Source organism: Marinospirillum perlucidum (assembly GCF_003336805.1).
Lineage (GTDB): Bacteria > Pseudomonadota > Gammaproteobacteria > Pseudomonadales > Halomonadaceae > Marinospirillum > Marinospirillum perlucidum.
In genome coordinates, this window is sequence record NZ_QFWJ01000001.1 from 169,756 (window position 1) to 285,098 (window position 115,343).

Annotated in this window: 99 protein-coding genes and 5 tRNA genes (1 of these 104 running past the window's edge); 78 read left to right on the forward strand and 26 right to left on the reverse strand. The window is 52.8% G+C overall.

Annotated elements, in window-relative coordinates:
* From DFK18_RS00855 to DFK18_RS00900, 10 genes are all read left to right on the forward strand, one after another.
* On the forward strand, positions 1 to 305 hold the 3' end of the coding sequence (locus DFK18_RS00855) for an acyl-CoA synthetase (RefSeq protein ID WP_114416311.1). The gene continues 1,327 nt to the left of window position 1, outside the view; 305 of the gene's 1,632 nt are visible here — the last part of the coding sequence; its start codon lies off the left edge, out of view; it ends in the stop codon at positions 303 to 305.
* A gap of 126 nt (positions 306 to 431) precedes the next feature.
* A complete protein-coding gene (locus DFK18_RS00860) occupies positions 432 to 2,102 on the forward strand; it encodes an AMP-binding protein (RefSeq protein ID WP_281269750.1) in 1,671 nt (556 codons plus the stop codon).
* A 239-nt stretch (positions 2,103 to 2,341) separates the two neighbouring features.
* Positions 2,342 to 3,715: a GGDEF domain-containing protein gene (locus tag DFK18_RS00865; protein ID WP_114416313.1), complete on the forward strand. Its 1,374-nt coding sequence runs from the start codon at positions 2,342 to 2,344 to the stop codon at positions 3,713 to 3,715.
* A complete protein-coding gene (locus tag DFK18_RS00870) occupies positions 3,709 to 5,181 on the forward strand; it encodes an ABC transporter substrate-binding protein (RefSeq protein ID WP_114416314.1) in 1,473 nt (490 codons plus the stop codon). Before DFK18_RS00865 ends, DFK18_RS00870 begins: the two co-directional genes overlap by 7 nt.
* Before the next feature lie 61 nt (positions 5,182 to 5,242).
* Complete coding sequence (gene hrpA / locus DFK18_RS00875; RefSeq protein WP_114416315.1) at positions 5,243 to 9,148, forward strand: ATP-dependent RNA helicase HrpA; 3,906 nt, start codon at positions 5,243 to 5,245, stop codon at positions 9,146 to 9,148.
* Between the two features lie 64 nt (positions 9,149 to 9,212).
* On the forward strand, positions 9,213 to 10,139 hold the full coding sequence (locus DFK18_RS00880) for an alpha/beta hydrolase (protein ID WP_114416316.1): 927 nt from the start codon (positions 9,213 to 9,215) through the stop codon (positions 10,137 to 10,139).
* A gap of 35 nt (positions 10,140 to 10,174) precedes the next feature.
* Positions 10,175 to 11,302, forward strand: a complete 1,128-nt coding sequence (locus DFK18_RS00885) for a beta-ketoacyl-ACP synthase III (protein ID WP_114416317.1) — start codon at positions 10,175 to 10,177, stop codon at positions 11,300 to 11,302.
* A gap of 14 nt (positions 11,303 to 11,316) precedes the next feature.
* Entirely contained in the window at positions 11,317 to 12,078 is a 762-nt protein-coding gene (locus DFK18_RS00890) for an MlaA family lipoprotein (protein WP_114416318.1), read from the forward strand.
* A gap of 102 nt (positions 12,079 to 12,180) precedes the next feature.
* Positions 12,181 to 12,972 carry a PP2C family protein-serine/threonine phosphatase gene (locus DFK18_RS00895; protein ID WP_114416319.1) on the forward strand — a complete coding sequence of 264 codons (792 nt, stop codon included), beginning with the start codon at positions 12,181 to 12,183 and terminating at the stop codon, positions 12,970 to 12,972.
* Position 12,973: 1 nt separating this feature from the next.
* Positions 12,974 to 13,468, forward strand: coding sequence for an STAS domain-containing protein (locus tag DFK18_RS00900; RefSeq protein WP_114416320.1), 495 nt, complete (start codon positions 12,974 to 12,976; stop codon positions 13,466 to 13,468).
* A 9-nt stretch (positions 13,469 to 13,477) separates the two neighbouring features.
* On the opposite strand, the gene tal is transcribed toward DFK18_RS00900, so the two are convergent.
* Positions 13,478 to 14,416: a transaldolase gene (gene tal, locus DFK18_RS00905; protein ID WP_281269746.1), complete on the reverse strand. Its 939-nt coding sequence runs from the start codon at positions 14,414 to 14,416 to the stop codon at positions 13,478 to 13,480.
* 92 nt (positions 14,417 to 14,508) lie between these two features.
* Positions 14,509 to 15,513 carry a tRNA dihydrouridine(20/20a) synthase DusA gene (dusA, locus tag DFK18_RS00910; RefSeq protein ID WP_114416620.1) on the reverse strand — a complete coding sequence of 335 codons (1,005 nt, stop codon included), beginning with the start codon at positions 15,511 to 15,513 and terminating at the stop codon, positions 14,509 to 14,511.
* A 312-nt stretch (positions 15,514 to 15,825) separates the two neighbouring features.
* On the opposite strand from dusA, the gene gltX reads away from it, so the two are divergent.
* From gltX to DFK18_RS00925, 3 genes are all read left to right on the forward strand, one after another.
* Positions 15,826 to 17,319, forward strand: a complete 1,494-nt coding sequence (gene gltX / locus DFK18_RS00915) for a glutamate--tRNA ligase (protein ID WP_114416322.1) — start codon at positions 15,826 to 15,828, stop codon at positions 17,317 to 17,319.
* Positions 17,320 to 17,457: 138 nt separating this feature from the next.
* Positions 17,458 to 17,533 (forward strand) — tRNA-Ala (locus DFK18_RS00920).
* A gap of 22 nt (positions 17,534 to 17,555) precedes the next feature.
* Positions 17,556 to 17,631 (forward strand) — tRNA-Glu (locus DFK18_RS00925).
* 277 nt (positions 17,632 to 17,908) lie between these two features.
* Here DFK18_RS00925 and DFK18_RS00930 read toward each other — a convergent pair.
* The 3 genes from DFK18_RS00930 to gltA form a co-directional block, all read right to left on the reverse strand.
* Positions 17,909 to 19,777 (reverse strand): HD domain-containing phosphohydrolase, encoded by a 1,869-nt coding sequence (locus DFK18_RS00930; RefSeq protein WP_114416323.1) that lies wholly within the window; start codon positions 19,775 to 19,777, stop codon positions 17,909 to 17,911.
* Between the two features lie 118 nt (positions 19,778 to 19,895).
* Complete coding sequence (locus tag DFK18_RS00935; RefSeq protein WP_114416324.1) at positions 19,896 to 20,789, reverse strand: NAD(P)-dependent oxidoreductase; 894 nt, start codon at positions 20,787 to 20,789, stop codon at positions 19,896 to 19,898.
* A gap of 110 nt (positions 20,790 to 20,899) precedes the next feature.
* Entirely contained in the window at positions 20,900 to 22,186 is a 1,287-nt protein-coding gene (gene gltA / locus DFK18_RS00940; RefSeq protein ID WP_114416325.1) for a citrate synthase, read from the reverse strand.
* Positions 22,187 to 22,547: 361 nt separating this feature from the next.
* Here gltA and sdhC point away from each other — a divergent pair, with 361 nt between their 5' ends.
* The 9 genes from sdhC to sucD all read left to right on the forward strand — a co-directional run bounded on the left by sdhC (position 22,548) and on the right by sucD (position 33,822).
* The gene (gene sdhC, locus DFK18_RS00945) at positions 22,548 to 22,925 is read left to right on the forward strand and encodes a succinate dehydrogenase, cytochrome b556 subunit (protein WP_218563866.1); all 378 of its coding nucleotides are present in this window, start codon (positions 22,548 to 22,550) and stop codon (positions 22,923 to 22,925) included.
* Positions 22,919 to 23,266, forward strand: coding sequence for a succinate dehydrogenase, hydrophobic membrane anchor protein (gene sdhD / locus DFK18_RS00950; RefSeq protein ID WP_114416327.1), 348 nt, complete (start codon positions 22,919 to 22,921; stop codon positions 23,264 to 23,266). Before sdhC ends, sdhD begins: the two co-directional genes overlap by 7 nt.
* A 3-nt stretch (positions 23,267 to 23,269) precedes the next feature.
* A complete protein-coding gene (sdhA, locus tag DFK18_RS00955; protein ID WP_114416328.1) occupies positions 23,270 to 25,057 on the forward strand; it encodes a succinate dehydrogenase flavoprotein subunit in 1,788 nt (595 codons plus the stop codon).
* A gap of 27 nt (positions 25,058 to 25,084) precedes the next feature.
* Complete coding sequence (locus DFK18_RS00960; RefSeq protein ID WP_114416329.1) at positions 25,085 to 25,789, forward strand: succinate dehydrogenase iron-sulfur subunit; 705 nt, start codon at positions 25,085 to 25,087, stop codon at positions 25,787 to 25,789.
* A gap of 263 nt (positions 25,790 to 26,052) precedes the next feature.
* The gene (locus tag DFK18_RS00965) at positions 26,053 to 28,887 is read left to right on the forward strand and encodes a 2-oxoglutarate dehydrogenase E1 component (RefSeq protein WP_114416330.1); all 2,835 of its coding nucleotides are present in this window, start codon (positions 26,053 to 26,055) and stop codon (positions 28,885 to 28,887) included.
* Positions 28,888 to 28,957: 70 nt separating this feature from the next.
* The gene (gene odhB / locus DFK18_RS00970) at positions 28,958 to 30,163 is read left to right on the forward strand and encodes a 2-oxoglutarate dehydrogenase complex dihydrolipoyllysine-residue succinyltransferase (protein ID WP_114416331.1); all 1,206 of its coding nucleotides are present in this window, start codon (positions 28,958 to 28,960) and stop codon (positions 30,161 to 30,163) included.
* Positions 30,164 to 30,212: 49 nt separating this feature from the next.
* Positions 30,213 to 31,652: a dihydrolipoyl dehydrogenase gene (lpdA, locus tag DFK18_RS00975; protein WP_114416332.1), complete on the forward strand. Its 1,440-nt coding sequence runs from the start codon at positions 30,213 to 30,215 to the stop codon at positions 31,650 to 31,652.
* A 131-nt stretch (positions 31,653 to 31,783) separates the two neighbouring features.
* On the forward strand, positions 31,784 to 32,950 hold the full coding sequence (sucC, locus tag DFK18_RS00980; protein ID WP_114416333.1) for an ADP-forming succinate--CoA ligase subunit beta: 1,167 nt from the start codon (positions 31,784 to 31,786) through the stop codon (positions 32,948 to 32,950).
* The gene (gene sucD, locus DFK18_RS00985) at positions 32,950 to 33,822 is read left to right on the forward strand and encodes a succinate--CoA ligase subunit alpha (protein ID WP_114416334.1); all 873 of its coding nucleotides are present in this window, start codon (positions 32,950 to 32,952) and stop codon (positions 33,820 to 33,822) included. Before sucC ends, sucD begins: the two co-directional genes overlap by 1 nt.
* A 62-nt stretch (positions 33,823 to 33,884) precedes the next feature.
* On the opposite strand, the gene DFK18_RS00990 is transcribed toward sucD, so the two are convergent.
* Positions 33,885 to 34,460: a glutathione S-transferase family protein gene (locus DFK18_RS00990; RefSeq protein WP_114416335.1), complete on the reverse strand. Its 576-nt coding sequence runs from the start codon at positions 34,458 to 34,460 to the stop codon at positions 33,885 to 33,887.
* A gap of 139 nt (positions 34,461 to 34,599) precedes the next feature.
* On the reverse strand, positions 34,600 to 34,857 hold the full coding sequence (locus DFK18_RS00995) for a DUF2798 domain-containing protein (RefSeq protein ID WP_114416336.1): 258 nt from the start codon (positions 34,855 to 34,857) through the stop codon (positions 34,600 to 34,602).
* A 130-nt stretch (positions 34,858 to 34,987) separates the two neighbouring features.
* Between DFK18_RS00995 and DFK18_RS01000 the strand changes: the two genes are divergently transcribed.
* From DFK18_RS01000 to DFK18_RS01040, 9 genes are all read left to right on the forward strand, one after another.
* Entirely contained in the window at positions 34,988 to 35,476 is a 489-nt protein-coding gene (locus DFK18_RS01000; protein ID WP_114416337.1) for a PaaI family thioesterase, read from the forward strand.
* A complete protein-coding gene (locus DFK18_RS01005; RefSeq protein ID WP_114416338.1) occupies positions 35,463 to 35,921 on the forward strand; it encodes a PaaI family thioesterase in 459 nt (152 codons plus the stop codon). The genes DFK18_RS01000 and DFK18_RS01005 overlap by 14 nt, the downstream gene beginning before the upstream one ends.
* A 77-nt stretch (positions 35,922 to 35,998) precedes the next feature.
* Positions 35,999 to 37,888: a molecular chaperone HtpG gene (gene htpG, locus DFK18_RS01010; protein ID WP_114416339.1), complete on the forward strand. Its 1,890-nt coding sequence runs from the start codon at positions 35,999 to 36,001 to the stop codon at positions 37,886 to 37,888.
* A gap of 206 nt (positions 37,889 to 38,094) precedes the next feature.
* Positions 38,095 to 39,057, forward strand: a complete 963-nt coding sequence (locus DFK18_RS01015; protein ID WP_162299647.1) for a M15 family metallopeptidase — start codon at positions 38,095 to 38,097, stop codon at positions 39,055 to 39,057.
* 103 nt (positions 39,058 to 39,160) lie between these two features.
* On the forward strand, positions 39,161 to 40,012 hold the full coding sequence (locus DFK18_RS01020; RefSeq protein ID WP_114416341.1) for a glucosaminidase domain-containing protein: 852 nt from the start codon (positions 39,161 to 39,163) through the stop codon (positions 40,010 to 40,012).
* Positions 40,013 to 40,067: 55 nt separating this feature from the next.
* Positions 40,068 to 41,531: a protein adenylyltransferase SelO gene (locus tag DFK18_RS01025; RefSeq protein WP_114416342.1), complete on the forward strand. Its 1,464-nt coding sequence runs from the start codon at positions 40,068 to 40,070 to the stop codon at positions 41,529 to 41,531.
* A gap of 288 nt (positions 41,532 to 41,819) precedes the next feature.
* Positions 41,820 to 42,887, forward strand: a complete 1,068-nt coding sequence (locus DFK18_RS01030; RefSeq protein ID WP_114416343.1) for an NAD(P)H-dependent glycerol-3-phosphate dehydrogenase — start codon at positions 41,820 to 41,822, stop codon at positions 42,885 to 42,887.
* A 10-nt stretch (positions 42,888 to 42,897) separates the two neighbouring features.
* Positions 42,898 to 43,266 carry a DUF4389 domain-containing protein gene (locus DFK18_RS01035; RefSeq protein ID WP_114416344.1) on the forward strand — a complete coding sequence of 123 codons (369 nt, stop codon included), beginning with the start codon at positions 42,898 to 42,900 and terminating at the stop codon, positions 43,264 to 43,266.
* Position 43,267: 1 nt separating this feature from the next.
* Positions 43,268 to 44,161 carry an alpha/beta hydrolase gene (locus DFK18_RS01040; protein ID WP_114416345.1) on the forward strand — a complete coding sequence of 298 codons (894 nt, stop codon included), beginning with the start codon at positions 43,268 to 43,270 and terminating at the stop codon, positions 44,159 to 44,161.
* On the opposite strand, the gene DFK18_RS01045 is transcribed toward DFK18_RS01040, so the two are convergent.
* Positions 44,158 to 44,946 (reverse strand): alpha/beta fold hydrolase, encoded by a 789-nt coding sequence (locus DFK18_RS01045; RefSeq protein ID WP_114416346.1) that lies wholly within the window; start codon positions 44,944 to 44,946, stop codon positions 44,158 to 44,160. The two genes, DFK18_RS01040 and DFK18_RS01045, sit on opposite strands and share 4 nt — an antisense overlap.
* Before the next feature lie 244 nt (positions 44,947 to 45,190).
* Between DFK18_RS01045 and DFK18_RS01050 the strand changes: the two genes are divergently transcribed.
* The 5 genes from DFK18_RS01050 to DFK18_RS01070 are packed head-to-tail and all read left to right on the forward strand — an operon-like array spanning position 45,191 to position 49,130.
* Positions 45,191 to 46,135, forward strand: a complete 945-nt coding sequence (locus DFK18_RS01050) for an AEC family transporter (protein ID WP_114416347.1) — start codon at positions 45,191 to 45,193, stop codon at positions 46,133 to 46,135.
* Positions 46,136 to 46,147: 12 nt separating this feature from the next.
* Positions 46,148 to 47,101, forward strand: coding sequence for an alpha/beta fold hydrolase (locus DFK18_RS01055; protein WP_114416348.1), 954 nt, complete (start codon positions 46,148 to 46,150; stop codon positions 47,099 to 47,101).
* The gene (locus DFK18_RS01060; RefSeq protein WP_245944303.1) at positions 47,101 to 48,135 is read left to right on the forward strand and encodes a patatin-like phospholipase family protein; all 1,035 of its coding nucleotides are present in this window, start codon (positions 47,101 to 47,103) and stop codon (positions 48,133 to 48,135) included. The genes DFK18_RS01055 and DFK18_RS01060 overlap by 1 nt, the downstream gene beginning before the upstream one ends.
* The gene (locus DFK18_RS01065) at positions 48,122 to 48,832 is read left to right on the forward strand and encodes an AzlC family ABC transporter permease (protein WP_114416349.1); all 711 of its coding nucleotides are present in this window, start codon (positions 48,122 to 48,124) and stop codon (positions 48,830 to 48,832) included. The genes DFK18_RS01060 and DFK18_RS01065 overlap by 14 nt, the downstream gene beginning before the upstream one ends.
* Positions 48,819 to 49,130: an AzlD family protein gene (locus DFK18_RS01070; protein ID WP_114416350.1), complete on the forward strand. Its 312-nt coding sequence runs from the start codon at positions 48,819 to 48,821 to the stop codon at positions 49,128 to 49,130. The genes DFK18_RS01065 and DFK18_RS01070 overlap by 14 nt, the downstream gene beginning before the upstream one ends.
* Before the next feature lie 25 nt (positions 49,131 to 49,155).
* On the opposite strand, the gene DFK18_RS01075 is transcribed toward DFK18_RS01070, so the two are convergent.
* The 3 genes from DFK18_RS01075 to DFK18_RS01085 form a co-directional block, all read right to left on the reverse strand.
* Positions 49,156 to 50,124 (reverse strand): sensor domain-containing diguanylate cyclase, encoded by a 969-nt coding sequence (locus DFK18_RS01075; protein WP_178006166.1) that lies wholly within the window; start codon positions 50,122 to 50,124, stop codon positions 49,156 to 49,158.
* The gene (locus DFK18_RS01080; protein WP_114416351.1) at positions 50,121 to 51,116 is read right to left on the reverse strand and encodes a response regulator; all 996 of its coding nucleotides are present in this window, start codon (positions 51,114 to 51,116) and stop codon (positions 50,121 to 50,123) included. The genes DFK18_RS01075 and DFK18_RS01080 overlap by 4 nt, the downstream gene beginning before the upstream one ends.
* 273 nt (positions 51,117 to 51,389) lie before the next feature.
* A complete protein-coding gene (locus DFK18_RS01085) occupies positions 51,390 to 51,974 on the reverse strand; it encodes a superoxide dismutase (protein ID WP_114416352.1) in 585 nt (194 codons plus the stop codon).
* 256 nt (positions 51,975 to 52,230) lie between these two features.
* On the opposite strand from DFK18_RS01085, the gene DFK18_RS01090 reads away from it, so the two are divergent.
* The 4 genes from DFK18_RS01090 (at position 52,231) to DFK18_RS01105 (ending at position 59,637) form a co-directional block, all read left to right on the forward strand.
* Entirely contained in the window at positions 52,231 to 53,367 is a 1,137-nt protein-coding gene (locus DFK18_RS01090; RefSeq protein WP_114416353.1) for a hypothetical protein, read from the forward strand.
* 264 nt (positions 53,368 to 53,631) lie between these two features.
* Complete coding sequence (gene rhlB, locus DFK18_RS01095; protein ID WP_281269751.1) at positions 53,632 to 54,849, forward strand: ATP-dependent RNA helicase RhlB; 1,218 nt, start codon at positions 53,632 to 53,634, stop codon at positions 54,847 to 54,849.
* Complete coding sequence (dinG, locus tag DFK18_RS01100; protein ID WP_114416355.1) at positions 54,846 to 57,005, forward strand: ATP-dependent DNA helicase DinG; 2,160 nt, start codon at positions 54,846 to 54,848, stop codon at positions 57,003 to 57,005. Before rhlB ends, dinG begins: the two co-directional genes overlap by 4 nt.
* 256 nt (positions 57,006 to 57,261) lie before the next feature.
* Positions 57,262 to 59,637 (forward strand): diguanylate cyclase, encoded by a 2,376-nt coding sequence (locus DFK18_RS01105; protein WP_114416356.1) that lies wholly within the window; start codon positions 57,262 to 57,264, stop codon positions 59,635 to 59,637.
* A 201-nt stretch (positions 59,638 to 59,838) separates the two neighbouring features.
* On the opposite strand, the gene DFK18_RS01110 is transcribed toward DFK18_RS01105, so the two are convergent.
* Positions 59,839 to 61,485 (reverse strand): methyl-accepting chemotaxis protein, encoded by a 1,647-nt coding sequence (locus tag DFK18_RS01110; protein ID WP_114416357.1) that lies wholly within the window; start codon positions 61,483 to 61,485, stop codon positions 59,839 to 59,841.
* A gap of 214 nt (positions 61,486 to 61,699) precedes the next feature.
* Here DFK18_RS01110 and DFK18_RS01115 point away from each other — a divergent pair, with 214 nt between their 5' ends.
* Positions 61,700 to 62,371 carry an energy-coupling factor ABC transporter permease gene (locus tag DFK18_RS01115; RefSeq protein ID WP_114416358.1) on the forward strand — a complete coding sequence of 224 codons (672 nt, stop codon included), beginning with the start codon at positions 61,700 to 61,702 and terminating at the stop codon, positions 62,369 to 62,371.
* Here DFK18_RS01115 and DFK18_RS01120 read toward each other — a convergent pair.
* Together DFK18_RS01120 and DFK18_RS01125 are read right to left on the reverse strand one after the other, a co-directional pair.
* Positions 62,368 to 62,922, reverse strand: a complete 555-nt coding sequence (locus DFK18_RS01120; protein ID WP_114416359.1) for a response regulator transcription factor — start codon at positions 62,920 to 62,922, stop codon at positions 62,368 to 62,370. The two genes, DFK18_RS01115 and DFK18_RS01120, sit on opposite strands and share 4 nt — an antisense overlap.
* 6 nt (positions 62,923 to 62,928) lie before the next feature.
* Positions 62,929 to 64,239, reverse strand: coding sequence for an ATP-binding protein (locus tag DFK18_RS01125; RefSeq protein WP_342769734.1), 1,311 nt, complete (start codon positions 64,237 to 64,239; stop codon positions 62,929 to 62,931).
* A gap of 137 nt (positions 64,240 to 64,376) precedes the next feature.
* Here DFK18_RS01125 and DFK18_RS01130 point away from each other — a divergent pair, with 137 nt between their 5' ends.
* A complete protein-coding gene (locus DFK18_RS01130) occupies positions 64,377 to 65,963 on the forward strand; it encodes a peptide chain release factor 3 (protein WP_114416361.1) in 1,587 nt (528 codons plus the stop codon).
* A 39-nt stretch (positions 65,964 to 66,002) separates the two neighbouring features.
* On the opposite strand, the gene DFK18_RS01135 is transcribed toward DFK18_RS01130, so the two are convergent.
* The 7 genes from DFK18_RS01135 to folD form a co-directional block, all read right to left on the reverse strand.
* Positions 66,003 to 66,680: a helix-turn-helix domain-containing protein gene (locus DFK18_RS01135; RefSeq protein WP_114416362.1), complete on the reverse strand. Its 678-nt coding sequence runs from the start codon at positions 66,678 to 66,680 to the stop codon at positions 66,003 to 66,005.
* Between the two features lie 161 nt (positions 66,681 to 66,841).
* The gene (locus tag DFK18_RS01140; RefSeq protein ID WP_114416363.1) at positions 66,842 to 67,858 is read right to left on the reverse strand and encodes an asparaginase domain-containing protein; all 1,017 of its coding nucleotides are present in this window, start codon (positions 67,856 to 67,858) and stop codon (positions 66,842 to 66,844) included.
* Complete coding sequence (locus DFK18_RS01145; protein ID WP_114416364.1) at positions 67,839 to 69,038, reverse strand: amino acid aminotransferase; 1,200 nt, start codon at positions 69,036 to 69,038, stop codon at positions 67,839 to 67,841. The genes DFK18_RS01140 and DFK18_RS01145 overlap by 20 nt, the downstream gene beginning before the upstream one ends.
* Before the next feature lie 11 nt (positions 69,039 to 69,049).
* On the reverse strand, positions 69,050 to 70,477 hold the full coding sequence (locus tag DFK18_RS01150) for a GGDEF domain-containing protein (protein ID WP_114416365.1): 1,428 nt from the start codon (positions 70,475 to 70,477) through the stop codon (positions 69,050 to 69,052).
* Positions 70,474 to 71,094 (reverse strand): chemotaxis protein CheX, encoded by a 621-nt coding sequence (locus tag DFK18_RS01155; RefSeq protein WP_114416366.1) that lies wholly within the window; start codon positions 71,092 to 71,094, stop codon positions 70,474 to 70,476. Before DFK18_RS01155 ends, DFK18_RS01150 begins: the two co-directional genes overlap by 4 nt.
* 8 nt (positions 71,095 to 71,102) lie before the next feature.
* Positions 71,103 to 71,468 (reverse strand): response regulator, encoded by a 366-nt coding sequence (locus tag DFK18_RS01160; protein ID WP_114416367.1) that lies wholly within the window; start codon positions 71,466 to 71,468, stop codon positions 71,103 to 71,105.
* Between the two features lie 79 nt (positions 71,469 to 71,547).
* Positions 71,548 to 72,411 (reverse strand): bifunctional methylenetetrahydrofolate dehydrogenase/methenyltetrahydrofolate cyclohydrolase FolD, encoded by an 864-nt coding sequence (folD, locus tag DFK18_RS01165; protein WP_114416368.1) that lies wholly within the window; start codon positions 72,409 to 72,411, stop codon positions 71,548 to 71,550.
* Between the two features lie 218 nt (positions 72,412 to 72,629).
* On the opposite strand from folD, the gene DFK18_RS01170 reads away from it, so the two are divergent.
* The 13 genes from DFK18_RS01170 to DFK18_RS01230 all read left to right on the forward strand — a co-directional run bounded on the left by DFK18_RS01170 (position 72,630) and on the right by DFK18_RS01230 (position 85,354).
* Positions 72,630 to 72,706 (forward strand) — tRNA-Pro (locus tag DFK18_RS01170).
* Positions 72,707 to 72,752: 46 nt separating this feature from the next.
* Positions 72,753 to 72,829 (forward strand) — tRNA-Arg (locus DFK18_RS01175).
* A gap of 28 nt (positions 72,830 to 72,857) precedes the next feature.
* A tRNA-His gene (locus DFK18_RS01180) sits at positions 72,858 to 72,933 on the forward strand.
* 256 nt (positions 72,934 to 73,189) lie between these two features.
* Positions 73,190 to 74,491: a trigger factor gene (tig, locus tag DFK18_RS01185; RefSeq protein ID WP_114416369.1), complete on the forward strand. Its 1,302-nt coding sequence runs from the start codon at positions 73,190 to 73,192 to the stop codon at positions 74,489 to 74,491.
* Between the two features lie 156 nt (positions 74,492 to 74,647).
* Positions 74,648 to 75,265, forward strand: coding sequence for an ATP-dependent Clp endopeptidase proteolytic subunit ClpP (clpP, locus tag DFK18_RS01190; RefSeq protein WP_425451583.1), 618 nt, complete (start codon positions 74,648 to 74,650; stop codon positions 75,263 to 75,265).
* A gap of 72 nt (positions 75,266 to 75,337) precedes the next feature.
* Positions 75,338 to 76,618, forward strand: coding sequence for an ATP-dependent protease ATP-binding subunit ClpX (gene clpX / locus DFK18_RS01195; RefSeq protein WP_114416371.1), 1,281 nt, complete (start codon positions 75,338 to 75,340; stop codon positions 76,616 to 76,618).
* Between the two features lie 101 nt (positions 76,619 to 76,719).
* A complete protein-coding gene (lon, locus tag DFK18_RS01200) occupies positions 76,720 to 79,155 on the forward strand; it encodes an endopeptidase La (protein ID WP_114416372.1) in 2,436 nt (811 codons plus the stop codon).
* Between the two features lie 264 nt (positions 79,156 to 79,419).
* On the forward strand, positions 79,420 to 79,692 hold the full coding sequence (locus DFK18_RS01205; RefSeq protein WP_091958354.1) for an HU family DNA-binding protein: 273 nt from the start codon (positions 79,420 to 79,422) through the stop codon (positions 79,690 to 79,692).
* 135 nt (positions 79,693 to 79,827) lie between these two features.
* Entirely contained in the window at positions 79,828 to 81,690 is a 1,863-nt protein-coding gene (locus DFK18_RS01210) for a SurA N-terminal domain-containing protein (protein WP_114416373.1), read from the forward strand.
* 145 nt (positions 81,691 to 81,835) lie between these two features.
* Positions 81,836 to 82,876, forward strand: a complete 1,041-nt coding sequence (gene nagZ / locus DFK18_RS01215) for a beta-N-acetylhexosaminidase (RefSeq protein WP_245944304.1) — start codon at positions 81,836 to 81,838, stop codon at positions 82,874 to 82,876.
* Positions 82,877 to 82,895: 19 nt separating this feature from the next.
* Complete coding sequence (locus DFK18_RS01220) at positions 82,896 to 83,996, forward strand: mechanosensitive ion channel family protein (protein ID WP_342769735.1); 1,101 nt, start codon at positions 82,896 to 82,898, stop codon at positions 83,994 to 83,996.
* Between the two features lie 22 nt (positions 83,997 to 84,018).
* Positions 84,019 to 84,588 (forward strand): hypoxanthine-guanine phosphoribosyltransferase, encoded by a 570-nt coding sequence (locus tag DFK18_RS01225; protein ID WP_114416374.1) that lies wholly within the window; start codon positions 84,019 to 84,021, stop codon positions 84,586 to 84,588.
* A gap of 22 nt (positions 84,589 to 84,610) precedes the next feature.
* The gene (locus DFK18_RS01230; RefSeq protein WP_114416375.1) at positions 84,611 to 85,354 is read left to right on the forward strand and encodes an S-methyl-5'-thioinosine phosphorylase; all 744 of its coding nucleotides are present in this window, start codon (positions 84,611 to 84,613) and stop codon (positions 85,352 to 85,354) included.
* A 74-nt stretch (positions 85,355 to 85,428) separates the two neighbouring features.
* On the opposite strand, the gene DFK18_RS01235 is transcribed toward DFK18_RS01230, so the two are convergent.
* Both DFK18_RS01235 and mfd read right to left on the reverse strand, forming a co-directional pair.
* Positions 85,429 to 86,214, reverse strand: a complete 786-nt coding sequence (locus DFK18_RS01235) for a CsiV family protein (RefSeq protein ID WP_114416376.1) — start codon at positions 86,212 to 86,214, stop codon at positions 85,429 to 85,431.
* A 96-nt stretch (positions 86,215 to 86,310) separates the two neighbouring features.
* A complete protein-coding gene (gene mfd, locus DFK18_RS01240) occupies positions 86,311 to 89,793 on the reverse strand; it encodes a transcription-repair coupling factor (protein WP_114416377.1) in 3,483 nt (1,160 codons plus the stop codon).
* Between the two features lie 284 nt (positions 89,794 to 90,077).
* Between mfd and DFK18_RS01245 the strand changes: the two genes are divergently transcribed.
* The 9 genes from DFK18_RS01245 (at position 90,078) to sthA (ending at position 99,713) form a co-directional block, all read left to right on the forward strand.
* On the forward strand, positions 90,078 to 91,532 hold the full coding sequence (locus DFK18_RS01245) for a glyceraldehyde-3-phosphate dehydrogenase (protein WP_114416378.1): 1,455 nt from the start codon (positions 90,078 to 90,080) through the stop codon (positions 91,530 to 91,532).
* A 465-nt stretch (positions 91,533 to 91,997) separates the two neighbouring features.
* Positions 91,998 to 93,359, forward strand: a complete 1,362-nt coding sequence (locus DFK18_RS01250; protein WP_114416379.1) for a Na(+)-translocating NADH-quinone reductase subunit A — start codon at positions 91,998 to 92,000, stop codon at positions 93,357 to 93,359.
* A gap of 4 nt (positions 93,360 to 93,363) precedes the next feature.
* Entirely contained in the window at positions 93,364 to 94,569 is a 1,206-nt protein-coding gene (locus DFK18_RS01255) for an NADH:ubiquinone reductase (Na(+)-transporting) subunit B (RefSeq protein ID WP_114416380.1), read from the forward strand.
* On the forward strand, positions 94,562 to 95,326 hold the full coding sequence (locus DFK18_RS01260) for a Na(+)-translocating NADH-quinone reductase subunit C (protein ID WP_114416381.1): 765 nt from the start codon (positions 94,562 to 94,564) through the stop codon (positions 95,324 to 95,326). The genes DFK18_RS01255 and DFK18_RS01260 overlap by 8 nt, the downstream gene beginning before the upstream one ends.
* Positions 95,327 to 95,328: 2 nt before the next feature.
* A complete protein-coding gene (locus tag DFK18_RS01265; RefSeq protein WP_114416382.1) occupies positions 95,329 to 95,994 on the forward strand; it encodes an NADH:ubiquinone reductase (Na(+)-transporting) subunit D in 666 nt (221 codons plus the stop codon).
* Between the two features lie 3 nt (positions 95,995 to 95,997).
* Positions 95,998 to 96,618, forward strand: a complete 621-nt coding sequence (gene nqrE, locus DFK18_RS01270) for an NADH:ubiquinone reductase (Na(+)-transporting) subunit E (RefSeq protein ID WP_114416383.1) — start codon at positions 95,998 to 96,000, stop codon at positions 96,616 to 96,618.
* 35 nt (positions 96,619 to 96,653) lie between these two features.
* Complete coding sequence (nqrF, locus tag DFK18_RS01275; protein ID WP_114416384.1) at positions 96,654 to 97,889, forward strand: NADH:ubiquinone reductase (Na(+)-transporting) subunit F; 1,236 nt, start codon at positions 96,654 to 96,656, stop codon at positions 97,887 to 97,889.
* Positions 97,890 to 97,976: 87 nt separating this feature from the next.
* A complete protein-coding gene (gene nqrM / locus DFK18_RS01280) occupies positions 97,977 to 98,219 on the forward strand; it encodes a (Na+)-NQR maturation NqrM (protein WP_114416385.1) in 243 nt (80 codons plus the stop codon).
* Positions 98,220 to 98,318: 99 nt separating this feature from the next.
* Positions 98,319 to 99,713: a Si-specific NAD(P)(+) transhydrogenase gene (gene sthA, locus DFK18_RS01285; RefSeq protein ID WP_114416386.1), complete on the forward strand. Its 1,395-nt coding sequence runs from the start codon at positions 98,319 to 98,321 to the stop codon at positions 99,711 to 99,713.
* Between the two features lie 66 nt (positions 99,714 to 99,779).
* Here sthA and DFK18_RS01290 read toward each other — a convergent pair whose 3' ends face one another.
* Positions 99,780 to 100,661, reverse strand: a complete 882-nt coding sequence (locus tag DFK18_RS01290; RefSeq protein ID WP_114416387.1) for a DNA replication terminus site-binding protein — start codon at positions 100,659 to 100,661, stop codon at positions 99,780 to 99,782.
* A 253-nt stretch (positions 100,662 to 100,914) separates the two neighbouring features.
* On the opposite strand from DFK18_RS01290, the gene DFK18_RS01295 reads away from it, so the two are divergent.
* Together DFK18_RS01295 and DFK18_RS01300 are read left to right on the forward strand one after the other, a co-directional pair.
* Positions 100,915 to 102,156: a lipoprotein-releasing ABC transporter permease subunit gene (locus DFK18_RS01295; protein ID WP_114416388.1), complete on the forward strand. Its 1,242-nt coding sequence runs from the start codon at positions 100,915 to 100,917 to the stop codon at positions 102,154 to 102,156.
* Positions 102,149 to 102,847, forward strand: a complete 699-nt coding sequence (locus tag DFK18_RS01300; RefSeq protein WP_114416389.1) for an ABC transporter ATP-binding protein — start codon at positions 102,149 to 102,151, stop codon at positions 102,845 to 102,847. Before DFK18_RS01295 ends, DFK18_RS01300 begins: the two co-directional genes overlap by 8 nt.
* Positions 102,848 to 102,875: 28 nt before the next feature.
* Here the strand turns inward: DFK18_RS01300 and DFK18_RS01305 are convergent, their stop codons facing one another.
* On the reverse strand, positions 102,876 to 103,439 hold the full coding sequence (locus DFK18_RS01305; protein ID WP_114416390.1) for a DUF2062 domain-containing protein: 564 nt from the start codon (positions 103,437 to 103,439) through the stop codon (positions 102,876 to 102,878).
* Between the two features lie 95 nt (positions 103,440 to 103,534).
* Here DFK18_RS01305 and DFK18_RS01310 point away from each other — a divergent pair, with 95 nt between their 5' ends.
* Positions 103,535 to 105,811 (forward strand): DNA internalization-related competence protein ComEC/Rec2, encoded by a 2,277-nt coding sequence (locus DFK18_RS01310; RefSeq protein WP_114416391.1) that lies wholly within the window; start codon positions 103,535 to 103,537, stop codon positions 105,809 to 105,811.
* A gap of 291 nt (positions 105,812 to 106,102) precedes the next feature.
* On the opposite strand, the gene DFK18_RS14780 is transcribed toward DFK18_RS01310, so the two are convergent.
* Entirely contained in the window at positions 106,103 to 106,549 is a 447-nt protein-coding gene (locus DFK18_RS14780; protein ID WP_114416393.1) for an REP-associated tyrosine transposase, read from the reverse strand.
* A gap of 821 nt (positions 106,550 to 107,370) precedes the next feature.
* Between DFK18_RS14780 and DFK18_RS01330 the strand changes: the two genes are divergently transcribed.
* From DFK18_RS01330 to traF, 11 genes are all read left to right on the forward strand, one after another.
* Positions 107,371 to 108,036, forward strand: coding sequence for a MotA/TolQ/ExbB proton channel family protein (locus DFK18_RS01330; RefSeq protein ID WP_114416395.1), 666 nt, complete (start codon positions 107,371 to 107,373; stop codon positions 108,034 to 108,036).
* A 197-nt stretch (positions 108,037 to 108,233) separates the two neighbouring features.
* Positions 108,234 to 108,647, forward strand: coding sequence for an ExbD/TolR family protein (locus DFK18_RS01335; RefSeq protein ID WP_114416396.1), 414 nt, complete (start codon positions 108,234 to 108,236; stop codon positions 108,645 to 108,647).
* 12 nt (positions 108,648 to 108,659) lie between these two features.
* The gene (gene lpxK / locus DFK18_RS01340) at positions 108,660 to 109,682 is read left to right on the forward strand and encodes a tetraacyldisaccharide 4'-kinase (RefSeq protein ID WP_114416397.1); all 1,023 of its coding nucleotides are present in this window, start codon (positions 108,660 to 108,662) and stop codon (positions 109,680 to 109,682) included.
* Positions 109,683 to 109,728: 46 nt separating this feature from the next.
* Positions 109,729 to 110,007, forward strand: a complete 279-nt coding sequence (locus tag DFK18_RS01345) for a type II toxin-antitoxin system RelE/ParE family toxin (RefSeq protein WP_114416398.1) — start codon at positions 109,729 to 109,731, stop codon at positions 110,005 to 110,007.
* Positions 110,007 to 110,303, forward strand: coding sequence for a HigA family addiction module antitoxin (locus tag DFK18_RS01350; protein ID WP_114416399.1), 297 nt, complete (start codon positions 110,007 to 110,009; stop codon positions 110,301 to 110,303). The genes DFK18_RS01345 and DFK18_RS01350 overlap by 1 nt, the downstream gene beginning before the upstream one ends.
* Before the next feature lie 18 nt (positions 110,304 to 110,321).
* Positions 110,322 to 110,516 (forward strand): Trm112 family protein, encoded by a 195-nt coding sequence (locus tag DFK18_RS01355; protein ID WP_114416400.1) that lies wholly within the window; start codon positions 110,322 to 110,324, stop codon positions 110,514 to 110,516.
* A 2-nt stretch (positions 110,517 to 110,518) separates the two neighbouring features.
* Positions 110,519 to 111,310: a 3-deoxy-manno-octulosonate cytidylyltransferase gene (gene kdsB / locus DFK18_RS01360; protein ID WP_114416401.1), complete on the forward strand. Its 792-nt coding sequence runs from the start codon at positions 110,519 to 110,521 to the stop codon at positions 111,308 to 111,310.
* Between the two features lie 4 nt (positions 111,311 to 111,314).
* On the forward strand, positions 111,315 to 111,581 hold the full coding sequence (locus tag DFK18_RS01365) for a DUF4160 domain-containing protein (protein ID WP_114416402.1): 267 nt from the start codon (positions 111,315 to 111,317) through the stop codon (positions 111,579 to 111,581).
* 10 nt (positions 111,582 to 111,591) lie between these two features.
* Positions 111,592 to 111,846 carry a DUF2442 domain-containing protein gene (locus DFK18_RS01370; protein ID WP_114416403.1) on the forward strand — a complete coding sequence of 85 codons (255 nt, stop codon included), beginning with the start codon at positions 111,592 to 111,594 and terminating at the stop codon, positions 111,844 to 111,846.
* Between the two features lie 7 nt (positions 111,847 to 111,853).
* A complete protein-coding gene (locus tag DFK18_RS01375) occupies positions 111,854 to 112,501 on the forward strand; it encodes a MiaE family protein (protein ID WP_114416404.1) in 648 nt (215 codons plus the stop codon).
* 716 nt (positions 112,502 to 113,217) lie between these two features.
* Complete coding sequence (gene traF / locus DFK18_RS01380; RefSeq protein WP_114416405.1) at positions 113,218 to 114,927, forward strand: conjugal transfer protein TraF; 1,710 nt, start codon at positions 113,218 to 113,220, stop codon at positions 114,925 to 114,927.
* Positions 114,928 to 115,343 lie beyond the last annotated feature (416 nt).

The following is a 115,343-nucleotide window of genomic DNA, read 5'->3' on the forward strand; positions in this document are numbered from 1 at the left end:
ACGTGATTATTTCCGGTGGCGAAAACATCTCCTCGATCGAGGTGGAGGATGTTCTTTACCGGCATCCTGCTGTATCGGAAGCCGCCGTAGTGGCCCGTCCGGATGAGAAGTGGGGCGAAACCCCCTGTGCCTTTATCAACCTCAAGGCCGGTAGCCAGGTGAGCGAAGAGGAAATTATCGCCTTCTGTCGCGATAACATGGCTCATTTCAAAGCGCCCAAGACGATTGTCTTTGGTGAATTGCCAAAAACCTCTACGGGCAAGATCCAGAAGTTTGTCCTGCGTGACCAGGTCAAAAGCCTCTGATCTTTAACCTTGAGGTAACAAAAGGCCAGCTTTTCGAAGCTGGCTTTTTTTTGTCTGGATCTTTATAGTAATACAAACGTTTGAATGGTCGTTTGATCAGGTGAATAATCACGTCAAACGGTTATACTGGCTACTAATAACAACAAGTTGGCGAGGGCTGAAATGACAGAAATAGATATGGGGCGTTTTGAGTCAGTGTTGCAGGTCTTTGATGAATCCTGTGAACGCTTTGCTGACCGGCCTGCATTTACCTGCATGGGTCAAACGCTGACCTATGGCAAGCTGGAGGAAAAAAGCCGCCATTTTGCTGCCTATTTGCAGAACCATACCGATCTGAAAACAGGTGATCGCATCGCCATTCAGCTACCCAACACCCTGATGTTCCCGGTGGCTGTCTTTGGTGCCCTGCGAGCAGGCTTGGTCGTTGTGAATACCAACCCGCTTTATTCCGAGCGGGAGATGGAGCACCAGTTCAATGATTCCGGTGCCAAGGCTTTGGTCGTCCTGGCCAACATGGCTCACAATGTTGAAAGGGTCTTGCCTCTAACGCATCTCAAGCATGTGTTTGTGACTGAATTGGGTGATCTTCATCATGGCTTTAAACGGGTGCTGATCAATTCGGTCGTCAAGTACGTAAAGAAAATGGTGCCCAAGTACCATCTGCCTTATGCCATTCCTTTTCGTAAAGCCCTGCAGGAAGGCCGTCAAGGCCACTGGCTGCCACCCAGTCCCCAGTTGGATGATTTGGCTGTCTTGCAATACACGGGGGGCACTACCGGTGTTGCCAAGGGCGCAATGCTGACTCACCGCAACCTGGTCGCCAATATGTTGCAAGCCAAGGCGGTGATCAACCAGGTTCTGAATGAAGGGGGAGAGACGGTGGTCGCTCCTCTGCCTATGTACCACATCTATACCTTTACCGTGAACTGCATGGTGATGATGGAGTTGGGCAATAACTCTCTGCTGATTACCAATCCCAGGGATCTACCCGGCTTTGTCAAAGAACTGCAGAAAAACCACTTCACCGGTTTTGTTGGCCTGAATACCCTGTTTACGGCCTTGTGTAACCGGGATGACTTCAAGGCTCTGGATTTCAGCCATCTCAAGCTGACGATTTCCGGTGGCATGGCCTTGACCCGTTCGGCTGCAGAGCGCTGGAAAGAAGTGACTGGTTGCGCTATTGCCGAAGGCTATGGTCTGACTGAAACCTCACCGGTTGCCACCTTCAACCCGCCCAAAGCCATTCAGTTGGGCAGTATAGGGCGTCCTGTTCCCAGTACCGAAATCCAGGTGATTGATGAAGACGGCAAGCCTCTTCCCTTGGGTGAAGCTGGTGAATTGTGTGTTCGTGGCCCTCAGGTGATGAAAGGCTATTGGCAGCGACCCGAGGAAACCGCCAAGGTTATTGATTCTGAAGGCTGGTTCAGAACGGGGGATATTGCCGAGATTCAGGAAGACGGTTATGCCCGTATCGTGGATCGCAAGAAGGATATGATCAACGTTTCCGGATTTAACGTCTATCCTAATGAAGTGGAAGACGAAATTGCTTCCCATCCGGATGTGCTGGAAGTGGCTGCGGTCGGCATCGAAGATGAAAAAAGTGGTGAAGCCGTCAAGGTATTTATCGTCTCGCGCAATCCGGAGATGACCAGCAAGGATGTGCGTGCCTGGTGCAAGGAAAGGTTGACCGGCTACAAACTGCCCAAGGTCGTGGAATTTCGTGATGAGCTGCCCAAGACCAATGTGGGCAAGGTGCTGCGTCGACAGCTCCGGGACGAGGAAAAGGCTTCTTCTTGAATTTAAGCAGAGGCTCCTATCTTGGAAACCCCGGCCCAGGCCGGGGTTTTTTGTGGCTACCGATTAAAGAAGGGTTTGTTATTTTTGGTAAAAGCAGTTGTAGTAGCATAAAGATTCACCAAGAATGCACTTAACTACCCCCTGATTCTTTCGGGCTTAGAAACAGGCCTGTATCCATGATTTTAATCAGGGCTCCCTAACTCTGGCAGTATTTTTATAACAACGACTGAGACTCGCGCATGAAATGGGGGCTGACTGTAAAAGTAACCCTGCTGAGCTGCCTGGTGGTTGCTGTCCTACTCATGGCTGTAGGCTTTGCTTTGGTGGCTTTCAAGCAGTACAAGACCACTCTGGAGCGGGTGACAGGCGAACAGCTGGAAGCACTGATGACAGCTACCCGTCTGGTTCAGCAAACCGAGGGCCTGGTCAATGCCAGTGCCATGCTCTTGTTGGCAGAAAATCATATCAAGCGCCGTGAAGCTTTGTTTGAAGCTCAGGATCGCAAGGAATGGATTAACCGGCTGGTGGATGAACTTCAGGCCCATCCGGGGGTTCGGATCCACAATGAGGACTTGGAGCCATCCCGCAATCAACTGATTGCAAACCTGAATCGTATTAACGAATTGGTCAGACAGCGTATTAATCTGCGTGCGGATGTCTATTTTCAGGAAAGCACCAATCGCGATGACTTACGGCAACTGGAAAGAATCAATGCCGAGATCGGAGAAATGATTCGTGCCAATGAGGAGTTATCCAAGGATCTGACCGTGGCAGTCAGCTACCAAGTCAATCAACTGCGTTCTTCCATGCGGATGGAAGTGGAAGACTTGAATTTCCGCATCTTGCATCAGGAAAATCGTCTGCTGATTACGGTTCTCCTGGCCTTTGCCCTGGTGCTCTTGACCAGTTTTTATATCCATCGGTTTGTTGTTGCGCGTGTCATCGAGCTTCAGCGGGCGCTGAGTCAGACTCACCCTCAACCCAGTGACATTCCTGTACGGGGGGAAGATGAAATTGCCTGGATGGCTCAGTCCATCCATCGTTACGTGGGCAAAATCCAGGAGAATGAAAACAAGATTCTGGAAATGAATCGTGAGCTTTCCTTTCTGGCCACCCATGATGCCTTGACTCAACTGCATAACCGGCATTTTTTTGATCGCCGTATCCATGAGATTACTCATTGTCAGGAGGATAAGTCCTACTCTGCAGCGATGATAGATATTGATCTTTTCAAGGCGGTCAATGACTCCCTGGGGCATGCTGCCGGGGATCAGGTAATCAAGGCTTTTGCTCGTCTTTTAAGGGGCAGTCTGCCCGAAGAGGTGCTGCTGGCAAGGATCGGGGGAGAAGAGTTTGCTGTGGTGTTTGCGGATCAGAGTTTTGACGAGGCCAGGCAGTATCTGGATTCCTTCAGGCAAAAGCTGCACAAGCAACCCATTCACTTGGCGGATCAGACGGTTCGGATTACTGCCAGCCTGGGTTTGGCCGGTTATTGCCCTGCCGGGTCCATCAATGCTTGTCTTAAACGTGCTGATGAACTCCTGTATGAGGCTAAACAACAGGGGCGCAATCAACTGAAGATGCAAAGGCTTACCGAGGTAGATCTATGTTGACCAGATTAGTACTCGGGTTGGTAATCCTGTTGCTGGCCTGGCCTCTTCAGGCCAATCGAGACCCCCTGCATGTTGAACTGCATCTGGAGCCGCCTCATCTTGATCCTACTCTGACGCCTGCCTCCACTGTTGCCGAAGCAACCTATGGCAATATTTTTCAGGGCTTGACCCGAATCAACCGGGATGGGGAAGTAGAGCCTCTTTTGGCCAGAGACTGGATACTTTCGCCCGATGGTCTGACCTATACTTTTCACTTGCGCGAGGGCGTACATTTTCACAATGGTCGCTTATTGACTCCCGAAGTGGTGGTCTTCAGCCTTGAGCGCCTGCTCGACCCGGCGGGTGGCAATTCTCAACGGGAGCTTTATGCCAGTATCCGCAAGGTTGAAGCGCTAGCTGCTCAACGCGTCCGGATTGAATTGCATTATCCCGACAGCCTGCTGCTGTTTCGTTTGGGCCTGTCGGCCGCGGTGCTGGTGGAGCCGGATTCTGCAGAGACCAATACAGAGCAGCCGGTTGGTACCGGGCCCTACCGGGTCACCCACTGGGATGCTGCGAAAAACCGGCTGAACCTCTATGCTTTTGCCGACTATTGGGGTGACAAACCGGCAATCAGCGAAGCATTGATCACCTTCACCAGCAACCGTGTGGAACTAGAAGCCAGCCTTCTGGAAGGCCAGATTGATCTCTACCCCAATATCAGCCCCATGGATTCAGTAGTGCGTCTTACCGAGCGGGGTGATTATGTGATCAATAACGGGGTTACTCAGGGGGAAACCCTGCTGGTTATGAACCATGCTCATCCAGCACTGGCGGATCGGCGAGTACGCCAGGCCATCAATCATGCTATCGATAAACGGGAGCTGCTGAATATCTATCCCCGCGCCAATCCCCCCCTGATCGGCAGCCATTTTTCTCCACTGGATGCGGCCTATGTAGATCTGGTGGATTATTACCCTTATGACCCCGGGCGGGCGCGGGATCTTCTGCTGGAGGCAGGCTATGCCCAGGGTTTGACACTAAGATTTCGGGTGCCTCCCGCCCTTTATGCCCAGCAGGCCAGCCTCTATCTGGCTGATTATCTGGAGGCTGTGGGGATTAATATCCAGTTGGAAAGAGTTACCTGGCCTCAGTGGTTGGAAGAGGTCTTTAACGAGCAACGCTATGATTTGACAGTAATAGCCCATGTCGAACCTCTGGATCTGGATATTTATGCCCGTGAGGATTACTACTTCAATTACGTGAGTGAAGACTTTCAACAGCTTTGGCAAGCAATCACAAGAGAGGCAGATCCAGTGCAGCGCCAGCTTTTACTGGGTCAGGCCCAGGAGCTCTTGGCTGCCGATGCGGTACATGTTTTCTTGCACATCAAACCCCAGCAGTCGATTCGCAAAAAAGGGCTAAGGGGTTTCTGGATCAATGCACCTGTTCCGGCGGTCATGCTGGAGGAACTTTACTGGGAGTAGTTTTTTGCCTGCCGGCTTTTTCATTTATACTGGTCGTTTTTTCCGCAATCAGTGAGACATCATGCAGCAGCCGGATCAGGCTTTAAATCCCGATGAGCTTCTTGAACAGGGCCTTTTGAAAGACAGGCCTTCTCTGCGCAAGCGTTGGCGACAGGTGAAAAACAAGCCGGGTGCCGAACAAGAAGCCGTTCTTGAGGCTTTGCAGAAGTCCCGGGCGGCGGTTGAAGCCAGGCGCGACCAGTGGCCGCATCTGGAGTACCCGGATCTGCCGGTTAGTGAACAGCGTGAAAGTATTCAAAAAGCCCTGGCCGAGAATCAGGTGGTGGTTGTGGCCGGTGAAACCGGTTCGGGTAAAACCACCCAACTGCCTAAAATCTGCCTGGAAATGGGGTTGGGTGCGCGTGGCCTGATTGGACACACCCAGCCGCGGCGGCTGGCCGCCCGGTCGGTGGCCCAGCGCTTGGCAGAAGAACTCCAGGTTCCCCTGGGTGAGCAGGTCGGGTACCAGGTACGCTTTCAGGATCAGCAAACCAGTCAGACGCTGGTCAAGCTGATGACCGATGGCATCCTCCTGGCAGAAACCCAAAAGGACCCCTACCTCAATCGTTACCAGGTAATTATCATTGATGAAGCCCATGAGCGCAGTCTCAACATCGATTTTCTTCTGGGCTACCTGAAACGTCTACTGCCCAAGCGCCCGGATCTCAAGTTAGTTATTACTTCAGCCACCATCGATGTGGAGCGCTTCTCCCGACACTTTGGCCAGTGCCCGGTGATTGAAGTCTCGGGACGCACCTATCCAGTGGAAACCCTCTACCGCCCGCTTTTGAGTGATGATCCGGAAACCCAGGATCTGACCCAGCAGGAAGGGGTGCTGGAAGCCCTGAACGAGATACAAACCCTGGAAAAACAAAAAGGCTGGATGTATGGCCCCAGGGATGTGCTGGTATTTCTGCCGGGTGAAAGGGAAATTCGGGAACTGGCTCACCTGATTCGACGCCACCAGGCGGCCGGACGCTACCGGGATACGGAGGTTCTGCCGCTTTATGCCCGTCTGCCTGCTGCCGAACAGCAGCGGGTTTTCCAGAGCCACAGTGGTCGCCGGGTCGTTTTGACCACCAATGTGGCGGAAACCTCGCTGACGGTACCCGGTATTCGCTATGTCATTGACCCTGGCGTGGCTCGGATCAGTCGTTATAGCTATCGAGCGGGTGTTCAGCGCTTGCCCATCGAAGCGGTTTCCCAGGCCAGTGCCAACCAGCGCGCCGGTCGTTGTGGACGTGTGGCTGAAGGTATCTGTATTCGCCTCTACAGTGAAGAGGATTTGCTCGGACGACCGGAATTTACCGAACCGGAAATTCGCCGTACCAATCTGGCCGCAGTCATCCTGCAGATGCTATCTCTGCGTCTGGGTGCAGTTGAGGACTTTCCTTTTGTCGAGCCACCGGATCGGCGTTTTATCAAGGATGGTTTCCGGCTTCTCTATGAGTTGGGAGCAGTCAATAAAAAGAATCTTTTGACTGGTCTGGGGCGCAAGCTGGCGCGCCTGCCGGTTGATCCACGCCTGGGGCGAATGCTGCTGGAAGCGGATCGGCGTCGCTGCCTGAGTGAAGCCCTGGTGATTATTTCTGCTCTGAATATTCAGGATCCGCGGGAAAGACCTGCAGAGCACCAGCAGGCGGCGGACCAGGCCCATGCCCGCTGGAAGGACAAGGATTCGGATTTTCTGGCACTGGTCAACCTGTGGAAGGACTATGAACAGCTACGCCAGGAGGTTTCCGGCAATCAGCTGCGTAAACAGTGTAAAAAGCTGTTTTTATCCTTTATGCGCATGCGTGAATGGCGGGATACCCACCGCCAGTTGAAGCTGCTGGCCAAGGATCTGGGCTTGAAAGAAAACCATGAAGAGGCTGCCTATGCCCCCTTGCACCAGGCGCTTCTCTCCGGCTTGTTATCGAATATGGGCCAGTTGCAGGAGAACAAGGAATACCTGGGAGCCAGAAACCGCAAGTTTTTTATTCACCCCGGCTCCAGGGCTGGCAAGAAAACGCCCAAGTGGATCATGGCAGCCGAATTGGTGGAAACCACCAAGCTGTTTGCCCGCATGGTAGCCAAAATCGAACCCGCCTGGGCAGAAGAACTGGCCGGGCATCTGGTCAAGCGCAATCATTCCGACCCCCATTGGGAGAAAAAAGCGGCCCGGGTGGCGGCTCTGGAAAGAGTAACGCTCTTTGGTCTTCCTCTAGTATCCGGGCGCAAAGTGGATTTTGGTCCACTGAAACCAGCCGAGGCCCGCGAGATCTTTATTCGTTCGGCTTTGGTGGAAGGGGATTACGCCAGCCGGGCAGCCTTCATGCAGCATAACCAAGCTTTGCTCAATGAAGTGGAAGTCCTCGAGGACAAGGCGCGCAAAAAAGATATCCTCGTGGATGATGAGGTGCTGTTTGATTTTTATGATCAGCGCCTTCCCGCAGATATCAACAAGGGAGCCAGTTTTGAAAAGTGGCGTAAGCAGGCAGAAAAGGAAAATCCCCAGCTGCTGTTTTTAACCCGTGAGGATCTGCTGGCGCGAACCGCAGACGAGGTGACTGAAGAAGCCTATCCCGACACCCTGGCCTGGGAAGGTGTCGAGTGGAAGCTTAGCTATAATTTTGCTCCCGGTCAGGAAGATGATGGTGTCAGCCTTCAGGTACCTGTTGCCATGTTGGGGCAGTTGCCGGAAGGCCGCTTGAGCTGGTTGGTTCCCGGCCTGCTGGAAGAAAAATGCCTGACCCTGATGCGCGGTCTGCCCAAGTCGGTGCGCAAGAATTTTGTGCCTCTGCCGGATTTTATCCGGGCTGCTCTGGAGGCCCTGCAGCCGGATGATCTGCCCTTGCAACAGGCTTTGGCCCTGTTTCTCTACAAGATCACCGGCAATAAGATTGATGATCAGGATTGGCAGCTGGACAAGCTTCCTCCCCATCTATTGATGAATTACAAGGTGGTGGATGCCCGAGGCCGTTTTCTCGGACAGGGTCGTGATCTGTCAACCTTACAGCAGCGTTTTGACCGGGAAATGCAGGAAGGTACCCAATCACTGGATGCCGGGGATCTGCAGGTCAAGGGGCGTAAGGCTTGGGATTTTGCTGAACTGCCCGAGCGCCTGGAAGAGGTTCAGGCCGGGGTCAAACTCCAGGCATTTCCTACCCTGGTGGATGAAGGCTCGAGTGTAGGGGTGCAACTGGTGGATTCAGCCGATAAAGCCCGGATGCAAATGCAAAAGGGCTTGGTGCGTCTGGCCCGGCTGCAGTTACCCCAAAAAGAAAAGTACCTGCAGACCCAGCTACCGGGGATCAAGAATCTGGAATTGCTATATGCCAAGATTGGCAGACGCCAGGAATTGCTCGATGACTTGCTGGATGCCAGTCTGAGAGATGCTTTTCTGAATAAAAGCAGTGATGACTGGCCACGCAGTGGCGAGGCTTTTCAGACCTGGCTGGACCAGCATCAGGGCCAGTGGGTTCCCCGGGCTACAGAAAAAGTTGCCCTGGCCGAAAAAGCCTTAAAGGCGCAGGTGCCTCTGGCTGCCCAGCTGAAAGCTAAAACCAGTCTGGCCCTGGCCATGACCCTGCAGGATGTTAAACGTCAACTGCAGCGACTCTTTTATCCCGGCTTTATCTGGGATGCCGGGGACTGGTTGGAGGAATATCCTCGTTATCTGGAAGCGGTGAAGTTGCGGTTGGAAAAGGCCCCGCGCGACCGAGTCAGGGACCAACGGTTGGCCGAAGAACTGGAAGGCTGGTGGCAACGCTGGGAAGAACGCTATCAGCAACTGTTACCCAAGGGAGAGGTGACGCCTGACCTCCTGGATTTCCGTTGGCTGCTGGAGGAATATCGGGTCTCTTTATTTGCCCAGCAGCTGGGTACTCGGCAAACCATCTCTGCCAAGCGACTGCAAGCACATTGGCAGAATCTTGTCGGTTTATGATTGGTTTATTGCCGGAGCTGAACGTGGGATAATCGGCTGATAAGCGAGGAGCCAGGAAAAAAGAATGACTGCACCGTCGATTTCAATTATTGAAGAGCGTATCAATTTACCAGTCGCGGACCAGCAATTTGCCCAGCTGGTACGAATTTATCCGGCCCAGACACCCGGTCGTGCAGTGTTCATGCTTCACGGACTGATGGATGACGCCCGTTGTTTTCATGATGCTGAAACCCGCACCGGGCTGGCCTATGTCCTGGCCCGATCCGGTTATGATGTTTATTTGGGTGAGTTGCGCGGTCGGCGTCTGGAAGGTGAGGCTTTGAAAAAGCAGGCTTTTGGTGTTGAGGAAGCCCTGACTCAGGATCTGCCCCAACTCATTGAAGCGGTCTGCAAAAGAGCGAATCCTGGCGGACAAGTATGGATTGGCCAGGGATTCGGCAGCCTTCTACTAAGCAGTTTTCTGGCCCGCAACCCGGAGTACCTGGATAAGCTCTTGGGAATGGTTCATTTCAGTCCCTTTCGGGAATCCCAGCCGGGTGGCCGTCTCAAGCACTTTTGGGTTAACTGGTTGCACCAGCGCGGCGTCAAATTGATTAGTGGGCTCTTGGGCTACGTTCCTGCAGAAAAGCTCAAGCTGGGCCGTAGCAATGAAAGCGAGAATTTCTATCTGGATGCCCTTAACTGGTTGGATGCACCCTGGGTTTCTCCAAGGGGCTTTGACTATGCTGCCGCGGTAAAGGAACTGGACTGGCCGCCCAGCCTCTATTTTGCCAGTCTCTATCATTCCTGGCGCGCAAGTGATGCGGATGCCCGAGCTTTTATGTTCGACTTGGGCGCTCATAATGGCCGCCTGGTCAAGCTAGGGCGTCGGGTTGGCAATCAGCAGAACTACCGCCGCTCGCAACTCTGCCTGGATCAGGCTGCTGAGCAGGATTATTTTCCCCTTTTGTTGGAATGGCTCACTGAGTTGACCCCGGCAGAGCCTGCTTAAAACAATACAATCAAAAACGTTTCTTAAGGCTACCTATGAAATCAGTATTTATTACCGGCACCGGTCTTTTTACTCCTGAGCAGAGTATTAGTAACGAAGAACTGGTGACGGCTTTCAATCAATGGGCTGAAAACTGGAATCAGCGTGAGGCGCAAGCCATCGAAGCCGGAGAGCTGGCGCCTCAGGCTTTGTCCAGCGTGGAATTTATCGAGAAGGCATCAGGTATTAAAAGTCGTTATGTGCTGGATAAAAAAGGGGTCCTGGATCCCGAGCGGATGAAACCCTATCTGCCGGAAAGACCCAACGATCAACCCAGCATCCAGGCAGAAATGGCCGTGACGGCAGCCAAGCAGGCGCTGGAACAGGCGGGACTTCAGGGTGGCGATATTGATCTGGTGATTCTGGCCTGCTCCAATCCGCAGCGTGCCTATCCTGCTGTTGCGATTGAAGTTCAGCAGCTCTTGGGTGCAGGTGGTTTTGCCTATGACATGAACGTGGCCTGCTCCAGTGCCACCTTTGGAATCCAGGCTGGTTGCAATGCGATCCAGTCGGGTCAGGCGCAACGGGTTCTCATGGTTAATCCGGAAATCTGCAGTGCGCACCTGAACTTCTGTGATCGCGACAGCCATTTCATTTTTGGTGATGCCTGCACGGCGGTGATTCTCGAAGCCGAAGACCTGGCAGAGGGTAAATCGGATCGTTATGAAGTCTTTGCAAGCAAGCTGTTGACCCAGTTTTCCAATAATATCCGCAATAATGCCGGCTTTTTGAATCGTTGTGATGAAGCCGGTCTGGGACAGCGAGATAAATTATTTGTCCAGGAAGGTCGCAAGGTCTTCAAGGAAGTCTGCCCCTTGGTGGCAGAAATGATCCGTGAACAGCTGCAGTTAGCGTCCATTGAGCCGGAAGCGGTTGATCGTCTCTGGTTGCATCAGGCCAATCTGAACATGAATCAGCTGATTGCCCGTCGTGTACTGGGTCGTGATGCCACGACCGAAGAAGCACCTGTTATTCTCGACCGCTATGCCAATACCAGTTCTGCAGGCTCGATTATTGCTTTTCACCTGCACAGGGAAGATCTGCAACCAGGAGCAACCGGGGTCATCTGTTCTTTTGGGGCCGGTTATTCAGCGGGTTGTCTGCTGGTTCGTAAAGCAGCCTGAAAAAGGATACCCGGATGCAGAGGATAGGATGGCTGCTGCTTTTGGTTCTACTCTTGACCGGTTGTGCGAGTCAGACGCCTCAACCCAGTGAGGCAACTGACTGGGCTGAAGAAAACCCTCGGGACCCTTTTGAAGACTGGAATCGCAGTGTTTTTGCTTTCAATGACACTCTGGATACCTGGTTTCTCAAGCCCGTGGCCCAATCCTATCGCTGGCTGACACCGAGTTTTTTCCGCACCGGGGTGAGTAACTTCTTTGCCAACCTGAGAGAACCCGTGCATCTGGTCAACAACCTGCTCCAGGCCAAACCGCTGGATGCAGGCAAGGATCTGCTGCGTTTTTCCATCAATTCCTCCATCGGGGTACTGGGGCTCTGGGATGTCGCCACCCCCCTGGGATTGCAACCCAGTGAAGAGGATTTTGGGCAGACGCTCAATGCCTGGGGGCTGCCCGAAGGCCCTTATCTGGTCTGGCCGGTTTTGGGCGGGCAGACCTTGACGCATACCCTGTCGCGCCCCCTGGATTATCGCCTGACTCCCCCGGCCTATATTGATGACTATTACATTCAGGGTGGACTGCTGATCGTAGAAGGCGTGAACCTGAGAGCCAGCTTACTGGATGCGGAAAGGATGATTTCCGGTGATCGTTACAGTTTTATTCGTGATGCCTATATGCAGCGCCGCGATTACCTGATTTCTGATGGTGAACTTCAGGAAGATCCCTTCCTGGAGGATGATTTTGACGATATTGATCTGGATGATGCCTTTGCCGATTAAAAGCGGCAAAAAGGCTTGAGTTGACTTGCTTTAAAGTGTCAGTCGCATTACCGTTTGAGTTAGATGTGATGGCCAGGGTTTGCAGGATCAACAGAGGCACCTATGAATAAATGTCAGCAGGAAGCAGCCGTGTCCTATCAGCAGGAACTGGAACAGGAAAATGCTGATCTGAAAACTTCTCTGGCTCTGCTGCGTCAGGATCAGGAAGCTGGCTATCATGTCCAGCAGACCTTGTTGCCGGATAATCCTACCCAGGTCAATTCTTTCCGTCTGGATTACTGGCTGAGACCCTCGCTGTATTTATCCGGTGATTTTGTCGATTGCTGGCCTTTACCCGATAATAAAATGCTGTTTTATCTGGCCGATGTATCCGGACATGGGGCATCTTCTGCATTTGTGACTATACTAATCAAGTATCTGCTGGGTAAGTACAGTGAAACCGTGCAAGTCAGTCCTGCTGATCTTTGCAAACAGTTAAACGAGGAACTTCTGGCAGGCGGTTTGGATAAACATCTGACGTTGGTTCTGGGTGTTCTGGATACTCAGACGCGGGAAATGACCTATGCGCTGGGTGCACACCTACCGACCCCGTTACTTTGTTTAGGCAGTGGCGAGGTCAGGGAGCTGGAAGGAACAGGAATGCCCATCGGGCTCTTTCCCGATGCCCTATATAAGGATTACACTTGCATCTTTCCAGAACAAGGACGCTTATGCGTGGCCAGTGATGGTATTCTGGAATTGATGCCCGGCCAGGGACTGGAAGAACGCCAACAGGCCTGGCGGGATCTGGTCCAAAAGACCGGTGGAGAGATAGAGGCTTTACTGCAGCATCTGCCAGCTTCACAAGAGCAATGGCCTGATGATGTGACCTTGATGACATTAACTGGTTGTTGATATGCAGACAGGCAAGCTTTTGGCGGCCAAATCACAACAGACCTACTTGCTTAAGCTGGTTGGTGACGTGCGTTTGACGCTGTGTTGTACCCTGGATCAGTTATTTGAACAGGTTTTTGCCGATCGAGAGGTTCGGAACATCGTAATCGACCTCTCCCAGGCAGATAATCTGGATAGCACCACTCTGGGTTTGCTGGCCAAAATTGCGGTCAAGGCTTCTGTGGCGGGCCTGAATCAGCCCAGTATTATTTCATCCAACCCCGATATTACGATGCTACTGGAATCCATGGGGTTCCGGCAGTATTTTCTGATCATGGATCAGCCGGTGACGACCCGCGAGGAGTTGCGTGAAGTGGCGCAGCTTTCTGGTTCGGAAGAGCATATCCGGGCCCAGGTTCTGGAAGCTCACCGCACCCTGATGGCCATGAACGAACATAATAAGGAAGCCTTCCAGAGCGTGGTTCAGGCGCTGGAAGACTGTCCCCATCCGGGCTGAAAACAGCTCTTACTGGCAGGTCGCAGTAATCTGCGCTTCCAGTTTTTCCAAATCCTCGATAAAACGGCGTATGCCTTCGGCCAGCTTTTCTGTGGCCATGGCATCGGCGTTTAATTGCAGGCGAAACTCGGCTTCAGTCAAGGGCTCTTCTCGTGGCTGAGAGGGTTGATCAGCTGTCAGGCAGCGTTCCAGCGGCGCTGAATCCGCCTGCAAGGAAGCCAGAAGCTTGGGCGCAATAGTCAAGCGGTCGCATCCGGCCAGGGCTTCGATTTCACCCTGGTTGCGGAAGGAGGCCCCCATCACGATGGTGGTGTAGCCTCTTTCTTTGTAGTAGGTGTAAATCCGGCGTACCGATTGCACACCTGGGTCCTTGCTGCCGGAAAAGTCTGCATCGGGTTGTTGAGCTCGATGCCAGTCCAGAATCCGGCCCACAAAGGGAGAAATGAGGGTGACCTCTGCATCTGCACAAGCTCGGGCCTGGGCAAAGCCGAACAGCAGAGTGAGGTTGCAGCGAATGCCTTCCTGTTCCAGTACACGGGCTGCCTGAATCCCTTCCCAGGTGGCCGCCAGTTTTATCAGGATGCGTTCGGGATCGCCGCCTGCATTTTTGATCTTGTCGATCAATTGCCGGGCCCTTTGCTGGCTGGCAGCCTGGTCAAAGGAGGTGCGTGCATCGACTTCGACAGAAACATAGCCGGGAACCTGCTCTTGCACCTGACAGGCGAGCAAAGCCGCAAAGCAATCGTATACCGGAGTAGCGGTTTTCTGGGATTCTTCCCAGGCCTGGCGAAGCAAGGGTTGATAAGCGGGCAGTGCCAGAGCCTGCAGGAGAAGAGAAGGGTTGGTGGTAGCATCAGTCGGCTGGTAGCTGCGAATGGCATCCAGATCACCGGTATCGGCAACCACCAGGGTCATTTCTTTTAATTGATCTAGCTTATTGCTGCTCACAGGGTCTCTCCTTTGTTGAATCTTCATCTAAACAGAGACCCGGGAGGAGGGCAATACACCCTAAGGCTAGAATTTTCAGTGTTTTAGTTGACTCAGGTGAGCTGAACCCTGTCCAGGGCGCGTCTGATCAAATCAGCATTACTGTCAGGCAGGTGGGCTTCCTCACTGAGAAGGCGGCGAAATTTACGGGCACCGGGAACACCCTGGAAAACGCCCATGAGTGGCTTGGTCAAGGCATTCAGGCGCACACCGGCAGCCAGTTGCGCTTCAACGTAAGGCAGATACGCCAGGACAGCCTCCTGGGGTGTCTTGACCGGAGCTGAGGAAGCAAACAACCGTTGATCAACTTCAGCAGCCAGCAGCGGGTTATCCCAGAGCGCCCGTCCCAGCATGACGGAATCAACTTTTTGCAAATGGGCCTGGCAGGCATCCAGATTGGTGATCCCCCCATTAATGCCCAGGGTTAACTCCGGGTGTTTGGCCTTGAGTCGATAGACCCGCTCGTAATTGAGCGGAGGTACATCCCGATTTTGCTTGGGCGATAGACCCTGCAGCCAGGCTTTGCGAGCATGCAGGATGATGATTTTACAGCCTGCCTGTTTGAGACTGAGAACAAAGTTTTCCAGGTCTTCATCTTCGTCCTGCTCATCGATACCGATGCGGCATTTGATGGTGGCAGGGCGGTCAGTCGCGGCCTGCATGGCTTCAAAGCAAGTCGCCACTTTTTCCGGGTAGGCCATCAGGCAGGCACCGATCAGGTTGTTCTGGACCCGGTCGCTGGGGCAGCCGACGTTCAAGTTGATTTCATCATAACCCCAACGAGTAGCTATCTCTGTGCAACGAGCCAGGTCTTCAGGCTGACTGCCGCCTAGTTGCAGGGCGACTGGATGCTCCTCGCGGGAGAAATCCAGAAAGCGCTCCGGGTCCTTGCCATGCAGGATGGCACCTGTGGTCACCATTTCCGTATAAAGCAGGGTTTCACGCGACAAGAGGCGCAAAAAGTAGCGGAAATGGCGATTGGTTACATCCAGCATGGGGGCCAGGCTGAATTTTGGGTAAACCTGATCGGACCAGGTGTGCAGATGGGAAGCAGGCATAGGGATAAAGACCGTGAAAAAAACGGCTAGTTTAGCAAAATCGGGGGGAGAAAAAACGGCGACCCTGTAGGGGGGCAGGGCCGCCAAGTTGAGCTAGTGCGTAGGGCCTACTTCCTTATTGACCGCAAACGCTTTGAGGTGATAACAGACAAAGACCTCAGTAAACCGAGATTTGATTCTGCAGCAGCAACCCAGGGGTGTGAAGGTGGCGTAGTGTCGCAGGAATTGCCGGGCTGCGCTCAAGGGTTATTTCTCTTATACTGGCGGCTTTATTTTCAGCGTTAATCCACCGCATGTAAAAGGTAAGTTTCCATGTCTGTACGCACCCGTATTGCCCCTTCACCGACCGGTGACCCCCACGTCGGTACGGCTTATATTGCTTTATTCAATCTGTGTTTTGCCCGCCAGCACCAGGGGCAGTTTATTCTCCGTATCGAGGATACCGACCAGCAGCGTTCTACCGCTGAATCCGAGCAGCAGATTTTTGATTCCCTGCGCTGGCTGGGACTGGAGTGGGATGAGGGGCCGGATGTCGGTGGGGATTTTGGCCCTTATCGCCAGAGTGAACGCAAGGATCTCTATCGCCAGTATGCCGAACAGCTGCTGGCCGATGGCAAGGCTTTCAAATGCTACCGTACCCCCCAGGAGCTGGATGAACTGCGCCGGGAAAGACAGCTGGCCGGTAAGGCCACGGCGCTCAAACCTTCCGATCTCTACTTGCCAGAAGACGAGGTGAAACGACGCGAAGCCGAAGGCGCCCCCTATGTCGTACGCATGCTGGTGCCGGAAGAAGAGGGCGTCTGTGTGATCGAAGATCTTTTGCGCGGCCCCATGGAGCTGGACTGGAGCATGGTGGATGCCCAGATACTGCTGAAATCCGATGGCATGCCCACTTACCATCTTGCCAATGTGGTAGACGACCACCTGATGCAAATCACTCACGTGCTCAGGGGGGAGGAATGGATCAATTCTGCACCCAAGCACCAGCTTTTGTATGAGTACTTGGGTTGGGAGATGCCGGTTCTTTGCCATTTGCCGTTGTTACGCAATCCGGACAAGTCCAAGCTGTCCAAGCGTAAAAACCCCACCTCGATTCGGTATTACCAGCGTATGGGCTATCTGCCAGAAGCGGTGATTAACTATCTGGGTCGCATGGGTTGGTCCATGCCGGACGAGCGGGAAAAATTCAGTCTCGATGAAATGATCGAGCATTTTGATATTCAGCGGGTTTCCCTGGGTGGCCCTGTTTTTGATGTAGAAAAACTGAGCTGGTTGAATGGCCTCTATCTGCGTGACCTGGATGATGAATCCTACCTGCAGCAACTAATGCAGTGGGCCTTCAACAAGGAATATGTCAGCCAGATTATTCCTCAGATCAAGCCGCGCGTGGAGACGCTCTCCGATGTGGCTCCCCTGGCTGCTTATTTTTTCAGTGGACTGCCCAGGATTAGCAAAGAGGATTTTGCCCAGCTGAAAATGCCTGAAGAGGTGGATCTGGTTGAGTTGATGCAGTTTTTGGTCTGGGAAATGGATGCCTTGCGGGAATGGAACAAGGAGCAGCTACTTGAGCGCATCAAATTCTTGAGTGAGGCCTCGGGGCTGAAAATGAAGGTCTATCTGCAACCGGTCTTTTTAGCCATTGCTGGCACGACGACCTCCACTTCGGTGATGGATGCCATGGTGATTCTGGGGCCGGAAATCAGCCGTGCTCGATTGAGATTTGCCTTGGATCTGTTAACCGACGGCGGAGTCTCCAAGAAGCAGGCGAAGAAGCTGGAAAAGAAATACCAGCAGTTGCAACAATAGCAAAAGGTTGTTTTGGATTCGGGGCTGGCAGTTCGCCAGCCCTTTTTTTATGGCGGAAATTTTTTCTAAAAAAACCAAAAAAAAGCTTGACGCTTCAGGGGTCTAGACGTAATATACGCACCGTCTTCCGGACAACGTGGGGCTATAGCTCAGCTGGGAGAGCGCTTGCATGGCATGCAAGAGGTCAGCGGTTCGATCCCGCTTAGCTCCACCACTTCCTTTTCCGAAAGATCTGCGTCCCATTCGTCTAGTGGTCCAGGACACCGCCCTTTCACGGCGGTAACAGGGGTTCGAACCCCCTATGGGACGCCACTTTTCTCTACTTCCCCCAAGAAACTGTCCACATATCCAGAAGTGCTGGAAAGCCCTTGTTTTGATTTGCTATTTCAGCATTTTGATCGTTATTCATTTGTCTTCAGAGCAGCTGTCTCTTTTTACGGATGCGCGTAAGCTATTGATTTCCAAGAGTGCAGCCTGATATCTGGTCAAATAATGATCAATCTGTCTTTGTGGGGATGACTCGCTGGCTGGACACTTTTCCCCAAGCCTTTTCCACGACTTTATCCACAGATAGTGTGGATAAAGCGGCTTAGATATCGTCCAGCAGCAAGTCGTTATTGAGTTTGTATTTGGCGGGGTCTTCAGGGCCGGCCACTTTTTTCCAGCGACTACTGGAGCCGACTTGAACGTCTTCAAGCGCCAGGGGGCGACCAGTGTTCTTGTTGAATACCAGACGAACCTGATCAGGTGTGGCATTGGCAGTCAGGGTTTTAACAAAGCCCAGATCACCATTGGCAAAGCCCACCAGAGAGCCGATCGGGAAGATGCCCTGGTTCTTGATCAGTTGCTGGGTCATGCCCTGGTCCAGCTGGTTGCTCATGCCTAGCAGGCGCTTGAAAGCCAGAGCATGGGGCAGGCCTGCACGATAGCTGCGGCCGTTGGTCATGGCATCAAATACATCAATCACGGCTGCCAGCTTGCCTACAGGGCTCATGGAAATCCCCTTGAGGCGTTCAGGATGACCCGAACCATCCAAGCGCTCGCAATTCTGGGTAGCAACTTGCAGAGCAATATCGGGTGTGCCTGGCTGGCGCGAGAGGATTTCCCGTGTCAGCAGCGAGTGCTTGTGCATGACCTTGGCTTCTTTCTCGGTCAGGTCGCTGGTTTTACCGATAATGCGCTCGGGTATGAGTCCTTTACCTAAGTCATGGCACAAGCCGGCAAAGATGACATTGGTTAGGTATTCTCTGTCACGGGATTTGGGGTTGGCCGTATTGAACATCGTTTGATCGGCCAGAAGGACGGCCACGCTGACGGAATGTTCGAATAGGTACTGCCCGGTACTGCGAACCCGCGTATAAAGAATTAACTCCTGGCGGTTATTTTCCAGTGCATTGAGCAGTTGTCTAGCGGCCTGCCAGGCCATCTTGATCTGAAGCGGCTCCTTATTGCGTAGCTGCGTCACCAGGGTTCTGACTGCCTTGACGGCCAGTTGGTGAACGGCGCGGGCATCCAGATTGCCGGAAACGCCTTCATCTTCAGTGGCTTCTTCTTTATCCTTGCCGTCTTTTTCTTTGCCTTTTTTCTTGCTGTCTTTTTCCTGTTCTGGCGGTTCAAAAAGTTCGGAAGGTGGCGTGTTGCTAGCATTCCCGGAAGCATTGCGGGCATGGTCCCGTTGGAGTTCGGTCACTACAAAAGAAATGCGCTGATCCTTTTTGGGATCCATGTTGACGAACTGGCAACCCAAACTGCTGATCTTCTTTTTTTCATCATAGCCGACATGGCGAACGATGATGCCCAGTTCGATGATTTCACCATTGGGAAAAATGATATGGCAGCAGTCAAACTGGGTGTTTTTTTCCAGGGTTTCCTGAAGATCGTCCTTGACGTCTACCTGACAGCCTTGAGCGGAAAGATCGCGCAAGAGGCCTTCATACTCGTAGCTGGGTTCCTGGGGAATCAGGTTGTCATATTCATCGCGTTTTTCCGGCGGTGTCTTGACCCCAAGGCGCACCTTGATTTCCAGAGTGGTTCTGACTGGCGCCCGGTAAAACTGACGTCTTTGCAAGAAATGCAGATTCTTGGGGAAGGGGATCTTATAGATGGGGGCACCATCTTTAACGGCCCGGCCGGAAGCCTGGACTTCACTGCCGCTGATTTTGCAGCCATCATGAAAGCTGTCAAAACTGAAAGGAACCGCCTTGGCCATCAAATCATCACCCCAGCGCGGGGTGACTTCATCGAGCAAAAAATATCCTTCCTTGTAATTTACAGAGACCACCATGCTGGTATAGCCATCAGCAACCGCATCAAAATTGAGTTTGATGGGCGTATGCTTGTTCTGCAGTCTCTTTAACAAGCGATAGATGCCTTCACGCGAAGAAATATTCTGACCTTCGGGTTTCTTGTCTTTTTCTTCGGCGGATGTCTCTTCGCTTTTGTTGTCCGTCTTGCCCACTAGATGAATCCTAGATTTAGGTTTGATTAATCAAGCTTTGTTTGATAGCTTTTTTTGGCATGAAAAGCAAGTTACAAGGCTTTTCTTTTACCAAAAGAAACAGGATGTTAGTTATTGTTTACACCGCTTTTCCCAGAGCTTGGAGGCGCTTGAGGAGGCTAGAGGTATCCCAGCGGCCGCCGCCTTGAAGCTGCACTTCGGCATAAAACTGGTCCACCAGTGCAGTAACAGGTAATTGTGCGCCCAGATCCCGAGCCTGATCAAGGCAGATTTTCAGATCCTTGCGCATCCAGTCTACTGCAAAGCCATGCTCATACTCGCCTGCAATCATGGTTTTATGACGATTGCTCATTTGCCAGGAACCGGCAGCCCCCTGACTAATCACATCAATGACTTTCTGTTGGTCAAGTCCGGCGAGGTCAGCAAAGTTGAGGCCCTCTGCCAAAGCTTGAACCAGGCCACCAATGCAAATCTGGTTGACCATCTTGGTCATCTGGCCGCTACCGCTGGGCCCCATATGGGTTACCGCCTTGGCAAAGAGGTCCATCAGCGGTTGGGCTCTTTCAAAGGCAGCTGCTTCACCCCCGACCATGACTGTTAACTGGCCGTTTTCAGCACCTTGCTGGCCGCCGGATACAGGGGCATCGAGAAAATCGATTTGTTTGGCATTGCAGGCTTCAGCCATTTCCTGGGCTAGACTGGCGGAAGCTGTCGTATGGTCGACGATCAAGCCGCCAGGCTTGAGGGTAGAAAGAACGCCTTCCTTGCCAGTCACCACTTCACGAACATCTTCATCCTTGCCGACGCAGAGAAATACGATATCGGCATCGGCAGCAGCCTTGGCAGGTGTAAAGGCAAAGCTATGGCCGGGGTTTTGATCGACCCAGGCTTGGGCTTTGCTGGCGGTGCGATTGTAAACACTGACCTGGTGTCCGGCCTGGGCCAGATGATGAGCCATGGGGCCACCCATGACGCCCAGACCAATGAATGCAAGGTTTTTCGCTGCTGTCATGAAAGGCTCCATTTGTCAGGTGAATCTTAGCATTATGCCGTGTGAAGACAGCAAGAACAATTCTGTAGCCGATCATAAAAAAGGCTGCCGAAGCAGCCTTTGAATTCACCTTACTTGGAAGGGTAGTCTCTTTGTGCTTCACCGGTGTAAAGCTGGCGAGGACGGCCAATCTTGTAAGGGTTGCTGATCATTTCGTTCCAGTGAGAAATCCAGCCAATGGTGCGGCTGAGAGCGAAGATCGCGGTAAACATGTTGGTAGGAATACCGATAGCCTTGAGGATTAGGCCGGAATAGAAGTCCACGTTGGGATAGAGTTTGCGTTCCTTGAAGTATTCATCTTCCAGAGCAATCTCTTCCAGGCGCTTGGCGATCTTGAGCTTAGGATCGTCGGCCATGCCCAGTTCAGTCAGTACTTCGTCACAGGTTTTCTTCATGACTTTGGCGCGAGGGTCGAAATTGCGGTAAACGCGGTGACCAAAGCCCATCAGCTTGAAGGGGTCGTTCTTGTCCTTGGCCTTGTCGACAAAGCGCTGAATGTTTTCTTCGGAGTCATCGCCGATTTCATCCAGCATGTTAAGTACAGCTTCGTTAGCGCCGCCGTGTGCAGGGCCCCAGAGTGCTGCGATACCGGAAGCGATGCAGGCGAAGGGGTTGGCGCCGGTGGAGCCAGCCAAACGAACAGTCGAGGTGGAGGCATTCTGTTCGTGGTCAGCATGCAGCATGAAGATGCGGTCCATGGCCTTGGCGAATACTGGGTTGACCTTGTATTCCTCGCAAGGAGTGGCAAACATCATGTGCAGGAAGTTTTCTGAATAGGAGAGGTCGTTGCGTGGATATACAAAAGGTTGACCGATGGAATACTTGTAGCACATGGCTGCAATGGTCGGCATTTTCGCAATCAGGCGATGTGCAGACACTTCACGGTGATAAGCATCGCTGATATCCATGGCTTCATGGTAAAAAGCCGACAGGGCACCAACAACACCACACATCACGGCCATGGGGTGGGCATCACGACGGAAGCCTTTGAAAAACTGGGTCAGTTGTTCGTGCACCATGGTATGGCGACGGATGGTGTTTTCAAATTTGTCACGCTGGGCAGGGGTGGGGAGTTCACCATTCAGCAGCAGGTAGCAGAGTTCCACATAGTCGGAGTTCTCGGCCAGCTGATCAATGGGGTAGCCGCGGTGCAGGAGAATGCCCTTGGCACCATCAATGTAGGTGATTTTGGATTCGCAGGAGGCCGTTGCCATGAAACCTGGATCATAAGTGAAGACACCGTGTGCGCCCAGACCGCGAACGTCGATAACGTCAGGTCCGACCGTGCCCGAAAGGACGGGAAATTCGATGTTCTGCTCAAGACCATCAACGGTCAGTACTGCTTTCTTGTCAGCCATAAGGCCTCCTTATTTATTTTGAGTCTCTCTTGCCCAACTAAAATCTAAGTGGCACCACTATAGAAGGCTTAAAAAACTTGTCAATTACGCTAATTGGCTAGGGTAATCCCCAATTGGGTTGATAGAATGCCCCCGTCCTGCGTAAATGGCAGGTGATTAGATTCGCTTATTTTGATGCAGTGCACAACCTTTGGCTAGATTGCGTAAGCAATTCCGGGTTCCTATAATCAGCGACCTGCACCAGGGGGTGAAGTGCTGCAATTAGTGAGTCTGGTATAGCCTGACTGACAGATGAGCGCTTCCGAAAATAATCGCTTGTTGCCGGGGAAACCCGTGCAAGCACATAAGAGTGTGTAGAGCCGTGAATAGCAAAAGACCTGTAAACCTCGATATATCGACGATAAAACTACCCTTGTCAGCGTGGACATCGATCGTTCACCGGATCTCCGGTGTGATCATGTTCGTTGGCCTTATCTTTATGTTTTGGGCTTTTGACGTCTCCCTGTCCTCACAGGAAGGCTTCGAAAGCGTCAAAGCTGTTCTGCAACAAAACTTCCTCGCCCAGTTTGTGCTGTGGGGTTTGTTGTCTGCCTTGGCGTACCACTGCGTAGCAGGCGTTAAGCACCTGATCATGGATCTGGATATCGGTGTCACTCTGGAGGGAGGACACAAGCTGTCACAGGCTGTGGTCGTCGTTTCCGCTGTTCTAATTCTGCTCGCAGGAGTCTGGGTATGGTAACCAATATTACAAATTTCGGCCGTAGCGGCCTTTCCGATTGGCTCATGCAGCGGGTCACCGCAGTAATCCTGCTGGTATACACCCTGTTTCTGGTGGGCTTTTTCCTGGGTAACTCTGACTTGGATTACCTGACATGGACTGCTCTCTTCCAGGCGACCTGGATGCGTATCTTCAGTCTCCTGGCGCTGGTCTCTCTGGCCGCTCACGCCTGGATCGGTCTCTGGACAGTGTCCACTGACTACCTGAAACCAACCGGTATCCGCCTGGTTTTCCAGGCCGTCGTAGCCCTGGCGTTGTTTGCCTTTGTGGTCTGGGGCGTTCAACTTTTGTGGGGAGTTTAATCCATGTCAGCACTTCGTACTCTTGAATTTGATGCCATCATTGTTGGTGGTGGTGGTTCTGGTCTGCGTGCTGCCCTGCAGCTGGCGCAATCAGGCCGTAAAACAGCCGTAATCTCCAAGGTTTTCCCAACCCGTTCTCACACGGTATCTGCCCAGGGTGGTATTACCTGTGCCATTGCTTCCGATGATCCTAATGATGATTGGCGCTGGCACATGTACGACACCGTTAAGGGTTCTGACTATATCGGTGACCAGGACGCGATCGAATACATGTGTAATGAAGGCCCTAAAGCGGTTTTCGAACTGGAGCACATGGGTCTGCCTTTCTCACGTACTGAACAGGGCCGTATCTACCAGCGTCCTTTCGGTGGTCAGTCCAAGGACTTCGGTAAGGGTGGTCAGGCTGCTCGTACTTGTGCTGCTGCTGACCGTACCGGTCACGCGCTGCTGCACACCCTTTACCAGGGTAACCTGAAAAACAATACGACCTTCCTGAACGAATGGTATGCCGTTGATCTGGTAAAAAATGCCAACAATGATGTGGTCGGCTGTATTGCTGTTTGCATCGAAACCGGTGAAACCGTTTTTGTTAAAGCCAAGGCAACCGTCATGGCAACCGGTGGTGCAGGCCGTATCTACGCTTCCACAACCAACGCCCTGATTAACACTGGTGACGGTATCGGTATGGCACTGCGTGCCGGTTTTGCCATGCAGGATATGGAAATGTGGCAGTTCCACCCAACCGGTATCTGGGGTGCAGGTACGCTGGTGACTGAAGGTTGCCGTGGTGAAGGTGGTTACCTGATCAATAAAGATGGTGAGCGCTTTATGGAGCGTTACGCGCCTAATGCCAAAGACTTGGCGGGTCGTGACGTGGTTGCTCGCTCCATGGTTCTGGAAATTCTGGAAGGTCGTGGTGCTGGCGAGAAGGGTGACCATGTATTCCTGAAGCTGGATCACCTGGGTGAAGAGGTTCTGAACAAGCGTCTGCCTGGTATCCTGGAACTGTCCCGTACCTTTGCACACGTCGATCCTGTTAAAGAACCTATCCCTGTTGTTCCTACCTGTCACTACATGATGGGTGGTATTCCTACCAACATTCACGGTCAGGCAATCACTGTGGATGAGAATGGCAAGGATCAGGTGGTTAACGGTCTTTATGCCTGTGGTGAAGCGGCTTGTGTATCCGTACACGGTGCCAACCGTCTGGGCGGTAACTCACTGCTGGATCTGGTTGTCTTCGGTCGTGCTGCGGGTCAGTACATCGAGCAGGTTCTGGATCAGGGTGTTCAGTACGATGAAGCCTCTGAAGCCGATCTGGAAGCCTCTCTGGCGCGCATGAATCGTTGGAATGAATCTTCTGGTGGTGAATCTGTACCTGCGCTGCGTGCAGAGCTGCAAGAGTGCATGCAGAACTACTTCGGTGTGTTCCGTGAAGGTGAATACATGGAGAAGGGTATTGCCCAGCTGAAGGATCTGCGCGAGCGTATCAACAAGGCGCATCTGGAAGACAAGAGCAATGCTTTCAACACTGCGCGTATTGAAGCTCTGGAGCTGGATAACCTGCTGGAAGTGGCAGAAGCTACCGCTATCTCTGCTTATGAGCGTCGTGAAAGCCGTGGTGCCCACAGCCGCAACGACTACACCGAGCGGGATGATGAGAACTGGCTGAAGCATTCTGTTTACATGCCAAAGACCAAAACTCTCGGTAAGCGCGACGTTAATATGGCTCCCAAGCTGGTCCAGGGTGACCTGCTGAAGCACTTTGAGCCAAAAGTTCGTACTTACTAATCAGAATTCGATGTTGGGAGAGTAAAGATGCTTCAGGTATCTGTATATCGTTACAACCCAGAAACAGACAAAGCGCCTTACATGAAGGACTTTGAAATCGACACCCAGGGCAAAGACCTGATGGTGTTGGATATTCTGCATCTGGTCAAAGAACAAGACAGTGGCATGGCTTACCGTCGTTCCTGCCGTGAGGGTGTTTGTGGCTCTGATGGCATGAACATGAACGGCAAGAATGGTCTGGCCTGTATCACGCCGGTTTCCGAAGTGGCCAAGAACAACAAGCTGGTTCTGCGTCCTCTGCCGGGTCTGCCCGTTATTCGTGACCTGGTGGTTGATATGACGTTGTTCTATCAGCAGTACGAGCGTATTCAGCCGTACCTGATCAATGACACACCAGCCCCAGCCATTGAGCGACTGCAGTCTCCAGAAGAGCGTGACAAGCTGGATGGCCTTTATGAGTGTATTCTCTGCGCCTGCTGTTCCACGTCCTGTCCGTCTTTCTGGTGGAATCCTGACAAGTTTGTCGGTCCTTCCGGCTTGCTGCAGGCGTATCGCTTCCTGATCGACAGCCGTGATACTGCAACGCGTGAGCGTCTGTCCGAACTGGACGATCCGTTCAGTGTTTTCCGTTGCCGCGGAATCATGAACTGTGTTGCGGTTTGTCCTAAGGGTCTTAACCCCACACGTGCTATCGGGCATATCCGCGATATGCTCCTGGCAAACGCCACTTAATCGAGTGGAAAGCCCCCTGAAACAGGGGGCCATGCTTCGAAAGTCGTGGGTAAAACCCCGTACCAGAGCTGTAGTTTTTTGATCAGTCGGGTACAATAGTGATGTTAAAGCCGGTGCGATCCACCGGCTTTGCACTAAATAAAGTAACCATCAGGGGATACGGGTTTTCCCCGTTTGTTCGCCGCGACCAGGGGAACTGAGTTTTAAAAAGTGACTCAGCGGTCGAAGCGAATAAACTCCCCTTCTATGCAGGGTGATAACAGATGCAAGAAGGCAGCATGGAGTTTATGTGGAATACCTCCCATACCTATGGGGGCAATGTCCACTATATCGAAGAACTCTACGAAGAGTATCTTAACGATCCTAACGCCGTACCGGAGCAATGGCGTGAATACTTCAACAAGCTCCCCCGTCCGGAAGGTGCGCCAGCACAAGATCTTCCACTCTCTCCAATCCGCGATCATTTCTCTCAACTCAGCCGTCAGCGCAAATCTTCTGTACCTGGTATCAGTGCCGACAACCTGCATGACAAGAAGCAGGTCAAAGTGCTGCAGTTGATTAATGCTTATCGCTTCCGTGGTCACCAGCAGGCCAATCTGGATCCGCTGGAACTGATGGAACGCAAGCCGGTTGCCGATCTGGATTTGAGCTTTCACCAGTTGAGCAAGGAAGATCTGGACGCCGAATACCAGACAGGTTCGCTTTTTATTGGTAAGGAAAAGACGACCCTGCGTGAAATCCACGAAGCTGTGAAGCAGACTTACTGCTCCACTATCGGTGCTGAATTCATGCACATCGTGGATACTGAAGAAAAGCGCTGGCTACAGCAGCGTTTCGAATCGGTCCGCTCCAAGCCTGACTATAGTCCTGAAGTTCGCAAGCATCTGCTGGAGCGTCTGACCGCAGCTGAAGGCCTGGAAAACTATCTGGCCTCCAAGTACCCAGGTACCAAACGTTTTGGTCTGGAAGGTGGGGAGTCCTATATCCCCATGATGGATGAAATCATTCAGCGTTCCGGTTCCTATGGCATTAAGGAAGTGGTCATTGGCATGGCCCACCGTGGCCGTCTGAACACCCTGGTCAATATCCTGGGTAAAAACCCCTCCGAGCTGTTTGACGAATTTGACGGCAAGAAGATGTTGTCAGATGGCTCCGGTGACGTGAAGTACCACCAGGGCTTCTCATCCAATGTCATGACGTCCGGTGGAGAAGTTCACCTGGCTCTGGCCTTTAACCCGTCTCACCTGGAAATCGTTTCTCCTGTGGTCGAGGGTTCGGTTCGTGCCCGCCAGGATCGCCGTGAAGATGCTCAGGGTGGCAAGGTTCTACCTATCTCCATTCACGGGGATGCGGCCTTTGCTGGTCAGGGTGTGGTCATGGAAACCTTCCAGATGTCCCAAACCCGTGCCTACAAGACGGGCGGTACCATCCATATCGTGATCAACAACCAGGTGGGCTTTACCACCTCCAAGCGTGAAGATACTCGCTCAACCGAATACTGCACCGATGCAGCGAAAATGGTTTCAGCGCCAATTTTCCACGTGAATGGTGATGACCCCGAAGCGGTGCTGCACGCGACCCAGGTGGCTGTTGACTACCGCATGCAGTTTGGCAAGGATGTGGTAATCGATCTGGTTTGTTATCGTCGTCGTGGTCACAACGAAGCGGACGAGCCTTCCGGTACTCAGCCGCTGATGTACAAGAAGATTTCCAAGCATCCCACCACCCGCAAGCTCTACGGTAAAAAGCTGGTGGAAGAAAAGGTGATCACTGCCGAAGAAGACAAGCAGTTGATCAGTGACTACCGCGATGCGCTGGATAATGGTGAGCATGTTGCCAACTCTCTGGTAAAAGAACCCAACAAAGAGTTGTTTGTTGACTGGACTCCTTACCTGGGTCACGAGTGGACCACCAAGTACGACACCAGTGTCGACATGAAGCACCTGCAGGATCTTGCCACGCGCATGTGTGACGTACCTGAAGGTTTCCAGACCCAACGCCAGGTCAACAAGATTTATGAAGACCGCCGCAAGATGCTGGCTGGTGGCATGGCCATCAACTGGGGTTTTGCCGAGATGCTGTCCTACGCCACCCTGGTGGATGCCGGTCATCCAATCCGGATTACCGGTCAGGATGTAGGTCGCGGTACCTTCTCGCATCGTCACGCGGTCTTGCATGACTTCAATGATGGCAAGGTGTATGTGCCTTTGCAGAACATCAAAAAGGACCAGCCTCCTTTTGTTATTCACGACTCCTTCCTTTCGGAAGAAGCAGTTCTTGCTTTTGAATATGGCTACGCAACCACCATGCCCAATGCCCTGGTCATCTGGGAAGCCCAGTTTGGTGACTTCGCCAACGGTGCCCAGGTGGTTATGGACCAGTTCATTTCTTCCGGCGAGACCAAGTGGGGTCGCCTCTGTGGTCTGACCATGTTGCTGCCTCACGGCTACGAAGGTCAGGGCCCTGAGCACTCCTCTGCCCGTCTTGAGCGCTATCTGCAGCTCTGTGCGGAACACAATATTCAAGTCTGTACGCCAACGACACCAGCACAGATTTTCCACTTGCTGCGTCGTCAGGTTCTGCGTCCCCTGCGTAAGCCTCTGGTGGTGATGTCACCCAAGAGTCTGCTGCGCCACAAGGATGCCACCTCCTCGCTGGAAGATCTGGCCAATGGCTCCTTCCTGCCGGTGATTGGTGATCAGGCCAAGCTGGATCCCAAGAAGGTTAAGCGTGCGGTTCTCTGTGGTGGCAAGGTCTACTATGATCTGGCAGCCAAGCGTGCCCAGCTGGAACTGGAAGATACAGCGATTATCCGAATTGAGCAGCTTTATCCCTTCCCTGAAGAAAGCCTGGAAGCAGAGCTGGCTCAATACAGCAACCTCGAGCAGGCTGTTTGGTGTCAGGAAGAACCCCAGAATCAGGGGGCCTGGTATTCCAGTCAGCACCATATGCGCAATGTTCTGGGCAAGATCAAACCAGAACTGGCCAATGGTCTTAAGTTTGCGGGTCGTCCTGCATCTGCTGCGCCTGCTTGTGGTTATGCAAGTGTTCACGTTGAGCAGCAAAACAAACTGGTTCAAGATGCCTTGCAGGCTTGATTCAGTCAAAAATCACTAATTCGCCCGGCTAACTGGCCGGGCAAATGAACAAGTTAGGATAGGGTATAACATGGCTACCGAGATTAAAGCTCCAACTTTTCCAGAATCAGTTGCAGAGGGTACAGTGGCAACCTGGCACAAACAGCCTGGTGAAGCCGTAGAAAGGGATGAAATCCTGGTTGATATCGAAACCGACAAGGTGGTTTTGGAAGTTCCCGCTTCAGCCGATGGCGTTCTGGAAGAAATTCTGGCCAACGAAGGCGACACCGTTGAATCCGAACAACTGCTGGGCAAAATCAAGGAAGGCGCTGCCCCTGCAGCCAAGCCTGCCGAAGACAAGCCGGCAGAGTCTTCCTCTGAAGAAGCAGCTCCTGCTGCTGCCTCAGCTTCCGGTGACGATAAGGTTTCTCCAGCGGCCCGCAAACTGGCCAATGAAAAGGGTGTTGATCTGTCCTCAGTCACTGGCAGTGGCAAGGGCGGTCTGATCACCAAGGAAGATGTACAAAAAGCGACTGCCGGTGGTGGTAGCAAGCCTGCTCCAGCCGCACCTCAGGTTGAAGTGGCTGCTGGTGAAAAAGTTGAAAAACGCGTTCCCATGAGCCGCATGCGTCAGACCATTGCCAAGCGTCTGGTTGAAGCCCAGCAGACAGCGGCCATGCTGACCACTTACAACGAAGTGGACATGAAACCGGTCATGGAGCTGCGCAAGAAATACAAAGATCAGTTCGAGAAGCGTCACGATGGCGTGCGTCTTGGCTTTATGTCCTTCTTCGTCAAGGCTGCTACCGAAGCACTGAAGCGCTTCCCTGATGTGAATGCTTCCATCGACGGTACCGATATCGTGTATCATGGCTACCAGGACATCGGTGTGGCTGTTTCTACCAGTCGTGGCCTGATGGTTCCCGTGCTGCGTGATTGCGACAGCATGAACCTGGCTGATATCGAAGGGACCATTGCTGATTTCGGTAAGCGTGGCCGCGAAGGCAAGATTGGTATTGAAGACCTGCAGGGCGGTACCTTTACCATCACCAATGGCGGTGTTTTCGGCTCCCTGATGTCCACACCCATCCTGAATCCACCACAAACTGCGATTCTGGGTATGCACAAGATTCAGGAGCGTCCTATGGCCGTCAATGGTCAGGTTGAGATTCGCCCCATGATGTATCTGGCCCTGTCCTATGATCACCGGATGATTGACGGAAAGGATGCAGTACAGTTCCTCGTTACCATCAAGGAACTGCTTGAAGATCCTGCACGTATTCTGCTGGATGTATAATCCGGCAGTAACCGAAATCTCCTGACACCCTTAAGACAGGAAAATTGATATGTCTGATAAATATGATGTAGTGGTAATCGGTTCAGGTCCTGGCGGCTATGTAGCAGCAATTCGTGCCGCTCAACTGGGACTGAAAACTGCTTGTGTGGAAAAGTGGGTCAGCAAGGAAGGTAAGCCTGTACTGGGCGGTACCTGCCTGAATGTTGGCTGTATTCCTTCCAAAGTACTGCTGGAAGCTTCGCACAAGTTCCACGAAGCCCAGCACGACTTTGCCGATCTGGGTATTGAAGTCAAAGACGTCAAGATGGACGTCAAAAAAATGGTCGGCCGCAAGGACAAGATCGTTACTCAGCTGACCGGTGGTATCGGCATGCTGTTCAAGGCCAACGGTGTCACCTCCATCGAAGGCAAGGGCAAGCTGCTGTCCGGCAAGAAAGTTGAAGTGACCGGAAATGATGGCAAAACCCAGACTCTGGAAGCTGAAAACGTTATTATCGCTTCCGGTTCTGTACCGGTTGATATTCCTTCTGCACCCCTGACCGACGATATTATTGTTGATTCCACCGGTGCTCTGTCCATGACCGAAACACCCAAGCGTATGGGTGTAATCGGTGGCGGCGTTATCGGTCTGGAGCTGGGCTCCGTCTGGAAGCGTCTGGGTGCTGAGGTTACCGTATTTGAAGCCATGGAAAGCTTTCTGGCTGCTGCTGATCAGCAGGTTGCCAAGGAAGTTAAGAAATCCATGGTCAAGCAGGGCCTGGAAATCGAACTGGGTGCTCGCGTTACTTCCACCGAAGTAAAAGGCAAGGAAGTCGAAGTGACTTATACCGATGCCAAGGGTGAGCACAAGAAGACTTTTGACAAGCTGGTCGTTTGTGTTGGTCGCAAGCCTTACACTGATGGTGTACTGGCCGATGATTCCGGTGTTTCTCTGGATGAGCGCGGTTTCATTTTTGTCGATGACCAGTGCCGCACCGAAGTTCCCGGCGTTTATGCGATCGGTGACGTGGTGCGCGGTCCTATGCTGGCCCACAAGTCTTCCGAAGAAGGTATCATGGTTGCCGATATCATTGCCGGTCACAAACCGGAAATGAACTACGACGCCATTCCTAATGTGATCTACACCTTCCCGGAAGTAGCCTGGGTAGGTAAAACCGAAGAAGAACTCAAAGCTTCAGGCACGCCTTTCAAAGCGGGTGTCTTCCCCTTCTCTGCGATTGGTCGCGCTATGGCGAACAACTGCACTGAAGGCATGGTCAAGATTCTGGCTCACGAAGAAACAGATCGTGTTCTGGGTATGCACATCTTTGGTCAGAATGCCGGTGAAATGATTCATAACGGCGTAATTGCAATGGAATTCGGTTCTTCTGCCGAAGACCTGGCTCTGACCTGCTTTGCGCACCCAACACTGTCTGAAGCAGTACACGAAGCAGCTTTGGCCGTGGATGGTCACGCCATTCACATGGCCAACAAGAAAAAGCGTAAATAAATCGGATTGCGCTTCTAGGTGGGTTGGCTGAACCGGCTGACCCACGGGGGATAGCCAGCTTCCAGCGGTTACAGCTACTGGAAGCTGGCTATTATCAAAGTAAGTAACAGACAAAAGACGGCATAGTACTTATGAACCTGCACGAATATCAGGGAAAAAAACTTTTCGCCGATTACGGTCTGCCTGTTTCCACCGGTTTTGCAGTTGACACTCCGGCAGAAGCAGCAGAAGCCTGTAAAAAAATCGGTGGTAACAAGTGGGTTGTTAAAGCCCAGGTCCACGCTGGTGGTCGCGGTAAGGCCGGTGGTGTAACCCTGGTCGACAGCGCTGATGAAGCTAAGGCCTTCGCTGAAAAATGGCTGGGTAAGAACCTGGTTACCTACCAGACTGACAAGAATGGTCAGCCTGTTAGCAAGATTCTCGTAGAAAGCTGCACTGATATTGCCCAGGAACTCTATCTGGGTGCCGTACTCGATCGTGCCAGCCGCCGTATTGTATTCATGGCTTCCACCGAAGGCGGTGTAGAAATCGAGAAGGTTGCTGAAGAAACGCCTGAAAAAATTCTGAAGGCAACCATTGATCCTCTGGTCGGTGCTCAGCCCTATCAAGCTCGTGAAATCGGTTTCAAGCTGGGTCTGAACCCTAACCAGATCAAGCAGTTCACCAAGATCTTCCTGGGTCTGGCCAAACTGTTCCAAGAAAAAGATCTGGCACTGCTGGAAATCAACCCGCTGGTTATCACTGATGAAGATAACCTCCACTGCCTGGATGCTAAAGTCGTTATCGATTCCAACGCACTTTACCGTCACAAGGATCTGCAGGAAATGCGCGATCCTTCCCAGGAAGACGAGCGTGAAGCCAACGCAGCCAAGTGGGAACTCAACTATGTTGCTCTGGATGGCAACATCGGTTGTATGGTTAACGGTGCAGGTCTGGCCATGGGTACCATGGACATCATCAAACTGCACGACGGCCAGCCAGCCAACTTCCTCGACGTAGGTGGCGGTGCTACCAAAGAGCGCGTTGCTGAAGCTTTCAAAATCATTCTGTCTGACAGCAATGTTCAGGCCGTACTGGTTAACATCTTCGGCGGTATCGTACGTTGTGACATGATTGCCGAAGGTATCATCGGTGCCGTTGAACAGGTCGGTGTCAAGGTACCTGTTGTTGTCCGCCTGGAAGGTAACAATGCAGAACTGGGCTCCAAGAAACTGGCTGAAAGCGGCTTGAACATTATCGCTGCGACCAGTCTGACTGATGCAGCTCAGCAAGTTGTAAAAGCGGCGGAGGGCAAGTAATGAGCGTATTGATTAATAAAGACACCAAGGTCATCTGCCAGGGCTTTACTGGTGGTCAGGGTACTTTCCACTCTGAACAGGCCATTGCTTACGGCACCAAGATGGTTGGTGGTGTAACTCCAGGCAAGGGTGGTACAACTCACCTGGGCCTGCCTGTATTCAACACGGTGAAAGAAGCTGTTGAAGCCACAGGTGCAGAAGCCTCTGTTATTTATGTTCCTGCTCCCTTCTGTAAGGATTCCATCCTGGAAGCTGCGAACGCTGGCATCAAGCTGATCGTGACCATCACTGAAGGTATTCCTACCCTGGATATGCTGGATGCCAAGGTCAAGTGCGATGAGCTGGGTGTAACCCTGATTGGTCCTAACTGCCCAGGTGTTATCACTCCAGGTGAATGTAAGATCGGCATCATGCCCGGCCACATTCACAAGCCAGGTAAAGTTGGTATCGTATCCCGTTCCGGTACTCTGACTTATGAAGCCGTTAAGCAGACGACTGATCACGGTTTCGGCCAGTCTACCTGTGTTGGTATCGGTGGTGACCCCATCCCCGGTTCCAGCTTCATCGACGTTCTGAAGCTCTTCCAAGAAGATCCTCAGACTGAAGCGATCGTGATGATTGGTGAAATCGGTGGCTCTGCTGAAGAAGAAGCGGCTGCTTACATCAAGCAAAACGTAACCAAGCCTGTTGTTTCTTACATTGCTGGTGTTACTGCACCTGCTGGTAAGCGCATGGGCCACGCCGGCGCTATTATCGCTGGTGGTAAGGGTACTGCTGACGAGAAGTTTGCTGCTCTGGAAGACGCTGGTGTTAAAACCGTGCGTTCTCTGGCAGAGATCGGCAATGCTCTGAAAGAAAAAGCTGGCTGGTAAAAGCCGACTTTTTCCGACAACCGCCTGTTCCCTGGGACAGGCGGTTTTTTTATGCCTGCTGCTCAGGCCTCTCGTGGATCAGTTTGCTGCACTTCCGAGCGTGACAACTGTTGATCACGAAACTGTTTGAGGGCAGGGTAGCCTTCCAAATTATTTAGTTCGCGAAAATCAATCCAATCCAGCAAACAGTAAAGGCAGATGGCTGGATAGTTCCATCTTTGGAAATCGCCATCTTCGACACGGGCATTCAGGTGGCTGAGAAGACTGACGACCCTTTCATTTTGCAAGTTGAAATAGAGGCTGTCCTGGCGCGTATCAATTCCTGATTTAAACAGCAGAAAGAGATGCACATAGGTTTGATTGGCTTCATCGATCAGGGTGAGTAGATTTTCTTCTTCAAGGGTCAGTTCTTCGCGCTGGAGCTTTTTATTCAAGTAGTTATAAATCATGCGCGAGTCATAGACCTTGTCCTTACCCAGTTCCAGCAGGGGGATTTTGCGAGCAGGACTAAGACCTTCAAGACGAGCTCGGCCTTCACTGGAGAAAATATCCAGACTGATAAACTCGTAATCAGTGTGTTCCAGCCAGATGCGAAGTCTGCGTACATAGGGAGAAGTCAGCGAGCCATAAAGCTTCATAGAGGATACCTCGGTCAGATGCAGGCCAGTTATTTTTCTTTTCAGGAGCAGGATGCTCCTTCTCTGAAGTCTAGCACAAGCAATTTTTTGACCGAGGTAAGACGAGGAGAGGCATTGACTCCCTAGAAGTTATTAACCCTCATTCCTGCGCCTCCTGAACTTGCTCGGGCTGTTTCTTGATCAAGCGGCTGGCCAATACTTGCAAGCGGGGAGCACCGATCAGAATCAGGACATAGGCAACCGGCCAGGCAATAATAAATGCGCCCCACCAGCGGAGGAGAAAGCCAGCATCAAATCCGGTGTTAACGGCGGTGATAACAAAGGTCATGATGGTGACCATGTAGGTGCTCATCACGAAAGTAAACACATAGCGTGCTGCCTTGGGGGGGAAAAGCATGGCTAAGACTCCAACGGTTATTTCAGTTTTTTCTTATTTTAATGTGCTGAAGAGCAGCTGCCCACCCCCTTTTCCTGAACCAGGGAAGGGAGTAAGCTAGTCAAACAAGTGTTTGTTCCGGATAAGCAAGATGACTAATCAGCAAAAATTACTGGGTGTTCAGCGTTTTATGGCGCTGATTCCGCATTGCAAGGCACTCAACATGCAAGCGGAAGCCGTCACTGACGAGGGGGTGTTGTTGTCCTTGGAGGCTTCTTCACCCTTTGTCGGTAATGCTCAGCGCCAGTTGATCCATGGTGGGGTTCTCAGCGTGCTGATGGATACTGCCTGTGGCTCGGCGGCCATTATGCAGCTGCCTGAGCCGGAAGTCTGTCCCACGATTGACCTGCGACTGGATCATTATCGCCCTGCCACCCAGGGGCGCAAAATTTACTGTCGTGCCTGGGTAACCCGCCTGGCGCGTCAAATTGTCTTTACTGAGGGTTTGATCTGGCAGGATGAAGCCGAACCTCTGGTCAAGGGAACCGGGACCTTTATGCGCCTGGGTGGGGAGCGCACGCCCAAGGGATTTGCCCGCCAACTTTTCGGAGAGCAAGGAGACGAAAATGCACGAGAGTGAAGTTGGTTCGGCTCAACTGGGCCAGCGCCTGACGGCTGAAAAGGTGAATTCCTGGTTTGACCTGATTCCCTATGCCCAGATGCTGGGCGTCGAGGCAGTGGAACTGGAAGGTAGCCTGGCTTTTCAATTGCAGGAAAAATCCAGCAATGTTGGTAATCCCCTGTTGCCGGCCCTGCATGGCGGGGTGGTCGCCGCCTTTATGGAAACTGCCGCCATACTCAATGTGATGGCTTACTCTGGTGGTGAAAGGGTGCCCAAGGTCATCGATTTTTCCATTGATTATCTGCGCTCGGCCCGTTTAAAGCCGACTTGGGCGGTTTGTGAGGTCGGGCGTCTGGGCAAGCGGATTGTTAATGTTTCCGTCACTGCCTGGCAGGATTCCGCCAGAGAGCAGCCGATCGCTCTGGCTCGGGCTCATTTGGTTTGGCCCTTGAATGAAGACTAGGGCTTGAAATTGGTTAGGCCGACCCCATCTAACGAACATCCTTAAAGATCAACTCAAGTCGTTCAGGAGTTCGTTAGATGAGTCAGGCAGAAAAACAAACACTAGGCTTTCAAACAGAAGTCAAACAACTCTTGCACCTGATGGTGCATGCCCTCTATTCCAATCGCGAAATCTTTCTGCGCGAGCTCATATCCAATGCCTCGGATGCCTGTGACAAGCTGCGCTTTCAGGCCATCAAGCATCCTGCTTTACTGGAAGAGGATCCTGATCTCAGAGTTCAGGTCAGCTATGATGAAAAAGCAGGCACCCTGACGCTGGATGACAATGGCATCGGTATGGATCGTGAAGATGTGATTGCCAATCTGGGGACCATTGCCCGTTCCGGCACCTCTGAATTTCTCAAGCAATTGACCGGTGACCAGAAAAAGGACTCCAGTCTGATCGGTCAATTTGGTGTGGGCTTCTATTCCGCGTTTATTGTCGCGGATGAAGTAACCGTGGAAACTCGCAAAGCAGGAGCTGCGCTGGCCGATGCCGTACGCTGGACCTCCAAGGGCGATGGTGAGTTTACTGTTGAACCTATTGAAAAAGCCGGGCGCGGAACCAGCATCACCCTCAAGCTTAAAGAAGATGCCCAGGAATTTGCCAGCGGCTTCCGACTGCGCAACATCATCCAGAAATACTCCGACCATATCGGTCTGCCTATCCAGTTGCTGAAAGAAACCGAAGAGCAGGAAGGCGAGGAAGCCACTCAGGAATGGGAAACCGTCAACAAGGCCAATGCCCTATGGACACGTGCCAAGTCAGAGATCAAGGAAGAAGAGTACAAGGAATTCTACAAGCATGTGGCTCATGACTTTGAAGAGCCTTTGACCTGGAGCCATAACAAGGTTGAAGGCAAGCAGGAATACACTTCGCTGCTTTATGTGCCCAAGCGGGCGCCTTTTGATCTCTATCAGCGTGAAGCGCCACGCGGCCTTAAACTCTACGTACAGCGCGTCTTTATTCTGGATAATGCCGAGCAGTTCCTGCCGCTTTACCTGCGCTTTATCAAGGGGGTAGTGGATTCCTCGGATCTGCCGCTGAATATCTCGCGTGAAATCCTGCAGCAGAACCCGCAGATCGACAGCATGAAGTCAGCACTTACTAAACGCGTCCTGTCGATGCTGGAAAAACTGGCCAAGGATGAAGACAAGTACCAGGAATTCTGGAAGGAATTCGGTCAGGTCCTTAAAGAAGGTCCAGGTGAAGACTTTGCCAACCGTGAGAAAATTGCCGGTCTTCTGCGCTTTAGTTCAACCCAGGAAGAAGAGCAGAAGGTCAGCCTCTCGGCTTATCTGGAACGCATGCAGGAAGGTCAGGACAAGATTTACTACCTGGTGGGTGAAAGCCTGTCCCAGGTTAAATCCAGTCCTCACCTGGAAGTCTTCCGCAAGAAGGGCATTGAAGTTCTGCTGCTGACTGATCGCATTGATGAATGGCTGATGAGCCATCTTAATGAATTTGATGGCAAGTCTTTGGTGGATGTTGCCCGCGGTGATCTGGACCTGGGTGAGCTGGATTCTGATGAAGACAAGAAGGCTCAGGAAAAAGCCAGTGAAGAAAAGAAAGATCTGGTGGAAAGAGTCAAGAAGGTGCTTGATGAGCGAGTCAGTGAAGTCAAGATTTCAACCCGCTTGACGGATTCGCCCGCTGTGCTGGTCATGGGGGCCGGTGATCTGGGTGTGCAGATGCGCAAGATTCTGGAGGCCGCTGGTCAGCAAGCACCGGATACCAAGCCGATTCTGGAAATCAATCCCGAGCATCCTCTGATCGGCCGCCTGGAAGCGGAATCTCAGGAAGGTCGCTTCACCGAGCTGGCCCAGGTGCTTTGTGATCAGGCCGCTCTGGCCGCGGGGGAGACCCTGGAAGACCCTGGTCAGTTTGTACAACGCCTTAACCGCTTGTTGATGGAATTGAGCGATTAATATTCCATCCCTCTTAAAAAACCGGCCCTTCAAGGCCGGTTTTTTTATGTCGGCTGGTTTTTTTAAAAGAGGTATTAAAGGGTTTGCTAATCGGTCTGATAAACAAATACCATAGAAGAGTTAGGAGTTCTTCTGGACACTTGGTAGACTGCTTAGTAAAGTTTACACCGGATACATTAAAACCTTGGGAAGAAGTGGAGATAACTGTGGAACGTAGGACACTTCTAAAAGCGCTTTCAGTGAGTGGCTTTGTTGCGCTTGGCAGTGGTTCTGTACTGCGTCAGCTGAATTTGACCAAACAGCTCCCCGAAAGCTTTGGCATGGGTGCTGCCCAGGGCCAATGGGCTGCGGTTAATCTACAGCATGGTATGGAAGACATCCTGCCGACAGAGCTGAGTCAGGCGCTGACCCAGGTTCACCAGGAAGCTGTCGAGAAGACAACGGGTACTGAAAGAGCGGATGCTCAGACGCGTAGTCGCTACTTTGAAAGCGTCTTTGATGACGACTATTTTCTGGCGGAAGAAAAAAGACCGATCATGCGCTCGGCCTACCAGCGTCTGGATCGAATGCAGAGTTTTGTTGGCCATGGCAATTTCAATCTGGTTTCTTTTGATGATGCCATACGCTACGCTCGCAACTACTCTGAAATCGGTCAATTTCCCCAGGAAGAACTCGATTTCCTGGAAGAACTCTATTTCACTGATGCCCAGGTTTATGGTTTTCATGGCGAAAAGGTCATGACCCAGTTGACCGCCAGCCTGCCCGAACAGGAAGTGACCCGAGTACCCGGTACCGGCCATCTGCTCTTTCGGGGCAAGTCCGAAGACTTTTATCATCAACTACGCGAGGCGGTGGGTGAGGATTTAGTCCTGACTTCCGGTATTCGCAGCATGGTCAAGCAGATGCATCTCTTTTTGGCCAAGGCCGAACAGTCTGCTGGCAATATGTCCAAGGCTTCACGCTCTCTGGCTCCTCCCGGCTATTCCTATCACGCTGTCGGTGATTTTGATGTCGGCAAGGTGGGCTTCGGCTATCGCAACTTCAGCGATGATTTTGCCGAGACCGATGTTTACAAGCGCCTTCAGGATCTGGGTTTTGTCAAAATCCGCTACACCAGTGATAATAACTTTGGTGTGCGTTATGAACCCTGGCATATTCAGGTGATCTAAAATTCACACTCTTGTCGTTCTTTCCAACCCCGGCAACCTTGCCGGGGTTTTTGTTAAGACTTGGACTAGAATACCAGTAAGCAGGTAAAGAAAAGGTTTTTGCATGTACCGATCCACTAGCTCTCCACTCTTTCTACGCATCCTTTTGCTGATTTCCTTTGTGGTTGCCCTGGGAGCGCTCTGGGCTGAAATCTGGGGTCCTAAACCGCGTTTGCAGTCTTTTAATCAGGAAGCCCCCGATCCTTTGCAAAGCCTGCCGGACCTTAAGTCCATCCAACATATTCCCTGGCGCAAGGAAGCTTTTTTCGATGCGCTGGTGCCCCTGGTTGTTTATGAAAACCAGCGCATTGCCTGGCAACGCCAACAGCTTCAGACAGCCAGAGACTACTACGCAAAAGGCGAAGCTGAACACTTGACTGCCAGTGATCAGCAGCTATTGTCACGCATCCTTAGTCATTACCGAACGGATCCACCGGCAACACCCGAAGCTTGGGATGCCCTGCTGAAAAGGGTTCGTCCTGTGCCGTTGGAGCTGGTTTTGATGCAGGCAGCCAAGGAGTCTGCTTGGGGGGGCTCGCGTTTTGCGCGGGAGGGCAACAACCTTTTCGGACAATGGTGTTTTGTTGAAGGCTGCGGTCTGGTGCCTTTGCAGCGTACCCCGGATATGCGCCATGAGGTTAAGGTTTTCCCCAATGTCCAGGCCAGTGTGCGCAGTTATATGCAAAACATTAATACGCATGCCGCCTATCGTGATCTGCGTCGTTTACGCAGCAGTTTCTATGCGCGTGGTGAGCAACCGGAGGCAGTCGACCTGGCTCCCGGCCTAATTCACTATTCGGAAAGGGGGCAGGCCTATGTGCGTGAGTTGGTGCAACTGCTGCATAGTAATGCCGAGGTTATGGATCAGGCTTTGCTCAGTTATCAGGAAGAAAAGAGCAGCCAGCAAGAGCAATAGCTGATACCCTAACAATAACCGACTTAAATACTGGGTTATTGTTAGGGGAGAGTCCATGTCTGCTTTGACCGACTGGCATCAGCAGCAGCGTTTTTGCCATCTGCCAGACCGCTTTTACCAGCAGCGCCAGCCGGAAGTTTTTCCCGGGCCTTCGGCCTTGGTCGCTTTTAGTGTCGATGCCGCTGTCGATGCTGGACTGGATCCTTGCCATCTGGATCAGCGCCAACTGCTGGATTGGATGACCGGTCGCTGGCATTTGCCGGGCAGCCAGCCCTTGGCGATGAAGTACGCAGGCCACCAGTTCGGTTATTTCAATCCTGCACTGGGGGATGGTCGTGGTCTCTTGCTGACCGAGGTTAAAAACTCTCAGGGGCAAGCCTGGGAGGTGCACTTGAAAGGCGCGGGAAGAACGGCTTTTTCGCGCTTTGGTGATGGTCGTGCCGTTCTGCGTTCCTGTATTCGTGAATTTCTGGGTAGCGAAGCCCTGCATCATCTGGGAATCCCGACCACCCGCGCTCTGGCGATAGCGACAACGGGGGAAGGGGTGCGCCGCGAACGCTTGGAGCCCGGAGCGACTCTGCTGCGCTTAACACCCAGCCATTTACGAATTGGCCATTTCGAGCACTTCTTTTTTCAGCAGGATATTCAAGGCCTGCAAATCCTGCTTGATTTCACCCTGGAAGAAGTTTTTCCGAAATTGCTTGCTGCGCCTGATCCTGCTGCGGCCTTGTTTAATGAAGTGCTGCAGAGAAATGCCCGACTGGTTGCACGTTGGCAGGCCTTGGGTTTTTGTCACGGGGTGCTGAACAGCGACAATATCTCCCTGCTGGGAGAAACCCTGGATTATGGCCCCTTTGCCTTCCTTGATTTTTATCAGCCCGGTTTTGTGGGCAACCACACGGATGAATTGGGGCGCTATGCCTTTAACCGTCAGGCCGGTGTCATGCACTGGAATCTGGCCTGTCTGGCCCGGGCTCTTTCCCCACTGGTTGCCAAGGAAGAGTTGCAGGCCAGTCTCAATCGCTTTCCAGCCGTGTTTGAAGACTACTATCGCGCTTATATGGCGGACCGCCTGGGATTGGATGTAAAAGAGAGTTGGCCCCTGGTAGAAAGATTTCTTGCACTCTGCGAAGCCGGGCGTCTGGACTGGACTCGTCTTCTTCGCCTGTTAAGTGAAGATGACCAGCAGGCGGTCAGGGATATCTTTGCTCAAGCCGGACCAGGAGTTAGCCAGGAAGCCGTGACTTCCTGGTGGCAAGCCTGGGGAGTCGTTAGCAGTGAGCGCTTTACAGATCGGGATCAGCGCCAGGAGTTTATGTGTCGCCACAACCCGGTGCTTTTGCCCCGTACCCATCTGCTTCAAGGGGCCATCGATCAAGCTGAGTCCGGTGATTTTAGCGAGGTGAATCGCTTGCTGGCCTGTTTTCGAACCCCCTATTCCCGCAAGGGTAAGCGGAGAGAGGATAGTCTCTCTCCAGCTCCCAGTCAGCAGGGACTGGCTTTATCCTGTTCTTCCTGAAGGAGGCTCAGCCGAGAAGCCCCCGATTAACTATTGCGCTGCGACCCACATGGATGTGGGAAGTGCAGAGATTCATTAGGAGTGAATCCTGCCTTATACTGCGTTGAAATTGACCTCAAAATGCTCATTTACTCGCTGTAAACTCCGCTTTTTCGTTCAATTTCGCCTTGTCTAACCGGCGCTCATCACGTTAATTAGAGGCTTCCTGAGTACGCTTGTTTTTCTGAAATCGGGTACAATGTCCTCAGGAAACCCATTGATTTTATAAAAACGAGTGTAAGGTCTTTCATGACAGCAAAGGTAAAAGTAGCAGTCCTGGGCGGGGGGAGTTTTGGTACAGCCCTGACTTCGATTGTTGCAGGCAATGGTTATTCCACTCACTTGTGGGTCAGAAATCCCGACTTGGCCGCCGAGATCAATCAACATCACGCCAATCCACGTTATTTGCCCGATTTGACCCTGCCTGCCAGTGTCCAGGCTACCAGCTCCCTGCAGGAAGCCCTGGAAGAAGCTGGGCTCGTGTTTTTGGCCATTCCCAGTAAGGGGTTTGCTCAGGTGCTTGAGCAGGCGCGACCCTTTTTGAATTCCGAGCAGATGCTGGTCAGCACCACCAAGGGCTTTGAAGAAAAAGGCTTTAAGCTGATGAGTCAGGTCATGCAGGAAATGACCGGTTTTCAGCGTCTGGGTGTTTTATCCGGCCCCAATCTGGCCAGCGAGCTGGCGCAAAAGCAGTTGACGGGCACGGTCATTGCCAGTGAAGATGACATGACTCGCACCCTGGTTCAGGAGGTGTTGGGCAACCAGTATTTTCGTGTCTACGCCAATACTGATATCTATGGCGTGGAGCTGGGCGGAGCCCTCAAGAATATCTACGCGATTGCGGCGGGGATGGCGGCTGCCCTGGGGATGGGTGAAAACACCCTTAGCATGCTGATGACCCGGGCTCTGGCAGAGATGAGTCGTTTTGCGGTTAGTCTGGGAGCCAATCCCATGACTTTCCTGGGCTTGTCCGGGGTTGGCGATTTGATTGTCACCTGTTCTTCACCCCTGTCGCGTAATTACCGTGTGGGTCAGGCATTGGGCGAGGGTAAGACACTGGATGATATCGTGGCTTCCCTGGGGCAGGTGGCCGAAGGGGTGAATACCGTGCGTCTGGTCAAGGCCAAGGCTGATGAGATTGGTATCTACATGCCTTTGGTTCAGGCCTTGTACTTGGTGTTGTTCGAAGGGCTGAATCCGCGTGAAATGGCGGGTTCCATGATGGGTAATGAACAGAGTACGGATGTTGAGTTTGTGTTGCCGCGCGATGAGGTCCTTAAATCCGCAAAAAAGGTGACACGAGTTACTAACCGCTAGGAGATGATGCATGGCTAAACAGCCCTCGCTGAAAGCGCGTTTACAGGATGAGAGTTTCTGGTTGCGACTGCCCTTTGTTTTTCTCTTCTTTCTGGCCTGGAAGCTGACCGAGCTGATTATTATCGGTCTGGTTCTGGTGCAGCTGGTTTATCGTCTTTTTGTCGGGCAACCTCAGCCGCAACTGCTGGCTTTGGGATCCCAACTCAGTCGCTATGCCTATCAGGTCTTTCGCTATGTGACCTTCAATTCGGACGAAAAGCCTTTTCCTTTTGCAGACTGGCCAGCAACTGAGGCCATGGATGCCGATCCCTATCAGCCCCAGGATTCTTCCGAGGAGACTGATGCGGAGGACGGGGACCAAGAACAGCGCGTGAAATAAGATGCTCTGGCCCCTAGCTGCAGTTCAACAGGGTGTGGATCTGGTCAATCGCCAGCTTTTGGCCAGCCAGTGCCGTTTATTGCGTGATTATCTGAATGAACTCAATACCGGTAGTCGTATTCCTCATGATGTGGAGCGTCAGGTGTTGCAGATTCAGGGGCGTGATGCTGAACTCCTGAGCCTGAAAGCCAGCTCCTCCCAGCGTTATTTGCTCTATTTGCACGGAGGAGGGTTTGCCCTCGGCTCCCTGGATACGCATCGTGAGCTGGCGATCGCCTTTGCCCGTCATGCTGATGCGAGGGTTCTGGTTCTGGATTACCGCCTGGCACCCGACCATCCCTGGCCCAGTGGGCTGGATGATGCCCTGGCTGCCTATGAATGGTTGTCAGAACAGGGCGTTGACCCCCGGCGTTTGGCTGTGGCCGGGGATTCGGCGGGCGGCGGACTGGCAGTTTCTCTGCTGCAAAAACTGAAACACCTCTCTCAGCGTCAACCGGCTGCCGCTGTTCTTCTCTCGCCCTGGGTGGATCTGACCTGTTCCAGTCCTTCCATGGATTTGAACTCGGCCACGGATCCGCTGCTCAACAAGGTGCAGATGAAGGCCTTTGCCGAACTCTATGCAGGCAGGCAGCCTCTGGATTCCCAGGAAATCTCGCCGCTTTTCGGTGATCTTCAGGATTTGTCACCACTGCTGGTGCAGGTGAGTCTGCAGGAGGTTTTACTGGATGATGCCCGACGACTGGTGAAGGGAGTGCAACTCAGTGGTGGTCTGGCCGAGATCAACGAGCTGGCCTGGATGCCTCATGTCTGGCAGCTCCTGTATCGCTACCTGCCCCAGGCAGCAGCTAGCGTGCGCCAGGCTTCGCGCTTTATCAAGAAATACACCCAGGATTAATCTGAACGCTGCTCGGCCAAACGCCTGATCAACTGGCGTGTTGCCTCTGGATGTTCCAGTGGAAACATGTGGCCGCCGGGCAGGCTCTGGCAATCAAACCCCATTCTTCTAAGTTTTCTTGCCCGTTTGGCAGTGATCAAGTCACTTTGCTGGCCATAAATAATATGGATGGGCACGCGGTGGCGACGGTGGCTACCGGTGAGATTATCAGCCAGATTACGAAAGATAGCGACCTCGACCTGGGGCTGGAAGCGCAGTCGATAGCCGCCGCGCGGGTCAGGTTCCATGCCGGCTTGGACATAATCCTGCAAAGCCTTGGGATCAAAGTTGCGAAACAGGGCTTTGCTCTGAAAATAACTCAGTGCGCTTTCCTTGTCAGGCCAGTGATTGCGTCTACCTCGGGTGATGCCGGCAGGTGTTACCCGGTCAATAAAGCCCAGACGTTTGGCCAGTTTGAGACCCAGGCTGTCCAACCCAGTCAGTAGAGGGGGGTCGAGCAGTAGCAAGCGGCTGAATTTTTCCGGAGCCTGGAGTGCCGCCATGTAGGTGATGACACCTCCCAGAGAATGGCCCACCCCGATTAGAGGTTGATCGGAAGCAGGAAGCGTCTGCAGGTATTCACTTACCAGGTTTTGCCAGTTGGCATTGACCGGGTATTCGGGTCGATGCCCGAGTTGGTCAACCCAGGTGACCCGGTAGTGACTTCGCAGGGGTTCCAGCAGACTGAGATAGCTGGAGCCGGGAAAGCCATTCGCTGGCGCAAAATGCAGCTGCAGGGAAGGCATAAGCAATCCTTAGTGATAACAAGCCACTAATTTATACGCTTGTTTGAAATAAATGCAAGGCTTCATCCGGGATGAAAATCGGTTATCCTAGACGGATGGGTCTAATCCTTGTGATCAATGATATGAGAGTTGTTATGACAGACGAGCAAAAACCTTCTTCATCGCCTTCCAACAAGCGGTTGCGTAATCTTATCTTTGCGGTGCTAGTCGTCGCCGCCCTGATCTACGGGTGGGTGACCCTTTAATGTTCTGGTCAACCCTGGTTTTTACCCTGGAGGTGACAGCCCCTGTTTTTCTACTGGTTTTTCTGGGGCTCTTTCTGGTACGTATCGGCCTGTTAACCGATGAGTTCAATCGCGTCGCCTCACGCCTGGTGTTCACCGTTACTCTGCCCTTGCTGGTCTTTTTAAGTCTGTCGAAAACCAATTTCCATGAGGTTTTTTTGCCGGAGTTGCTGGTCTATGTTGCTGGCGTTACTCTGCTGGGTTTTTTCTGGTTGGTCTGGCGAGCCCGGCGACTGCAAGATCCGGCTGACCGGGGTGTTTTTGTACAGGGTGGGTTTCGCGGCAACCTGGGCATTCTGGGCCTGGCCCTAGCGGCCAATCAGTATGGTGAGCCGGGAGTGGCCTTGGCCTCCCTATTGCTGGCCCTGCTGATTGTGGAATACAACCTCCTGTCCGTGGTGGCCTTGAGTCTCTGGCGTGAAGAAGCAGGGATCAACTGGTTGCGGATGCTGATGGACATGCTGCGCAACCCTCTGATCCTGGCGGTTTGTCTGGCCCTGCCTTTTTCACTTTGGGAGCTAGAGTTGCCTTCAGTCCTGCTGAAAACAGCCGACTATCTGGCCAGTATGACGCTGCCCTTGGCCCTCTTGTGTATCGGTGCAGCCCTGAATCTGAAAGCCCTCAAGGCCACGAGTCAGGCCGCTCTGGCTTCTACCGCCTACAAGCTGGTACTTTTGCCGCTTCCCATGCTGGCCGGGGCCTGGTTGCTGGGTTATGAAGGCTTGACCCTGGGGGTGCTGTTTCTGGTATTCAGCTGCCCTACAGCTGCTGCCAGCTATGTGATGGCCCGCGCTATGGGCGGCAATGCGGCCTTGGCAGCCAATATAGTCGCCCTGACCACGCTGCTGGGAACCCTGAGCATCAGTCTGGGTGTTTTTGTTTTGCATTTTATCGGTTTAAGTTAGGAAAGCTTCTGAATGACAGCCCACCAAGAGCAACTGCTGCCTCAACCGGAAGGTAGCCGGGAAATCCTTCTCGATTTACCTCATCTGCAACTGGCTGCCCTGACCTGGGGAGACCCCTCTGGCCGTCCTTTGATGGCTTTGCACGGTTGGCTGGATAATGCCATGACCTTTGTACACCTGGCTCCCCGTTTGGCTGAAGCCGGTTATTACGTGGTGGCTCCTGATTTGGCCGGGCATGGTTTTTCCCAGTGGCGTCCAGCCGGTCAGGCCTATGTACTCATGGAAAACTGCTTTGATGTCCAGGCCGCAGCCCTGGCACTGGGCTGGTCGCGCTTCACTCTGGTGGGCCATTCCATGGGGGCAGGCATAGCTTCTCTACTGGCCGCAGCCCATCCCGAAGCCATCGAGCAGCTGGTGTTGGTGGATGGTTTGGGAACCCTGACCACCCCGGATGATGAAGCGGCAGCACAGCTGGGCCGGGCTCTGGGACGCTGGCTGGGGCATCAACAAAAACAGCTTGAAGCCAGGGAATCCAGCTTCAAGCTTCCGCCAGGGCGTCTCTATGCCAGTCTCGAGGAAGCCGCCCAGGCGCGTATGCAGGGCGTGGGGGCGGTGGATTATCAGGCTGCCTGGCAGCTTTGCCAAAGAGCTTTACAGCGGGTGGAACCGGAAGCTGAAGCCGGTGGCTGGTTCTGGCGCAGTGATTCCCGTCTGCGCCATCCGTCACCCTGGCGTTTGACTGAAGGCCAGAATCGCGCCTTCATGCGGGCAATTCAGGCCCCGACACTGTTGATAGAAGCGACAGAAGGCTTACTCATCGACCGGCCGGAAATTCATGAGCGTTTGCAATTATTGCCTCGGGGTGAACTGCAACAAGTGTCTGGCGGGCATCATCTGCATCTTGAAGAAGCCACAGCCAGGGTTACTGCCGAGACAGTTGTGACCTTTTTGGAGCAGCGAGACTGATGCAGGAATCTCATCAACAGGAGCAACAAGAGGTAAAAGAAACCATGCAAAGAGGCCACAAGCGGGTTTCGCTGGTTTTGGGTTCCGGTGGCGCCAGGGGTTATGCGCATATCGGCGTGATTGAAGAACTGGAAGCCAGAGGCTACGAGATAGTGGGTATTTCCGGTTGTTCCATGGGGGCTCTGGTTGGAGGGCTTTATGCCGCCGGCAAGCTTCAGGAATACAAGGACTGGGTTACCCAACTGGATTATTTTGATCTTCTACGCCTGGTGGATGTGACCTGGAGCCCCATGGGAGCCATCAAGGGTGAAAAGATCATGCAGGTGATTTCCCAGATGCTGGCCGGTTGCCGGATCGAGGATCTGTCTATTCCCTATACCTCGGTGGCCACGGATATTACCAAACAAAAAGAAGTCTGGTTTCAACAGGGCTCACTGGAAGAAGCCATCCGTGCCTCCATTGCTGTTCCCGGCGTGATTACCCCGGTTCAACACCTGGGACGGACGCTGGTGGATGGCGGCCTGCTGAATCCCCTGCCGATTACCCCCGTGGTGGCCTATCATGCGGACCTGATCATTGCTGTTAACGTCACGGCCCAGAATTCAAGGGCCACCCTGCAGGAGTTGATGCCCGATTGGAACCAGAAACACAAGGACTCCGAAGAATCCACCGCCATGGGGGAGTGGATGCAGCGAGTCAAGGGTCGGGCCGGACAGCTTCTGGGACGCCTGAACTTCTGGGAGGATGAAGGTCAGGAAACTTCCGATGAAAGACGCAAGTCGGATACGCGTTGGGGCAAACTGGATGTCATTCTCCAGTCGTTTGAGATTACTCAATCGGCTTTGAGTCAGTACAAGGTGGCGGGCTATCCACCGGATCTTTTGATTGAAGTACCACGTACGGCCTGCGGCGGCTATGAATTTCACAAGGCAGCCCAGTTGATCGAACTCGGGAAGCGACTGACACGTGAAGAACTGGGGAACTGGGAAACCCGTATGCCAGCCAATGAAGGGGATCTGGATGATATCGGCTGAAGTTTGTCTGGATAAACGCGGGACCTGGTTGGGCTTCAAGCGTCTTTTACCCCTGTCGATGTTTGTGGTCGCTTTCGGGGTTGCTTTTGGCCTGGCTGCTGTACAGACGGGGCTGTCCAAGAGCGAAGCTGTGTTGATGAGTGCTTTTGTCTTTGCCGGGGCCTCCCAGTTTGCTGCGCTTGAACTCTGGCAGGAAGAAATACCCTTGCTGCCCCTGATACTGACTACTTTTGCCATTAATGCCCGTCATCTGTTGATGGGGGCTTCCCTCTATCCCTGGGTTCGGCAAGTCCCGGTTGCAAAGCGTTACGGCCTGCTGACCCTGATTAGTGATGCCAACTGGGCTGTTGCCCTGCAGGATTATCGCCAGGGTGAACGTAATCTGGGTATTCTCTTTGGTGGCGGCTTAGCCCTCTGGGTTTGCTGGGTGGCGGGTACTTTTCTGGGGTTGATCCTGACGCAGGGGATACCCGATCCCAAAGCACTGGGATTGGATATGGTGCTGGGCTGCTTTTTGTTAACCATGGCCCTGGGTGGCAAGAAGGATCTGCGCCACCTGGTGATCTGGAGTGTTGCTGGCGCTACCTCCTTGCTGGCCTTGTATCTCTTGCCTGCCAATACCCATGTGGTGGCGGGGGCTTTGGCAGGCGGTCTGGTCGGTGCTTTTTGGCTGGAGGATTACAATGAGCCCGGATAATGCTCTGGCGGCTGGTGGTTTAGTGATTGCCGTGATGACTCTGGTCACCCTGGTCACCCGTTACGGCGGCGTTTTTATGATGTCCTTCGTCCCCATCAACAAACGGGTCGAAGGTTTTATCAATGGCATGTCAGGTTCAGTGCTGATTGCCCTGATCCTGCCCATGGCGGTAGAAGGTGATCTGGCTGCCCGCTTGTCATTGCTGACAACGCTGCTGGTCTTTCTGCTCGTGAAAACGCCGCTGCCAGCCATAGGAGCGGGAATTCTTATGGCAGCCAGCTGGCGCTATTTTTTCTGAAAGCCCGCAGGGGGGGGGCAGGGCCTCAAGCGGGTGACCAGCATTTAACCTGATTGCGGCCAGCTTCCTTGGCCTGGTAGAGGGCCTGGTCAGCTCTTTCCAACCAGGTCTGGGCTGTATCCAGTTGTTTAGTGAAGCCACTAACCCCCAGGCTGATGGTTACCTTCAGGCTGAGTTCACCGTATTCAATGACCTTGCTCTCCAGCGCCTGACGCAGACGTTCAGCGACCTCCTGTGCCCCCGCTTCCGGGGTGTCGGGCAGGAGTAGAACAAACTCCTCACCGCCATAGCGACCAGGAAAGTCCGTGGCCCGGGCTTCCTGCTTGAGCAGCTGAGCGGCCTGGCGAATCACTTCATCCCCAGCCTGGTGGCCATAGGTATCATTAACCTTTTTGAAGTGGTCAATATCAAAAATGATCAGACTGGATTGCCCCTGGCTGCGTTGTTCACGCAGGAACTCCTGCTGAAGGCATTCTTCCCAGTAACCACGGTTAAGTAGCCCCGTTAGGCGGTCGGTTCGACTGAGTCGGGCCAGCTCCTGATTGGCTTCTTCCAATTGCAGGCGGTTGGTGGCGCTGTCGGTCACATCATAGATCAACAGGCAGACCTGAGCGGTGGTGTTATCCGGTCCCTGCAGGGGCATGAGGGTGAGGTTCTGGTACATCAGCTCCGAAGAGCCTGTCAGGGGGCGATAGCTTTTGAAATCAAACAGGCGCGGGCGCTGCTCCCAGGTGGAGTAGGCCGGGCTGCCCAGCTTGAAAACGGCATCCAGTTTACGGTTCAACCAGGTGAAGGAGAGTTTGGGAAAGAGTTCCGCCAGTTGGCGCCCCAAAGCCTTGTTGCTGCGGATGCCGGAATGGTTTTCCATAAAGCTGTTCCAGAGCAGAATCTGGTTGTTTCTATCCAACACCACCAGACCCACGTCCACGGTTTGCAACATCTGGACCATCCAGTGGATATCGGTTAATTCCGTGTGTTTTTCCAGTTGTGTCATTGTAAAAATCCTGTGCGTTCCGTCAGTGAGGGCAGGGAATCTTCCGTAAACATCAGCAGTAGATCACATTCAATCTGCTGGTCAGGTAGATGATAGTCAATTTCCACAGCCAGGATTTTCTGGTTCTGTTTTTGTGGTTCCAGAAGACGGTGCAGGGGTTGCTGACGCCCCAGGATGACCGGGTGGCCCAGACTGAACTGAATATCCAGCTGTTGGGCAAAGCCTTTCAGACAGGCTCCATTGAGCAGGCCGGCCAGATCAGTGAGGATTTCCAATTCACCCTGCTGATTGCGATTGTCGATTTCCGGTAGCAGGCGGGCGATGGCAGGCAGGCTCTGGTCATCCACCAGAACCAGGGCTTCCCCGGCAATGCCGGCACCGTTAAACCCCTGGGAAATGGCAGAAACGCTTTCCAGTTTATTGGCACCCAGGCGTTCGGGCAGTTTACTGTAATCCAGCAGATGGACTTGGGGAACAGGTAGGTGAATAAAAGTGCCTAGAAGGTCGCCCAGGAGTTTACCGGCTTGGCCCATGGCAATGTTGACGGTTTCCTGAATCAGGTCGGTCAATTCCAGTTGCTGGTTATTAAAGCGGGCCAGCTCTTCCTGGCTTTGCTGCTGGGTGCTGCTGATAATGCCATAGTCATTGAGGATGCGGATCAGCGTATCCGGATTGATGGGCTTCTGGATAAAGTCCAGGGCACCCAGAGAAGTCACCCGCTGGTGTGCCTCCGGTTGGATGTCGCCGGAAACCACCAGCACCAGACTGGAGAGGTCTTCTTTACGGATGCACTGCAAAACCTCGTAGCCATCCATGACCGGCATATTCAAATCCAGAAAAAGCAGGTCACCTTTCCCGGCATGAATAGCATCCAGGGCTTCCTGACCATTGGCGGCAAAAGTGATTTCGACATCCCACCCCCCGGGTAGAGAACGAGCCAGCTGTTTTCGGGCCAGGGCCGAATCATCACAGATGATTAGCGGGAGCGACATAGCAAGTCCTTGTCTTAAAATATAAAAAATAAAAGATGAACAGATAATGCTGGTTTTATGCACATCTTAGATTGTTTTGACGCAAGTTTTTGTGATCTAGTTCAAAAAGGCTTGGTTAAAAAGCTTTTGAGTAGCCTCTACCAAAAAGAAAATCGTTAGTCTTTTTCAGAGGTTAGAGAAGATTAGTCCTTAAGGTAAAGCAGATTCGTGGAAAAAAGTCACAAAAAAACCCAGCCGAAGCTGGGTTTGGTAACAAATTAACGATTGGGCTGATTAGCCAGCAAAGTTCTCGTTAACGAAGTCCCAGTTTGCCAGGGCCCAGAAGGCTTTCAGGTAGTTAGGACGAGAGTTACGGTGATCGATGTAGTAGGCGTGCTCCCAGACATCAACGGTCAGCAGGGCTGTTTTACCGTCGGTCATGGGGGTACCGGCATTGGAGGTGTTGACGATTTCCAGATCACCAGAGGCGTTTTTAACCAGCCAAGTCCAGCCGGAACCAAAGTTGTTGGCCGCCTTGTCTTCAAATTCTTTCTGGAAGTCTTCAAAGGAACCCCACTTGGCCTTGATGGCATCGGCAACAGCACCAGTAGGTTCGCCACCGCCATTAGGGCTCAGGCAGTTCCAGAAGAAGGTGTGGTTCCAAACCTGGGCAGAGTTATTGAACAGAGGGCCAGGTTCAGCAGCCTTGATGATCTCTTCCAGGCTTTTACCTTCCATCTCGGTGCCGGAGATCAGACCGTTAAGCTTGGTCACGTAGGTCTGGTGGTGCTTGCCGTGATGGTACTCAAGCGTTTCAGCAGACATGTGCGGTTCCAGCGCATTTTTTTCGTACGGCAGTGCAGGTAGTTCAAAAGCCATTTTAGGTCTCCTTAATCATTACTCACGAACGAGTTGTGCTCATCAAAGCTTGCTTGAATAATTGACTTGGTGGCGGTTGAAAAGAATTTCAACCCTTGTGATGCAAATCAATGAAAACTCTCGGAATCATAGCAGCAGGACGGCTGGATGACAAATCCGACCCTTGGACTCAAGTATTGCTGTTTGCTCCTCAGGGGTAGCCGCAGAAGCCGACACTTGGCAAAATGCCACTTTTGTTCAACTTGGTGTCCGACGCATGCCTGATCGTAAAGAACCGCGGCTGGTTCTTCCTGATGAAGACAGCCAGCCCTCGACTCGACGCAGTAAGCCTTCCCGGGATTCCTCCTCGGCTCAGCCCCATGAAGCCCGGCCTGCTTCGACGGATCAGAAGCAGACAGCTTCATCGCCCCGGTCGTCATCCAATGCCGCTCGTGAAGGGCAGCCTGCCCCTCAGCGCCAGGCTTCAGAGGCGGCTCGGGCAGAAGTTCGTCGTCGCCTGGCTGAAAAAGCAGCAGCTCGCGAAGCTGAACAGAAGACTGCTGCTGCCGCTCGCCCTGAGCCGACGCAATCTAGCCGTTCAGCCTCTCCGGGGACACAGGCCCCAACAGGAACCTATCAGGAACCCCCTTCATCACCGCCAGCGGCTGTTTCCGGAGGCGGCCAGGGTTCCGGTGGTATTTCCTGGCTGGCTGTGGTGGCGCTCTTGTTAGCCGTGGCCGGACTGGGATTTGGTGGCTGGCAGTATCAGCGGGCCGAACAACAGCAGGCCAGCCTGGAATCCCTGGGTGGACGGGTTCAGGAATTGGAAATCCGCCTCTCGGAAACCGGCGAAGACCTCAGCGAGGCCGGAAGCACTTTTTCTGAAAAGCTGGAGTGGGCGGATAGCGAAATTCGCAAACTCTGGGTGGTGGCTCATCAGCGTAACCTGCCCGCCATAGAAACCCTTCAGGAAGAAGTGGCCGCGCTTCAGTCCGGTCTTGAAACCACCGATTCCGAGATTACAGAGGTGGCCAGCCAACAGACGCAGATGACTGAAAAGCTGGAGCAGCTGAATCAGCGTTTGAGTGAAGAAGTTGCCCAGTTGAACACTGAAGTGGCGAGCTACTCCAATCGCCTGGCAGAGGTCAGCCTGACGGCTTCGACCCTGGGCCAGCAGCTACGTCAGCAGGATAACCGTGAAGCGGTTTCACAATTGCGGTCAAGACTGGAAGCAGCGGAAAACCGTCTGGCTGAACTGGAAAACCAGCCGGGTAATGCTGCGCCTGAAGGACTGGAGGCACGCTTGCAGGAATATGATGAAATCCTTGCCTCTCTGGAGGCCAGTCGCAATCAACTAACCAGCCGGGTGACCCGTTTGCTGGATGATGTGCGTGAATTGCAGCAGGGGCGTTAGGCGCTGGCAGGTAAACTTGCTATCATACGCCGCCTGCTACAGGAAACAGGTCAACATTTACTTATACTTTGAGGTCGCGTTTTGACAAACTCGTCTGCCGCATCTTCGGAAAAGAATTCTTCCCCCAGCAAGGCTCCCAACAAGCGTCGCCGCCGTCGTAACCCCAAGCGTTCTGCTGGTGGGCGGCGTCCTTCAGCAGCCCCCAAGAACACTGCCAAGGTCTCCGAGGTTTTCAAGGAGCGTCAGGAAAAGGCCAAGGCTGCTATGGGTGACTGGACGCTGGATCAATTCCCGGTGCCAGAAGCAGAAGGCAAGGTGCGCTTTCATGATTTCAACCTGCCCCTGCCACTGATGAAATCCATCCATGACGAAGGGTTCGAGTATTGCACGCCCATCCAGGCGGAATCCCTGCTTTATACCCTGCATGGCGTGGATCTGATCGGCAAGGCACAAACAGGTACCGGCAAGACCGCTGCCTTTCTGATCGCCATTTTGACTTACCTGCTGGAAGAAGATCTGCCCGAGGGCCGTCGTATTGGTGCTCCTCGTGCACTGATCCTGGCACCTACGCGGGAGTTGGTTCTGCAGATCTGCAAGGATGCCGAAATCCTCATGCGTTACACCCCCTTCAAACTGCTGTCCGTGGTCGGGGGGATGGATTATGTTAAACAGAGAGATCAACTGCGTAGTGAAGCCATTGATTTGCTCGTGGCCACGCCCGGTCGACTGCTGGATTTTCACAGCAAGAAGGATGTCGACCTGCGTGAAGTTGAAGTCCTGGTTCTGGATGAAGCCGACCGCATGCTCGACATGGGCTTTATCCCCGATGTGAAACGGATTATCCGTGCAACTCCACCCAAGGAAGAGCGCCAGACACTGCTGTATTCAGCCACCTTTACCCAGGATATTCTCAACCTGTCTGCTCAGTGGACGGTGAATCCGCAGCGTGTGGAAATTGCCACCAAGGTTCAGACCGCTGATAACATTGACCAGCATGCTTTTCTGGTGACTGATCAGGACAAGCCGGGCCTCCTGACCCGTCTGATCAAGCGTTGGCAACTGAGCAAGGTGATAGTGTTCAGTAACCGCCGCGATACCACGCGCCAGGTGTTCGAGGCGTTGAAAAAAGCAGGCATCAAGGTTGCCATGCTCTCCGGTGAAGTGGAGCAGAAAAAACGTATCTCCACGCTGGAAAACTTCCGTGAAGGTAAAATCGAAGTGCTGGTCGCTACCGATGTCGCGGGACGGGGTATTCACATTGATGATATCAGCCATGTGATCAACTACACCCTGCCTGAAGATCCGGAAGACTATGTGCACCGGATCGGGCGTACCGGTCGAGCTGGTGCCGAGGGCACTTCCATCAGCTTTATCGGTGAGGAAGATGCCTTTGCTTTGCCTGCGATTGAAGACTACATCAAGAGCAAACTGCCTTGCGTGCATCCCCCCGCTGATCTGCAGCAGGAAGAAGAGGGTGCATGAAGCCTGAGTATCAGGCCGTAATCCAGCAAGCCTATCGGGAGTTTTTGCAAGGCCGCGACGTCAAACCACGGGGCGGCCAAAAGCAAATGATTGCGGATATTGCCAAGAGCTTCGCTGCTATCGAAGAAGATGACGAAGGGCGTCGCCAGGGCAATAATCATCTGCTGGCCATTGAGGCAGGCACAGGGACAGGTAAAACCCTGGCCTACCTCCTGGCCACCCTGCCTTTGGCTCAGGCGCGTAAAAAGCGCCTGGTCATCTCGACTGCAACCGTGGCACTCCAGGAACAGCTCCTCTACCGGGATCTGCCGGACCTAAAAAAACTCACCTCCCTGGATTTCAATTTCGCCCTGGCCAAAGGCCGGGGGCGTTATCTCTGCACCAGCCAACTGGCCAAGGTGGCGGCGAGTCTGAGAGAAACGGCTCAGGAAGATGACAATCCCACCTTGAATCTGTTTGAAAAAGAGCTCCTTTCCAATACACCGGTAGCTCGTGATGAAGAGCTGTTAACCCAATTGCTGGATGATTTTGCCAGTGGTCGTTGGTCAGGTGACAGGGACAGTCTGGAAGAAAAACTTCCCCAGGAGCTTTGGGATCGCTTGACCACCGACCACCAGCGATGCAGTAACCGGCGTTGTCCGCATTTTGCCGCAGCCTGTCCTTTTTATAATGCTCGGCGTGAGCTGGAACAGGCGGATGTAATCGTGGCCAATCATGACCTGGTTCTGGCAGACCTGGCATTGGGGGGCGGGGTGATCCTGCCAGCGCCCGAGCAGAGCTACTATGTTTTTGATGAGGCTCATCATCTACCCGATAAGGCCATCAACCACTTTGCAGCCAGTTTTCGTTTCAATACTTCCTTGAAGTGGCTGAACCTGCTGAAAAAATCGCAGAAGGATTTACTCCAGGCCCTGGTGGCCAGCCCTGCTGCGACCCGCTCCTTGAATCAGTTGTTTGTTCCCCTGGAGGATTTGATTCGGGACCTGGGCAGTCTTTATACCCAGCTTCGTGATCAGACCAGTTTTCAGGAAGGCTATAACCGCTCCGCTCCGGTGCATCGCTGGCCCCAGGGGCAATTGCCCGAGGGCATGAAAGCCTTTGCCGAACAGCTGCAAACCTATTTCGCTAGCCTTTCCCGGCATCTGGAATCCCTGGTCAACCAGTTGCGTGAAGCTCAGGACCCCGAGAAGAACACTTCGCTCGATAGCGATATTGCTGCCGAGTGGCAGCCTCTGCTGGCGCTGCTGCATGGGCGCGCCCTGGCTGCCCACCAGCTATGGAGCCTCTGTGCCCTTGAAGATGAGGAGGGTCGACCACCGTTGGCGCGTTGGCTGCTTTTGCATCGTTTGAATGAAGGGGATGAGGACTTGGAGTTGGCGGCCAGCCCCGTTACTGCTGCCGGTGATCTGGCCTATCGTCTCTGGTCGCGTTGTTTTGGTAGCACGCTGACTTCAGCGACCCTGACGGCCCTGGGACGTTTTGATCGTCTTAAGCAAAGGGCGGGACTGGCCGAGGCCACCCCCTGCAAAGCCTATCCCAGTCCCTTTGATTATCCGCGTCTGGGTGTTCTGGAGGTTCCTTCTGCAGCTTGTGACCCCAGTCAGCAGGAGACTCACACCCAGGCTATTCTTGATTATATTGAAACCGAGCTGAACCACCCCCAGGCGGCTGCTCTGGTGCTCTTTTCTTCGCGCCGGCAGATGAATGAAGTCTTCGACACCCTGGCTGCCCCCTTGAAAAGGGTCACCCTGACACAGGATCACTTGTCCAAAAAACGCTTGATAGAAAAGCACCGCGAGAGGATTGATGGCAAAAAGCCCAGTATCCTCTTTGGTCTGGCATCTCTGGCCGAAGGGATTGACCTGCCCGGACGTTATCTGACCCATGTGGTGATCGTTCGCCTGCCGTTTTCAACCCCTGATGATCCGGTGGAAGCCACGCTGGCCGAGTGGATTGAAAGCACCGGTGGTAACCCCTTTATGCAGATTACCGTTCCCGATGCCAGCATTCGCTTGGTCCAGGCTTGCGGTCGTCTGATTCGCAAGGAAGACGATGAGGGGCGGATTACCCTGCTGGATCGACGTATCCTCACCAAGCGTTATGGCAGTCAACTGCTTAATAGCCTGCCGCCTTTTACTCGCCAACTTAGTCGTTGATCTTGTCCTAAGACTTTTTAGCCCTACTTTTATTGTAACTATTTGTTGCCGGATAATTCCATTTGTAGGGAGGTTGTATTATATTGACTTATATCAGTGAGGCCTGATGTGATTCTGAAGACGTACCGGTATTAATTCTCGACAAGGGGTTATTTACTGGGGACTGGAAGCCCTATTGAGTCTGGGACTTTCCGTCCGGCCCGCCTGCTAGTGCCCTGGCAATCGCCAGGCAAGCTTAACCCCGAGGGCAAAGCCGATGTCCAGGCCTCGAGCTGTCATCTTTACTCTTCTACTGGTCCTGCTGGGGCTGGTGGTTACTGCACCCCTGCAGGCAGCCGATAAGATTACCTTGCAGCTAAAGTGGCTGCATCAGTTTCAGTTTGCTGGCTACTATGCCGCGCTGGAACGCGGCTATTTTGCCGATGAAGGTCTGGAAGTCACCCTGGTTGAAAGAGATCCCAGCAAAAATAACATCCACCAGGTACTGAACGGCGAGGCTGATTATGGTGTGGCTGATTCAGTGCTTTTTCTCTATCAGGATCAGGATCAGGGGGTCGTACTCGTTGCTCCCATATTCCAGCATTCCCCCAATGTTTTGATGACTCTGGCCAGTTCCGGCATAGAAACCCCTCAGGATCTGGTCGGCAAAAAGCTGGCTTTTTACGAAAATGATTCAGATGGTATCGGTCTTCTGGCGATGCTGGCTGAACAGGGCGTCTTGCAAGAAGGTTTGATTCGCGCTCCCTGGAATGAACGTCTTAACCGCCTGCTCAGTGGCCAGGTCGATGCAGTGGCAGCTTATAACACCAATGAACCCCACCGCTTGCGCGAATTGGGTTATGAAGTGCGCTTACTTGATCCCAAGCATTATGGCCAGGATTTTTATGGCGATATTCTCTTTACCCATGCACGTGAGGCCAGGGAGAACCCGCACAGGGTGGAGGCCATGCGTCGGGCGGTCATCAAAGGCTGGGAGTACGCCCTGGATAACAAGGCGGAAATGGTTGAGTTAATCTATCAGAAGTACAACACCCAGGGGAAAAGCCGCAATGCCCTGATGCAGGAAGCCTACGGCCTGGAGCCTTTGATCTCGCGACACACCCTTCCTTTGGGGCAGCTGGATCGGGGGCGACTGGAATATATTCTGGATCAGTTGAATCGTCATGATCTTGTCGAGGAGACTGCTCAAGGAGCACGGGGATTGGTCTTCACTTCCGGTCCCCAGATCGACCTCAATCCTGAAGAGCGTGATTTTCTTCGCGGCCTGGAGCAGCTACGGGTAGCGGTAGACCCGGACTGGCCACCTTTCGAATATTACGATAGTGAGCAGAGGCTTCAGGGCATCAGTTCCGATTATCTGGATTTGCTGGAAAGGCGCTTGGGGATCTCGATTGAATTGGTCAAGGGATTGACCTGGCCGCAAGTGCTAGAGGCGATACGCGCCAAGGAGGTGGATCTGCTGCCTGCTGTGACCTCTACTCCGGAAAGGCGCCGTTATCTCAATTTTACTGATCCCCTGGTGCGTTCCCCCATGGTGATGGTGACTCGGGATTCCATGGGCTACCTGGCCAGTATGGATCATTTGCGAGATCTGGAAGTCATGGTGGTCAAGGATTATGTCTCGGATGAACTGCTCAGTCAGGATACCCTGGATTTAAACCTGTTGCGGGTCGCCAGTGCCGAAGAGGCTTTGCAGCGGGTGGCCTCTGGTGAAGGCGATGTTTTTGTCGGCAATCTGGCAGTTGTCTCCAACCTGATCAAAACCCAGGGTTTGGCTAATTTGAAGATCTCCGGACAAGCACCTTACTCTTTTGATTTGAGTATGGCCGTGCGCGATGATTGGCCGCTGATGGTCAGCATTGTGGAGAAGGCGCTGGCCAGCATTAGTCCCGAAGAGCACACGCGTATCTATAACCGTTGGGTCAATGCCGGTGGCGATGAAGGTCTGCCCTGGCGGCGTATTCTGCCGGGGGCAGCGGCTCTTTTAAGCCTGCTTTTGCTTTTGGGAATTTACAGCCTGCATCTGGTCAAGCTTAATCGCAAGATCCAGCGGGTTAATCAGCAGCTGACTTTTACTGAAGCCGAATTACGCGAGAAAAATGCTGAGCTTGAGCATCTATCCATTACCGACAAGTTAACCGGTTGTTATAACCGCCACTATCTGGACAGGGTGCTGGAGGAGCAACTGACGTTTGCCCAGCGTTATCAACGCCCGTTATCTCTAATTCTATTCGATCTGGATTTTTTCAAACGCGTCAATGATGAACAGGGTCATCAGGTCGGGGACCTGGTTCTTACCACCTTTGCCGATCTGGTCGCTCAGCGTATTCGCAGCAGTGATGTTTTCGGGCGTTGGGGTGGTGAGGAATTTCTGCTGATCTGCCCGGAAACCGATTTGCAGCAGGCCGCTCAGGTCGCCGAGAAGATTCGCAAGGCAACGGCGATGGAGTATTTTTTCCAGGGCATCCACCAGACTGTCAGTGCCGGTGTAGTCTGTAATCAGGGGTATGCCAGCCCAGACCAGTTGCTTTCTGCCACCGATCAACTGCTTTATGAAGCCAAGGCGGCAGGGCGGAATCGGGTAGTGGCAAGGCTGCGTGAAGCCCAGCCCAGCGCGGAAATCTCTGATTAAATCCTGCGCTGCAGCCCCGAGAATCTGGTAGCTATTGGAATTCATCAGCAGGGAATTCAGCCCCAAACTTCGCTCATCGCGTCAATCGAGGCTCCCAGGTAGGCTTCTGCTTCTGGCCTGCTGTGAACTCAGACCAAGCAGGCTGGTACAACCTGAATCCCCTCAAGAGATGGATTTCTCTTGAGGGGTGGCAGGAGCTGACTAGGTTCGGAACTGACTGACTTGGGCGTTGAGTTTTTCTGCCAGGCTGGCCAGCTCTTCACTGGCTTGAGTGGTATGTTCGGAGCCTTCTTCAGTCTGGCTGGAGAGCTCGTTAATATTGACGACATTGCGATTGATTTCATCTGCCACAGCGGCCTGCTGTTCGGCAGCACTGGCAATCTGGGTGTTCATATCGGCAATGGTCTGAATTGCTGCAGCGACTTCTTCCAGCGACTTGGAGGTTTCCTGAGCATGGGCCACCGTTTCGATGGCTTGGTCACTACTGTGTGCCATGGCCTTGAAGGAGCGTTCAGCTTCATTGGTGAGGCGTTCGATCATATCGCGGATTTCGCCGGTTGAATCCTGGGTACGGGCAGCCAGGCTGCGAACTTCGTCAGCCACCACGGCAAACCCTCGGCCATGTTCACCGGCTCGAGCCGCTTCTATGGCCGCATTCAAGGCCAGCAGATTAGTTTGTTCGGCAATATCACTGATGACATCCATGATGGTGCCGATGTCGGCTGTGCCCGCTTTCAATTCTTCCAGGGTGTCGGCGGTGGTTTTAATGCTTTGATCTAGCTGTTCCAGGGTTTGCATGGTTTCCTGCAGGCGTCCCTGACCCAACTGGGTTTGGTGATTGGCCTGGGAGGCCGCCGAGGCAGCAGAAGTAGCATTGCTGGCGACTTCCTGGACGGTGGCAGTCATTTCATTCATGGCTGTAGCCACCTGATCGGTTTCTTGGCTTTGCTGCTGCACCGTGCGAGCGCTCTGCTGTGTGACGGTAGATAGTTCTTCTGCAGCAGCAGAAACGGAAAGCGCCGTTTCCCGGGATTCTCTGACCAGTTCCTGGATTTTACTGATAAAGCGATTAAAAGCCCGGTTGATATGCATGAGTTCGTCTTTGCCGCTTTCCGGTAGACGGTGAGTCAGGTCACCATCGCCATCGGCAATTTCACGCATGCGGATCAGCATATCCTTGAGTGGCGACTGGATGGAGCGGATAACCACATACATGATGATTATCATGGTGACCGCGGCCAGGGCAAAAATAGCCAGGAGGTTCAGGGTATGCCTGGTGAACTGGGCTTCCAGGGAATCCAGGTAGATACCGGATACAATAATGACTTCCCAGGGCTCATAAAGCTGATAGTAGGTCATCTTGGCAACGGGTTGATCATGACCGGGTTTGTTCCAGACATATTCGATTTCGCCCCGGCCTTGCTGTTGAGCACCCTCTAGCATTTCCTGGATAAAAGCAAAGCCGGTTGGATCTTTTAGATTAGCAAGATCGCGACCCACCAATTCCTGCTGGGTGCCATGTGCCAGCATGACGCCTTCCTGGCTGATTACCCAGAAATAATCTTCATCATTGCCGGTGGTGTAGCGTAACTGGCTGATCTGGGTGAAGGCTTTTTGGCGTGCTTCTTCTTCGCTAATCAGGCCTTCTTGCACCTGATCCTGGTAATGTTCCAGGGTATTCTGGGCTATTTCTGTGACTTGGCTAAGTTGCAGTTGCTTTTCCTGCATCAGGGCTTTACGTTCCTGATAACTGGCCAGTAGGGTAACCGCAAAAAGAAAGGCAAGGGCGAGCAGCAGGATAATCCACAAGCGCAGATTAATGCCGATCAGCCGGAGATGGTTTTGCATAAGGACTCCAGTTGAACAAACAAGGATAGATAATCAGGTGGCGTAGGAATCCCGTTATTTTTTTTGACTGACTCGGGCTTGATGGCATCACTTGCTTGATTATTTGGTGGTTTAGTGAAGTGATAAAGCATCTTTTTTTATCGTACAATGCCGAAGAACACAGAGTCCAGCAAACCTAGGTAAATTCCACTTCTTTTTTGGGTGTATTTTTGCAATGAGCTTTTCACAAAGTTTGGATCCGGGAGCTCTGGGCTGGATCAGCCTGGTGATCTGGTTGCTATTTGTTTTTATTGCCTTGTTCAGAGTGCCTTGGCGGATCTTGAAGCGGGAAACCGGCTTACAGCATCTTTTTTTGGGCAGTATTCTGGTTGTGGCTTTTCTCTGGCAGTTAAGAGCGGATATTAATTTATCGGTATCCATTCATCTGTTGATGGCGACCAGCCTGACTTTGATGTTCTACTGGCCCATGGCCTTGCTGGCGACCAGTCTGGCTTTGCTGGGTGTGACCCTGATGGGCAAGACGCCCTGGGAAATGCTGGGTATCAATGGGCTGGTGGTGTGTTTATTGCCGGTGACGATCAGTCATTGGGTCTGGCGCCTTGTGGAATGGAAGTTTCCACCCAATTTCTTTATTTTTGTGCTGCTGGCCGGAGCCGGCGGGGCCGTAGCTGCTGCCCTGGGTTCGGGGCTGGCGGTGATCGCCATTACAGCCATTTATACCTCGGGCCATGAATTTGCCCGCCTGTCAGGCGAATACTTCCTGTTTCTGCCTTTGACACTGCCGCCCGAAGCGGTCGTGAATGGCATGATCCTGACAGGTTTGACCGCTTTTATGCCCGACTGGGTGCGGGCATTTGATCCCAAGCGTTATCTGGATGAAAACTAACGACGTACCGGACGTTTTTGCAGTTTTCGCTGCAGGGTTCTGCGGTGCATGCCCAGAGCCCTTGCCGTGGCCGAGATATTGCCGTCATGTTCATGCAGCACCTTCTGGATGTGCTCCCAGGTCAGACGATTGACCGACATGGGCTGCTCGGCCAGCGGGGTATCCGGATCCCCTTCCTGTTTATTGAAAGCGGCCAGGATTTCATCGGCATCGGCCGGTTTGCACAGATAATTAACCGCCCCGAGTTTGATGGCTTCAACGGCTGTGGCAATACTGGAATAGCCGGTTAAAACCACGATCTTGGATTGAGGTGAGGCTTCGACCAGCTGGGGCAGTAAATTCAGACCCGAGCTGCCTTCCAGCTTTAAATCCAGGGTAATGTAATCCGGCTCAAAATCCTGGGTTTTGGCTAGGGCCTGGTGTTCATCCTGGACATAGGCCACTTCATAGCCACGTTTGCCGAAAGCCCGCTCCAGCACCTGCCCGAAAATCTCATCATCATCAATGATCAGGATGCGTAGCTTGTCTTCCTGCTGGTCTGTGATGCTCATGCTGAATCATTTCTCCAAACGGCTAGAAGGGGAAGTCTGGGCCGCTAAAACCGGAATGCGCACTTCGGTTAGCGTACCCCCCTGGCTATGATTATACAGGCGAACCGCGCCACCAAGCCGGTTAATTGTCGCATGGGTTAAAAAGAGGCCCAGGCCCAGGCCTTTGCTCTTGGTGGAGATGAAGGTTTGTCCCAGGCGTTCGGCGATTTCCATGGGAATACCTGGGCCCTGATCATGAATTTCGATCTGGGCTTCCACGGCATTCCATTCCATGGTCAGGGTAACCGGCTTTTTGCCACTGGCATCGGCGGCATTATTAAGCAGGTTGATCAATGCCTGCTGCAGGGTGATGTCGGCGAGTATCCAGGGTTCGGGGGTAGGTGGTTTGGGCCAGTCGATACAGTAGCGCACATCCGGGCGCAATACTTCCCAGTGTTCCAGTACCTCCTTGAGAAAATCCTTCAGCGGTTTGGTTTCCGGGTTTAGCAGGCGTGAGCGATCGGCATTGCTGACCAGCGACTGGAGGGTGACCTTGCAGGTATCCACCTGCTGGCGCAGGAGTTTCAAATCGGTCAGCAATTCCGGGTCATCCTGGTGTTCATTGCTCATTTCCTTGAGCATAACCGCCAGGGTCGATAGAGGCGTGCCCAGCTCATGGGCGGTACCGGCGGCCTGGGTGGCTACAGCCATGATCTGTTCATCACGCAGGGCCTGTTCCCGGGTTTGCGACAGGTCGGCATCACGATTACGCAGGGACTGGGCCATCTTGAACACAAAAACAGTAATCAGGCCGGTACTCAGGATAAAGTTCACCCACATTCCCAAAAGATGCAGGCTCAGCCCGGAAGCAGGGTGCTGGTGGCTAAGCTGGGGAACCGGATGATGAAAAAAAATCAGAAAAGTGTAGGAGGCCAGGATGTAGCAGGCCAGTATCCAGGTGAAACGCCAGGGCAGGGTTGCAGCCGAGATGGTCAGGGGGACCAGAAAATAGGAAATAAAGGGGTTGTTGGCCCCGCCGGTGAGGTAAAAAAGCAGACTCAGGCCCACTACATCCGCCAGCAAGTGGAGTAGATACTCGATATCCGCCACGGGCCGCGGCCAGTTCAAGCGCCACCAGGTCAGCAGGTTGATCAGCGCCATGGTAATAATGACGGAAAAAACGGCGAGGATATTGAGTTGGAAATGAACGACTTCCAGTCCGAAGATGATACCACCCAGAAACCCTGTCCAGGTGATGCCTCGTACCAGGCTGAGACGCATCAGGTTTCTGCCGGGTGTCGACAGGGGTAAGGGTTGGGTCGGATTGGTATCTTGCAAGACGGGTACTCCTTCAATGAAGGGACAGAGTTTAAGATAAATGCTTGGGGATTGCAGCTCCCTCCCCTTGGGCATTGTTAAAGACGAGTAGATCAGCGAAAATAGCCGCCATTTTTAACCAGACGCTTGAGGGTTGGATGTCCAGTAAACAGATTACCCAGGAAGTGCAGAAAAGACGCACTTTTGCCATTATCTCCCACCCGGATGCGGGTAAGACCACTATTACCGAAAAGCTGTTGCTGCTTGGTCAATTGATCCAGACTGCCGGTACGGTTAAAGGCAAGAAGAGTGACAAGCATGCCACTTCTGACTGGATGACCATGGAACAGGATCGCGGGATTTCCATTACTTCCTCGGTCATGCAGTTTCCGTTCAACGATCGCATCGTTAACCTGCTGGACACTCCGGGTCACGAAGACTTTTCTGAAGATACCTACCGGACGCTGACGGCAGTGGATTCCGCCCTGATGGTGGTGGATGGGGCCAAGGGTGTCGAAGATCGCACCATCAAGCTGATGGATGTCTGCCGTCTGCGGGATACTCCGATTTTTTCCTTCGTGAACAAGCTGGACCGGGATATTCGCGATCCTATCGAGCTGCTGGATGAAATCGAAGAAGTCCTCAAGATCAAGGCCGCTCCGATTAACTGGCCAATCGGCTCCGGTCAGTGGTTCAAGGGCGTTTATAACCTCTATAACGATGAGATTCATGTGTTTACGCCGGGTCAGGGGCATCTGTTGCCGGATGATCAGCGTATCAAGGGACTGGATTCCCAGGAAGCCCGGGATTTTTTGGGTGATGACTACGAGACCTTGGTTGAAGAGCTGGAGCTCGTACAGGGCGCAACGCATCCCTGGGATCAGGAAGCCTTCTTGCAAGGTCAGCTAACGCCGGTCTACTTCGGTACAGCCCTGAGCAATTTCGGCGTGCGCGAAATGTTGACCGATTTTGTCGAATGGGCTCCGGCCCCTGCTGAACGCCCGACTGAAACCCGGCCGGTAGCTGCGGATGAAGACAAGTTCAGTGGATTTGTTTTCAAGATTCAAGCCAATATGGACCCCAAGCACCGCGACCGCATTGCTTTTATGCGAGTTTGTTCAGGCAAGTACACGCGTGGTTTGAAAATGCGTCACTGCCGCACGGGCAAGGATGTGCGTATTGCTGATGCTGTCAATTTTATGGCGGGCGAGAGGGAGTTGCTGGAAGAAGCCTGGTCTGGCGATATTATCGGTCTGCACAACCATGGCACCATCCAGATTGGCGATACCTTTACCGAAGGCGAGGATCTCAAGTTCACCGGTATCCCGCATTTTGCTCCCGAGCTTTTCAAGCTGGTGCGTCCCAAGGACCCTTTGAAAATGAAACAGTTGCAGAAGGGTTTGCAGCAGCTGTCGGAAGAAGGGGCCGTGCAGCTTTTCCAGCCTTTCAAGAACAACAACCTGATACTGGGTGCGGTTGGTCAACTACAGTTTGAGGTGGTCATGTTCCGCCTCAAGGATGAATATAAGGTGGACTGTCTCTATGAAGGGGTCAGCGTGCAAACGGCGCGTTGGGTCGACTGCGAAGATCCCAAAAAGCTGGATGAATTCCGCCGTAAGGCCGAAGATAATCTGGCGAAAGACGGGGCCGGGCTCTTGACCTATCTGGCACCAACCCGGGTCAATCTGCAGCTGGCAGAAGAACGCTTCCCCGATATTACCTTCCATTCCACACGCGAACACTAAAAGGGTCCGCTAGGCCCTGCCCGGTAGGAGTGGCAGGGTCTAGATGGCTTGATGCCAGTCCCGGTGAGTCGCTGCAGGCTGCTCCTGATCCTTTTGTAGACGCTTGGGGGTGGGGATCAGCAGCTCTCGCTGTTTGCCGTCCACTTCCAGAACCGCACGTCCCAGGCCTTCAGCTGGTGGTTGTTGCAATAGCTTGCTGCAGATGCGGTATACCAGATCGCCATTGGCTAGGTGAAAGGGAATCCAGAGACTTTCCATCCAGCGATAGCCGGAGTGGAGGGTTGGAGTTGGAGTGGTGAATCTGGCCCAGTTGATGCCTTCATCAAAGGTGCCTGCATCCTTCATCCAGTGGTAAAGATTCAGTGCTGTCTCATCCAGCAGGGGAAGATAGGTGTTACCTATGAGTTCTTCACGGCTGCGGCAACCATTGATGGCCAGGGCTGTTTCTGAAGCGGCGAGTACATGCAGTTGGCAATCAAGTATCAGTGAGAAGTGTAAATCTTTGTTAACGCTTTCCAGAAGAGGTTCATCCAACTCCATGAGGGGGGCGGCAAGAACTTTTTCCAGTTCCTTGCGGTAGCGTGCCGAGGGGGTGATGTGGCCCCTTTCCCAGCGTGAAACCGCGCCCTGATCAATGTTCAATAGATCGGCCAGGTGCTGCTGGGTTAGATTGCGTGCCCGTCTCAGCCGTTTGATGCGTTCTCCCAAATCACTCATGCTTAACCTCCTCCAGACTGAATTTTTTTGTGTAGTTATTATTTATGTTATTCATTGTATGCCAGATTATGGCAAGCGGTATGCCTAATCTGTGGTAGATGCCATAAATCTTGAACTGGTTCACATGCTGTTACCTGTTACAACCTGTCCCCTTGATCAATTTATATGCAATATTTACGCCAGAGTTCGGGTATCTTTTGATCTGAAACAAGGTTTTCTCGGCTGAGAGCCAGCAGCCAGGTCAGGCAGGTTTGGGCACTTTCCGGTGTGGCTTTGCCTAGGCTGACAACCTTGGCTTCAATGAGGGCTTGGGAGGCGGCGTACTGGTAGTGCACGCCCCCCGACCAGCATTGGCTAATCAGTCCAACCGGTAACTGGGAGGTCGCCAGCTGCTGGAAAAAAGCCGGGAGTGGAGGAGTGGTGCCGCTGCCCAGGCCTTCCAGGAGCAGGCCATCCAGGTTTTCCAGGCCTGTTAATGACCAGTCTTGGGGCAGGCCGGGAATCAGGGGCAAGCGGAGAATTCGGGGTTGGAAGTCGCACGCCAGTGAGGCTAACTGGCCTTCGCTCAATCGGGGCAGGGCTTGCCCGGGATGAGTGGGAAGAGCGCTTTGTGAAGGAGGTTTATCCAGGTGACCCAGGGGGAGCTTGTCAACGCTGGCAAAGGCATTGCGTTCCTGACTACTGCCCTTGCGGCAGCTGCGAGGATCAAACAGCTGTTGGTTAAAGCTGAGGTAAATCCCGCTGAAGTTTTCTTGGCTAGCCCAGTAAAAGGCTTCCTGGAGATTACTGAGTGCATCAGAAAGGGGCGCTTCTAGTGGGTACTGTGCACCAGTAAGGATCAAGGGTAGAGAAAAATCAGGTAGAAGCCAAAACAGGGCCGATGCTGTCCAGGCGAGGGTGTCGGTTCCTTGCAGAATAACCAGTCCGTGATAATCGCTTTCTGCTTTGCGGGCCAGGGCCGCCAGCTGGAACCAGTCACTGGGTTGCATGGCTGAGGAATCCAGAGGAGGCTGCCAGGCTTCCAGGTCAAGATCCAACTGCTGGCGCTTGAGCCAGTCGCTGGGGAGAGCTTTTTCCAGACGTTGCTGGAAATCACCGGCAGCTTGCAGTCCCTGGGGGCTGGGTAGCATCCCCAGGGTGCCGCCGGTATAGATGACTTTAAGACGTTTTACAGACACTGGCGATGGCTTTGCACAGGTACTGAAGGTTGTCCTGATTGTAGCCAGCAATGTTCATGCGCCCGGTCTTCACCATGTAGATGCCGAACTCTTTTTGCAGTTGCTCGACTTCTTCCGGTTTCAGGCCCGAGTAGGAGAACATGCCGCGCTGCTGGGCAACACAGGCAAACTTGTCAGCCAGCCCGAAGGGTTCCAGAGCCTGAACAAATTCCTGGCGCAGGTTATTGATCCGCTCACGCATTTCAGTGACTTCTTCTTGCCACAGGGATTTGAGTTCCTGGCTTCCCAGAATAATACCCACCAGGGCACTACCATGGGCAGGCGGGTTGGAGTAGTTGGAACGTGCCACCACAGCCAGCTGGCTGCGAACCTTTTCCATGTCTTCGCGGTTGGCGGCCAGAGCGATAAAAGCCCCGGTTCTTTCGCGGTAGAGGCCAAAGTTCTTGGAGCAGGAAGCAGTGATCATGACTTCCGGCAGTTTTTCCGCCAGAAAGCGAACCGCCCAAGCATCTTCTTCCAGTCCCTGACCAAAACCCTGGTAAGCAAAGTCGATCAGTGGCAGGAGTTCGCGTTCCTGAAGGACTTCGGCCACCTGTTTCCATTGTTCCTGGTCGAGGTCAAAACCGGTCGGGTTGTGGCAGCAGGCATGCAGCAGGACCACATCACCCTGGGGGATTTCTTTCAAATCAGCCAGCATGGCTGGAAAATCCAGTTCATTGCTTTTCGCATCAACATAGGCATAGTTGCCCTTCTCAACGCCAGCAGCTTTGAAGATGGCGTAGTGATTCGGCCAGGTGGGGTTGGAAATCCAGACTTTCTTTTCCGGTGCTGTTTTTTTAATGAAGTCTGCAGCCAAACGCAGGGCACCAGTACCCCCAGGGGCCTGGGTCAGGGTGGCGCGTTGAGCGTCCAGGGCGGGGGAATTGGCTCCCAATACCAAAGGCAGGAGGTGTTGGGCAAAAAGAGGGTCGCCATGCGAGCCAATATAGGCTTTGGTGGTTTCCTGCTCAAGCAACTGGGCTTCGGCCTTTTTGACCGCTCGCATAATGGGAGTGATGCCTTCAGCATTACGATAAACGCCGACACCCAGGTCGATCTTGTTGGGATTGGTGTCCTTGTTAAAGGCTTCTGTCAAACCGAGGATGGGGTCAGCAGGCAGGCGTTCAACTTGTGCGAACATCTTTTATCCTTTTAGTGGGAGTTTGAATTATTGTAAACCACGCCGGGCAGATCGCAACTGGCAGCCTGGCCTTTGCCTCGAGATTTCGCCAGGTACATGGCATTGTCGGCTCGGGTTAAAAGGCTATTGGGGGTCTGGCCTTCTTCAGGGAAGAGGGCAATACCTATGCTGGCTCCTGCTTGCAATGTCAGGTCCCGCCAGCTGAAGGGCTGGCTGAGAATCAGGCCCAGCTCGCGGGCCAGTGTAAAGGCAGCGTTTTGGGTTTGCGTGCTGCGACTGATGACCACCAGCTCATCACCACCCAGGCGGGCTGCCTGGTCTTGCCGGGGCAGATGCTGCTCCAGGCGTTTAGCCAGTTCCACCAGGAGAGCATCCCCGGCGTCATGGCCATGGCGGTCGTTGGTGTCTTTGAAGCCATCCAGGTCGATAAACAGGAGGGCAAAGGGTTGCTTGTCACCTGTCTGGCAAAGTTCCTGCAGTTTCTGTGTTAAAAGGCTGCGGTTGGCCAGGCCAGTCAGACTGTCGTGTTCGGCCAGATAGCGGACCTGCAGCAGTTGGCGGTGATTTTGTAAAGCCAGGGCAGCCAGCTGGGCTGACCGTTCAAGAAGAGCTGAGCTGCTTGTCGGCTGCTCTTGTTGGGATGGCCAGACCAGTTGGATTACACCGGTGAGCTGGTTATCCGGCGTCAATAGGGGATGACACCACCAATGACTCCAGTCGCCCTGGGCTTGTTGGTATTTTTGTGTTTGTCCCTGAACATAGGTCAGTGCAGGGGGCAGTTGGGCCTGCAAAGAAAGCTCCTGGGGGAAGAGGTTATGATTGCTAGGCAGAGGGTTGTAAAGTTTTTTGCCCTCAGTATCCAGTAGCAAAATGCCTGCCTTGGCTTCCGGAGCCAGTTTTTCCATGCCCTGATATAAAGCTTGCCAGATTTCCTGGATTGGCTGGTTGTGAGCAACCAGAGAGAGGATTTCTCTTTCCAGCCGCAGGAGCGCCTCTGCTTCTCTCAGGTGGTGTTCCCGGCGTACCGTGCTGGAAACATCATTGATCTGCAGTAAGCAGGCGGCTTCACCGGCAAATTCCAGTGGGCGCACCAGTATGGAGTGCTGTAGAGGGCTGCTGGCATTGAGCTGTTTCAAGGGCAGCAGGTCCGGGTGTAACTGGTAAGACAGCCGGCGTGACAGGCGGTCATTGCAGGCCTGATCTATGGCATCCAGAAGGGTGGTTGCCGGCGCCGGGTTAAATAGCTTCATAAGGCTGGCATCAAGTGCTTGCGCCTCCTCGATGCCGGTGATTCGCACCATCCACTGGTTCCAAAGGAGAATCTGGCCCTGAGCATTGCAGATGATCAGGCCTGTCTCAAGGAGATTGATCACCTCTTCCTGACCGGTCAGGGCGGTCTTGCTTGAGGTCAGTGATGTCAGGGAGTTCTGAGTGCTCATTGATCCAGCAGGTCAGACAGATAATCCTGTAAGGCTGCATGAAATCCGGCAGCACTGTGCAGGTCGATAATGAATGCCAGGTAGCCTTGCAGGTCGCGTTGACGCAGGGAGAAGTCTATTTTGACCAGCATGATCAGCGAATCTTCCTGATTGCACAGCAGTTGGAGCATTTTTTTGTAATCACCGCTGTAGGCTTCAGGCAGGGAGGTATTGATTTCCCTTTTCAGGATGTTGGCCAGCGAGGCCAGACAGGAATTCAACAGAATATTGCCCAGTTCGGCAAGAGTATCCTGTTCCAGTTCGGAAATCTCACTGGCACTGAGTTCATCACCGACCAGGATTCTCACCAGCTCCAGGCTGCGTTCTTCGGGAAATATCAATGCTGCTTTGCCGTTGATAAAGCCTTCAAAAGCCTGGGTTACACCTGCCAGGGCCTTGGGCAGAAGCTCTTCAAAGGTTTTTTCAGCGCTGGCGAGTTGAACAAAGTCTATCTTGGGAACCGATAGCAGTACTTCATCCTGAACCAGACGAGACAGGGAGTTGGCGGCTCGACCGACGCCGACATTCATCAACTCGACAATGGTTTCCTGTTCGTCATCCGTAAATAGCTTGCTCATGGTGCAGTTCAGCCCTTAATCATTTGTGTCAGCTGCTCCAGGTCAACCGGTTTACCCAGGAATTGCATCTTGAGGTTGGCCGCTCTTTCCCGAATGGCATCCTGAATATTGGCAGTTACCAGGATCATCGACAAGTCGGGTTGAAGTTGTTTAAGTTCACCCGCCAGTTCGATGCCATCCCGACCAGGCATATTATAGTCGATCAAGGCCTTATCAAAAGCCTGCTGCTGGGCCTGAAAGACTTCCAGGGCTTCGTCAGCATTGCCCGCTTCATGGATTTCCAATTCCAAGCCGGTATTGTTCAGCAGGTGCTTCAGTGTCAGTCGGGCAACGCGACTGTCATCAACCAGAAGAAGACGTTGGACTTTTGGCATGAGCTCGGTTTCCGTTGATTTTTAAGTTGTGTAATTAGTGTAACTAATGGTAATCACTTCCGGTTAGGGTGTCCACCGTTCAACTTTTAAGCGGATCGTGCAGCTCGCAGGCCTGAAGTGTGTTCTCCAGCAGGCTGGCAACCGTCATGGGGCCAACGCCACCGGGTACCGGGGTGATCCAGGCTGCTCTTTGGCTGGCGGCTTCAAATTCAATGTCCCCGGCCAGGCTGCCGTCTTCCAGACGGTTGATACCAACATCAATCACCAGGGCACCGGGTTTGATCCATTCCCCCTTGACCAGCCCGGGTTTGCCCACACCGACGACCAGCAGGTCGGCGGCAGCTACTTCGGCTTTCAGGTCCTTGGTGAAGCGGTGAGTGACGGTGACCGTGCAGCCTGCCAGCAGTAATTCCAGAGCCATGGGGCGGCCGACAATATTGGAAGCGCCGACGATGGTGGCTTTCATCCCCTTGAGGTTCTCGCCCAGATTGTTTAGCAGGGTCATGATGCCCTTGGGAGTGCAGGGGCGCAGCAGGGGCTGGCGTTGGGCCAGGCGGCCCAGGTTGTAAGGATGAAAGCCATCTACGTCCTTGTCGGGCGAGATGCGTTCCAGTAGAGGGTCTGCGCTCAGGTGTTCAGGTAAAGGCAGTTGCAGAAGAATGCCGTCAATCGAGGTATCGGCATTCAGTTGATCGATCAGCCTCTCCAGCTCCTCTTGAGTGGTGGTTGCCTCCAGCGGGTGGGAGTGAGAGAGGATGCCCGCTTTTTCACAAGCGAGGTGTTTATTGCGGACATAGACTTCCGAGGCGGGATCACTGCCTACCAGAATGACGGCGAGTGCAGGGGGTCTTTTACCAGCTTGGGTACGTTCTTGGACACGATTGGCGACTTCTTCACGAAGATCAAGAGCTGTTTGTTTTCCATCAATCAGTTGCGCGCTCATCTAGGCTGGTTCCACTTGCAAAGGTAGAGAAAAGAAAATTAAGATGCGGATATTGTCGCATGACAGAGGGGCTAGGGAAACTCTACGGGCTTTTAAAGTCTGTCGAAGTAAAAAAATAAACATTTTTGCTTCAAGGGGTTGACCGAAAAAAATAAGTCCCTATAATGCGCATCTCGTTGGCAGGGACTTCTTCGCAAGCCCTTGCTGGCAAAGCAAAACGGGGTATAGCGCAGTCTGGTAGCGCGCCTGCTTTGGGAGCAGGATGTCGGGGGTTCGAATCCCTCTACCCCGACCACTTTATTGAGTGGTTACAAGCAAAGTCTCGAGCAGGTATGAATTTAGCGCCTATAGCTCAACCGGATAGAGCAACGGCCTTCTAAGCCGTAGGTTGCAGGTTCGAGTCCTGCTGGGCGCGCCAAGCGCTCTTAAACGAGACGACCTATGTGGTGAGCGTAGCTCAGTTGGTAGAGCTCTGGATTGTGACTCCAGCGGTCGTGGGTTCGAGCCCCATCGTTCACCCCATCCCTTCTTTATTTAGTTTGATCAGGCTGCGCCAAATTATGGGTGCGGCTTTTTTGTGTTCGTCCTTTTTTCAGCAGGCAGCAATTAGGTGCCTTTTTGGTGCAGAACTTCCCATTTTTGCTGATCTGATCGCATTTTTTCGGTATCCCGGCTTGCTGCTGGGGCCTGTTGCTCTTAAAATCCCTCCTTTGGAATTAAGACCTGTTGCTTAAATTTTATTTTGCAAAGCCCATTTAGTGTTTAACGAGGATCATCCATGCAAGTTTCCGTAGAAACGACTTCCCCGCTGGAGCGCCGTCTGACCATTCAGGTGCCGGCTGAGAAGGTAGATACCGCTGTCGATGCCCGTCTGAAGCAGACTGCCAAAAAAGTTAAGATTGACGGCTTCCGCCCCGGCAAAGTGCCTATGAGTGTTGTTAAAAGTCGTTTCGGTGACAGTGTACGCCAGGAAGTTCTTTCTGAATTGATGCGTGAGCACTTTATTGAAGCCGTTACCCAGGAAGAACTGAATCCTGCAGGTACGCCTGATATTGAGCCTTTGAAGATGAAGGCTGGCGAGCCTTTTGAATTTGCCGCCAAATTTGAAGTTTATCCCGAGATTGAAATCAAGTCGCTGGAAGGTGAAAAGGTCGAGCGTCCTGTAGCCGAGATTCAGGATGGCGATCTGGAAGAGCTGATTGCCGATCTGCGTAAGCAGCGCGCCAGCTATGAAGAAGAAGACAAGGCAGCTGAAGAAGGCGACCAGGTTAATCTGGACTTTGAAGGCTTTATTGATGGTGAAGCTTTTGCCGGTGGCAAGGCTGAAGGCCATGATCTGGTTCTGGGTTCCAACTCCTTTATTCCCGGTTTTGAAGAACAGTTGCAAGGTGCCAAGGCGGGTGACGAGAAAGAAGTCAAGGTGACCTTCCCTGAAGACTATCAGGCAGAAGATCTGGCTGGTAAAGAAGCGACTTTCCAGTGCAAGATCAATTCAGTCAAAGCACAAAAACTGCCTGAGCTGAATGACGAATTCTTTGCAGCCTTTGGTGTGACTGAAGGTGGTGAAGAAGCTTTCCGCAAGGAAGTTCGTAAGAACATGGAAGCCCAGCTGAAGCAGGCGATTCGTAACAATACCAAGCAGGCTGTTTTTGACGCCCTGATGAAGGCGAACCCAATTGAGGTGCCCGCAGCACTGATTGATAACGAGGTGGATAACCTGCGTCGTCAGGCGGCTCAGCAGTACAACCTGGGTGAAGATTTTGATATCAGCCAGATTCCAGCAGATCTGTTCAAGGATCAGGCAAAAAATAATGTCATTCTTGGCTTGCTGGTTGGTGAAATCATCAAAACCAATGAAATGCAGGCTGACGAAGCCGTTGTTGATGGCATGATTGATGAGATGGCTCAGTCCTACCAGGAGCCAGAGAAGGTGGTTGAGCATTACAAGTCCAACCCTGAGATGCTGCGTCAGATTCAGGCGGCGGCTCTGGAACAGCAAGTAGTTGATAAGCTGCTGGCTGAAGCAGAAGTGACCGATGTCACCAAGAGCTTCAAAGAGCTGGCAATGCCTGCTCAGTAAGGTTGAGCCCTTAGGGTTAGCCAGCTGTTATGCTAAAACCGGCGCTTTTGCGCCGGTTGTTTTTTTGGGGTTAGGATTAATTCCTAGTGGAATTTATTTCCATCCTCAGTTAGTTTAGAGACTAAGACATCACTTATGGCTAAAAACGGGGCAATAATGAGTAACAGTTTGGATATTCAAAATGCCGGTGGTCTAGTACCCATGGTGGTAGAGCAGTCTGCCCGTGGGGAACGTTCTTACGATATTTATTCGCGTCTGCTTAAAGAACGCGTCATTTTCCTGGTCGGCCAGGTGGAAGATTACATGGCCAACCTGGTTGTTGCCCAGATGCTTTTTCTGGAATCGGAAAATCCTGATAAAGATATTTACCTGTACATTAATTCTCCCGGTGGTTCCGTAACGGCTGGCATGTCTATTTACGACACCATGCAGTTTATCAAGCCGGATGTTTCTACCATGTGTATTGGTCAGGCCGCGAGCATGGGTGCCCTCTTGCTGGCTGGCGGGGCAGAAGGCAAGCGCCACTGTCTGCCCAATTCGCGCATGATGATTCACCAGCCGCTGGGTGGTTATCAGGGTCAGGCTTCGGATATTGAGATTCACACCCGTGAAATCCTGGGTATTCGTGAAAAGCTGAACCGAATTCTTGCCCAGCACACGGGTCAAAGTCTGAAAACCATTGCCAAGGATACTGATCGTGATAATTTCATGGATGGTCCCACGGCAGTTGATTATGGCCTGATCGATTCAGTGCTGGATAAACGTCCTGAGTAACTGGGCAGCAAATCAAGAGAACAACCCGCCGCGTTTCGGCGGGTTCGTTGATGAAGTGAATGGGGTAAAAGCATGACCGACGGCAAAAAAAGTAATGACAAGCTTTTATATTGTTCATTCTGCGGAAAAAGCCAGGATGAAGTGAAAAAGCTCATAGCAGGGCCCTCGGTCTACATCTGTGATGACTGTGTCTCCCTGTGTACCGATATCATCCGCAATGAGCTACAGGATGAGGAGCTGGGAGAAGAGCAGGAGCGTCTGCCGACGCCACGGGAAATTCGCGCGCATCTGGATGATTATGTTATCGGTCAGGACCGCGCCAAGATGGTTCTGTCCGTGGCCGTTTATAATCACTACAAGCGTCTGCGTCCCGGCATCTCCAAGGGTGATGAGGATGTTGAGCTGGGTAAAAGTAATATCCTGCTGATCGGTCCAACCGGTTCGGGCAAGACACTACTGGCCGAAACCCTGGCTCGTATGCTCAATGTTCCCTTTACCATGGCGGATGCAACCACGCTGACCGAAGCCGGTTACGTGGGTGAAGATGTAGAGAACATTATTCAGAAGCTGTTGCAAAAATGTGACTATGATGTCGAGCGGGCTCAAAAGGGCATCGTTTATATTGATGAGATTGACAAGATCTCCCGCAAGTCGGATAACCCTTCCATCACTCGTGATGTGTCTGGTGAAGGGGTGCAGCAGGCCTTGCTGAAGCTGATTGAAGGCACCGTGGCTTCCGTTCCCCCTCAGGGTGGCCGTAAGCATCCCCAGCAGGAATTTCTGCAGGTGGATACCAGCAATATGCTGTTTATCTGCGGTGGTGCTTTTGCCGGCCTGGAGAAAGTGGTTCGTGAAAGAACCGAAAAAGGCGGTATCGGTTTCAATGCTGCGATCGTCAGCAAGGAAGACAAGAGTCTGGGGGAAACCCTGGTGGATATCGAGCCGGAAGATCTGGTTCGTTTCGGTCTGATTCCCGAATTTATCGGTCGACTCCCTGTTGTGGCAACCCTGTCCGAATTGGATGAGGACGCCTTGATCGAGATCCTGACCGCGCCCAAGAATGCCCTGACCAAACAGTATGCCAAGCTGTTTGATATGGAAGGAGTAGAGCTGGAATTTCGTGAGGAAGCCTTGCGTGCTATTGCCCAGAAAGCACTGGAACGCAAGACGGGTGCTCGGGGCCTGCGCTCTATTCTGGAAGGCGTTCTGCTGGATACCATGTATGATATTCCTTCACAGGAAAAAGTATCCAAGGTGGTTCTGGATGAAACAGTGATCAAAGGGGATGCCAAGCCCTTGATGCTGTATGAAAATGAAGAAGTTGAGCAGCTGACTGCCAACCGTGATGGCTAGTTGACGCTGCCTGCCACTTTTAGGGAAAGGAAAAAAAGGGCCTGGCGCCCTTTTTTTCTGTGTCTTTCCTGCCGAATTCTGAATTAAGAGGTAACTCTGCGATGTCGCAGCACGACAAATCATCTGATAGCAAACGTTTTGAACTTCCCCTGTTGCCACTGCGTGATGTAGTGGTTTATCCGCAGATGGTCATTCCTCTTTTTGTTGGTCGTGAAAAATCCATTCATGCGCTTGAAGCGGCCATGGCGGCCGACAAAAAAGTCTTCCTGTTGGCGCAAAAGGATCCGGAAATGGATGATCCGGAGACGGATCAACTTTATTCCATCGGTACTCAAGCCAGTATTCTCCAGCTACTGCGTCTTCCGGATGGTACTGTCAAGGTGCTGATCGAGGGGGATGAGCGTGCACGCCTGCTGGAAACCCGTGATTACCAGGGTTATAACGAAGAGGGCGAGCCGGTCGACTATGTTTTGGCGGAAGGTGAAGAGCTGGCCAGTGAAACTCTGTCTGAAAAAGAGCAGGAAGTCCTGACACGGGTGCTCCTGAGCCAGTTTGAACACTACGTCAAGCTGTCCAAAAAAGTACCCAATGAAGTTTTAAATAGTCTTCAGAATATTGAAGATCCCACGCGTATGGTGGATACCGTCTCCTCGCACATGTCCTTGACGGTCAAGGACAAACAGGAGCTGCTGGAGTTGGATCGCGTTCGCGATCGTATCGAACGCCTGATGGCCCAGATTGAAGAAGAAATTGATCTTCTGCAGGTCGAGAAGCGAATTCGCTCGCGGGTCAAGCAGCAGATGGAGAAGACCCAGCGCGAGTATTATCTGAATGAGCAGATGAAAGCCATTCAGAAGGAAATGGGCGATCTGGAAAATTCCGGCAATGAAATGGAACAGCTGGAACAGAAGATTGATAAGGCGGGGCTGCCCGCTGAAGCCAAGGACAAGGCCAAGACAGAACTGAACAAGCTGAAGATGATGTCGCCGACTTCAGCAGAAGCGACCGTAGTGCGTGGCTATCTGGATTGGATGGTCAGCCTGCCCTGGAAAAAGCGCTCACGAGCTAGCATAGACCTGCAAAAAGCGACCGAAATACTCGATGCCGATCATTATGGCCTGGAAGAGGTTAAAGAGCGGATTCTGGATTATCTGGCTGTGCAGCAGCGGGTGAAAAAGATTCGTGGTTCAGTACTGTGCCTGGTGGGGCCTCCCGGTGTCGGCAAAACCTCGCTGGGGCAGTCGATTGCTCGTGCGGTCAACCGCAAATACGTGCGTATGGCTTTGGGCGGTGTTCGCGATGAAGCGGAAATTCGTGGTCATCGTCGAACCTATATTGGCTCCATGCCCGGCAAGCTGATCCAGAAGATGTCCAAGGTGGGGGTTAAAAACCCGCTGTTCCTGTTTGACGAGATCGACAAGCTGGGCATGGATCACCGGGGTGATCCGTCCTCGGCGTTACTGGAAGTGCTGGACCCCGAGCAGAACAGCAAATTCAGTGATCACTATCTGGAAGTGGATTTTGATCTTTCTGAAGTCCTGTTTATCTGTACCGCCAATTCCATGAATATTCCGGCACCGCTGCTGGATCGTATGGAAGTGGTCAGACTGCCCGGCTACACCGAAGATGAAAAAGCCAATATTGCCGAACGCTATCTGCTTCCCAAGCAGATGAAAAATGCCGGTTTGAAGGCCGATGAAGCCAGTTTTGACGCTGCCTCCTTGCTGGAGATGATCCGCTACTACACCCGGGAAGCCGGTGTGCGCGAACTGGAGCGTCAGATTACACGAGTCTGCCGCAAGGTGGTTCGCGAGCTGGGTGAAGGCAAGGCAGAAGCTCCCGTGGCTGTGACTGCTGAGCAGATCGAGCACTACCTGGGTGTGCGCAAGTACAACTATGGCCTGGCTGACCAGGATAACCAGGTGGGTCGGGTGACGGGTCTGGCCTGGACCAGTGTTGGTGGTGAGCTGCTCAATATTGAAGCCGCAATTATGCCCGGCAAGGCCCGTCTGGTGAAAACCGGTTCTCTGGGTGAGGTGATGCAGGAATCCATCCAGGCAGCCCTGACTGTGGTGCGTAGCCGCAGCGCCAGCCTGGGGATAGATCCTGAACTCTATGAGAAGCAGGATATCCATATCCACGTTCCCGAAGGGGCGACGCCCAAGGATGGCCCCAGTGCCGGTATCAGCATGTGTACTGCCCTGGTTTCAGCCTTTACCGGGATTCCCATACGTTCCGATGTGGCCATGACCGGCGAGATTAATCTGCGTGGTGAAGTCATGCAGATTGGTGGTCTCAAGGAAAAGCTTCTGGCGGCGCGTCGCGGTGGTATTAAGACGGTGTTAATACCCAAGGATAATGAACGCGATCTTAAAGAGATTCCCGACAGTATCAAAGGGCCGCTGGAGATCCTCCCTGTGCAGTGGATTGACCAGGTGCTGGAGGTTGCCTTGGCAGAGGCTCCGGAACCTTTAGCGACTCCGACCTTGGCTGCCAGCGAGGAAAAAAAGGAAAAAAACCGGCCAGGAACTCATTAAACGGGTAATTAATTGGCAAATGGGTATTTCCTTAAGGCGGGTATAAAGGCTAAGATACCCGCCATGCGGTCGAGCTGAAGCATTACGTCCGTTCAGTTACTAGCTGGCTGGCAGCCAGCTTGACAGTTTTTCAGAGATGTTGGTATAAAGCCTTGCAAAAGGGTTGATAAGCCGACAGAGTTTATTTACTTTGATGCGTTCTGATCGTTTAGCCTAGTCTTTACGGAGCAGAAGCTAGTTTGAACCTAACTAAGGGGTGGAAGAGTGAACAAGTCAGAATTGATTGATGCTATCGCTACCAATGCAGATCTCCCTAAAGCTGCAGCAGGTCGCGCTCTGGATGCAATGCTGGATGCAGTAACCAGTACCATGCAAAAAGGTGACAGTGTTTCCCTGGTGGGTTTTGGTACCTTCTCTGTGAAAGAGCGTGCTGCTCGCACAGGTCGCAACCCTCAAACCGGTGCTGAAATTCAGATTGCTGCTGCCAAAGTGCCCAGCTTCAAGCCTGGTAAAGGTCTGAAGGATGCCGTTAACTGAGCATCAGTTGGCGAGTAGCAAAACGCACCCTCCGGGGTGCGTTTTTTTTTGCCACCACTCTCCGTTTGCATTGGTTGTTGTTCGCTTAGCCGGTATAATTCCTTTTTCTTTTGTCGTGGGTAGACTGAGGGTTGCATGCTTTTAAAAATCAGAGAGAAGTCCAAAGGCATCATTGCCTACTTCATCGTAGGCCTCATCGCTTTGGCATTTTCCTTATGGGGTATGGATTCACTCTTTACTGCCCTGAGAGGGGATCCCAATGAAGTGGCAACGGTCAATGGTGAAAGCATCAGCCAGGTGCAGGTTGATCGTTACGCCCAACAGCAGATGAATCGTCTGTTGCAATCCGGCCAGTTCAGCCCTGAACAGCTGGACATGAACCAGATGCGTCAGCTGGCTTTGACCCAGCTGCTGCAGGAAGAACTACTGCGCCAGGAAGCGCAAGATCTCAGTTTGCGTATTCCCGAGCGTCAGTTAGAGCGCGAGATGGTGGCCTTTGATGCCTTCCACAATGAACAGGGACGCTTTGATCGAGAGCTCTTTATTGAGCGTTTGGAACGTCAGGGCATGACCCCTGCAGATTTCCGTGCCAGTCTGCGTGAAGACCTGCTTAATCAGCAGCTTCTGCAAGGCCTGTCTGCTACGGAATTTGTTCTTGACGGTGAAGTTGAAGAGTTTCAGCGTCTGGCTGGCCAGCAGCGGGATTACCGCTACCGGGTTCTTCACCCGGATGCTTTGGAAAGTCAGGTTGACGTGAGTGAAGAAGAAGTCTCGGCCTACTATGAAGCCCATCAGGACGAATTTATGTCGCCTGAGCAGGTGCAGGTCGATTACTTGCTGTTTGATCCGGCCAGTCTCAAATCAACGATTGAGATTACTCAGGCGCAGCTAGAAGAAGAATACCGTCGCTTTGCGGAAGATCAGGAAGGGCGTGCCTCGGCCGGGCACATTCTGCTGACTTTCGAAAATGAAGACGAAAAGCAGCAAGCCATAGAAACCCTGACCGATGCACGTCAGTCAATTCAGGAAGGAGCTGATTTTGGTGAATTGGCTAGAGAGCTTTCCGATGACTCAGGGTCTGCGCGTCAAGGCGGCGAGCTGGGTATCATCGAAGCGGGTAGCCTGGATCCGGCTTTTGAAGAAGCCCTCTTTGCTTTGGAAGAAGTGGGCGATGTTTCGGAGATTGTGGAAACCGACTATGGTCTGCATCTGATTCAGTTACAGGGCCGTGAAGAAGTTGATGTCCCTGAATTTGAAGCGGTTGAAGATGATTTGCGTGAACGTCTGATGGATCAGCCTTTGCGTGCTGCAACCAGTGATAAGCTGGAAGAGTTGAGTAATCTCAGTTTCAGTTCTGATACGCTGGAAGAAGTCGCTGAAGCGGCAGATCTGCCCATGCAAACCAGTGACTGGCTGGCTAAAGGTCAGCTAGACGGTTTTTGGGCTCAGCAGCAGGTAAAAGAAGCTCTCTTCTCCGCTGAAATTATTGAAGACGGCTGGATTACCGAGCCATTACGGCTGGATGATGGTCGTTATCTACTTCTGGCCAAGGAAGCTCATCAACCCCGCCAAGTTCGTTCGTTGGATGTGGTGGCTGATGAAGTGCGTGAAGCTTTAGTGTTTGCTCAAGCTCAGGCCTTGGCACAAGAAGAGGCGGAAAGCATTCAAACGCAATTGCAGGCCGGTCAAGAGGTCGATGTAGATTGGACGCTTATTGAGGGGGCGAATCGCAATAGCCGTTCTGCCAACCCACTCATTAACCGTACTGCGTTTCGCTTGAACCTGGATGAAGAGCCGGCAACGCGGGTAGTGACCCTGCCTACGGGTGCGGTTGCAGTGGTTGAGCTTTTGGCGATAGATGCCGGTGAAATCAGTGAGAACCAGGAAGAAATTGAGCGCCTACGGGAACTGATGAGCAATGATCGGGGAGCTCGCTTGCAATCCCAGTTTGTTCAGCAGTTGCAGGAGGAAGCTGAAATCGAGTATCGCGATCGCTGATTGCTCCAGATTTCGCTCCTTGACAGCCAGCAGGAGAATTTCTGCTGGCTTTTTTAATAGTGGCTGGAACCTGATGCTTTTGGCGAAGCATTTCGCTTTCTGCTAGAGTTCGCTACCCCATTAGCTAAAGAGCAGGACAAAAGACATGTTACCTGGTCGTTTAATGCTGGATCTGACCGCAACCAGCCTCACAGAGGAAGAAAAGGCGTTACTCCAGCGGCCTAGCGTCGGCGGCGTTATTCTGTTTTCCCGTAATCTGGAAACGGCTGATCAGGTGGCTGCTCTGACGGCTGAAATTAAAGCCTTGCGACCTGAACTGCTTCTGGCTGTCGATCAGGAAGGTGGGCGCGTGCAGCGCCTTAAAGAAGGCTTTACCCGCTTGCCTCCCCTCCGGCGTCTGGGCGACCTCTACGAGCTGGATGCTCAGGCTGGCCTGCAGGCTTCTCGTCTTCTGGGCCAATTGATGGCCAGTGAAGTTATCAGTGTTGGCCTGGATATTAGTTTTGCACCGGTTCTGGATATAGATCATGGCCAGAGTGAAGTGATCGGTGATCGTGCTTTTGCCAGTGATCCTGAAATTCTGATCAAGCTGGCTTCAGCCTATATCGAGGGAATGCAGCTTGCTGGCATGGCGGCAACGGGTAAACACTTCCCGGGGCATGGTCAGGTTGCAGGCGATTCACACACTATGCTGCCTCGGGATGAACGTAGTTGGGAAGATCTGATGGCTAGCTGCTTGAAGCCTTTTATTGCCCTGGCACAACAACTTCAGGGCATCATGCCGGCGCATGTTATCTATCCGGCGATGGACGGGCGCCCGGCTGGTTTCTCCCGCCCCTGGTTGGATTGGCTGAGAGGGCCGCTTAATTTTTCAGGCATGATTTTCAGTGATGATTTAACCATGGCTGGTGCCGCTGAGGCTGGTGGTTATCCGCAAAGAGCCCAGGCTGCACTGGATGCCGGTTGTGACCAGGTCCTGGTGTGTAACCATCGTGAAGGCGCTTTGCAGGTGGCTGATTGGCTGGAAGCTGAAAATATTTCGGCTTGTGAGCGTGCTTCACTGCTCGCTGCGCGCTTGCCCGTAACAACCAATTGGCAGGCTTCTCCAGAAGCGCTGCTTGCGCGCCAGTTAGCCGAAAAGCTGGTAAACCGGGATCTGCAAGCTGCCCGGCATCTGTTGACTTGATTGGATGAGGATCTGAGTCGTGATTGAATGGATGGAAAAAGCCTCCTCGCTGGGAGGACTGATCCCCGCGGAGTATGCCTGGATACTCCAGGTTTTTGTGGTGATCTTTGCAGCCTTGTTGGCCAACTACTACATCAAGCGCTTCTTTGATCGCCTTGAAAGACGGCTGCACCTGACCAAAAACCAATGGGATGAGATGCTGTTGATTGCGGCCCGCAAGCCAGCAGCGCTTTTTATCTGGTTGCAAGGGCTGTTTTTTGCCCTGGATATCGTCAGAAAACAGGCCCCGGTGGATTTGTTCGATGCTATAGATCCAGCCCGGCGTGTCACGGTTATCATCCTGATCACCTGGTTTGTAGTGCGCTTTATTACCGGAATGGAGCAGCAGCTGGTTCAACCGCGCCCTGAAAAAAAATCCATGGATTTGACCACAGCCAAAGCAGTGAGCAAATTGCTGAAAGCTGCGGCAATCATTACCGCTGCCCTGGTGTTGTTGCAAACCCTTGGCTTTTCCATCTCTGGTGTCCTGGCCTTTGGCGGGATCGGCGGTATTGCCATGGGTTTTGCCGCCAGAGATTTGCTCGCCAATTTCTTTGGCGCGCTCATGCTTTATTTCGACCGGCCTTTTTCGGTTGGCGAATGGGTGCGTTCTCCGGATCGGGAAATTGAAGGAACCGTGGAAGATATTGGTTGGCGTTTGACCCGAATCAGAACCTTTGATCAGCGACCTTTGTATGTTCCCAATGCCACCTTTGCCACCATCTCGGTGGAAACTCCTTCGCGCATGTTTAACCGGCGTATCTATGAAACCCTGGGTATCCGCTATCAGGATGCTGATAAAATGCAGGTGATCACTGACCGGGTACGTCAGTACCTCATCGACAATGAAGAGCTGGAAACGGATCATCAAACGCTGATAGTGAATTTCAACAGCTACGCAGCCTCTTCATTGGACTTTTTTATTTATACCTTTACCAAGACCCGTGATTGGGTCGATTACCACCGTATTAAGCAGGAAGTGCTCCTGCAGGTGTTTAACATCATTCGTGAAGAAGGGGCTGATATTGCCTTTCCTACACGGACACTGCATCTTGAAAACCAACTGCCCCCGAGTAGTTAATTACTGAAGCCAAGGCCTTTGCATGCAAGAAGAAAACCTTAGTGAAATCCAGCGAATCAACCAGGTAATGCTAGAAGCCGATTGCCTGGCCGACGAACAAGCGATCTCCCAGGCTTTTGACCGGATGGCCCAGGAAGTCACCGAGCGCTTGCAGGAGGCTCTGCCGGTTGTTTATTGTGTAATGAACGGCGGTTTGTTTACTACCTCTGAACTGGTCAAGCGCCTCAAATTTCCTCTGGAAATGGACTATATGCACGCCACTCGTTATCGCCGCCAGATCAAGGGAGGCGAACTGCATTGGCGGGTGGAGCCCGAAGTTTCCCTGAAGGGGCGTAGTGTCTTGATTGTTGATGACATTCTCGATGAAGGCGCTACCCTGGCAGCTATTCTTGAGCATTGCCGTCAGCAGGGTGCCAAGGAGGTGCTCTGTGCGGTTTTGATTGATAAGCAGCATGATCGCAAGGCGGTCGAAGGCTTTAAAGCCGACTTCACCGGCCTGGAAGTGGAAGACCGGTATCTCTTTGGTTGTGGAATGGATTACCAGGGATACCTGCGTAACCTGCCTGCAATTTATGCACCTAAAGGGCTGTAAGCACTGACACGGGGGATAGCTTATGTTGGCAATTATCGGTGGAACCGGATTAACCCAGATACAGGGCGTGAAGGTGTTGGCTGAACGTTCGCCCTATACAGCCCTGGGTGAAGCTTCAGGACCGATTATTGAAGCCGAGCTAGAAGGGCGCAGCGTGCTCTTCCTTGCCCGTCACGGCCATCCTCATAAGCTACCTCCCCATAAAATCAATTACCGGGCCAACCTGCTTGCACTCCAGGCAGCGGGGGCCAGCGAGATCATCGCGGTTAATGCGGTAGGCGCTATTGACCCTCAGTTGGTTGAGGCCAGTCTGGTCATGCCAGATCAGATTGTCGATTACACCTGGGGGCGGGAAGCGACCTTTTACGATGGTGATTATCTGCCTTTGGATCACATTGATTTTACCTTTCCCTATTCCTACGAAGTGCGTCTGAGACTCAAGGCGGCAGCTCGTGAAGCGGGTCTGGAGCTGCACGATGGCGGCACCTATGCTGCAACCCAGGGACCGCGTCTGGAAACAGCTGCCGAGGTGCGCCGTCTGGCTCAGGATGGCTGCACGCTGGTAGGGATGACGGGAATGCCGGAAGCGGCTCTGGCCAGGGAGTTGCAATTACCCTATGCCTGTCTTGCTCTGGTAGTGAATCCGGCAGCCGGTCTTCGTGATCAGGAGATCACCCTGGAGGAAATGCAGCAGGCTCTGGATAAAGGGTTGGGCCGAGTGCTTCAGCTGCTAAGAACCTACACCACCAGCAAAACCAGCGGTTAGCAAGTCTCTGATGTGAAGGCTCAGCAGCCGAAGCGGTAACTGAACCAGACTTGGCTTTAGTGACTGTTGGTGTCCTAGTCTTCGGATGCTTCTTCTGGGTCTGGTGCTCTTTCGATTTTGATCAGCAGGCCCAGATAGGGACTGTCGATATAGTGAAGCTCGCCACTGCGCATTCTGCGCCTTTGCCGCATCTGCGCAGACTCCTCAATCTTGTAGTCTCCTGTACGCAACTCTGATGCATGATGGGTCTCATCAGGTGTGATCTCTACTGTCTGAGAGGGCAGCTGATTTAAATTACCAAGGCTGCTACGGTTTTCAATTAGAAACTGATTGAGTAAAGAAGAGGCGCTCGTGGATTCCTGAGAAACAAATTCGTGCAGGTAGAGTTCGGTTTCCAGGTGCAGGTAACGCGCTACGCTCAGGGTTAACTTACCCATAAGCTCCGGTCGCCCATCATAGTAATCACCGGCTTCGATCAGCAGTGGTAGGCTACGCTCTCGGGCAACTACGGGCATCTGCCAGGCATCGTGAAAAAGGAGGCGATGGGTATCGCTGCGTTCAATTGCTTCCGCTTCATTGGTTAAACTCAGTTCGCGCGGTTGATAAGGTCTCAGCGGGCCTTGGGCCAGTCTGCTCCAGAAAGGGGTCGGACCCAAAGTATAGGCGGGTTCTTCAAAAGCTTGGAAAAAATGCGGTTCACCCGGCTGCTCGGTAGCATTGGGTCCGGGGTTTTGGGTGAATACAAGCAACTCGATAATATAATCGCGCTCATTGCGGTGAGGTTGGTTATCACCCTGGTCAACGGCCAGAACGGGAGTGCTGATAGCAAGAGCCAGTAAAAAAGAGGAAATCAGACGCATTAATTGTTACTTCCTGGTCAGTGAGAACCAAAAGGTTAGGGCTTTGCCGGTTTGAAGTCAAAGCCCCGGGCAGCTAATCAGCCAGTCATTGACTGATTAGCTGGTCAGAGTATCCAGCAACTGCTGGAGGGCATGGAAGCATTGCTCAGCCGTTTCCATTTTCCGATTGAATTTGAGTGTCTGCCCGCCTTCCAGACGATAGACCTGGGGCTGATTCTGCACCAGTTGCACCAGCTTGATGGGTTCTATTTTGGGTTGGTCACCAAAGTGCACTACCCCGCGATCAGCACCGGCATCAATCCGGGCCAGTCCCAGGGCTTCGGCCTGCTGCTTGATTTCCGTCAGCTTGAACAGGTTCTTGGCGGCTTCGGGCAGAAGACCAAAGCGGTCGATCATTTCCACCTGCAAATCCTTGAGGGCTGCCTTGTCCTTACTGCTGGCAATGCGCTTGTAGAGCTGTAGGCGCATATTGACATCAGGCAGGTAATCTTCCGGAATCAAGGCAGGAAGATGCAGATTGATTTCTGTTCCCCGTTGTAGCGGCTGATCCGGATTGGGGGTTTTGCCCTGACGAATGGCCTCCACGGCTTCTTCCAGCAGATCCATGTAGAGGGTAAAGCCCAGGTTTTCGATCTGGCCACTTTGTTCTTCACCCAGGAGTTCGCCTGCGCCGCGAATTTCCAGATCCTGGGAAGCCAGCAAGAAACCGGAGCCCAGGTCTTCGTTGAGGGAAATGGCTTCCAGGCGTTTTTCCGCATCTGCGGTCAGCTTTTTGCCTTCCGGTGTCAGCAGATAGGCATAGGCCTGGTGGTGGGAACGACCGACTCGCCCACGCAGCTGGTGCAGTTGCGCCAGGCCGAATTTATCCGCTCTTTCAATGATAATAGTGTTGGCGTTGGGGATGTCGATCCCTGTTTCAATAATGGTGGAGCAGAGCAGCAGGTTAAAGCGTTTGTGGTAAAAATCCTGCATGACTCTTTCCAGTTGGCGTTCGGGCATTTGCCCGTGAGCCACGCCCAGGCGTACTTCGGGAATCAGCTCGCGCAATTTTTCAGCCGTGTTTTCAATGGTTTTGACTTCATTGTGCAGGTAATAAACCTGCCCGCCACGCAGGAGTTCGCGCAGTACAGCCTCTTTGATCAGGGCTTCTTCCTTTTCGCGGACAAAGGTTTTCACCGAAAGCCGGCGCGCTGGTGGTGTGGCGATGATCGACAGATCCCGGATGCCGGACATGGCCATGTTCAGTGTGCGCGGAATCGGGGTGGCCGTCAGGGACAAGAGGTCCACATTGGCACGGATGGCTTTGAGTTTTTCTTTTTGGCGCACCCCGAAACGATGCTCCTCATCAACAATAACCAGGCCCAGGCGCTGATACTTGATCGAGCTTTGCAGCAGCTTGTGGGTGCCGATCAGGATATCTACCTTGCCTTCTTCCAGGCGTTCAATGGCTGTTTGTTGATCCTTGGCGGAACGGAAGCGGGAGAGGAGTTCAACATTCACCGGCCAGTCGGCAAAGCGGTCCTTGAAATTGTCATAGTGTTGTTGGGCCAAGAGGGTCGTGGGCACCAGCACGGCAACCTGGTGACCTGCATTGACGGCAATAAAAGCCGCACGCATGGCCACTTCGGTTTTACCAAAGCCGACATCGCCACAAACGACTCGATCCATGGGGCGGGTACGCGTCATATCGCGGATAACGGAGTTGATGGCCAGTTCCTGATCCACGGTTTCCTCGAAGGGAAAAGCGGCGGCAAACTGATCGTAGGCTTCTTCATCCAGTTGGAAGGCCTGGCCTTCCTGGGCTTCCCGGCGCGCATAGATATCCAGAAGCTCCGCTGCTGTATCACGGATTTTTTCTGCAGCCTTGCGCTTGGCCTTGTCCCATTGTTCCGAACCCAACCGGTGTAGAGGCGCACTTTCATCGGCCAGGCCGGAATAGCGGCTGATACGGTCGAGTGAGGCAACGGGCACATAAAGATTGGCCTGGTCGGCATAAACCAGCTTGAGGAATTCCTGTTTCTGGCCTCCGGCTTCCAGAACCTCCAGGCCCTCGTAGCGACCCACGCCATGATCCAGGTGAACAACCGGGCTGCCGGGGGTCAATTCCGAGAGACTCTTGAAGGCCAGATCCTGGTTGATTGCCGAGGCTTGGCGACGCCTACGCTGCTGGATGCGTTCCCCGAACAGCAGGGATTCAGTCAGCAATAGCAGGCTGGGTGGGCCGACCCAGAGTCCCCGGTCCAGCGGGGCAAGAGTCAGAGCCAGGGAGGCATCGCTGTCGATAAAATCCTGCCAACTGGAGACGGGCTGGGGATGTAGCTGGTGGCGTTCAAAGAGTTCCAACAGAGCCTCGCGGCGTCCGGCGGACTCGGCCGTGAGCAGAACCCGGGTTTGCGGGTGCTCGTTGAGAAAATCCTGGAGTTTACCCAGGGGGCGGTTGCCACGGCTGTCGACCGCCAAATCCGGTAGTGCCTGGCTGGCCAGTTGCTGATCGCCGGAGAGGATGTCTGTGGGTTGTTCAGCCGGTAATTGAATGCGCGCAAAGGCATTGCGTTCACGATTGAGGGCTTCCACCGGTAGATAGATTTCTGCCGGTGGCAGGCAGGGGTGACGGGTATCATGGCGCAGACTTTCATAGCGGCGTTCGATTTCAGCCCAGAAATGCTCGGCTGCTTCGGCAGTGGCTCCCAATTCGGCCACCAGTGCTTCGGCGGGTAAATAGTCAAACAGGGTGGCCGTGTGGCTGAAAAAGAGCGGCAGCAGGAATTCCAGTCCCGGAGTGACCTGCCCTTTGAGAGTATCCTGGTAGAGATCGCAACGGGAGAGATCAACATCAAAACGGGTCTGGAATTCAGTACGAAAGTGCTCCAGGGCCTGCGGAGTCAGGGCAAATTCATGCGCGGGCAATAAAGAGATTTGATCGGTTTTTTCTTCGGTGCGCTGGGTCTCGGGATGGAAAAAACGCAGAGACTCGATTTCGTCATCAAAGAGCTCAATTCTCAAGGGCTGCTCACTGCCCATGGGGAAAAGATCCATCAAGCCGCCGCGAACGGCAAATTCACCATGTTCATAAACGGTATCCACGGCCCGGTAACCGGCTTCTTCCAGCTGGCGGCGGAAAGCATGCAGATCCAGGCGTTGATCCTTTTTTAGCTCCAGTGCATGGCTGGCTACAAATTCAGCTGGCGGGAGTCGCTGCATCAGAGTGGTGACAGGAACCACCAGCAACCCCTGTTTTTGCTGAGGGAGGGCCTGAAGGGTTTTCAAGCGTTGGGAAACAATGTCCTGATGTGGTGAGAAGCGATCATAGGGCAGGACTTCCCAGTCCGGCAGGGTGAAAACCGGAAGGCGCTCTTCGGCAAAAAAACGCAATTCATCCGCCAGCGACTGGGCGGAGTTGCTATCCGGGCAGATGACCAGAAGAGGTGCAGGATGTGCCTCGGCCGCTTCAACCAGGGCCAGCGCCTGGGCGGCTCCCTCCAGATTCAGCCAGCGTTGGATAAAGCCGGCTTTGCGCGGTGGTGCTTCATGAAGAAGTTGCAAAGAAGAAACTGTGGCGGGCTTCTGAGGCACGGACATTTCCTTGTAGGTTAAAAGGCTGGAATTTTAGCAGTTGAGCCAGATTGGCTCCAGTTTCCGCGAACCAAGGCGGTGCTTGACTGGTGGATGGAAGGACTCGGGGGCAGGGCCTGTCTTTTGAGTGGGCTGGTTTCTTCCTCTGTTGCTTCAGAGCTGCGACAGGTTCGTGGCTTCCCCTAAAGTAGGGGTGGGGTTTTACCTGGATGATTTGCCTCTCTAGGGTTCAGCAAGCATAATAGCGCGCGAAAACTCTGGACTAACTAAAAAATCTTGAGAGGCAGCCCGTGACTGACACCAAGCTGGATAGCTATTTCGACGATTGGCAAGAGCGTGAAACCCTTGCTGAAAGCATGATTCCCCTGGTAGGCACCCTCTACCGCAAGCACAACGTAGTGACTTCCATTTTTGGTCGTGCTCTGGTGAATCGTTCTGTCATCCGCATTCTGAAAGATCATCGTTTTGTCCGCCAGGTTGAAGGTGATGAGCTGGACGTACGTGATACTCATCTGCTGCTGGATACCCTGCTGAAGCTGAATCCTGGTCCTGCCCACGTGGATATCGGCAAGCTGGCTGCCAAGTTCCGCAAACAGGGTGGCGGTGATATGGAGGCCTTCCTGAAAGAAGAGGTGGCACCGATCATCGGTCAGTACAAGGAATCTGAAAAAGGTGGTGAGCCTCAGGATGTCGTTCTCTATGGTTTTGGTCGCATCGGTCGTCTGCTGGCCCGCATCCTGGTAGAAAAATCCGGTGGTGGCAGCCTGCTGCGCGTTCGTGCCGTTGTTGTACGTGGTGGCAAGGATGGCGATCTGGAAAAGCGTGCCAGCCTGCTGCGTCGCGACTCGGTTCATGGTCCTTTCAACGGTACGATTACGGTTGATAATGAAAACAAGGCGCTGATTGTTAACGGTAACTACATTCAGTTTATCTATGCCAATTCGCCTGAAGAAATCGACTATACCGCCTACGGCATCAAGGATGCTCTGGTGGTCGACAACACGGGTGTATGGCGTGATGAAAAAGGCCTGGGTCAGCATGTAGCCTGCAAGGGTGCTTCCCGCGCCATTCTGACTGCGCCTGGCAAGGGTGATATCAAAAACATCGTTTACGGCATCAACGATGGCGATATTACCGAAGACGACAAGATACTGTCGGCGGCTTCCTGTACCACCAATGCCATCGTGCCAGTGCTTAAGGCGGTAAATGATCAGTTTGGCATCGTCAGCGGTCACGTGGAAACTGTTCACGCCTACACCAATGACCAGAACCTGATTGATAACTTCCACAAGGGTGATCGTCGTGGCCGTTCTGCTGCCATGAATATGGTTCTGACTGAAACGGGTGCGGCCAAGGCGGTTGCCAAGGCGCTGCCTGAACTGGGTGGCAAGCTGACCGGTAATGCCATTCGCGTACCTATCCCCAACGTTTCCATGGCGATCCTGAACCTGACGCTGGATAAAGAGACCGATGCTGAAGCCCTGAACAAGTACCTCAGCTGGTCGGCTCTGTATTCGCCCATGCAGAAGCAGATCGATTTTGTTGATTCGGCTGAAGTGGTTTCTTCTGACTTTGTCGGCAACCGTCATGCCGGTATTGTCGATGGCAAGGCAACCATTGCCAGTGGCAAGCAGGCCGTTCTCTACGTCTGGTATGACAATGAGTTTGGCTACAGCTGCCAGGTGGTTCGTATTCTGCAGGAGATTTCCAAGGTTAAATTCCAGTTTTTCCCTGCTGATCGCTAAGCTTTGCAGTCATAATTGATCATCGCAAATGATGGATGATCCACCAGGCCCGGCGGGTTTGACCCGCTGGGCTTTTTTAAACCCCGCGCAAGGAGAGTGCCCCGGGTTGTCAGTATGCAGGGAGGTAAGAGTAACCCATCTCCTGCTTCCTTGACCCTGGTCAGGGTTGTTCCTGCTTTGTATGCAGACCCCTCCACAAGGCTTTGAAAAAAGGCCTATGGCTGAGATAATGCCTGGCCATAAATGCTTGAAGTGCCAGCGGAAGGTTTTTCTTTTGCCTGTGAATTAGGTAGAATTCCTGCGACAAAAAGACGCGCGCGGGCGCCGGGTTATCTCCAAAACAGAATTCAGCGCAAGGTAGGCCCCTTTTTATTACTTTTCTATCCCTGTCTTGCCAGTGTTTTTAGATGTAGAAGTAGCTTTTAAGCTTTTGTTTTTCAACAACTTGGTGATTGGGCGAGACCTATGATTAAAATCAAGCAAGGCCTTGATCTACCCATCGCCGGCGCACCGAAGCAAGCCATCTCTGATGGTCATTCAGTGCGTTCAGTCGCTGTACTTGGACCTGACTATGTTGGCATGAAGCCAACCATGGCAGTTTCAGTCGGCGATCAGGTGAAAATGGGTGAGATCCTTTTTACGGATAAAAAAACCGAGGGGGTTCGTTATACGGCTCCTGCTGCAGGTAAGGTGACAGCGATCAATCGCGGTTATCGCAGAGCCCTGCAATCGGTGGTAATCGAGCTGGATGACCAGGAGGAGGCTGTAGAGTTTACCGCCTATTCCGATCAGCAGCTGGATGGCCTGTCCCGTGAAGACGTACAAAAACAGCTGGTGGAATCAGGACAATGGACTGCACTGCGCACCCGTCCTTTCAGTCGCGTTCCCGCACTGGATGCCCAGCCTTCCTCAATCTTTGTCACAGCAATGGATACCCATCCACTGGCTGCTGACCCCGCGGTTGTTCTTGCAGAAGAAAAAGAAGCCTTTCAGGCTGGCCTGAAAGTGGTCAGTAAGCTGACTGAAGGCAAGGTTTTCATCTGTAAGGAAGCCGGCAAGGAGATCCCCAGCCTGACCGAGGGTCCTTTCGAGGAGCACGAATTTGCAGGTGTTCATCCTGCCGGTCTGGTGGGTACTCACATTCACTTCCTGGATCCAGTCAGTGCCAAGAAACAGGTTTGGCATCTCAACTATCAGGATGTGATCGGTTTTGGTCATCTTTTCCTGACCGGCAAGATCAATCCAAGCAAAGTCGTTGCCTTGGGTGGTCCTCTGGTCAAGGAGCCTCGTCTGGTTCGTACCCGTATCGGTGCCAGCCTGAACGATTTGCTCTCCGGTGAAGTTAATAGCCCCAACGGAACTCAGGTGATTTCCGGTTCTGTGTTTGGTGGCCGAGCTGCCGATGATGACCTGGCTTTCCTGGGTCGTTACCACAATCAGGTCAGCGTTCTGGAAGAAGGCAGCAAGCGCCACTTCCTGGGTTGGTTGTCGCCCGGTATGCCCGGTAGCAACCGTCATTCCGTCATGGGTATTTACCTGTCCAGTTTCCTGGGTCTGGGTGGCCGTTTTGCCCCTAGCACCTCCACCAATGGCTCCGAGCGAGCCATGGTTCCCGTAGGCAACTACGAGAAGGTAATGCCGCTGGATATTCTGCCCACGCAACTGCTGCGTTCACTGATTGTTGGTGATATTGAAGTGGCCATGCAGCTGGGTTGTTTGGAACTGGATGAAGAGGACCTGGCACTGTGCACCTATGTGTGCCCGGGCAAGTATGAATACGGTCCGATTCTGCGTGACAACCTGACGCTGATAGAGAAAGAGGCCTGATAGGATGAGCATTCGCAAAATCTTGGACGCCATGGAGCCTCACTTTCACAAGGGTGGAAAGTTTGAAAGCTGGTATGCGCTCTATGAAGCCGTCGACACTATTTTCTACACTCCCCCGAGTGTAGCCAAGACTACTGCATTCGTGCGCGATGGTGTGGACCTGAAGCGCATCATGATTACCGTCTGGTTCTGCACCTTCCCGGCCATGTTCTTTGGCATGTGGAATGCTGGCTATCAGGCCAATATGGCGATTGATGCCGGCTACGGTTCTCTGGGTGGTCTGCGTGAAAGCTTCGTGCAACTGCTGGGTGCCGGAGCCTATGACCCTGACAGCATCTGGGATAACCTGGTGCACGGGGCGACCTACTTTATTCCCATCTATGCCGTGACCTTCATAGTCGGTGGCTTCTGGGAAGTTCTCTTTGCCATGCGCCGTGGCCATGAAGTCAACGAAGGCTTCTTCGTAACTTCCATCCTCTTTGCCCTGATTCTGCCCACCAACATTCCTTTGTGGCAGGTGGCACTGGGGATTACCTTTGGTGTCGTCATCGGTAAGGAAATCTTCGGTGGTACCGGCAAGAACTTCCTCAACCCGGCGCTGACTGGCCGTGCTTTCCTGTATTTCGCCTATCCGGCGGAAATTTCCGGGGATGCCGTCTGGGTTGCCGCTGATGGCTATACCGGTGCAACAGCGCTGTCCACTGCTTTCCAGGACGGCATGGCCGCTCTGCAGCAGCAGTACTCCTGGTGGGATGCCTTCGTCGGCACCATTCCCGGTTCTATCGGTGAGACTTCAACCCTGGCCATCTTTATCGGTGGTGCGGTCTTGTTGCTCACGCGTATCGCCTCCTGGCGCATTGTTGCCGGCGTGATGCTGGGTATGATTGCCACTTCCACGCTCTTCAATATGGTCGGTTCGGAAACCAACGCCATGTTTGCCATGCCCTGGCACTGGCACCTGGTTCTGGGCGGTTTTGCTTTCGGTATGATCTTTATGGCCACCGATCCGGTTTCGGCAGCCATGACCAACCAGGGCAAGCTGGTATTTGGTGCCCTGATTGGCATCATGACCGTGCTGATCCGTGTGATTAACCCGGCTTTCCCCGAAGGGATCATGCTGGCGATTCTGTTTGCCAACCTCTTCGCCCCGCTGATCGATAATTTCGTGGTCAAGGCGAACATCAAGCGGAGGATGCTGCGCAATGTCTAAAAGCAATGACACTATCAAGAAGACTTTCATCGTTGCCTTTATCCTGTGTCTGGTGTGCTCAGTGATCGTTTCCGGGGCCGCGGTATCCCTGAAACCTCTGCAGCAGGCCAACCAGGAACTGGATCGCCGTACCAACATTCTGCTGGCTGCCGGTTTGATTGAGCCGGATGAAGTCACGCGCGAGAAGGTTGAAGAGCTCTTCGCCCAGATTAACGTTCGTGTTGTCGATCTGCGTACGGGTGAACTCACCGATGCCGTGAATCCTGATACCTACAATCAGGTCAAGGCTGCCTCTGATCCGGCCATGTCGACTGCCTTGCAGAATGATCCAGCCGGTATTCGTCGCCTGGAACAGTACGGCATTGTCTACCTGGTGGGTGATGTGAATAATCCTGACCGGATTATCCTGCCCGTCCGGGGTGCTGGTCTCTGGTCAACACTGCATGGCTTCCTGGCTCTGGAAGGTGATGCCAACACCATCGCCGGTCTGGGTTTCCACGATCACGCAGAGACTCCGGGTCTGGGTGGCGAAGTTGATAATCCCAACTGGAAAGCCCAATGGCCTGGCAAGCAGGTTTACAACGAGGGTTCTCAGGAACCTCAACTGGGTCTCTCCAAGAGTCCTGACCAGGAACATGAGGTAGATGCCCTTTCAGGTGCTACGCTGACTTCCAGAGGGGTTACTAACCTGCTCCAGTTCTGGACCAGTGAGCGTGGTTATGGCTCTTTCCTGGCTAAATTCCGGCAGGGGGTATAATTATGGCTGACTCTCCTAAATCAGTTCTGACGACACCCGTCTTCAAGAACAACCCCATCGCCCTTCAGGTGCTGGGTGTCTGTTCTGCACTGGCGGTCACTACCAGCATGCAGGTTGCGCTGGTCATGACTTTGGCTGTTATTTTTGTAACCGCCTTCTCCAACTTTTTCGTATCCCTGATTCGTAACCATATTCCCAGCAGTATCCGGATCATCGTTCAGATGACCATCATTGCCTCGCTGGTTATTGTGGTGGATCAGGTCCTCAAGGCTTTCGCCTACGACATCAGCCGTCAGCTGTCGGTTTTTGTCGGTCTGATCATTACCAACTGTATCGTTATGGGTCGTGCTGAAGCCTATGCCATGAAAAATGGCCCTGGCATGAGTTTCCTGGATGGTATCGGTAATGGTCTGGGCTATGGTTTTGTCCTCCTGGTGGTTGGCTTTATTCGCGAGCTGTTTGGTGCCGGTAGTCTGTTCGGTATCCAGATTCTGAGTCTGGCAAAAGACGGCGGCTGGTATGTGACCAACGGTTTGCTGCTGCTGCCACCTTCGGCCTTCTTCATCATTGGCCTGATGATCTGGGCCATCCGTTCCTGGAAGCCGGATCAGGTCGAGCATGATGAGTTCAAGATCCAAGCCAATACCAAGCCTCGGGAGGTTTTGTAAGCCATGTTTGAACACTATCTGTCTCTGTTTATTACAGCTGTGTTCGTCGAGAACATGGCACTGGCTTTCTTCCTGGGCATGTGTACCTTCCTGGCTGTATCCAAGAAGGTTGACGCTGCGCTGGGTCTGGGGATTGCCGTTGTTGTCGTACTGGCCATTACCGTGCCGGTCAACAACCTGATCTATAACTACCTGCTGCGCGAAGGGGCTCTGGTCTGGACCGGCCTTGAAGGCGCAGAAGAAATTGACCTGTCTTTCCTGGGTCTGCTCAGTTACATCGGCGTTATCGCGGCGCTGGTACAGATTCTGGAAATGTTCCTGGATAAGTATGTGCCAGCGCTCTACAACGCTCTGGGTGTTTTCCTGCCACTGATTACCGTTAACTGCGCCATCCTCGGGGCTTCCCTGTTTATGGTGGAGCGCGATTACGGTTTTGGTGAATCCGTGATCTACGGTTCCGGTGCCGGCGTGGGCTGGGCTCTGGCGATCGTTGCTCTGGCGGGTATCCGGGAAAAGCTCAAGTACAGCGATGTTCCTGCAGGTCTGCAGGGTCTGGGCATCACCTTTATTGTGGTTGGCCTCATGTCGCTGGGCTTTATGTCTTTCTCCGGCGTACAGCTGTAAGCCGCCCAAGAACAGGTTAACAAAAGGGTATTAAAATGGTTGACTCAACGATTATCCTGCTGGGTGTCGTCATGTTCACGGTGGTCGTGCTCTCGCTCGTCGTCGTGATCCTGGCTGCGCGCAGTAAGCTTGTAAGTTCCGGTGAGGTCACTATCGAGATCAATGGTGATCCGGAACATACCATCAAGACCGCCGCCGGGGGCAAGCTGCTCAACACCCTGGCTGCTAATGGCATCTTCCTGTCCTCCGCTTGTGGTGGCGGTGGTTCCTGCGCTCAGTGTACCTGTAAGGTCATTGAGGGCGGTGGTGCCATCCTGCCAACGGAAGAATCGGCCTTCACCATGGGTGAAAAGAAAGCCGGTTGGCGCCTGTCCTGTCAGGTTCCTGTAAAGCAGGACATGAAAATCGAAGTGGACGAGGAAGTCTTCGGCGTTAAAAAGTGGACTTGCGAAGTGGTTTCCAACCCCAACGTCGCGACCTTCATCAAGGAGCTGACACTCAAGCTGCCTGAAGGTGAAGAAGTGGATTTCCGTGCTGGCGGTTATGTACAGCTGGAGTGCCCACCTCATGAAGTTCACTACAAGGACTTTGATATTGAGCCTGAATACCACCCTGACTGGGACAAGTTCAATATCTGGAAGTATGTGTCCAAGGTAACCGAGCCGACGATCCGCGCTTATTCCATGGCCAATTATCCTGAAGAACGGGGTCTGGTGAAGTTCAATATCCGTATTGCTACACCACCTCCCGGCAAGGATGATGTACCTCCCGGTATCATGTCTTCCTATGTCTTCAGTCTGAAGCCAGGTGACAAGATTGATGTGATGGGTCCCTTTGGTGAGTTCTTTGCCAAGGAAACCGACAACGAGATGGTCTTTGTTGGCGGTGGTGCCGGCATGGCACCCATGCGTTCACACATCTTCGATCAGCTCAAGCGTCTGAACAGCAAGCGCAAGATTACCTTCTGGTATGGTGCTCGCTCCTGGCGTGAAGCCTTCTACGTTGAAGAATTCGACAAGCTGGCTGAAGAAAACGAAAACTTTGAATGGCATCTGGCTCTGTCCGATCCTCTGCCCGAGGACAACTGGACTGGCCCCACCGGCTTCATTCATAACGTGCTCTATGATATGTACCTCAAGGATCATCCGGCACCGGAAGATTGTGAGTTCTACATGTGTGGGCCACCCATGATGAATGCCTCGGTCATCAAATTGCTGGAAGATATGGGTGTTGAACCCGAAAATATCCTCCTGGATGACTTTGGTGGCTAAAGCATTGCAAAGATTGAATGCTTGACCGGAAGGGTTGTCTCAAACCAGAGACAACCCTTTTTGCTTTTCATCGAGGAGCTTTTCCCCATGCAAATGTTTTTAATAACCCTGGTAGTACTTGGCAGTATCATTCTGATGATGTCGGTGGGTGTCCTCATGGGCCGTAAACCCATTGCCGGTTCCTGCGGTGGTATGAGTGCCCTGGGCATGGAAACAGAATGCGATGTCTGTGGTGGTAACAAGGATATCTGCGAAACAGAACAGCAGAAAAAACTGAGCCGCGGCAAGGCTAATGCCAGTGATCTGGCTTATGATGCCAGCAAAAAATAAGTCTTCTTTTTTGCACCGAAAGCCTTATTGCCATGAAATGACTGCTGGGTCATGATTGCAGAAAACGAGAGATAAAAAGACGAGAGGGGTAAACGATTAATGGCAGTATATAACTATGATGTGATCGTAATTGGAACAGGGCCTGCTGGTGAAGGTGCCGCAATGAATGCCGCCAAACACGGTAAGAAGGTGGCAGTTATTGAGCAGCAGCAGCTGGTTGGTGGCAACTGCACCCATAAAGGAACCATCCCCTCCAAAGCTTTGCGTCATGCTGTTAAGCAGATTATCCACTTTAATACCAACCGCATGTTTCGTGACATCGGTGAGCCGCGTTTCTTCTCTTTCCCCAAGGTACTGGAGCGTTCCAACCGGGTGATTGAAAAGCAGGTGGCCTTGCGTACCGGCTTCTATGCCCGTAACCGTACGGATGTGTTTTTTGGTACGGCACGTTTTGTTGACCCCAACACCGTGGAAGTGCGTGATCACCACAATGGCATTGAGTTCCTGAAAGCTGAACGCATTGTGATCGCTACGGGTTCACGTCCCTACCGTCCCAAGGATATTAATTTCGATCACCCTCGTATCTACTGCTCGGATTCCATCCTCAGTCTGTCACACACACCTCGTTCCATTATCCTTTATGGTGCCGGTGTAATCGGTTGCGAGTATGCCTCCATCTTCAGTGGTCTGGGCGTTAAGGTGGACCTGATTGATAACCGCGAGCGCCTTCTGTCTTTCCTGGATGACGAGATTTCCGACAGCCTGAGTTATCACCTGCGCAATAATGGTGTTTTGATTCGCCATAACGAAGAGTATGAAAGCGTGGAAGTGGTCGATCAGGGGGTTGTGCTCAACCTGAAGAGCGGCAAGAAGCTCAAGGCAGACGCCTTCATGTGGTGCAATGGCCGCTCGGGTAATACCGAAGAGCTGGGACTGGAGAATATTGGTCTGGAAGTGAACAACCGCGGTCAACTGTCTGTGGATGATCACTACCGCACGTCCATTCCGCATATCTATGCAGCAGGGGATGTGATTGGTTGGCCCAGCTTGGCATCTGCTTCTTACGACCAGGGGCGTTCAGCAGCAGCAGACTTCCTGGAAGAGCCGACTTTCCGCTTTATCGATGATGTGCCGACCGGGATTTATACCATTCCTGAAATCAGCTCTCTGGGTAAAACCGAGCGCGAACTGACTGAAGCCAAGGTGCCCTATGAAGTGGGTCAGGCTTTCTTCCGTACCCTGGCTCGTGCCCAGATCACCGGTGAAACCACAGGGATGCTGAAGATCCTTTTCCACCGGGAGACCCTGGAAATTCTGGGTATTCACTGCTTTGGTGACCAGGCTTCCGAGATCGTGCATATCGGTCAGGCGGTCATGGCGCAGGAAGGTGAGGCCAATACCCTCAACTACTTCGTCAACACCACCTTCAACTACCCGACCATGGCCGAAGCCTACCGGGTAGCAGCAATCAATGGTCTGAACCGCGTTTTCTGATCAACCCGCTCGTTACGTTCAGCCTCTGCCCTGGTGCAGAGGCTTTTTTATTTTCAGAAGCTGTTTTTATTCGCTTGAGGGCTGGGTGTAGCGATAGACGCGAATGCTGGGCAAAAAGGCATCTTCTTCCAGGCGGTTATCACTTCGCTGGGCTCGACTTCGTTGAGCTGGCGGCTGGGGGGAAGGCTGGTTAAAGGCCGGAAGCTGGCCCTCAGGTGAAAGCACAAACAAGGGCAGGGCAATATTAAAGGCCTTGCGTTCCGGCTCTCCCGGGCGCTGGTCGGCATAAAAGAGATTGGCACGCATGAGCGGCGCCTGCTTTTGCACCTGGGCCAGGGGTTCGCCAGGGCGCAGGGCAGCCAGTTTTTTTAGCTGGATCTGGATGTGGTCAGCATCAGCATTCATCTGCAAAAGGCGATATTCGGCTTCCTGGTGACTGATGCGGCGAATACTGCGTCCGCTGGAATACCAGCTGAAGCGGATTTGTTCCAAGGGGCGGTCGCAACCCGGCAGTTGCCGCCAGCTTTGTTTGAGGTGCAGGCGGGCCAGTCCCTGTTCACTCAGGTGGGCATGCAGAGCCTGATGCCGCTCTGCAAGGCGTTGACGGGCTTCAGGGATTTCATCCGGGCAGCTTTTACGCAGTTGATCCAGGCAATGGGAGAAGGCAACCTTGGCCTGGTTGACTTCCCCTAATAATTCCCAGGTGGCTTCAGAAGCCGCGACCAGGCCAGGGTAGCTGCGTGTCACCCGACCATCCTGGCCATCCAGGTACCAGAGATCCAGCAGGCTGTTGATCAGTCGCTCCTGGCTGGCTTGCGGGTTGTCGGCTCCCAGCATCCAGCAGGCCGGTTGTTCTTGCTGCAGCTGTTTTTTTAGTTGCTGCAGACTGATAACCAGGTTGTTGAAACTCTGCTCGAGTTCAGCAATCAATTGATAGTGGGTGCTCATGCAACGGCTTTCCCTTACAATGTGGCACGGATTTTACGTTCAGAAGCCTCTGAATTAACGTCACGAGTATAGGTTAGGGCTGAATTCATTCCTGATGAATTTCAGCACTTCCTGCATCCATGTAGGTCGCCAGTGAAGTTTACCGAAAAAGCGGAATTTACAGGCAGTAAATGAGTATTTTGAGGTCAATTTCAACGCAGTATTAACAATACGCAGTAGTTAATTAGTGGCTTCATAAGGATTTTACACAACAATGGCTTTTCTACCGCTTTTAATCGGCTTGCGCTATACCCGCGCCAAAAGACGCAATCACTTTATTTCATTTATTTCGCTCACGTCCATGATTGGTATGACGCTGGGGGTTGCCGTTTTGATCCTGGTGCTTTCGGTGATGAATGGTTTTGATCGGGAGTTGCGTCAGCGCATCCTGGGCATGGTGCCTCATGCCGCCATCAAAAACAGCCAGGATTTCAGTCATTGGCAGTCGGTGGCCGAGGATTTGTTGGAGCACCCACAGGTCGTGGGTGTTGCCCCCTTTATCAATGCCCAGGGGATGCTGCTTCAAGGCGGCTACAACCGGGGTTCTCTGGTGGCCGGTATTCTTCCCGAGTGGGAGGGGCAGGTATCCATTGTCGATGATCACCTGCAAGGTGAGCTGACCCTGGACGATCTGCAGCCGGGTGAATTCAAGATTATTCTGGGCGACCTCTTGGCCCGCTTTTTGAGAGTGGGGACGGGTGATCAGGTCACCCTGTTGCTGCCCGAGGCCTCGATTACCCCGGCAGGTGTTTTCCCTCGCCTCAAGCGCTTTACCGTTGCGGGCACCTTCAAGGTCGGTGCAGAACTGGATAGCAATCTCGCCTATGTCCACCTGGAAGACATGCAAAAGCTCATGCGCCTGGATTCCAGTATCGAAGGCCTGCGCCTGGAGCTGGATGACTTGTTCCAGGCCAGATCCGTCACCTATGAACTGGTCAATCAACTGGGTTACCCCTATCGGGGACAGGACTGGACTCAGACCCAGGGCAATCTCTTCCAGGCTATCCAGATGGAAAAGCGCATGATCGGCCTGCTGCTGCTGATTATCGTGGCCGTGGCAGCTTTTAATATTGTCTCTACCCTGGTAATGGTGGTGACGGACAAGCAGGCCGACATTGCCATCCTAAGAACCCTGGGGGCCAGTCCGAGAACCATCCTGGGTATTTTTATGGTGCAGGGTTTGACCATCGGTGTGGTGGGCACGCTGATCGGTGTGGGTCTGGGTATTCTCTTGGCCCTCAATGTCAGTGACCTGGTGCTTTGGATTGAAAATCTTCTCGGAATTCAGTTCCTGGATGCCAACGTTTACTTTATCAGCTATCTGCCTTCAGAACTGCGCTGGGATGATGTCCGCTTCATTACCCTGGCGGCCTTGGGCCTAAGCCTGATTTCCACTCTTTATCCCGCCTGGCGGGCATCCAGAATCCAACCGGCGGAGGCTCTGCGTTATGACTGATACATCCCAAAAACCGGTGCTGGCCTGCCAGGATCTGAGTAAAACCTATATCGAAGGCCCTCAAAAGGTCACGGTATTGGAAGGGGTTCATCTAGAGGTGATGCCGGGCGAACGTTTGGCGATCGTAGGCAGTTCCGGGTCGGGCAAGACCACCCTTTTGAATCTGCTGGGTGGGCTGGATTTAGCCACGGGCGGCCAGGTCATGCTGGCCGGGCGCAACTACGCAGATATGAATGAAAAGCAAAGGGGTGAATGGCGTAACCAGCAACTGGGTTTTGTTTACCAGTTTCACCATCTGCTGCCTGAATTTACCGCCCTGGAAAACACCGCCATGCCTTTGCTGATTCGCGGTCTGAAGATGAAGGAAGCCAAGGAAAAAGCCGCAGCCCTGTTGGCACGTGTCGGCATGCAGGCGCGGGTTCAGCATAAACCTGCTGAGCTTTCGGGAGGCGAGCGGCAAAGGGTTGCTCTGGCTCGTGCTCTGGTAACTGAGCCGGCTTGCGTGTTGTTGGATGAACCCACGGGTAACCTGGATCAGACCACCGGCCAGGAAGTGGCCGCCCTGATTCACGAACTGTCGGAACAATCCGGCACAGCTTTTATCGTGGTCACTCATGATCCCGGTTTGGCCAGACAGCAGGAGCGAGTGCTCAAGTTGGAGAAGGGGCAGCTGGTGGCTGTGACCGACTAGAGGTTCCCTCGTTCTAGCTAACCTCGGATTATTTCTGCAGGCTGGAAGCCTTGTTGGAGTTTTCCGGGGGTGGCGGCAATTTTTTGATCGCCAGGCGCTTTTTCCACTGCAGGGAGACATGCCAACGCCAGAGGAGGCGTACGGCAATATTAGATAGGATGGCCGCCAGGGTGCCCAGGATGACGCAGCCCAGCAACAGCGGCTGCCAGATGACCGCAAAACGATCGACGACCCAACCCAGCATGCCGTCACTGTCTGGCGGCATCAAGGGCGCACCCAGTAACCAGCTGCCCAGTAAATAAGCGCCGTAAAGCATAGGCGGCATGGTCAGGGGGTTGCTGGTCCACACCATGCCTACAGAAATCGGCAAATTAACCCGAAAGAGGATAGCCACCAGGGCAGCTGCTATCATTTGAAAAGGCATGGGCATAAACGCAAAAAAAAGGCCGACGCTAAAAGCACCACCGACACTTCTACGCGTCAGCGTCCAGAGGCTGGGGTCTGCCAGATGCTCGGATAAAAAGCCAAGGGATTTCTGTTTTCTCAGCTTTTCCGGTTTGGGCAGATAGCGTTTTATAAATTTGCGAGGCATTTCCTGATCTTTCTCCCTCGGAAGTGCGCGTATTATGCCTAGACTTGGTGTCCTGACCAAGCAATGACAAGAACTTTTTTCCAGGCTGTGCAAGGATGCCTTTAAAAAGATTACAAAAGCTACCGGGAAACTGGTTAGTGGCTCTGGGTTTTCTGCTGGGCATACAAAGTTGTCTGCTGCTGTCCAGTTGGCCGCCGGAAGAACTTTTGCTGGTGGCACCGGTTGTTTTGCTGCAGCTGGCCCGCCGTAAGCACTGGCTAACCCTGGGAATCTTGGCTGGTTTTTTGTGGATATTGATCTTTCTGGCCTGGCAGCTGGAGCAAGCACCGTCCCGCCTGGATGCAAAAGGCCAATCCCTGATCACTGGACAGATTCTGGAAGCCAGAAGTTCCCCCGTTTCCTTGGATTACGTGATTTTGCAGGTTGAAACCTGTCAACGTCAATCCGGTCAGACTTGTACTCTGGCAAAAGACAGCCGGATACGCCTGAACTGGTACGCACCTTCAGCCTTGCCCGCCCGAGGCGAGGTTTGGCAACTAGAAGCCGCAATTCGCCCGCTGCGTTCTTTGCAGAACTTCAATACTCGAGATTTTTCCGGTTATCAGCTGGCCCAAGGCTGGGTGGCCAGGGGCTATGTCGGGCGACGGGCTGATAATCAACGCTTGGAAAAAGCGGGTGGAGTGGAGGCGGTCAGAACCAAGATTATGGAGCAGCTACAGGCTGCCGAGCCCAACCCAACCGGGGCGGGTTTCTTCCTGGCCTTGGCTTTGGGTGAGCGTCAGGCTTTGACCGCTTCTGATTGGGATTTACTGGAAGCCACCGGCACGGTGCACCTCTGGGTGGTGTCAGGCTTGCATTTGGGGATGCTGGCAGGCTTGATCCTCTGGCTGGCCCGGCGTTTCAACTGGCCCTGGGTGCCTAGCTTGCTCCTGGCGTTAACTCTGGCCTGGAGCTATGCTTTTTTGGCCGGCTGGGGCGTGGCCGCTCAGCGTTCAGCCATCATGCTGGCCCTGGGTGCATTATTGCTGAGTGGTTGGCGACAGCTGAGTCCCTGGACGCTGTTCAGTCTGGCTCTGCTGGCTGTTCTTATCATCAACCCCTTGTTGGTACTCACTCGCGGTTTCTGGTTGTCTTTCGGGGCGGTTGCCTTGCTGTTGATGGCCTTAAAAGGTCTGCCACCCGCCGGGGGTTGGCGCAATCTTGTCAGAGTGCAGCTGGTGATCGCTCTGGGACTCACTCCGCTGCTTATCTGGCAGGGCGCAGAATTTAGCATCTGGGCCCCATTGGTTAATTTGATCGCTGTACCTCTGGTGGGGTTGCTGTTATTGCCAGCCAGTCTAATCAGTCTGGCGTTGGTGTTTATGGCTGGGCAGACCTATCCAGCCGTTGTGACCAGTGAAATCTTTGCCTGGGTCCATCTGGGTCTGGCAGAAGTGGCGAGTTGGCCGGGATTGCAAATCTATAGTCCGGCTTATCTCTGGTTGGGTTTACTTTTTTTATTACCGCCTGGGTTTCCAGGGCGGTTATTGGCACCCTGGGGCTTGGTCCTGGCATTTATACCCCTGGAATATGACTCCCAAGCTTCCTCTTCGGCCTGGACGGTCACCCTGCTGGATGTCGGTCAGGGAACCTCGGTGCTGGTTGAAAATACCGATGAAAAGCTGCTTTATGATACGGGAAGGGGTTATCCCTCGGGTTGGGCACCGGCAGTTATGGCACTGGAAGGTCTGTTACAACCACGCGAGCCATTAGAGTATTTGGTGGTCAGCCATGATGACGGTGATCATGCTGGTGGTTGGCCACACTTGTTAAAAGAATTTCCAGTAGAAACCACCTGGTTGCCCCATCCACCGGATTTGCAGCAAGTGGCTTGTCAGGCGGGTCAGCAAGCCCATCTGGGCGATCTGGATTTGCTCGTACTCTGGCCGCCCCAGGTGGTGGAGGGGAGGGCGGACAATTCAGCCTCTTGCGTGCTCTTGATTCGAGGAGCTCAGCATAGCTTGCTTTTGACGGGTGATGCTTCATCAGAGCAGGAAGCCTTCTTTGCCCAGGCCTTGCCCGAATTGCTGGACGGGAAGCGCTTGAGCCTTCTGGTCAGTGGTCATCATGGTAGTCGAACTTCCACCAGCCAGACCCTTCTGGAAGCCACTCAGCCCCGACAGATCGTACACACTGCAGGTTGGCAAAATGCCTATGGGCATCCGGCTCCAGAGGTGGTTGACCGGGGTTGGCAGCTAGGAGCCCGGCAATACACCACAGGTGAAGAAGGTGCTTTGGCATTTGAATTTCACCCGCAGACCGGCATCCAGGTCACCACCCGCAAAAACCAGCATCAACCTCTCTGGTATTGGCTGGGCTACAAACCCAAATAACTAGGGCGTGCCCACTTGGAGTGATAACCCCGAAAACCTCCTGCTCGGAGAGCACTCCCACATTGATCTCCAAGTCTCCTGTCTGCTCGCAGCCAGATTGATTATTCGGTCGGGTGGGAGCGCACTCTGTGCGCGCTGGGAGGAGTTGGTAACCAAAACCTTGAAACCCTCGTGCTCGGAGAGCACTCCCGCATTGATCTCCAAGTCTCCTGTCTCCTTGCAGCCAGATTGATTATCCGGTCGGGTGGAAGCGCACTCTGTGCGCGATAGATGGGGTTTGTAAAAAGGCCTTCAAATCCAGGCAGCATCCCAGAAGCTGTAATTTCTGACAGAGTTGACTAACCCTGCTCTAAGCGGATTGCCTAGAATATATCTGGCCAGATTTTTGAGATCTTCTTCCTGTCGGATCTGATGATCATGAAACCCCTCTTGCCAGACTCTTTTTAGCAATGGCTGCTGGCTGCCGAGTTTTTTCGTGGCTTGGCTTTTTACAAAACGCACTGAGTTGCTCAAAGTAACCTCCTCACCGAGTTGCATTAACCAGTGAAAATGATCCGGCATGATTACGTAGCACCAGGTGAACACCCGGGGTGATGTGGCGCCCAGGCTCAGCATTAAGGCCCTGGCTGCATTAAAATCCGCAAAGATGGGGTTCCTGTGGTGAGTATTGCAGGTAACTAGATATATTTGATTAGGCGCAGAGATTCGGCCTTTACGCAGTCGATGGGAAGCGGGCATAAAATCATCCTTGGTTTAGTATCCGCTTATTGAATCTAGGTCAGAATAGATTAAGTGCAAGCTTTGATTTGATCTGGGAACCTACTTATTTATTGTGTCGTGGGAGCGCACTCCGTGCGCGCTGGGAGGAGTTGGCAACCAAAACCCTGAATCCTCGTGCTCGGAGAGCACTCCCACATTGATCTTCAAGCCTCTTGTCTCCTGGCAGCCAGATTTATTGTCTGGTCTAGTGGGAGCTCACTCCGTGCGCGCCGGGAGGAGTTGGCACCCAAAACCCTGAAACCCTCCTGCTCGGAGAGCACTCCCACATTGATCTCCAAGTCTCCTGTCTGCTCACAGCCTATTTATTATCCGGTCTGGTGGGAGCGCACTCTGTGCGCGCTGGGAGGAGTTGGCAACTTAAACCCTGAATCCTCGTGCTCGGAGAGCACTCCCACATTGATCTCCAAGTCTCCTGTCTGCTCGCAGCCTATTTATTATCCGGTTTGGTGGGAGCGCACTCCGTGCGCGCAGGGAGGAGTTGGTAACCAAAACCTTGAAACCCTCCTGCTCGGAGAGCATTCCCACATAGGTCTTCAAGCCTCCTGTCTGCTCGCAGCCTATTTATTATCTGGTCTAGTGGGAGTGCATTCCATGCACGCTGGGAGAAATTGGCAACCAACCTCTGAAACCCTCGTGCTCGGAGAGCACTCCCACATTGATTGGCCAGCCTTTTGCCACCTGGAAACCTGCCAAGTTTTATTCCCCTAATTCCAAAGGAGTCTGTAGAATAGATTTCTTGCATGGAGTTGTTGTGGATACCTGAAATCAGGAGTAATCAAGTGCTGGAGTTATTGATCGCAGGGGGCTGGGTGCTATTGCCGTTAGTGGCCAGTTCAGTGCTGGCGGTGGCCATCGTGCTGGAGCGTCTGTGGAGCTTGCAGAGAAAACGCATTCTACCTCCGGGTATTTTGGTCAAGGCACTGGGTCAGGTGCAGTCCTCCACTGATCTGACTGGCCTTCGACTCAGCTCTCCGTTGGGCCGGGTCCTGGCTGCCGGTTTGGCCCGTCAAGGGCAGGGCGAAAGCCGCATTCGCGAAGCCTTGCAAACGGCTGGCTCCCATGAAGTCCACCTGTTGGAAAAATACTTGAGCCCGCTGGGGTCGGTGGCAGCGATTACTCCCCTGTTGGGGTTGCTGGGTACTGTTTTGGGGATGATTGATGTCTTCCAGCAACTGGACTTGTCAGCCGGGAATGCCCAGCAACTGGCGGGTGGAATTTCCAAGGCCCTGATTACCACGGCTGCTGGCTTGACGATTGCTATTCCTGCACTGGTCATGCACCGTTTTCTCCTGCGCCGGGTCAGTGATCTGGTGGTCGAGCTGGAAGAAGCCTCCCAGCAGCTGCTTGATGCCCTGACTCCTGATCATCCGGCCAGTTTGCACCTGCATGGCGATGCCGATCTTAAAGCCCCCAGTACAGAAACCAACACCACCGCCTGGGATTGAGCAGTAAAATGCTTCTGTTCGTGTGATGAGCGCCTGTGAGCACAGATTTAATTCCCGATTAACTTCTGCTCTTCCTACTTCCCTGTAGGTCGCCAGCGAAATTAAGCGAAAAAACGGAGTTTACATTAAGTAAATGAGTATTTTGAGATTGATTTCAACGCAGTATCGCAAAGCGTAATAGCGAACAGAGGCTTTTTATGCAATTCCGCCGCCAGATTACCGAACCCGTTCAGGTCAATATCACGCCGCTGATTGACGTGGTCTTTTTGCTGCTGATTTTTTTTATGATCACCACTCAATTTCCCGATCAGCAACTCAACCTGCAATTGCCCGAGTCCACGACAGCCAATCCGGTTGAAGCAACCGACCCGCGGCCGGTTTTTCGCCTGGCTCTCTTTGCCGGGGGAGGCATGCAGCTGGATGATCAGGAAATTGCGGATCAGGATGCCTTGATCCAGGCACTGCAACAACGCCTGGAAGAAAACCCGGAGCCGGCATTACTGATTCGTGCAGAGGAAGACACCACTCACCAGCAGCTGGTTCAGGTGCTGGATACGGCCCGTTTATTAGGCATTCAGCGTTTGCGTATAGCCACCCGGCCTGAGGAATAAGGATTACAAGCGATGCAATTGCAAAAGTGGATTGAAAGCCATTGGTACGCCCCCAGCCCCGGTCCTCTGAAATACCTGAGTAGTCTGGAGGGGTTTTATTGCAAGCAGGTGAGTCAGCGTAAAGAAGCCTACGCCAAGGGGACCAAGAAAACGACCCGCCTGAGGGTGCCGGTCATTATTGTCGGCAACCTGAGCGTGGGGGGAAGTGGTAAATCACCTGTCGTTGCCGCCCTGGCACGCTTTTTCCGTCGCAAGGGGTATCAGCCAGGTATCGTTAGTCGTGGCTATGGCAGCAAAACACGCCGTTATCCTTTTCGCGTTGAGAGTGACAGCTCCGTCAAGGAGGCTGGCGATGAACCCCTGATGCTGGCCCGCCAGACGGGTCTGCCGGTGGCCATCGATCCGCGTCGCCCCCGAGCAGCCGAACTGCTGCTGGAAGAAGGCTGTGATCTGATTATTGCCGATGACGGGCTTCAGCACCTGGCCCTGGAAAGGGATATTGAAATACTGGTAATTGATGGTCAGCGTGGCCTGGGCAATGGTCATTGTTTACCTGTGGGTCCCTTGCGTGAGCCGCCTGAACGTCTGGGGCAGGTGGATTGGTTGCTGTGTCAGGGGGAGTTGCAGCAAAAATTACCAGAATTTCCTGATCAGGATGCTATTTTGGCCGAACGATTTTTTTCATACCGGCTGGAGCGAATCGGCTGGCGCCGGGGTGATGGGCTTTGGCAAAGTGAGTGCCCTTTTGAAGCAGGGCAGGAGATTCATGCTCTGGCGGGAATCGGGCATCCGCAGCGTTTTTTTGATCAACTAGCAGCCCTGGGTTTGCAAGTGCTTCCCCACCCGCAGAAAGACCATGCCAGCATGAATGAGCAAACCCTGGCCTTGCCCGGTGATCAACCGATCGTCATGACCGCCAAGGATGCCGTCAAACTGGGGCCCTGGCTGACGGAGCGTCACTGGGTGGTGGAAGTGGAAGCTCATCTTCCTGAAGCTTTTTTAGAGCAATTAAGCCGCCAGGTAGCAGCCTGTTAAGAATTAAAACTGGCAGGATGGAACCTCAAGGGTTACAATAACTTCCATGATCAAGAGCTTTCTACACAAAGGGCTGCAAAAGTTCTATCAAACTGGCAATACTTCAGGGAATCAGAAAAAACACGAAAAGAAGCTTCGTCTTATTCTTACTAATCTGGATCAGGCTGAAAAACCAGATGATATGGACTTGCCAGGTTTATTGATGCATGCCTTGAAGGGAAAGCGAAAAGGTTGCTGGTCGGTCCGGGTAAGGGGCAATTGGCGAGTGACCTACAGGTTCAACGGAGTGAATGTAGAAGTTGTCAATTATGAGGATTATCACTGATGGCAATGTTTAATCCAGCACATCCTGGAGAAATCCTGAAAGAATTGGTTATCGAAGCAATGGAATTGACAGTGACTGATGTTGCTGAGCATCTGGGTATTAGCCGCAAAACGCTATCGAAAATACTCAATACCCGAGGCTCGATAACGCCTGAAATGGCTGTGCGCCTTGAGCTGGTTTTTGGTAAACCCTCGGCGGATCATTGGCTAAGGCTGCAGAGTGCTTATGATCTTTGGCAAGCGCGTCAGCAACAAGACCACTTGGGTGTTTCACCCTACAACCTTCAAACAGCATAAAACCTATAGGCGTCAAAAATGGATAAAAAACTGCTTGCTCTTCTGGTCTGTCCCGTCTCCCACGCAGCGTTGGAATACGATAAGGAAGCCCAGGAACTGGTTTGCACTGCATCAGGTTTGGCTTATCCGATTCGTGATGGCCTTCCGGTCATGCTGGAAGAAGAAGCCCGAAGCCTAACGCCTGAAGAGCGCCTGGAAAAAAAGGGCCATTAAGCATGTCCAGTACAAGCTTTAGTGTCGTCATCCCCGCCCGCTATGCCTCTTCCCGCCTGCCGGGCAAACCCCTGCTGCAAATGGCCGGCAAACCCATGATTCAGCATGTCTGGGAGCAGGCTCGAAAAAGCCAGGCACGGGAAGTTATTGTGGCCACAGATGATGAGCGCATCGCTGAAGCCGCCCAGGCTTTCGGTGCTCGCGTGTGCATGACGCGCAGTGACCACCCCAGTGGTACAGATCGTTTGCAGGAAGTGGCAGCCCAATTGCAAATGCAGGCCGGTGAGATACTGGTCAATGTTCAGGGCGATGAACCGCTACTGCCGCCCGCGCTGATTAACCAGGTGGCTGAGAACCTGGCCAGCCATCGTCAGGCCAGTATTGCCACTTTGAGTGAACCCATCACCGAGATAGCAGCCGTTTTTAACCCCAATATCGTCAAGGTGGTGACAGATAAAGAAGGGCTGGCGCTTTACTTCAGCCGTAGTCCTCAACCCTGGACGAGAAACCACTTTCATCATCGCGGTCAGGGCAATTACCAGCCGGAAAGTCTGCCTGCTGATTTTCCCTACCAAAGACACCTGGGGCTTTATGCCTACTATGTTGATTTTCTCAATCAATACGTGACCTGGAAGCCAGCGCCCCTGGAAGAAGCTGAACAGCTGGAGCAGCTTCGCGCCCTCTGGAATGGCCATCGAATCCATGTGGCCCAGGCTTGTGAACAGCATCCTCACGGGGTGGATACTGAAGAAGACTATCTTCGTGTGAAAAAGCATTTAGAAAGAAGCGGTTAAAGCCATGCCGACCTTGAGCATGTTTTACGGGATCATTATCAGAATGTATTTTGCTCCCAAAGAGCACCCGCCAGCCCATTTTCATGCCTATTATAATGAACATGAAGCGGTGATTGATATTGAGAGCTGCGAGCTGGTGGATGGTTATCTCCCGACCAAGCAGCTAAGGTTGGTTTTAGCCTGGGCAGAAATTCATCAAGAAGATTTACGTGCTGACTGGATGCTGGTTATGAATCAGGAAGCTCCTTTCAAAATAGAGCCATTGAGATGAGAGGGTTACTATGTCGCCTAGAGTAGTTAATGTTTGGCCGCTGGAAGGCTATAGACTTTATGTGACTTTTGATAATGGTGAAGCTGGGGAGTTGTCTCTGGATAGTTATCTAGACTTGGGGGTTTTTGCCGCTCTGAAGGATAAGAATGAATTCAATAAAGTACATGTAGCTTTTAAGACTATCGAGTGGGCGTGCGGGGTAGATCTCGATCCGGAATTTGTTTACCAGCACACCCTTAAATCCAAACCTGCCAAACAAGCCTGATATTTGCATGACCATCCAAGAAGCTGCCATTCAGCCCCCCGAAATCCCTGAAATTGATGCCTTTCTTCTTTGCTCGACACCCCAGGCCTGGGTCGATAAAGCCCTGGATAACCTGGACATTCTGCTGATCGACCATGCCCAGTGCGAAAAGAAGGCCGCGGCTACGGCCATGAGCCTGATGCACAAGCATCTGGATCGCCCGGAATTACTAAAAAAGATGTCCCAACTGGCGCGTGAAGAGCTGCTGCATTTTGAGCAGGTGGTCAATATCCTGCAGGAAAGAGGCATCGACTATAAGAACTTGAGCCCGGCACGCTATGCCGAAGGCCTGCGTCAGGCCATGCGTACCGATGAGCAGGGCCGCTTTATCGATCTATTGATAATCGGCGCCATCATAGAAGCTCGCTCCTGTGAGCGTTTTGTTGCCCTGATTCCCTATCTTGACCCTGCACTGGCCAAGTACTACCGCTCCTTGGTCAAATCCGAAGCACGTCACTTTGAAGACTACCTGGCCCTGGCGGAGCTTTACGATGGCCAGAAGCCATCCAGGCAAACCCTGGAAGAACGAAAGAAAGCCCTGCTGCAAGCCGAGCAGAAGTTAATAGAAGACCCAGATCCACAGTTCAGGTTTCACTCAGGGCCCCCAGCTATTTAATGTGTTGCACTAATTAGCGCCCCTGTTTTGTGAGAGAGCTATTTTGCTGGAAGGCTATTTTGTGGGAGCGCTCTCCGAGCGCGAGGGTTTGCAAGCAATTAGGATCTAATCGCGCAGAGGTCTGCGCTCCCACAGTAGCTAGAGATATTCTTCTCGAACCCCTGTAAAGGGTGGGAGCGCTCTCCGAGCGCGAGGGTTTACAAGCAATTAAGATCTAATCACGCAGAAAACTGCATGGCCACAGCCGCTATAGAGATTCTTCTCGAACCCCTGTAAAAGGGTGGGAGCGCTCTCCGAGCGCGAGGGTTTGCAAGCAATTAGGATCTAATCGCGCAGAGGTCTGCGCTCCCACAGCAGCTAGAGATATTCTTCTTGAACCCCTGTAAAGGGTGGGAGCGCTCTCCGAGCGCGAGGGTTTACAAGCAATTAAGATCTAATCACGCAGAAAACTGCACGGCCACAGCCGCTAGAGATATTCTTCTCGAACCCCTGTAAAGGGTGGGAGCGCTCTCTGAGCGCGAGGGTCCACCCTTGACCGAGAAGAGGTGTTTTGGGTCACTAAATAGACAAGGCGGGTAGCTGCTCAGGGTAAAAAAGCCTAAACTTTACTTCTGGCTCAGTAGTGCCACTGTGATCCAGTTCACACTTATGCTATAACCATTACTATAAAATGGATTTAAAAGATAATATTTGCACATCATCATGAGGTAAGAACTATGAAACTTTCTCGTATCGCTCTGGCCATGGCGGCACTCAGCCTGCCTTTGGCAGCCCAAGCGAACCAATCTCTGACGGCACCCGGTTATGCAGGCACCATTGGTGGCGTTTCCAACGAAGGCACGGTTCACTCCAGCAGCTTTAACCCAGCCAGTAACGGCATTCTTCTAGGGGAAGACGAAAGCCTGCGCATGGGTTACTTCAGTAACCTGGGCGGTTATATTGAAATCGGTGAATCAGAAGATCTGGATCAGAAAATCAATGACCTTTCTACGGATATGGAAGATGTTGAGGCCATTGATAACACTACCTCAGCTTCACAGCACCTGATTGATCGTTATGGCACCTTTTCTGGGACTGCTACAGAGCAGAAGGCCAAGTACTACGAGGCAATTGTAGAAAATGCAAACACCAACCTGGTTGCCGACTTGGAAAAAGGTGGCCAGTTTCGCTTTGGTTTTCAAGCGCAGGCCCCGTTAACACCTTTGTTATTCCGTATTGACTCTGCTCGCGGCGTTTTTAGCCTGAATGCTTCGGCTGATGTGCAAACCCGGGTAGGCTTTTTGGGGGATGATCTGGGTGTAACAACCAGCTTTAGTATTGAAGGTGGAGCAGACTTGGGTGACCTGAATCTTGATCTTCAGAAGATTGCATCAGTAGCTCCTGATATCGAAAATATTCTTGATGATGGCAGCAAAACAGATGAGCAAAAAGTCAAAGACATTCTGAATATCGTCAATACCGAGGGGCTGGTTGACGGTAATGAAGATACCCTGAATAACCTGGCCGACCAGTATGGTTTGACGCTTAGTGATTACGGTATTACAACTGCAGGCGTTTCAGGTGCTTCTAGTGACACCCTGGTAGAAGCCGCTGCAACGGGTGATCTGATTACCGAAACTTCGATCAATACCAATGCCGGTATTGATGGTCGTATGGCAGCTGTCGGTCACTTTGCTTTGGGTTATGGCACCCGTCTGAGCAACTGGTTAGACATGAATACCGACTATGGTGAGCTGGAAATTGGTACTCGCGTGAATCTTTATTCAGTTCAAACTGCGCGTACGTTTATCTCTCTTCAGGCAGAAGCTAATTCTTCAATCAATGGCAGTGAAGAAGAGGAAGATACCTTTGAAAAAGCCAGTGAAGACTTTACTGATAATACCGAGCAGGGTGTCGGCGTTGGCCTGGATCTAGGCTTCCTTTGGCACGCCAATAACTACCAGGCGGGTATTACCTTCTATAACCTGAATGAGCCTGAATTTGACTACCCTGATCTTTCTGATTACTTGGGCCAGGAAGCTTTGACTGCTTTGCAGGGTCTTGAAAGCAGCGGCAAAACGCAGGTTGCTGAAAGTGTTGCCTTGACTCGTCATGCTGTACTGGAAGGTGCGGTTTATTCTTCAAGCCGTAACTGGATGCTGCAGGGTTCCTATACGTTGGGAACAGCCACCAACTTTGTTGGTGACGAGTTCCAAACCATGCAAATTGCAGCCGGTTACTTCCCCAAAGCCTGGTGGGCACCCGGTCTGCGTGCTGGCTATAGCCAAAACCTGGTGGGCAGTGAGTTGAGCAAGGTTCACGCAGGTCTGACCCTCTTTGGTTTGTTGCACCTGGATGCAGCCGTCGGCTTGGAGTCCTCATCCTTTGAGGGTTCCGATATTCCACGTTATGCCTCCTTCAGCATGGGCCTTGAAGAAAAGTTCTAAAAGATGTGGACTTAATGGTCTAAATGCTTGAAATTAAGGCAAAAAGGGGCTTGGTAAGGGCCCCTTTTTTTATTGGTTGGCTACCACTTAGATGATAAAATGCTGCCACAATTAGCAGCTAGCTGTATAGCTCAGAAGGCAGACCACTTGGTTGGTGGCATACGTGACCTGAATGTTAGCGCTTTTTTGTGGATTTATAAAACACGCTCTACGCCAAGAAAATTTTCATCTAGAACCCTGTGCTCTGCCGGGTTGGTCACGAGGTAAGGCCTGGCAACCTCGGGGCGGTAGCATGCTTTAAGACTGAAATTTCTGAGTTAAGGTTGCCAGCAGTTGCTATTAGGTTGTTTTTGGAATAAAAATGATTTGCGTTTCTAGAAAGAAACCTATCCATGAACTGAAATAGCAGATGCTCC

Excerpts from the sequence above, each read along its gene's own strand:
- DFK18_RS01235 (WP_114416376.1), bottom strand. The coding sequence starts at position 86,214 with ATGCGTCTGATTTCCTCTTTTTTACTGGCTCTTGCTATCAGCACTCCC.
- sucD (WP_114416334.1), top strand. The coding sequence starts at position 32,950 with ATGAGCGTATTGATTAATAAAGACACCAAGGTCATCTGCCAGGGCTTT.
- traF (WP_114416405.1), top strand. The coding sequence starts at position 113,218 with ATGAAACTTTCTCGTATCGCTCTGGCCATGGCGGCACTCAGCCTGCCT.
- DFK18_RS00935 (WP_114416324.1), bottom strand. The coding sequence starts at position 20,789 with ATGACAGCAGCGAAAAACCTTGCATTCATTGGTCTGGGCGTCATGGGT.
- DFK18_RS01370 (WP_114416403.1), top strand. The coding sequence starts at position 111,592 with ATGTCGCCTAGAGTAGTTAATGTTTGGCCGCTGGAAGGCTATAGACTT.
- DFK18_RS01080 (WP_114416351.1), bottom strand. The coding sequence starts at position 51,116 with ATGTCGCTCCCGCTAATCATCTGTGATGATTCGGCCCTGGCCCGAAAA.
- DFK18_RS00990 (WP_114416335.1), bottom strand. The coding sequence starts at position 34,460 with ATGAAGCTTTATGGCTCGCTGACTTCTCCCTATGTACGCAGACTTCGC.
- DFK18_RS00995 (WP_114416336.1), bottom strand. The coding sequence starts at position 34,857 with ATGCTTTTCCCCCCCAAGGCAGCACGCTATGTGTTTACTTTCGTGATG.
- dusA (WP_114416620.1), bottom strand. The coding sequence starts at position 15,513 with ATGCCTGCTTCCCATCTGCACACCTGGTCCGATCAGGTTTACCCAAAA.
- rhlB (WP_281269751.1), top strand. The coding sequence starts at position 53,632 with ATGGGTGACTGGACGCTGGATCAATTCCCGGTGCCAGAAGCAGAAGGC.
- DFK18_RS00965 (WP_114416330.1), top strand. The coding sequence starts at position 26,053 with ATGCAAGAAGGCAGCATGGAGTTTATGTGGAATACCTCCCATACCTAT.
- DFK18_RS01355 (WP_114416400.1), top strand. The coding sequence starts at position 110,322 with ATGGATAAAAAACTGCTTGCTCTTCTGGTCTGTCCCGTCTCCCACGCA.
- odhB (WP_114416331.1), top strand. The coding sequence starts at position 28,958 with ATGGCTACCGAGATTAAAGCTCCAACTTTTCCAGAATCAGTTGCAGAG.
- DFK18_RS00960 (WP_114416329.1), top strand. The coding sequence starts at position 25,085 with ATGCTTCAGGTATCTGTATATCGTTACAACCCAGAAACAGACAAAGCG.
- DFK18_RS01300 (WP_114416389.1), top strand. The coding sequence starts at position 102,149 with ATGACTGATACATCCCAAAAACCGGTGCTGGCCTGCCAGGATCTGAGT.
- nqrM (WP_114416385.1), top strand. The coding sequence starts at position 97,977 with ATGCAAATGTTTTTAATAACCCTGGTAGTACTTGGCAGTATCATTCTG.
- DFK18_RS01000 (WP_114416337.1), top strand. The coding sequence starts at position 34,988 with ATGACTAATCAGCAAAAATTACTGGGTGTTCAGCGTTTTATGGCGCTG.
- DFK18_RS01090 (WP_114416353.1), top strand. The coding sequence starts at position 52,231 with ATGCCTGATCGTAAAGAACCGCGGCTGGTTCTTCCTGATGAAGACAGC.
- sdhD (WP_114416327.1), top strand. The coding sequence starts at position 22,919 with ATGGTAACCAATATTACAAATTTCGGCCGTAGCGGCCTTTCCGATTGG.
- DFK18_RS01365 (WP_114416402.1), top strand. The coding sequence starts at position 111,315 with ATGCCGACCTTGAGCATGTTTTACGGGATCATTATCAGAATGTATTTT.
- nqrF (WP_114416384.1), top strand. The coding sequence starts at position 96,654 with ATGGTTGACTCAACGATTATCCTGCTGGGTGTCGTCATGTTCACGGTG.
- DFK18_RS01230 (WP_114416375.1), top strand. The coding sequence starts at position 84,611 with ATGTTGGCAATTATCGGTGGAACCGGATTAACCCAGATACAGGGCGTG.
- DFK18_RS01135 (WP_114416362.1), bottom strand. The coding sequence starts at position 66,680 with ATGAGTGATTTGGGAGAACGCATCAAACGGCTGAGACGGGCACGCAAT.
- htpG (WP_114416339.1), top strand. The coding sequence starts at position 35,999 with ATGAGTCAGGCAGAAAAACAAACACTAGGCTTTCAAACAGAAGTCAAA.
- sucC (WP_114416333.1), top strand. The coding sequence starts at position 31,784 with ATGAACCTGCACGAATATCAGGGAAAAAAACTTTTCGCCGATTACGGT.
- DFK18_RS01210 (WP_114416373.1), top strand. The coding sequence starts at position 79,828 with ATGCTTTTAAAAATCAGAGAGAAGTCCAAAGGCATCATTGCCTACTTC.
- DFK18_RS01060 (WP_245944303.1), top strand. The coding sequence starts at position 47,101 with ATGCAGGAATCTCATCAACAGGAGCAACAAGAGGTAAAAGAAACCATG.
- clpP (WP_425451583.1), top strand. The coding sequence starts at position 74,648 with ATGAGTAACAGTTTGGATATTCAAAATGCCGGTGGTCTAGTACCCATG.
- DFK18_RS14780 (WP_114416393.1), bottom strand. The coding sequence starts at position 106,549 with ATGCCCGCTTCCCATCGACTGCGTAAAGGCCGAATCTCTGCGCCTAAT.
- nagZ (WP_245944304.1), top strand. The coding sequence starts at position 81,836 with ATGTTACCTGGTCGTTTAATGCTGGATCTGACCGCAACCAGCCTCACA.
- DFK18_RS01075 (WP_178006166.1), bottom strand. The coding sequence starts at position 50,124 with ATGACACAACTGGAAAAACACACGGAATTAACCGATATCCACTGGATG.
- dinG (WP_114416355.1), top strand. The coding sequence starts at position 54,846 with ATGAAGCCTGAGTATCAGGCCGTAATCCAGCAAGCCTATCGGGAGTTT.
- DFK18_RS01375 (WP_114416404.1), top strand. The coding sequence starts at position 111,854 with ATGACCATCCAAGAAGCTGCCATTCAGCCCCCCGAAATCCCTGAAATT.
- nqrE (WP_114416383.1), top strand. The coding sequence starts at position 95,998 with ATGTTTGAACACTATCTGTCTCTGTTTATTACAGCTGTGTTCGTCGAG.
- DFK18_RS01345 (WP_114416398.1), top strand. The coding sequence starts at position 109,729 with ATGATCAAGAGCTTTCTACACAAAGGGCTGCAAAAGTTCTATCAAACT.
- gltA (WP_114416325.1), bottom strand. The coding sequence starts at position 22,186 with ATGGCTGACAAGAAAGCAGTACTGACCGTTGATGGTCTTGAGCAGAAC.
- DFK18_RS01145 (WP_114416364.1), bottom strand. The coding sequence starts at position 69,038 with ATGTTCGCACAAGTTGAACGCCTGCCTGCTGACCCCATCCTCGGTTTG.
- DFK18_RS01050 (WP_114416347.1), top strand. The coding sequence starts at position 45,191 with ATGTTCTGGTCAACCCTGGTTTTTACCCTGGAGGTGACAGCCCCTGTT.
- tig (WP_114416369.1), top strand. The coding sequence starts at position 73,190 with ATGCAAGTTTCCGTAGAAACGACTTCCCCGCTGGAGCGCCGTCTGACC.
- lpdA (WP_114416332.1), top strand. The coding sequence starts at position 30,213 with ATGTCTGATAAATATGATGTAGTGGTAATCGGTTCAGGTCCTGGCGGC.
- mfd (WP_114416377.1), bottom strand. The coding sequence starts at position 89,793 with ATGTCCGTGCCTCAGAAGCCCGCCACAGTTTCTTCTTTGCAACTTCTT.
- DFK18_RS01120 (WP_114416359.1), bottom strand. The coding sequence starts at position 62,922 with ATGAGCATCACAGACCAGCAGGAAGACAAGCTACGCATCCTGATCATT.
- DFK18_RS01260 (WP_114416381.1), top strand. The coding sequence starts at position 94,562 with ATGTCTAAAAGCAATGACACTATCAAGAAGACTTTCATCGTTGCCTTT.
- DFK18_RS01035 (WP_114416344.1), top strand. The coding sequence starts at position 42,898 with ATGGCTAAACAGCCCTCGCTGAAAGCGCGTTTACAGGATGAGAGTTTC.
- DFK18_RS00865 (WP_114416313.1), top strand. The coding sequence starts at position 2,342 with ATGAAATGGGGGCTGACTGTAAAAGTAACCCTGCTGAGCTGCCTGGTG.
- sdhA (WP_114416328.1), top strand. The coding sequence starts at position 23,270 with ATGTCAGCACTTCGTACTCTTGAATTTGATGCCATCATTGTTGGTGGT.
- DFK18_RS01055 (WP_114416348.1), top strand. The coding sequence starts at position 46,148 with ATGACAGCCCACCAAGAGCAACTGCTGCCTCAACCGGAAGGTAGCCGG.
- DFK18_RS01045 (WP_114416346.1), bottom strand. The coding sequence starts at position 44,946 with ATGCCTTCCCTGCAGCTGCATTTTGCGCCAGCGAATGGCTTTCCCGGC.
- DFK18_RS01160 (WP_114416367.1), bottom strand. The coding sequence starts at position 71,468 with ATGCCAAAAGTCCAACGTCTTCTTCTGGTTGATGACAGTCGCGTTGCC.
- DFK18_RS01225 (WP_114416374.1), top strand. The coding sequence starts at position 84,019 with ATGCAAGAAGAAAACCTTAGTGAAATCCAGCGAATCAACCAGGTAATG.
- DFK18_RS01025 (WP_114416342.1), top strand. The coding sequence starts at position 40,068 with ATGTCTGCTTTGACCGACTGGCATCAGCAGCAGCGTTTTTGCCATCTG.
- DFK18_RS01005 (WP_114416338.1), top strand. The coding sequence starts at position 35,463 with ATGCACGAGAGTGAAGTTGGTTCGGCTCAACTGGGCCAGCGCCTGACG.
- lon (WP_114416372.1), top strand. The coding sequence starts at position 76,720 with ATGTCGCAGCACGACAAATCATCTGATAGCAAACGTTTTGAACTTCCC.
- DFK18_RS01065 (WP_114416349.1), top strand. The coding sequence starts at position 48,122 with ATGATATCGGCTGAAGTTTGTCTGGATAAACGCGGGACCTGGTTGGGC.
- DFK18_RS01085 (WP_114416352.1), bottom strand. The coding sequence starts at position 51,974 with ATGGCTTTTGAACTACCTGCACTGCCGTACGAAAAAAATGCGCTGGAA.
- DFK18_RS00890 (WP_114416318.1), top strand. The coding sequence starts at position 11,317 with ATGCAGAGGATAGGATGGCTGCTGCTTTTGGTTCTACTCTTGACCGGT.
- DFK18_RS01070 (WP_114416350.1), top strand. The coding sequence starts at position 48,819 with ATGAGCCCGGATAATGCTCTGGCGGCTGGTGGTTTAGTGATTGCCGTG.
- DFK18_RS01030 (WP_114416343.1), top strand. The coding sequence starts at position 41,820 with ATGACAGCAAAGGTAAAAGTAGCAGTCCTGGGCGGGGGGAGTTTTGGT.
- folD (WP_114416368.1), bottom strand. The coding sequence starts at position 72,411 with ATGAGCGCGCAACTGATTGATGGAAAACAAACAGCTCTTGATCTTCGT.
- DFK18_RS00880 (WP_114416316.1), top strand. The coding sequence starts at position 9,213 with ATGACTGCACCGTCGATTTCAATTATTGAAGAGCGTATCAATTTACCA.
- DFK18_RS01130 (WP_114416361.1), top strand. The coding sequence starts at position 64,377 with ATGTCCAGTAAACAGATTACCCAGGAAGTGCAGAAAAGACGCACTTTT.
- DFK18_RS01305 (WP_114416390.1), bottom strand. The coding sequence starts at position 103,439 with ATGCCTCGCAAATTTATAAAACGCTATCTGCCCAAACCGGAAAAGCTG.
- lpxK (WP_114416397.1), top strand. The coding sequence starts at position 108,660 with ATGCAATTGCAAAAGTGGATTGAAAGCCATTGGTACGCCCCCAGCCCC.
- DFK18_RS01150 (WP_114416365.1), bottom strand. The coding sequence starts at position 70,477 with ATGAGCACTCAGAACTCCCTGACATCACTGACCTCAAGCAAGACCGCC.
- DFK18_RS00895 (WP_114416319.1), top strand. The coding sequence starts at position 12,181 with ATGAATAAATGTCAGCAGGAAGCAGCCGTGTCCTATCAGCAGGAACTG.
- DFK18_RS01040 (WP_114416345.1), top strand. The coding sequence starts at position 43,268 with ATGCTCTGGCCCCTAGCTGCAGTTCAACAGGGTGTGGATCTGGTCAAT.
- DFK18_RS01020 (WP_114416341.1), top strand. The coding sequence starts at position 39,161 with ATGTACCGATCCACTAGCTCTCCACTCTTTCTACGCATCCTTTTGCTG.
- DFK18_RS01335 (WP_114416396.1), top strand. The coding sequence starts at position 108,234 with ATGCAATTCCGCCGCCAGATTACCGAACCCGTTCAGGTCAATATCACG.
- DFK18_RS01310 (WP_114416391.1), top strand. The coding sequence starts at position 103,535 with ATGCCTTTAAAAAGATTACAAAAGCTACCGGGAAACTGGTTAGTGGCT.
- DFK18_RS01265 (WP_114416382.1), top strand. The coding sequence starts at position 95,329 with ATGGCTGACTCTCCTAAATCAGTTCTGACGACACCCGTCTTCAAGAAC.
- DFK18_RS01110 (WP_114416357.1), bottom strand. The coding sequence starts at position 61,485 with ATGCAAAACCATCTCCGGCTGATCGGCATTAATCTGCGCTTGTGGATT.
- DFK18_RS01290 (WP_114416387.1), bottom strand. The coding sequence starts at position 100,661 with ATGAGCACCCACTATCAATTGATTGCTGAACTCGAGCAGAGTTTCAAC.
- DFK18_RS00900 (WP_114416320.1), top strand. The coding sequence starts at position 12,974 with ATGCAGACAGGCAAGCTTTTGGCGGCCAAATCACAACAGACCTACTTG.
- DFK18_RS01115 (WP_114416358.1), top strand. The coding sequence starts at position 61,700 with ATGAGCTTTTCACAAAGTTTGGATCCGGGAGCTCTGGGCTGGATCAGC.
- gltX (WP_114416322.1), top strand. The coding sequence starts at position 15,826 with ATGTCTGTACGCACCCGTATTGCCCCTTCACCGACCGGTGACCCCCAC.
- clpX (WP_114416371.1), top strand. The coding sequence starts at position 75,338 with ATGACCGACGGCAAAAAAAGTAATGACAAGCTTTTATATTGTTCATTC.
- DFK18_RS00885 (WP_114416317.1), top strand. The coding sequence starts at position 10,175 with ATGAAATCAGTATTTATTACCGGCACCGGTCTTTTTACTCCTGAGCAG.
- DFK18_RS01105 (WP_114416356.1), top strand. The coding sequence starts at position 57,262 with ATGTCCAGGCCTCGAGCTGTCATCTTTACTCTTCTACTGGTCCTGCTG.
- sthA (WP_114416386.1), top strand. The coding sequence starts at position 98,319 with ATGGCAGTATATAACTATGATGTGATCGTAATTGGAACAGGGCCTGCT.
- DFK18_RS00870 (WP_114416314.1), top strand. The coding sequence starts at position 3,709 with ATGTTGACCAGATTAGTACTCGGGTTGGTAATCCTGTTGCTGGCCTGG.
- DFK18_RS01155 (WP_114416366.1), bottom strand. The coding sequence starts at position 71,094 with ATGAGCAAGCTATTTACGGATGACGAACAGGAAACCATTGTCGAGTTG.
- DFK18_RS01250 (WP_114416379.1), top strand. The coding sequence starts at position 91,998 with ATGATTAAAATCAAGCAAGGCCTTGATCTACCCATCGCCGGCGCACCG.
- DFK18_RS01295 (WP_114416388.1), top strand. The coding sequence starts at position 100,915 with ATGGCTTTTCTACCGCTTTTAATCGGCTTGCGCTATACCCGCGCCAAA.
- DFK18_RS01255 (WP_114416380.1), top strand. The coding sequence starts at position 93,364 with ATGAGCATTCGCAAAATCTTGGACGCCATGGAGCCTCACTTTCACAAG.
- hrpA (WP_114416315.1), top strand. The coding sequence starts at position 5,243 with ATGCAGCAGCCGGATCAGGCTTTAAATCCCGATGAGCTTCTTGAACAG.
- DFK18_RS01350 (WP_114416399.1), top strand. The coding sequence starts at position 110,007 with ATGGCAATGTTTAATCCAGCACATCCTGGAGAAATCCTGAAAGAATTG.
- kdsB (WP_114416401.1), top strand. The coding sequence starts at position 110,519 with ATGTCCAGTACAAGCTTTAGTGTCGTCATCCCCGCCCGCTATGCCTCT.